The following is a 115,343-nucleotide window of genomic DNA, read 5'->3' as shown; positions in this document are numbered from 1 at the left end:
ACTTCTTGCAAAACTTTCAAGTGAAGGGGTCGCAGAGCCTAAAATCACCGGACAATTATAATATTTGCTGCGATATTTCGCAACCTCCGTCGCATGATACATCGGACGGTCCTGCTGTTTGTATGTCGTTTCGTGTTCTTCATCGATAATGATGACGCCCAGATTTTCAACCGGTGCGAACACACTGCTCCGTGCACCGACGACGACGCCCGCCTGCTGATTTTTCACTTTCAGCCACTCATCATATTTTTCACCGTGTGACAGTCCAGAGTGCAGCACCGCCACATCATCGCCGAAACGCGCTTTGAAGCGGTTGACCATCTGCGGTGTCAGTGCGATTTCAGGCACCAGCATGAGAGCGGTGCGCTCTTTATCCAGCACTTTCTGGATGACCTGAAGATAGACTTCGGTTTTTCCGCTTCCCGTCACCCCGTGAAGTAAAAAAGTTTCAGCTAGATCATGATCTACTGAATGGCTTATTTTATCGTATGCATTTTGCTGTTCAGCGTTCAGTTCCTTCGGCAGGTCCTCTTCAAATACCCTCGATTTGTAAGGGTCCCGCCCGCTCACGACATCAACCTTTTCAACGTAGCCCTTTTTGACCAGTTCATTGATCGTGCCCTGGGTATAGCCGTTATCGATCACTTCCGACTGCAGTACATGCTCATCGTACTGTTCGATGAAGTCAAGCAGCTCCAGCTGTTTGTAAGCGCGGCCGAAATCCCCTCTTGGAATGAAGGTCGGCTTCAGCGCACGTGCATACTTCTTTTTCGTATGCTGTGTAATGATTGTTTCTTCCTCCACTTCACCGCGTCTGATCAGCGGCTTCAGCTCGGCGAGCTGTCGGGCCGACAGTGTTTTGACTTCAATTTTCGGCGGCAGATTCATACCGTGCCAGATTACTTCCGTTTGCTCTGTGCTGTCTTCCGACAGCGACAGCATCTTTTTCGACTTGCTTTTCAGTGCTGCAGGCAGGATGGTCTCTATAACTGAAATATATGACGTGACATAATAGTCCGCCAGATCTTTTGCGAGCTTTATCAACTCCGCTGTCAGCACCGGTTTGACATCCAGCGCGCGGGTGATCGGTTTTATTTTCGAAGGGTCGTATCCGACTTCGTTTTTGATATCGATGACGTATCCCTGTATCTGGCGCGGGCCGAACGGCACGAGCACCCTGTGCCCGACAGCGATGAAATCCGTCAGGCCGTCGGGGATCTTATATTCGAATACTTTGTTGACGTCGCTTGCAGACACACTGACTATGATCGATGCGTACATTATGAACGCCACCCGTAATGATCCGCCAGGTTCTGGACAATCTGGCTGGCAAGCTGGACTTTCGATGCTTTTTCCAAATATGTTTCCGTCCCGTCTTTATACAATATGGCCACTTCGTTATCGTCGCTGTTCATGCCGATTTCAGGATTGGAGACATCGTTCATTATGATGCCGTCCGCATTTTTCTCCTTCAGCTTTTTCAGCGCATAGTTTTTTACGTCATCCGTTTCCGCTGCGAAGCCGATGACCGTCATGTTTTCACTGTTATGACCGACATATTTCAAAATGTCCGTCGTCTTTTTCATTTCGACGACCAGATGATCGCTGTCATCCGTCTTCTTCATCTTGCCTTCAGAATAAGTGACGGGTGTATAATCACTGACCGCGGCTGAAAATACGCCGATATCCGCATCCATATGCTCTTTGACACTCTGGAACATATCTTCTGTCGATGTGACGTCGATTGTCTGAACGCCGTTCGGCGGTGTGAGGTCCACGGGACCGCTGACGAGCACGACTTCTGCGCCGAGTCCTTTGAAACTGTTCGCGAGGCTGTAACCCATCTTGCCGCTTGAGTGGTTGGTCACGTAGCGTATCGGGTCGAGTGCCTCCCGCGTCGGCCCTGCCGTAATCAGCACCTTTTTGCGTTTAAGCGGCTTATCATCTTTACTGCTCAGGAAATCCTCGACGTAGCCCATGATATCCGGGACGTTTGCCATACGCCCTTTCGCGTTGTAGCCGCATGCCAGAAATCCTGATTCGGCATCGAGCACCTGGTAGCCTTCTTTAAGAAGCTGCCCGATATTGCGCTGGATTGCCGGCTGCTCATACATATGAACATTCATCGCAGGTGCGAGCATGACCGGTTTCGTATTTGCAGCAAGTACATTGAGCAGCATGTTGTCGTATATGCCGCATGCAAGCTTGCTGATTGTATTGGCGGATATCGGTGCAACGATGATGAGGTCCGCCCACTCCCCGATATTGATGTGCGAAATGACGGACGGGTCCTCTTCTTTGAATGTATCGGTGTATACATGATTCCTGCCGATTGCCTGGAAGGCGAGCGGTGTGATGAACTCACCCGCATTATCCGTCAGGACCACTTTCACTTCATGGCCGTTCTGAATCAATTTACTTGTCAAGTCCACTGCTTTATATGCAGCAATGCTGCCGGTCACCCCGATGACAATATTCGCCATTATATATTCACCCCAATTTTAAAAAAAGCTGACAATACTTTGTCAGCTAATTTTTTACCTTTACTTTATTTTCTGCAATTTCCTCGAATGCCATGCCTACTGTTTTAAAAGAGTTATACTTGTCCAAAATCGTACTGTCGGGATGATCCTGTAAATCCCTTGCTCTTTTCGCTGCCAGAGTCACTACAAGATATTTCGAATCCACGTTTTTCTTCAATTCATGAGCCGATGGGTATAACATTAATTATTGACCTCCAATAATAGCTTTCTTAGTTTTGATTCTACGTGTGCACGTCGCATGTGTGATGCTTCGACTATACATTGTACACGCCGTTTCGCCTGTTGTACATCATCATTGATGACGACGTAATCGTAAAGGTTCATCAGGCTGAGTTCCCTTTTCGCCTCTTCGATGCGGTGTCTGATGACTTCCATCGAATCCGTGCCCCGTCCGATAAGGCGTTCTTCCAGCTGCGCGAGGTTCGGCGGCGCCAGAAAGATGAACAGCGCTTCAGGAAACCTTTCCCTGACCTGCTTGGCACCTTCCACTTCTATCTCCAAAAATACATCGTGCCCCTGCTCCATCGTCTCCACAACATAATCAACCGGTGTACCGTAATAGTTGCCTACATACTGTGCATGCTCTATAAATTTATCCTGCTCTATAAGAGATTCGAATTCTTCTCTTGTCTTAAAAAAGTAATCAACACCATCCACTTCGCCTTCGCGCATTTTGCGGGTCGTCATTGAGATTGAATACTTGAATCCTGTATCAGGATCGTCGAAAATAGCTTTTCTCACCGTACCTTTACCGACGCCTGAAGGGCCTGACAGTACGATTAGAAGTCCTTTATCTGAAGTCATAGCGAGTTACCTTTCTTTTTTGTGATTATCTCTTAATGTATCATAAATGAAGGTATAATTCATCTTAAAAAGTATTGAATAGTAATAGTTCATGTTAAAATATTCTGGTAGCATATATAGGAGGGACAAAAATGGCATTCGACGGTAATTTTGTTCATGCACTGTGCGATGAACTCGAAACGATACAGTCAGGCAAGATAAATAAAATACAGCAGATGGATGATACATCATTGATTTTAAAAATCCGCAGCAAGGGCAGGAACCACCAGCTGCTGATCAGTGCACATCCGATGTATGCGCGTTTTCACCTGACAGGACACAAATATGAATTTCCATTCGACCCGCCGATGTTTTCACGCGTACTCAGAAAACATATCGAAGGCGGCATCATAGATTCGATACGCCAAGTCGGCAATGACCGGCAGGTCCATATTAAAATAAATTCAAAAAATGAAATCGGTGACGACATCACACGCATTCTGATTTTGGAGATCATGGGCAAACATTCCAACATCATCATTACGGATACAGACTATAAGATCATTGAAGGGATCAAGCATTTGACCCCGAACAATAACGTCCGTACGATCATGCCGGGCTTTTTGTATGAACAGCCCCCGACCGAAAAAAAACTGAATCCGAGGACGGATGAGCTGGATGAACTGCCGAAACACCTCGATTTCAACAGCGGTAAGATCAACCGCCAGATTTTGAAGGCGGTCGAAGGCTTCAGCCCTTTATTCATAAAAGAGGTGGCGCATCACGCCGGCCATCTGACGATGCAGAATATCGTCGGCAGCATCCGGGAAACTCTGGAAAAATCACGGGAAGTCACACCAGTGCTGTATAAAGGGGATAAGGACGTCTTCTATTTTACAAAGCTCGGCCATATGGATACTGCACCGGTTGTCTTTGATTCACTCAGCGCACTGCTCGATGACTACTATCATAACCGTTTCCAAAATAATCTGATCAGGCAGAAGGCACAGGATTACGTCCATGTCATCGACCGGGAGTACGAACGTGTCGAAAGGAAGATCGACAAGCTGAAAGAGGACTTGAAGGAAGCGGAGGTCAAGGACAAGTACCAGAAGTACGGGGAGCTCATCACTGCGTACATGCATGAAATCAGGAAATACGATAAAGAAGCGGTCGTCCTCGACTACTACACGAATGAGGAGATCACGATTCCGCTCGATCCCGAAATCGCACCGAACGACAATGCCCAGCGGTATTACCGCAGATACAACAAGCTGAAAAACCGTGAGACGACTGCACGTGACCAGCTTGAAAAAGCCTATTCGGACCGGGAGTACTTCCTGAACCTGCTTCACCAGATGGATGCGATCACGACGTCGGATGAAGTCGAAGAGATCAGGGAAGAACTCGTCGAGGAAGGCATCCTTAAATTCAGGAGTTCCAATAAGAAGAAAAAGAAGCATAAATTCCAGCTCCATGAGTTCAGGACGACAAACGGCCTGACGGTGCTCGTCGGAAAGAACAATAAGCAGAATGATTATTTGACATCAAAGAAAGCGCAGAACAATCATCTGTGGTTCCACACGAAAGATATTCCCGGGTCACACGTGGTGATTACACATTCACCGGCTGAAATAGAAGAACAGGATATTTTGGAGGCGGCGATGATTGCGGCATTCCATTCGAAAGCTGGAAGTTCGGAATCGGTTCCCGTGGACTACACTGATATTAAGCACGTCCACAAAATATCAGGGGCAAAACCCGGTTTTGTCACATACACAGACCAGAAAACAGTTTTTGTTACCCCGGTTGAGGCGGATATTGATAAGATGAAAGTGACCAGGTAGATGAGGTGATAGAATTGTCAAGAAAGATTTGGGAAGAATATACTGATAACAGTCTGATAACAAAAGAAATGTACAGAGCTGAAAATGATGCGGATCATGAAGATGCCTTTATTTCAAACCTTAAATTCGGGACAGCCGGCATCCGTGGGAAAATCGGCCTCGGCCCGAACCGTCTGAACAGATACACGGTCGAACGCTTTGCGCTCGGACTCGCACAATCGATGAATGAACACGGTCAGGATGTCGTCGTCATCGGTTACGACATCAGACACCTGTCGAGGGAGTTCTCGGAAACGATCGCTGCCGTGCTCGTTAAAAATGGTGTGAAAGTCTACTTGTCTGAAGGTTACATTACAACGCCCGAGCTGTCATTTTTCACAAGAAGTCATGAAGCGGATTTCGGCATCATGATCACTGCGAGCCACAATCCGCCTGAATATAACGGCATAAAAGTATACGGCTCGGACGGCGCACAGATTACAGACGTGCCTGCGGATGAACTCAGCAGAAAAATAAACGCCATCGATGATTTCTTCACCATCGGTTCCGTTGATTTTGATGACGCACTTGCCGAAGGCAGAGTCGAACATATCGATTACGGACATTATGAAAATTATCAGCAGAAAGTTAAAGATCTGCACGGACAGATTCCGGAGTCAGATCTCAAGGTCGTGTTTTCAAGCCTGCACGGGACGGCCCTGCCGCTCACTCAGTATTTGCTTGAAGCACTCGGTTTCAACAATCTGACGCTCGTTGATAAAGAATGTGAAGCGGACAGTGACTTCACCCATGTTACAAGTGCCAATCCGGAAGATACCGATGCATTCACCGGTGCCAGAGCAATCGGTGAGGATAAGAATGCCGACCTGCTCATAGCGACAGATCCGGATGCGGACAGAATCGGCATCGAAGTGCTGCATGACGGCGAATACGTCCATCTGAACGGCAACCAGCTCGGTGCGATACTTTTATACAACCGTCTGAAAAATACGGAATTTGAGAAAACGCCGGTCGTTGTAAAATCTGTCGTCACCAGTGACCTGAGCAAAAAGATCGCAGAAAAATTCGGTGCGGAAATCATCGAAGTGCTGACAGGTTTCAAATACATCGGCCAGGTCGCCCTTGAGCTGGAAGAAGATGCAGAAAGAAAGTTCGCTTTCGGCTACGAGGAAAGCTACGGCTACCTCTTCAGCGACTTCGTCCGTGATAAGGATGCCATCCAGATTGTACCCGCCATCGTCAAACTGGCAAGCAGCCTTAAAAATGACGATGTGACACTCGTCGATTATCTGAACGGTATTTATGATGAATTCGGCCGCCGCATGGAAAAGATGATCAGCCATAAATTTGAAGGCATCCAGGGTCGGGAAAAGATTTCTGAAATCATGGACCAGTTCAGAAGAAACACACCGACAGAAATTGAAGGTCGGAAAGTCATCTGTGTGGAAGACTTTCATTACGGTGACAGACGACTCGCTTCAGGAGAAATGGAAGCCATCGACCTGCCGAAAGCGGATGTCATCAAAATCCATTTTGAAGACGGCTGGATTGCACTCAGACCGTCAGGCACAGAGCCGAAAATCAAACTGTACGTATCTTTGGATACCAATCACATCAATGAAGAAGCGAAAATCATCAATGATATGGTGTTCGGTGTCTGATTAATTAGTGCGAGGCTCCCGACGACGGTGTGTTAACTCTCCATCAATTGTTTAATATCACAAAAAATATCATATATTTTACCCAATCCCATCATCCGGATGGGTTTTTTTATTCGCAAGAAGTGGTATGGATAATTAAAATCGGTGATAATATATGAAAATCTATACAATTGGTCATTCGGACCACACAAAAGATGAATTTCTGGAAATGCTCCATCATGCGGAAATAAAATCCATTGCAGATGTGCGTGCTTTTCCTTACAGCAGGAAGCACCCGCAATTTAACGGTGACGAATTGGAAGAGTGGCTGACAGAAGAAGATATCGCATATGAACATATCCCCGAGCTCGGCGGCAGGCGAGGCACTTCATCCATAGTCGGACCGACGCTGAACGGCGGCTGGGACAACCAGTCGTTTCATAATTATGCGGATTATACTTTATCCGATGATTTTAATGAGGGCATCAAAGCTCTAACAAAAAAAGCACAAAATCAGAATGTTGCCTATATGTGTTCTGAAGGCCATCCTGCCAGATGCCACCGGCTGATCATCAGCAATTGGCTCGCCGCACACGGCCATGATGTCTGCCACATCATCCACCGTTCAAAAGATGTCGAACTGGATGCACATGAACTTGGCAGGTGGGGTGCGATGCCGATTATCGAAGAAGATAAGACGGTTGTCTATCCTGAACTGAAGAGGTGATTTTTATTTCCAATGAAAGTAAGAAGACATGGATCAGCTTGATTGTACCAATCGCATTTTTAATATTTTTTGTTTCTTTTCCATATCCTGAAACGTGGAACTTTGTCACAAGATTCATAGTCACCATCATCCCATTTCTGATCATCCAATATTTTTTAAGCAGATTTTTGAATAGAAAGTATCCCACTTACAGGGATGGACGGGATGATTTGAATCACCGATAAAAAAACGTGGATACCGACTCCCGGTATCCACGTTTTTTCACTTTAAAGACTGTCTCTGAACTGCACGACTTCACTGCGCTCTTCCTTTGTCAGAAGGTTTTCCTTAATACTGACGTCAAGCAGGGCATCAAGGTCGGACAGTGTTTCATATTTAAATCCGGATGATTCAAAATTATCATGTGCTTTCTCGAGCTGGTAGCTGAAGATGGCGAGTACGATTTCCACTTCTGCGCCTTCTTCCCTTAATATCTCAGCAGCTTCTATGCTTGAACCGCCTGTTGAAATCAGATCCTCGATCAGCACAACTTTTTTGCCTTTAACAGAAGCACCTTCTATCAGTCTGCCGGTGCCGTGTTTCTTTTTACTGCCGCGGACGTAGCTCATCGGCAGTTCCATCGCATCACTGATGAAAGATGCATGTGGGATGCCTGCAGTGGAAGTCCCTGCGACCACTTCTGCGTCCGGCGAAATTTTCTCTATCTTTTCAACAAAATATTTTACGATTTCTTTTCTTGCTTCTACATTGCCGATTATCTGCCTGTTATCACAGTAAATCGGTGAAATGATGCCGCTCGCCCACGTAAACGGGTCATCCGGCTGGATTTTAACGGCTCCGATATCAAGCAATGCTTTGGCGACATTCTCACTACTACTCACCTGCAGTTCCCTCCCACAGTGCTTTGATTCTTTTGTATTTGTCTCTCGGATTATCATCCTGGGTAATTGAACGTCCGACGACGATATAATCAGACTTCATATCTTTTGCATCCACCGGCGTCACCACTCTGACCTGGTCGTCTTTCGAGTCTTCCGGAAGTCGGATACCCGGTGTTACAGTCAAAAATTCAGGTCCCAGTTTTTCATGAATAATTTCAGATTCCAGCGGTGAAGATACCACTCCGTCGAGTCCCGCCTCTTTGGCAAGTGTTGCATAATGGACAACACTGTCAGTCAGGGAGAGTACAGTCTGATGTTCTTTTTGTACCATTTCTTCACTCATTGATGTGAGCTGGGTGACAGCGATCAGTCTGCCGTCCGGATTGTTATCCTTGAATGACTCTGCCGCACGTTTCATCATCGCAGTACCGCCCTGGGCATGAACATTTGTCATTTGTATATCCAGTCTGCCGAGGCTTTCCATCGATTTCCCGACAGTGTTCGGAATATCATAAAGTTTCAGATCCAAAAAGATGTCGTGCCCCATTTGACGAATTTCTTCGACCACTTTAGGCCCATTTGATAAATAAAGTTCCATTCCCACTTTGACGAATAGTTTCTCATCAAATTTGCCTAAAAAATCTTTTACAGTGTCAAACTCCCGAAAATCAAGTGCAATAATTGGTACGTTCATAATAAGTTTCCCCCTATTTTCTTATGAATATGCTCTGCCTTTCAAATCATGAATATGATTCAGGCCGAGACTTTCCACCCGCTTTTCCAGACCGTCAATCAGTGTCGGACATATATACGGGTCGGTGAAATTTAACGTACCCACCGCGACCGCATCCGCGCCTACTGACAAGTAATCAAAAATATCATCCACTGTTGCAATGCCGCCCATTCCGATTATCGGGATATCCGGCAGATGCTGTCTGATCTGATAGATCATGTTCAGAGATACAGGCTTGATGGCCGGTCCGCTCAGGCCGCCGGTGATGTTCGCCAAAATCGGTTTCCCCGATTTATCCAAACGCATTCCCACAAGCGTATTGATCATAGTCAGACCATCTGATATATCTCCGACACTGTTGGCCATATCCACAATATTGGTGACATTTGGTGATAGTTTAACATAAACTGGTACTTCAGATACATTTTTCACTTCATAAGTGAGTCTTCTCGCCGTTTCAGGGTCCGTACCGAACTGAATGCCGCCTTCTTTTATGTTCGGACATGAAATATTCAGTTCCAGTGCCTTGACGTTCGGCGACGCGGAAATCTTTTTCGCCACACTTACATAGTCTTCAATTTTAGTACCGGCAACATTCGCAATGATCGGCACATCATACTGCTCAAGATATTTCAGTTCATGTCCGATGATGTGATCGACACCAGGATTCTGCAGACCGATTGCATTCAGCATGCCGCTCGAAGTTTCAGCAACCCTTGGTGTTTTATTCCCCCTGCGCTCTTCTTCAGTCGCAGCCTTGATCATTATTGCACCGAGCTCCGACAGATCATACAGCTTCGAAAATTCCTCACCGAAGCTGAAGCAGCCGGATGCAGGCATGACCGGGTTTTTCAAATCCAGTCCGGGAAGTTGTATGTTCAGTTTTGAATTTGTCATAGTATAACTTCCCCTTTTCTGAATACCGGGCCGTCTGTGCAGACTTTCGACTGCGTTCCGTCCGCACGGTCACAGACGCATGCATAACACACGCCGAAACCGCAGCCCATTCTTTCTTCCAATGAAATGTAGCCGTCTATATCCAGCTCATCACTCACAGCTTTCAGCATCACTTTCGGACCGCATGCATAAAAACGGTCAAATTCACCAGTCAGATCCCTCGTCACATCTGTGACGAAACCTTCCGTCCCGTAACTCCCATCCGCTGTCGCAATAAAAGTCTCCCCCAGAGCTTTGAACTTCTCTTCATAGAATATGTCTTTACCCGAGTTGAACCCGAGGACATGCGTCGTTTTCACACCGATTTCATTCAGCTGTTTGGAAAGCTCATAGAGCGGCGGGACACCTATGCCGCCGCCGATGATGAGTACATTGCCGTTTGCTTCAACAGGATAGCCGTTGCCGAGCGGTGATAAAATATCGATAGTGTCGCCTGCTTTGAACTTTGTCAGCTTCTTCGTGCCGTCGCCGTCCGCTCTGTAAGTGATCGTGAACTGCGACTTTTCAACATTGATATCGGAAATCGATATCGGTCTGCGCAGAACATTCGATGTGTCACTGCTCACTCTGATGTGCACAAATTGGCCCGGTGTCGTCATTCTTTCAGTAATATCCCCTTCAAGTACCATTTCATAAATTTTATCAGCAATATTTTCCTGAGAAACGACCGTCATTAAATTTTTCATATGCCCACCTACATTTCATTCATATTAAATGTCATGCTTTCAATGACTTCGATCAGCGTTCTCGCTGTATCCAGCGATGTCAGACACGGCACGCCGTTCTCTACGGATTCACGGCGGATTCTGAAGCCGTCACGTTCAACTTCCTTCCCTTTTGTCATCGTGTTAACCACAATCTGGACATTGCCATTCTGGATGGAACGGAGCAGAGTGTTGTCCCCTTCGTCGATTTTATCCACTATGACGACCGGAATGCCTTCCTTTTTAAGTGCTGCCGCTGTACCGCTTGTTGATAGAATGCGGTAGCCGCACTGTGAAAATCTTTTTGCAAGTTCAACCGCTTCTTCCTTATCCTTATCAGCAATCGTAAACAGCGCAGTGCCGTGGTCTTTGACATCCAGGCCGCTTGCAACAAGACTTTTATACAGCGCTTTGTTCAGAGTATCGTCTTTACCCATGACTTCCCCGGTCGATTTCATCTCGGGCCCGAGTGTGATATCGACATTTTTCAGTTTGGAGAAACTGAATACCGGCGCTTTTACATAGTAGCCTTCCTTATCAGGCTGCAGTCCGAGTGGGAATTCACTGTCCGCAAGTTTCCTGCCGAGAATGGCATGCATGGCGAGCCTTGCCATCGGCACTTCGGTTATCTTGCTTAAAAACGGTACAGTACGGCTCGATCTCGGGTTTACTTCGAGGACGAATATCCCCTTTTTCGATAAGACGAACTGGATATTGATAATACCGACGATATTCAAACCTTTTGCAAGTCGCTCCGTATAATCAACAAGTGTATTGATTTCTTCCTGGGAAAGAGTCACCGGCGGATACACAGCCATGGAGTCTCCGGAGTGTACACCGGCTCTTTCAATATGTTCCATGATTCCCGGGATGATGACATTCTCTCCGTCACAGATTGCGTCCACTTCGATTTCCTTACCTGTCAAATAGCTATCAATCAGAACAGGATGCTCAGGTGACGCTTTAACGGCATTTCTCATATAGTTTTTCAGTTCCGACTCGTCATAGACGATTTCCATCGCACGGCCGCCGAGAACATAACTCGGGCGGACAAGTACAGGAAAGCCGACATGACGCGCATTTGCGAGTGCCTCTTCTTCATTCGTCGCTGTTTTGCCGTGCGGTTGTGGGACTTTTATGTCCTGAAGCAGTGCTTCAAAACGTTTTCTGTCCTCCGCTCGGTCGATATCATCCAGGCTCGTACCTAAAATCTTCACACCATGTTCAGATAATCTGTCTGCCAGGTTGATTGCTGTCTGGCCGCCGAACTGGACGACCACACCTTTCGGATTTTCATTATGGACGATGTTCATAACATCTTCATGAGTGAGCGGTTCAAAGTACAGCTTGTCTGAAATCGAGAAATCGGTCGACACGGTTTCCGGATTATTGTTGACGATAATCGCCTCGTAACCCGCTTCCTGGATCGCCCATACCGCATGCACTGTCGCATAATCGAACTCGATGCCCTGCCCGATGCGGATTGGTCCGCTTCCGAGAACAAGTATCTTTTCTTTGTCACTCTGCAGTGATTCATTTTCCGTTTCATACGTTCCGTAAAAATAAGGCGTATTCGATTCAAATTCAGCAGCACACGTGTCCACCATCTTGTAGACGGGCATGATACCCTGCTTTTTTCTTATGTTGAATACTTCATCTTCGGACATTTCCCAGCGGTGTCCGATGACACGGTCGCTGAAGCCGAATTTCTTCGCCCATTTCAAATGTTCGATGCTGCCGGCATTTTCTTTCAGTTCTCTTTCAATATCGATGATATGTTTGAACTTATTCAGGAAGTAAAAGTCAATTTTCGTCCAGGCATGAATTTCTTCCAGTGTCACTTCACGACGGATCGCTTCCCCGATAAAGAACAGCCTCTCATCGCTCTGGGCTTTTATTGAATGGACGATATAATCCAGAGTAAAATCATCACCGTTTGGAAGACCAAGATGATGTACCCCGTACTCCAGTGAACGGATCGCTTTCAACAATGATTCCTCGTAGGTGCGTCCGATTGCCATCACTTCGCCCGTCGCTTTCATCTGGGTACCGAGTGTACGCTCACCCTTGTCGAATTTATCAAACGGAAAGCGGGGAATTTTAGAAACAACGTAATCAAGTGCCGGTTCAAATGCTGCATAGCTTGAATTCGTCACAGGATTGATCATTTCGTCCAGAGTCATGCCGACTGCGATTTTCGCAGCAAGTTTGGCGATCGGGTAGCCCGTCGCTTTTGAAGCCAGCGCACTTGAGCGCGATACTCTCGGATTCACTTCTATGATGTAGTAGTCGAACGAGTCCGGATCCAGAGCAAGCTGGACGTTACAGCCGCCTTCAATTTCAAGCTCTTTAATAATGTTCAAAGATACATTTCTCAACATCTGATGCTCTTTATCTGTCAGTGTCTGGCTCGGGGCAACAACGATTGAATCTCCTGTATGTATGCCGACAGGATCGATGTTTTCCATGTTGCACACAACGATTGCATTGTCATTAGCATCTCTCATCACTTCATATTCGATCTCTTTGAATCCGGCAATCGATTTTTCCAATAAACACTGGCTGACCGGTGAATATTTCAGGCCGTTCGCAACAATTTCCTTCAGGTCATCTTCGTTATAGCAAATGCCTCCTCCAGTACCGCCCATTGTAAATGCCGGACGGACGATAAAAGGATAGCCTGTCTTTTCGACAAAATCATACGCTTCGTCAATCGTGTTGATGATGTCGGACTCCGGTACCGGAACTTCCATATCATTCATAAGATTTCGGAACATATCCCTGTCTTCCGCCTGTTTGATAGAATCCAGTTTTGTGCCGAGCAGTTCCACTTCATTTTCACGAAGCACGCCTAAACGGTCCAGTTCCACAGCCATATTCAAACCGACCTGCCCACCGAGTGTCGGCAGCAGCGCATCCGGCTGTTCCTTACGTATGATGCGGCTTATGAAATCCGGTGTCAACGGTTCGATATAAACTACATCCGCAACCTCCTGATCGGTCATGATCGTTGCCGGATTCGAGTTGACCAGAATCACTCTGTATCCTTCCTCTTTCAATGCCAGGCATGCCTGTGTGCCCGCATAATCAAACTCTGCTGCCTGTCCGATGATGATCGGACCACTTCCTATGACAAGTATTGTGTTGATATCTTTACGTTTAGGCATTCGATTGTCCTCCTCCTGCCTTCATCATTTCGATAAACTGATCAAATAAGTAAGATGCATCATGCGGGCCTGCCGCAGCTTCAGGGTGATACTGCACACTGAAAACCGGTTCACTTCTATGCCTGATACCTTCAACAGAATTATCATTGATAGCGATGTGAGTGATTTCAAAATCCGTATCTTTCAAACTGTCCTCATCAATTGCATATCCGTGATTTTGAGTCGTAATTTCCACTTTGTTTGTTGATAAATTTTTCACTGGCTGATTTGCACCGCGATGGCCGAATTTCATTTTATAGGAACTGGCACCGCCTGCGAGTGCGATGAGCTGGTGACCGAGACAAATACCGAAAATTGGTATTTGTCCGATCAGATTCCTAATCGTTTCAACCGCTTCTGTCACATCCGCGGGGTCTCCCGGACCGTTTGACAGCATGACACCGTCAGGCTTCAACTGCAGTATGCGTTCACTCGTTGAATCATGAGGCAGTACTGTGACGTCGCAGCCGCGCTGGTTTAATGAACGGACAATATTTTCTTTCTTGCCGAAGTCGAGCAGTGCAACCCTAGGGCCGGTACCCGTTGAAATATAAGGCGTATTTGTAGAAACGCGTTTCACCTGATCACGCGCGAATTCCATTGCCCTGATTGCTTCAACCGTTTTTGCATGGTCGGATGAATCAGTGATTTCAGCTTTCATCACGCCTGAATTACGAATTTTCTTTGTAATGCTTCTTGTATCCACACCGCTGATGCCGACGATGTCATTGCTTTTTAAAAATCCATCTAAATTTTCAGTTGATCTGAAGTTTGAAGGGTGCTCAATCGCTTCTCTGACAACAACACCGCGTGCTGTCGGCAGTAATGATTCACTGTCTTCTGTATTGAATCCCGCGCTGCCTATAAGCGGGTAACTGAAAGTGATGATCTGATCCGTATATGAATTATCTGTAATGATTTCCTGAACGCCTGTCATAGAAGTATTAAAAACGATTTCCCCGGCAGATTCCCCGTCTGCGCCGAGCTTATATCCTTCGTACACGGTACCGTCTTCCAACACTAAATATCTTTTGTCATTTAACATTACTGTCCCTCCGCCTGATATATGATTTCACCGTTCACAACCGTCATATGGATATCCGATGTCAGGTGTTCACCGTCAAATGGTGTATTCTTCGATTTTGATAAAAACGCTTCTTTATCGAGCGTATATTCTTTGTCAAGGTCGATGACCGTAATATCCGCATCCCTTCCCGGCAAAAGAACGCCGCCGTCCATATTGAACACTTCCGCCGGTTTGACCGTCATCCAGTCCACCAGCTGCTGCAGGGTGAACACCCCCGTCTTCACGAGTTTCGTGTAGCACAGCTGGAACGTGTTCTCGATGCCGACGATGCCGAACGGCGCCGTCTCGATGCCGACTGCTTTTTCAGAATCCTGGTGCGGCGCGTGGTCCGTCGCAATGAAATCAAGCGTCCCGTCAAGCAGTCCTTCGATCAGCGCTTCGCGGTCGTCCGAGCCCCTGAGCGGCGGATTCATCTTGAAGTTCGGGTCTTTATCGGTAATATCATTTTCATCCAGTACCAGATGGTGCGGCGTCACTTCTGCCGTCACCCGGATGCCCGCACGTTTAGCATCACGGATGACACGCACACTTTCCTTCGTCGACACGTGGCACACATGGTAGTGGCAGTCCGCCGCTTCTGCCAGCAGTATGTCCCTTGCGATCTGAACCGATTCAGTCACTGCCGGAATGCCGGGAATGCCCAGTTTTTCGCTCGTCCTGCCATCATGGATCGCACCGCCGCGGATCAGTGTGTTTTCTTCCGTATGCGCAACAATCGCCATATCAAGCTTCGCCGCATTGTCCATCGCACGGAGCATCATATCCGCGCTCTGCACACCGACACCGTCATCTGTAAATGCGAATGCGCCGGATTTTTTCAAACCGTCAAAATCTGCGAGGGCCTCACCTTTCAGACCTTCCGTTATTGAAGCATACGGTCTTACTTTTATATGCGCATCCCGTTCAATAATGTCATTCAAGTTTTCGAGCCGTTCTGCCGTATCTATGATCGGGTTCGTGTTCGGCATCGGCGAAATGGATGTGAAGCCGCCCCTTGCCGCCGCTTTCGTACCCGTCCCGACCGTTTCCTTATGTTCGAATCCGGGCTCCCTTAAGTGTACATGGACGTCGATCAGTCCCGGAGTGACGAGTCTGCCCTGCAGATTCACCACTTCTTTTGAACCTGCATCGAGGTTTGTGCCGATTGCTTTTATTTTCCCTGATTCGATCAGGACATCCTGTTCAACAAACTCATTATTGTTCAGTACAACTCCATTTTTTAATAACATTATTGTCTCTCCTTTAAAATATTTTCCAAAATACTCATACGCATATATACACCGTTTTCCATCTGGTTGAAAATTCTGCTCTTACCCGCCTCGACCAGTTCGGACGAAATTTCCACATCCCGGTTCATCGGCGCCGGATGCATGATGATCGCATCCTCCTTCATCTTTTCATAACGCGCCATATTCAGCCCGTATTCCTCATTGTACCCTTCTTTTGAAAATGTCATCTGGACGAAGTGCCGCTCATGCTGCACCCGGAGAAGCATGATGACATCACACGTCTCAACCGCCTCATCGAAATCCATATATGCATCTTCATATCCCGGATCCTGCCAGTCTTTCGGCCCTGAAAAATAAACTTCTGCCCCCAGGCGGGAGAGCGCCTGAAAATTGCTGTGGGCAACTCTCGAGTGGAAAATATCTCCGGAGATCGCCACTTTCAGCCCTTCGAACCTTCCGAAGTTTTCATATATCGTCATCAGGTCGAGGAGGCACTGCGTCGGATGCGAGCCGCTGCCGTCACCGCCGTTGACGATGGGTACACTGATATTTTCCAGTGTATCGAAATAGCGGTTGTCCCCGTGCCGTATGACCAGCACATCGGCGCCGATCGCTTCAAGCGTCCTGCACGTATCATAGAGGCTTTCACCTTTTTGTACGGAACTTGTATCCGCATCGAAAGGAATTGCATGTATTCCCAGCCTGAACTCCGCCATTTCAAAACTCAGCCGTGTCCGTGTCGAGTTTTCAAAAAACAAGTTGACGACGGTCTTGTCCCGGAACTTTTCCGGCATTTCCCCCTGCTTAAAAGTCAGTGCACGTTTAATCAGTGTCATGATTTCAGAGTCGGTGAGCGACTCCACTGTCAATAGATCATCCATTAACCGCTTCCTCCTTCGGTAATACTGCGTTTAGTACGATACCTGCAAGTGCTGCGAGCGCCATGCCTTCCAGATTGAACGGAATGTCCCCGATCATGAAGTCCAGGTGTGCCTTGCCGATTCCTATAACAAGAATGACCGATGCGATAACGAGATTTCTTTTATTATCCAGGTCAGTCTGTGCATCAATCAGTATTCTGAGGCCGCTTGCTGCGATGATGCCAAAAAGCAGTATCGATACACCGCCCATTACAGGCGAAGGAATCGACTGGACCAGTGCTGTGAACTTCCCGACAAATCCGAGTATGACTGCAAATACGGCAGCGCCGCCGATGACCCATATGCTGAACACCCTCGTAATCGCCAGCACGCCAATGTTCTCACCGTAAGTCGTTGTCGGCGGACCGCCGATCAGGCTGGCGAACATCGTCGCAGCACCGTCACCGATCAACGACCTGTGCAGTCCGGGTTTCTTGAAAAAGTCCCGGCCGACAATCTTATTGATGACGACCTGATGGCCGATATGCTCGGACACCGTCACGAAAACGATCGGCAGCATGACGATGAACAGTCCGATATTGATGGCCGGTTCATAGGAGAGGACCGGCAGATGAACATCCGGCATGACGAACCATCCCGTCTCCCTGACCTGCGTGAAGTCCACCACTCCGAAAATCATTGCCGTAATATAACCGCCGACAATCCCTATCAGGATCGGAATGAGTGACAGTACACCTTTTAAAAATACCGAAGCGCCGATTGTGATCAACAGTGTGATGACTGCGATTGCTATGAAGGTCAGGCTGTAGCCTTCCTGGTTGCCCGAGTCCGTGTACATCGCCATGTCCACAGCGACCGGGGCGAGCCCAAGTCCGATGACCATGATGACCGGTCCGACGACGATCGGGGGCAGCAGGCTGATGAGCCAGTTGGTGCCGAAAACTTTGATGATGAGGCCGATCACTACGTATAAAATGCCGCTGAAGAACAGCGCGGTCAGGACCTCACCCAATGTGTTCGCTCCGAGCGCGATTGTGATCGGCAGGATGAATGCAAAACTCGAGCCGAGATACGCCGGAATCTGCCCTTTCGTGATCCATATGTATAACAGCGTTCCGATACCGCTCGCAATCAGTGCCGCACTGACCGGCAGCCCGGTCAGGAAAGGTACAAGCACCGTCGCACCGAACATTGCGAACAGGTGCTGCGAACTGAGCAGCGCCCACTGTGACCATTTCGGCTTTTCATGTACATCAAGTTTCGGTTCGAAGCTTCTTTTGTAAAGACTGTCTGTAGGTTGTTTCTCTCTCATGATTTTTCCCCTATTCCGTCAGAGTCACTGCGTTTTCGTTATCCACTTCCATAAGTGCCACGTTGATGCTTTCCTCTTTCGCCGTCGGAATGTTTTTGCCGACGTAGTCTGCGCGTATCGGCAGTTCCCGGTGACCGCGGTCAATCAGCACCGCGAGCGAAATTTTGGACGGCCGCACCGAGTTCAGTATGGCATCCATCGCCGCCCGGATGGTGCGGCCGGTAAAGAGGACGTCGTCAACCAGCACCACATGCTTGTCATTCAGATCTGAATCGATGATGATATCTTCGTCATTCACCGTCCGGCCCGCTTTGTCATCCCTGTAGTTACTGATATCAATCGTCCCCGTCGGCACTTTGACCGATTCGATCTGACTGATCTTATCCTGCAGCCGGTCCGCTAAAAATTCGCCGCGGGTCTTTATTCCCAAAAGAATGATATTTTCAGTACCTTTGTTCCGCTCCAGCACTTCGTGCGCCATCCGCGTCAGCGAGCGGCTGATCTGCGCCTCATCCAGAATCGTGCGTTGTTTCATTGCCCTGACCTCCGATTTAATTTCATAAAAAAATACTCATGCCAGCCGGCATGAGTATATACGTATCCCTTGAAACAGACTGGCTGTTAAAACCGTGACTCACAGGTACACTTGTAGCGTTAACAGACAGACTTGTCCTCGTTTATATCATGCCTTCCCGGCCTCACAGGACCGGTTTTAAAAACATTAATGATGATATTTGGTTGTCATTTGTATTGTTTATAAGCATAGCCCTGTTGAAATACATTGTCAAGGATTAATGGAGAGAGGTTTTACACTTTAGGGGATGGTGGGTGTGGGAGGCTGCTCACTTAGGGGCGGAAAATGAGGCTGAGTGAGCAGCTCGGGAAGAAACCTGCTCACCTGAGCCGGAAAGCGGAGCTAAGTGAGCAGCTCGGGAAGAAACCTGCACCTGAGCTTTGAAATCGGCGTGAGTGAGCAGCCTTGGTGACCAAAACGCTTAGATATCATCAAAATCTCCGTCACCTTCACACCTCCCGCCCCCAAGCACCTCACAACATCAAAAAAAAAAACGCAAAACCCCGTCAGGGATTTTGCGTCACTCCGTCAATCTCATATATCTATTTCTCTCTCATTCGCAAGTCTTCCAGGATCTCTTCAAAGTAATCCGGCAGTCCTGTCTTGAACTCGAGGCGTTCACCGTTCCCGGGATGTGTGAATCCGACGGTGCCTGCATGCAGCATCTGGCCGCCGGTGTCCATCGTTTTCCTCTGGCCGTATTTCGGATCGCCGACGAGGGGGTATCCGATGTACTTCATATGGACACGGATCTGGTGGGTTCTGCCGGTTTCCAGAATACACTCGACGAGTGTATAGTCCTTGAACCGTTCCAGAACGTTGAAGTGTGTCACGGCATCTTTGCCGTCATCCACGACCGCCATTTCCTGACGTTCTTTCGGATTGCGTCCGATCGGAGCGTCGACAGTGCCTTTGTCATGTGGAATGACACCGTGGACGAATGCAGTGTACTTCCTTGTCACACTTTTATCCACGAGCTGTTCCACAAGGTGCCGGTGGGCGACGTCGTGCTTTGCGACCATCAGCAGTCCGCTCGTATCCTTATCGATACGGTGGACGATGCCGGGACGCAGCTCGCCGTTGATGCCGGACAGTTCATCCAGCTGATACATCAGGCCGTTCACCAGCGTGCCGCCGTAATGGCCGGCAGACGGGTGGACGACCATCCCTTTCGGTTTGTAGACGACCGCGACATCAGAGTCCTCATAGACGATGTCCAGGTTCAGGTTTTCCGCTTCGATGTCGGCTTCGATGAGCTCGCGTTCCCGGATGACAATCTCATCATCGGCCTTTATTTTATAATTCGGCTTCACCTGTCCGCCGTTCACCGTGACGATGCCGTCTTTGATGCGGCCCTGTATATCACTTCTCGAAGAGTCCGGTACGACCGTGCTCAAAAACCGGTCGAGCCGTTCACCTTCATTACTTTTGCCTACTGTTATTTCGTTCATTATCATCACTCCGTCCTGTGAAGAAAAACTCGATCAGCATCAGTACGACACCAATCGTCAGTGCACTGTCCGCCACGTTGAAAATCGGGAAATCATAGCCGAAAATCAGGACATCCACAAAATCCACGACCTGCTGGAAAAGGATTCTGTCAATAAAGTTCCCGATCGCACCGGCGAGCAGCATCGTAATCGACAGCTGCATCAGAAAATTATCATTCGCCTCTTTTTTATAAATGTACAGAAGCAGTGCGACGACGACGACCGTTACGATGTAGAAGAAAAACATCTGACCCTGGAACATGCCCCAGGCAGCGCCTGAATTGCGGTGGGAAGTCAGCTGCAGAAATTCACCGAGCAGCGGGATGGACTGGCCGATTTCCATATTCTCCACAACAAGAAATTTGGTGATCTGATCGATGATTAGAATGACTGCACCGATGATGACCATCGGTGCAATTCTATATTTTTTCATGATGACACCTACGCTAACGAATCAACGACAGTGCGGCATCTTGGGCAGATATCATCTTCACCGCTCGTCAGACTCTCTGCAGTGGAGAAGTTCCAGCAGCGCTCACAGCGTTCGCCTTCTGCATGTTCAACTTTGACCGTCACAGTATCATATTCAGTGCCGTCCTCGAGACTGTCCACGACTTCCACCTGTGAAACGATGAATAACTGTTCCAGATTGCCGTGCAGGTCTTCGAATTTCATTTCTTCCGGCTCTGTCACATATACTTTCGCTTCCAGCGATTTGCCGATCACTTTTTCATTACGCGCCACTTCAAGTGCACGGTATACATCATCACGCACTTTCAGGAAGTACTGCCATTTCCCTACGAGTTCAGTATCCACTTCTGCAACTTCAGGCAGATACTCCAGATGCACGCTCTCTTTTTCTGTATGCGGAGTATGCTGATAGATCTCCTCGGTCGTATGCACAAGAATCGGCGCCAACAGTTTATTCAGATCGGTCAGTATTTTGTAAAGCACCGTCTGCATGCTGCGGCGGATTGAAGCATCCTCTTTTTCGATATAAAGGATGTCTTTGCCGTAGTCCAGATAGAAGTTGGACAAGTCGACGTTGATGAAGTTCTGAAGTGACTGATACACCGTCACATAGTCATATCGCTCGTAGCAGTCACGCACCATGTTGATGACTTCATTGAATCTCTGGTACATGAATTGGTCGATTTCATACAGATCTTCGTAGGCGACCGCATCTTCCGCCGGATTGAAGTCCGCCACGTTACCCAGCATGAAACGGAACGTGTTACGGATCTTACGGTACACTTCCGACACCTGTTTAAGAATATCGTCGGAAATTCTCACGTCCTCTTCAAAGTCCGAAGACATGACCCACAGGCGGATGATATCCGCACCCATCTGCTTCATTACTTTTTCAGGCAGAATGACGTTGCCGAGTGACTTCGACATCTTCTTGCCTTTTCCGTCCATGACGAATCCGTGGCTTAAAAGCTCTTTATACGGCGAGTGGCCTTTTGTCGCAACACTTGTGATGATCGACGAGTTGAACCAGCCTCTGTACTGGTCCGACCCTTCAAAGTAAAGATCCGCCGGATATGTCAGATAATCACGGTAATCGAGCACACCGCGGTGCGTCGAACCGGAGTCGAACCATACGTCCATGATGTCCGTCTCTTTAGTGAACTTGCCGTCCGGTGAACCCGGGTGCGTATAGCCTTCAGGAAGTAGATCTTCTGTTTCCCATTCAAACCAAATATTAGTTCCATGCTTCTCGACTAATTGAGCTACATGCTCAATTACATCGACATCTACAATTGCATCTCCATTTTCTGCGAAAAAGAAAGGCAGAGGCACCCCCCATACACGCTGGCGTGAAATGACCCAGTCACCGCGGTTTTTGATCATGTTATACATGCGCTTCTTATTCCACTCGACCTGGAATTTTGTATCCATGATAGCTGATAACACATCTTCTTTAATATTGTCTACTGATGCAAACCATTGAGGGGTCGCACGGAAAATTACAGGTGTCTTGGAACGCCAGTCATGAGGGAATGAGTGCGTATAGAAATTAAGTTTTAATAGCGCACCCGCTTCATTAAGATCTTCAGTAATGACTTTGTTGGCATCATCATAGAATAATCCTTCATATTTACCGGCTTCGTGAGTAAACATACCTTTATCATCAACTGGACTCAAAATATCCAATTTATACTCTCTTCCTATTAAATAGTCATCATCACCGTGACCAGGTGCTGTATGCACTAGACCTGTACCAGATTCAGTCGTCACATGGTCACCTAAGACGACTAGACTTTCTCTGTCGAATAGAGGATGAGATGCAGTGACATATTCTAAGTTTGCACCTTTTATCTCTTTAGTTCTCACTACTTTCTCTTTATCAAAACCTACCTCTTCACAAAAAGTGTCAAGTAAGTCTTCAACAATAACATACTCTTCATTTTCATAATTGAACTGCACATAATTCAGGTTCGGATGTACAGCAATTGCTAAGTTTGCTGGTATTGTCCAAGGCGTTGTAGTCCAAATAACTAGATTAACATTCGCATCGAACACTTCTTTACCATCTTTTACTTTAAAAGATACATAAATAGAAGGTGATCTTTTGTCTTTATATTCAAGTTCTGCCTCCGCCAATGAAGATTCACTGACAGGAGACCAATGTATAGGTTTTTTACCACGATAAATCAACCCTTTATCTACCATGTCTTTAAGCACTCTGATCTGAGCTGCTTCATAGCTTGGTTTAGAAGTGAGATAGGGATCATCCCACATACCATCAATACCCATTCGTTTAAATTCTTCTCGTTGCAAGTCTATTTGTGAATAAGCAAACTCAAGACATTTTTTTCTAAACTCTAAATCGGACATTGATCTGCGGTCGACACCTTTGTTCGTCAGTGCCTGCTCGATCGGCAGACCGTGTGTATCCCAGCCCGGCACGTAAGGTGCATAGTAGCCCTGCATCTGCTTGTTGCGGATGATGATATCTTTGATGATCTTGTTCAGCGCGTGACCCATATGAAGCGCGCCGTTCGCATACGGCGGACCGTCATGCAGAACATACGGCGTATTGCCTTCGTTCTGCTTCAGCTTCTTTTCATATAAATCCATTTCACGCCATTCTTCCTGCATTTTAGGCTCTTTGTTGATCAGGCCGCCACGCATCTTGAATTTTGTTTTCGGCATCAGTAACGTATCTTTATAATCCATTCTCTACTCTCCCGTTTCAATAGTTTATTTTAAAATAAAAAAACTCTAACTGAATCAACAGGGGCGAAAAATTCCGCGGTACCACCCTTATTGACTCCCAGTCAGAGCCATCTCGTCTTAATAGTATCCATCATCAATCATTAGTGATATCAAAATGCTGTGATTCCGGAACTCTCACCATCTTCCGGTCGCTTTAAAATATCTCACATTCTGCGTGTCTAACAATATATATATTATGCTAAAATAATCATGTTTAGTCAATATTTACTCTTCATTATTTCCATACTCGTTTTCAATGTCACGGACTTTGTCCTCATTATCCATGTCATAATCGAGCAGATAATCCCAGTCATCCGACTGCAGAAGGTCAAGCTGCGCCTGTACAAGCATTTTGAAACGTGCCCTGAAAACTTTCGACTGACGTTTCATATCTTCAGTCTGGCTGCCGATATGACGTGCCTGGTTCAACGCTTTATCAATGATGATATCCCGTTCCGCTTCGGCACTTCTGATAATCTCATCCGCACGTTCCTGAGCGGCCTTCTTAGTATCATCGCCTGCTCTCTGTGCGGTCAGTATCGCTTCATTGATGCTGGTTTCGACAGTTCTGAAACTGTTCAGATTTTCGTCACGCTCGTTCAGCATCTCTTCCAGCTGGGCAATCTTTCTGTCACGTTCTTCAATTTCCTCTTCGATCTTTCTCAGATGGTTTCTCACTTCTTTTTCATCGAGACCGCGGTAGACCGTTGCGAACTTTTTGTCCGTCCTTTCACTCGCTTCCATATTTTTCACCTCTTATTTGACCTTTTATTTACTTTTATAAACTTTCGCTTTGACTCTGTATTTCCCTTTTTTCGTTTCATGTAACATCTCATCGATTTTATACCGTCCGAAATGACGGACCGATACGACGTCGTCTTCCTCGAGAATGAAAGCCGGATTCACGACGGCCGTGTGATTGACCTTCACTTTGCCTTTCTCGATTCTGTTTTTCGATTTTGACCTGCCCTCTTTTAAAAGCTCGCCAGTCACGGTGTCCAGCCTGAAACTTGAAATCAGAATCGTCTGTGGCACACCATCATCGACATTATCGATAAATTCTGCATGCGGCACTTCATTCAAAATGACCGGAGCATTTTTTATCGTCGTAAGCTCCATTTCAAAAATATGAAAATAAGGCTTTGCGATCGCAAATTGTATCGTTTCACCGATGACGATATCGCCGATCAGATTTCTGTCCAGGCCGACACTCATGATTGCCCCCAGTATATTCCGGTGGTCCAGATTTACAAATTTCCGGGGATAATCCAGTTCGAGCACCATCACTTCGAAATCGTCCTTTGAAACTTCCAGCATTTCAGGTATGAGCATGGCGCGCATCCGCTCACGCGATTCACCGCCGCCGTAAAATTCTATTTTCAGCTCCGGATAATAGCCGGACAGGCTCCGTACAATACTCTGCTCCCTCGGGTCAAGGAAATCGAGGAGCACAGGGTAATAATCCCTTTCCGCAATTTCAAAGCGGCTGTTCAGTTTGATGATCGTCTCTTTTTCTTCTGGTCTGAAGTGTTGAAAAATTTCCTTCACGTCAAATGCTCCTTAACTTGAAAATCACGGCGATAAATGAATATCACCGTGACCCTGCATTAAAATTGTACTATGAATGTGACGATTGCGTTGAACACTGCCACAAGGCCACTTTGGAACAGCCATAAAACGATAAATAATATGATCGGGGACAAGTCCAGCATGCCTCCGAGCGGCGGGATGAGCTTTCTGAACGGTTCCAGGATCGGCTCAAAAATCTTACCCAGGAATTCGCCGAATTTCGACTCCCTGAGCGCCGGCAGCCATGAACTTAAAATGTAGATAATAAGTCCCCATCTTAATAATTGTAATGCTATGAACGATATGTCCGCTATTATTGATACTATATTGAGCAGTAGTGATTTATCCAAAATTATTCTCCTTACATTTCTTCTGAGTTATCTTTATCTGAAGAGATTTCACCTTCAACCACAACACTTTTCGGTGTACAAAGGAAAATATCATTCCCGACCTTTTGGATATCTCCATCCAATGCATAGACAGTACCGCTTAAAAAGTCCACTATCCTCTTTTTAGGACCTGAATCTACTTTAGATAAATTGACCAGAGTTGCACGTTCGTTTTTCAGTTCATCTGCAATATCCTGTGTTTCAGAAAAGACTCTCGGTTCAAATAAATGAACTTTCGCATTCATGTTATCGGCATTCATCAAAGTGGTCTCCTTATAACTGTGTTGTGAATTGTTTTGTCGTCCTGTCGTATTGTCCTGTGCAGGTTTTTGCCGCTCTTTTTTAAAGAAAGACCTTTGTGACCTGTTTTTATCGTGGGATGCTGAAGCATTGTCACGCGCTTTCTTGTTTTCAGATGAACTTTTTTCATTTCTGGATAAATCAAGCTGTGTCACTTTGCTTTTGCTGTCATTCACTTCAGGGCCCGCTTTTTTCTTCGGTCTGTTTACCGGCTTGTTTTCTTTTTGTCCGGTTTCATCAGAAGTTTCCTCTTCGACTTCGACGAAAAAAATATCTTTAAAAAAGTTTTTCATAGCGATAAAAATCACCTGCTTCCCATAATTTTCGAACCTATACGGATATATGTAGCACCGTGGTCAAGAGCGATTTCATAATCATTGCTCATTCCCATGCTGAGTTCGGTGATCTCCGGATAAGATTCCTGTAATTCATCTCTCAATTCTTTCAGACGGCCGAATGTATCATTCAGCACCTCTTCGTCTTCAGTCAGCGGTGCCATCGTCATCAGGCCGATGACCCTGACTTTCCCGTACGATGATAATTTCTCCAGGAAAGGCTGCACTTCATCGGCTGACAGTCCATGTTTTGATGACTCTTTGGAAACATTCACCTGTACAAAACATTTTACCTCATGTTCTGCATATTGTTCAATTTTTTTGGCAACACTTTCTCGGTCGAGTGAGTGGAGATGAGTCATGGATCCTGCGATATCCTTAACTTTCCTTGACTGCAGCGTTCCGATGAAATGGACATTTGCATCTTCCGGCAAAGCTTCTCTTTTTTCCAAAAATCCTTCAATACGATTTTCACCAAAGTCTCTGACGCCGGCTTCATATGCTTCCAGCGTTTCCTCAACAGTGTGATATTTGGTCACGACTATTATATTGACGTCATCTGACAATTTTTCTTTTATCGCATTAAAATTTTCTTTGATCATTTCATACTCTCCCTATAAATGCTAATGCACGGCCTGTCTTCCCCTCTTCGAGACGATAGGAGAAAAAACGGCCGGTATCTTCCGTACCAAGCGGTGTGACGTGAATATCATCTTCGTCCACACCAAAATCAAGCGCCTGGTTTTTATTGACCGTCTTAAGGTCCAGCTGATAACCGCTGTCCGTTTCAACGACCGCATCTTTTAAATAAAGGTCATCCAAAGCATCGATCACCTTGTCATCCACTTCGTAATAAGAAGCGTTGATGCTGATGCCGATGAGAACGGTCAGGTCCTTTGGATGCCCGTCATATTCATTCAGCGTACGCTTTAATATTTCTTTTGATGTACCCTTCCACCCTGCATGGACAAGGGCTGTGAAACTGTTGATCCTGCTGTAGATGTATACCGGCACACAGTCGGCATAGTTCATCGTCAGCAGAACATTTTCATCATAAGTATATATCGCATCGATATCATTCAACCCGCCTGTAAGTTCACGCACATTTGTACCGCGGTCGTCTGAAGTGACTTCCTTTACCCTGCCGCCGTGCGTCTGGATCGGAAGCACCCAGTCGCCGGGGCGGATATCAATTTCACTTGCCAGCATATCCTGATGCCTGTTCACGTTATCCGTATCATCACCGATATATAAAGCCATGTTGAAACTGTCTTCTGGATAATCACTGAAACCGTCCGTCCTTTTCGTGTAGCCAAAGAGGCAGTCGCCGTCTTTATTACCGTAAAAGTGATGATGCGGCTGAAAAGTAAACTGACTCATATCCTCACCTCAAAAATAAAGTCAGAAAGGCGCGCCTTTCTGACTTTGATCTAAATAATTATTAGCGTCTGCGACGATTACGATTTCTTAAGAAAGTCGGCACTTCATAATCATCGTCCTGTGAGCTGTTCACGCCTGGTTCTTCTTCTCTCTGGAAGCTGCGTGTCCTTTTCGGCTCCTCTTCACTGTCTGAAAAGCCGAATGATTCCCTCTTCTCTTCAGCTGCAGGTCTTTCCGGAGTACGGTTCACACCTTTTTCATTGAAGCCTGTGGCGATGACAGTGACGATGAGCTCATCTTCAAGCTCAGGGTTGATGACGGTACCGAAAATCATGTTTACATCTTCATCTGCCGCATCCTGTACGATGTCTGCCGCTTCCTGTGCTTCAAACAGCGATAATGATTCGCCGCCTGTGATGTTCATCAGCACACCTTGTGCACCGACGATTGAAGTTTCAAGCAACGGGCTCGAAATCGCCTTTTTAGCCGCTTCGACCGCGCGGTTTTCACCGGCTGAAATACCGATGCCCATGAGCGCCGATCCCTGGTTCTGCATGATGGTCTTAACGTCTGCAAAGTCAAGGTTCACTTCACCGCTTACGGCGATCAGGTCTGAAATACCCTGAACACCCTGACGGAGTACATTATCCGCTTCTTTGAACGCTTCCATCATAGGTGTTGATTTATCAACAATATCCAATAAACGATCATTAGGAATTACAATCAGTGTATCTACTGCCGCTTTCATCGCGTCCACGCCGGCTGCCGCCTGTGTCTGGCGCTTTCTGCCTTCGAATGAGAATGGTCTTGTCGTTACACCCACTGTGAGGATGCCCATTTCCTTCGCAATTTTAGCTACGATCGGAGCAGCACCTGTACCGGTTCCGCCGCCCATGCCTGCTGTGACGAACACCATGTCCGCGCCCTGCAGTGCATCTTCGATCTGTTCACGGGATTCCTCAGCCGCTTTTTTACCGATATCCGGGTTTGCACCGGCGCCGAGACCCCTCGTCAATTTTTCTCCAATCTGGATTTTGGATTCTGCTTTTGACAGATTTAAAGCTTGTCCATCTGTATTAATTGCTATAAATTCAACATTTTGCATGCCGTCATCAATCATGCGGTTGACTGCGTTGTTACCGCCGCCACCTACACCAACAACTTTCAAAGTTGCCAAATGGTTAAAACCTTGCTCAAATTCCAACATCTTGTTTTTCCTCCCAATGATTCATCTTATTCAAATAGATTCTTAAATAATTTTTTCATGTAACCGCCCAGATCTTTCGATTCTTTCGGCCGGTTCTGTTCCGCTTTCGCATCGTTGACTTTTTCGTCGCCATCGTATGAGTACTCCGTATATTCTTCATAGTCAGGAGTGCCGGCAACTTCCTCATCCGATGCTTCATGTTGTACTTGTTTACTTTCAGACGATTGATTTACTGCTTCATTCTTATCTTTTCTGTTTTTGAATAAGCCGCTGAAGAAGTTTGAATCGGCATCTTCCGGAGTTTCTGAAGTGATGGTTTCTGTTGCTGTGTCATAATTATCAATTGTAACATATTCCAGTAACTCATCAAATGAAATTCCACTGCTGACTGTAGAAATTACACTGGAGAACTCAGGCTTTCTGGCCCCCATCTGATTCGGTACGTGGATACGCACCTTTTCAGATACCATATCCTGCATCAGTTCTTTGATGCCGAGCAGGTTTGCAGTACCGCCTGTAACGACGAAACCGCCACTGACTTTGGTGATGGACTGACGCTGAAGATCTTCAAACACATCGAGCAGCAGCTCTTCGACTCTTAGTTCAATGATATCCGCCAGGTCTTTCGGTGTCACTTCAATCGCATTTTCAGAATTGATCTGGTTCAGACGGATGACATCTTCATCATTTGCCATATCGAAAAATGCATGGCCGTATTGGTTTTTGACTTTCTCAGCATGATCGAACGGCATGTTGAATGCCTCGGTCAGATCATTCGTAATCAGATTGCCGCCCACCGGAATGGAAGAGGCATATTTCAGTGCGCCGCGTTCAAAGTATGCATACTGAGTCAGATCCGCGCCGATGTCTATTACAACGCCGCCGAGTTCGATTTCAGCATCTGTCAGCACGTGTCCATAGTTGACCGCATCCGAATATACATCGAGTATCGTCAGACCGGACTCTTCCACACATTTCACCGCATTGATAAGCAGTGTGCGGTTGGTCAGGATAACGCCGGCTCTGACTGCCAGCGACTGAGTCGCGACCATTTCTTTCGGGTCATCCACTTCATGAAGGTCATCAACGATGAAATGAACCGGGAAAACGGTGACGACTTCTTTGTCACCTGCCATCTCTTTTTCCCTTAATGATTCCAATAGGGACTCTATATGTTCACCATTGATTTCTGTTGACTCCCCGCCGAATCTGATTGATTCCTCACTGAATTTGATCTCCGAATCAGTGATCGGCATTTTCAAAAATACTTCATCAATTTCTACGCCTGATGAAATACTTGCTTTTTTGACTGTATCTTTAATTGCACTTTTGGCAAGTTCAAAATCTGTAATCATCCCTTTAGATATCCCGTCAGTGAAAGTTTGACCGATTCCGATGATGTTTACGCCATCATGAAACTTCTCACCGACGACTGTCTTAACACTGGATGAGCCTATATCAAGTGCTACATAGTAATGTTCCTTCAAGTCATCTGCCTCCTAGCGAGCTATCAATTTACTATTATCAGTTTACATTATCACAAGTTAATTGTGAACTATTTACAAGAATTATACAAAAATTTAAACTGGATGGATCATTCCTCTTCAAATTCCTCGAATTGATTCAATGTATCTTTGACACTGTTCAATGATGTGTTCAACTCATTGACATAACCGGCAGCTTCCGGCGAGTTGTATATACCACTTTTGATCTGACGGGCTTCATTTGAATCGTACGGCAGAAAACTGCTGCCGATTTCGATATCGATGATGCCTTCGGTATCATCCCCGATCTCTTCTTTCATACCGATATAATGGTTCATCTTTTCCCCGAAATCCCGGTAGTCGGCGACGATTTCCTGGCCGTCATTCATCAGTAGATGGATTCTGCCGAGAGAGTTGTCCGTCGGCCTGAAATAAATTTCGGAAATCCCCGCCCTTATTTCAGGTTCGATATCATTGAGGTTGTCAACGAGACCGTCCATTTCCTCTCCTTCAAAAAAGTAGATCAATGGTCCGTTTACAGGACTGACCTGATAGCCTCTCAACACTCTCCGGTTTTCCAGCACCGGATTATAGCCGCCTTCATTCTCTATATAGCCGACCACCTGATGCTCACTGATGCTGACAGTCACACCATTCCACCAGTCACGCTCCACATTGACATCGACGATGATGGGGAGGAGCGAAATATTCTCCTCTGCGGTGCCGGGGTCTATACTGAACATCTTATCACCTGCAGAAAAATCCAGCCGGCTTTCTATTTCGTCATCGGTAATTATTTCGTTTCCGCTGATGTTGATTTCTTTCAGATCACTTGCATCTGTCGAAACATACCAGATGAGCACCGCGAATAAAAGGAGTAGAACGACGGCAGGCACAAGTATGTATTTTGGAATGAGCAGGATGTTTTCTTTCAGTGCCGTGAGCTTTGTGTATTTTTTCGGTTTTTTCGGACGCTTTGGACGCTTCTGCCTGTATTTCTTCGTGAACAGTTTCTGTTTCCGTGTCTTTTCAGGTGTTTCTTCAGCTTCGGGCGGTCTATTTTCAACCGGCTGTCCAGCGTCTGCTGCCCGATCTGGGTATTCTTCATTCTTATTTTCCTGGCCATCCTCCCGATTGTCAGTCCACTTGTTTCTCTCTATCAGTGATTCGCTCAAATATTCTTCTTCGGGAAGCTCACTTTCATTCCGCCCTGCCTCCGGGTCTTTTGCGGGAGTACCATCATCATTACTGACGCTCCGTCCGGCGGTATTTTCTGCAGGCTTTTCCTCTCCTTGGCCGTCATCTTCCGGTGAGCCATAAAGACGGGACTCTATGGCAGTCTGTGAGTACGTCTTACGATTTTGCCTCAGTTTATCTCTTAACTTTGAAATTTCCTCTTTATCACTCATCTTTATGGCTCACCGCCTTTTTAATAGATTTTATGAAAGCCTTCTTTATAATGGTCTCCGCGTGCTTCGTAATCCTTATACTGATCCCAGCTCGCACATGCGGGAGAGAACAACACAATTTCGCCGTCTTTCGCGATTTCTTTCGCATCGAGCACTGCATGGTACGGGTTTTCGGCGGTACTCACGGCAATATTTTCAGCTTTGGCAAAATCGTTCAAAGCAGCCGCCGTTTCGCCGTATGCAATCAGATGTTTGACGTGTCCGGCATGCTTTTTCAATTCATCGAACGACTGGCCCCTGTCGAGCCCGCCGGCAATCCATACGGTCGGCACTTCGAAACTGTCGAGTGCGAATGATGTCGCCAGATTGTTCGTCGCCTTTGAATCATTGTAGTATTTGACACCGTCTATGATGCCGAGATACTCCATACGGTGCGGAATGCCGCCGAATGTCCTGAGCGTTTTGACGATGGCGTCGTCGGACACACCGAAGTGTTTGACCGCAATGATCGCAGCCAGTATATTTTCATAGTTATGGTCGCCTCTCAAAAGCACATCGTCAATATCGATCAGCTTCCTGTCTTCAAAGTGGATGGCACGCTCTTTAATATATGCATCCGCATCTCCCTCACCGGTGAAATATCTGATGTTGGCCGGGCCGGAGTAATGATCCAGAAATGACTTCTGCTGACGGTTAAAAACGATCATATCCGACTCAGTCAGGTTGTCCAATAAAGACAGTTTGGCATTCACGTATTCCTCTTTCGAGGAATGATAGTCCATATGTGCTTCATAAATATTGGTCAGTACTGCGACATCCGGCTTGAAAGTATCCACACCCATCATCTGGAAAGACGACAGCTCCATTACGAGCACACTGTCGTCGTCAGCCTCAAACGCCGCTTCACTTGCCGGATACCCGATATTGCCGCAGAGAACCGGTTTTTTATTGTCATTATCCATCATTTCACCGATCAGGTGCGTGACGGTCGTTTTTCCGTTCGTTCCGGTGATTCCGATGATTCCTACATCTGTGATATCTTTCGTCAGCTCGACTTCCGTGATGATCGGGATGCCGCGCTCCATCGCTTCCTGGATGAATTCAATCCTATAAGGTATTCCCGGATTTTTGATGATCAGATCAGCGTCGTTCAGAAGGCTCACCGGGTGATGGCCGTCGACGATTTCAACGCCCTGCCCTTTCAGCAGCTGCCTGATACTTTCATCTGCAAATATTTCGTTTGTTGTCAACACAACGTTTGCGCCGAAACGGATCATCGTGTTGACGGCACTCCTGCCGCTTCTGCCGTATCCGAGCACGATGACTTTCTTGTCTTTGTATTTATTATGGCCCATTTAAAGTCCTCCCAGCAGAATCCCGATCACACCGGCGACTGCACCTGCCGTCCAGAATACAGCGACAATTTTCCATTCATTCCACCCGAGCAGCTCGAAATGGTGGTGGATCGGTGTCATTTTGAAAATCCTTTTTCCAGTGAGTTTGAATGATGCCACCTGCAGCATGACGGAAGCCGTTTCGACAACGAATACTGCACCGATGAAAAGCAGCAGCAGACTGTTGTTGATCATGATGGAGACGATACCGATCACACCGCCGAGGGCAAGTGAACCTGTATCTCCCATAAACAGCTTTGCAGGGTATTTATTATAGATCAGGAAACCGAGCAGTGCGCCGATGATGATGCACAGGAACAATGCGATTTCATATTCGTGATACATGTATGCGATTGTCAGGAACGCACCAAATGCGATGATTGACGTACCGGTCGCAAGGCCGTCCAGTCCGTCCGTCAGGTTGACGGCGTTACTGAAACCGACAAGCCAGAATATGATCCACAGCACAAACAGGAAGCCGAGCGGAATCGACCACTCCGTCCCCGGTATATGAATGCTGTTTGTAATGTCCGGAATCCAGTTGGCCATTATGATGTAAACGATGATCGACACCGCAATCTGCGCGATGAATTTCTGCTTTGATGTCAGTCCGGTATTGTCCTTTTTGACGACGATGATATAGTCATCGATGAAACCGATCAGACCGAAGCCGATCGTCACGATGATCAGAACAAGCATCTTGTATATGTCATCGACAAAAAACAGTGCCGCTGATGCAAGCAGTATCGTCGGAATCAGATACGTCAGCCCGCCCATTGTCGGCGTGCCGGTTTTTGCCTGATGGGACTCGGGCCCTTCCTCCCTGATGGACTGGCCGAACTTCATACGCTTCAACAGCGGAATCGTGACCGGCACTAAAATTGCAGTAAATGCAAATGAGAGTATTAAAAATATATGATTCATCATGTCCTCCTAGTCATTTGGATCATTTGACGATAATGTGATGTTGATTTCGCCGCCTTCTTCAATCGGAGCACCAGCCTCGACCGACTGCTCACTGACGTATCCTTCACCTTCGACTGTGATATCCACACCTGCAAAATCTCCAAAAATTATTGCTTCACGTTTTGACAGCCCTTCAAGATCAGGCATCGTCGCCTGCCCTTCTGTTTTGACGAAGAAAGTATCATACGGCAGCAGCGCGCTGTTTTTCGGGTAATGGTCTTCGATGACTTCGCCTTCACCGATGACGAGCTGATGGATGGTTTCATCTTCGGGCAGCGCCGCTTCTCCCATATTTTCACCGGTATAATCTTCGACAGGGACGAGTTCAGCAGTCGACTCCTCATCCTGTGAACCGACTTCCAAATATTTAAGCGTGCGTTCCATCAGCGGGTTGAAGCCGTGCATTACGCCGTAATCCCAGGTGTCTTCCTTATTTTTTGAAGCGAGCTTGATGCCGTAGTAGATGATCACTTCCGGATCATCTTCCGGCGCATAGCCGATGAACGAAGTCAGAAATTCATAATCCCCGGTCATATAGCCACCGTTTTCAGGATCGATGATCTGTGCAGTTCCGGACTTGCCGGCCACTTCATAATCATCCAGCTGGTACTGCGGGTTCCGTTCCATGGAACCGTCTACGAATGTATTGATCTCTTCCTGCGTCTTCTCTGCCGCTTCTGGGCTGATGACCTGTCTCACGACAGACTCTTTACCATCATACAGCACTTCATCCGTATCCGGGTCTGTGATCGAGTCGATGACATAAGGTTTTTTCATTTGTCCTTCATTCAGTATGGCAGTCATCCCCTGGATCATCTGGATCGGTGTCACCGTCGAAGTCTGGCCGAACGAAGTCGTCTTGCGCTGCAGTTCCTCGTCCCAGGCAATGACACCGGGCACTTCACGCGGGAATTCCGAGTCCGTCGTCTGGCCGAAACCGAAGTCCTGATAATATTCGAGCATCTTGTCTTCTCCCACTTTATCCTGAAGAATCATCATCAGGGCGTTTGAAGAATATTGCATACCTTCATTATAAGTGATATTTCCCCAGCCTTCAGGTTCCCAATCATAAATTGTGTGTCCGCCGACATCAAATTCACCGGATTCAAACGTCATATCCGGCTCATATTCACCGGCATCGATTGCGGCGGCAAGACTGAACACTTTGAAAGTGGATCCAGGCTCGAAGGAATACTGGTAGAGCATGTTCAGCCAGCTGTTGCCGAACCCTTCACGCGTTCTCGGATTGAAGGACGGTCTCTGTCCGGAGCCCAGAATCTCACCGGTTTCAGCATCCGCAACGACTGCAAACAGCTCTTCCGGTTCGAAATGTTCCTCCATGGTATCGAGTGAATCCTCCAGATACAGCTGGATGTTAGAATCGATCGTCAGCTGCATATCCGCACCATCTTCAGGCGCTTTCACCTGATTCTGGGTATTCGGCACTATGTACCCCCAGACATCCTGAGTATAGCCTGTCGATCCCGGCTCACCGGAAAGCACGTCGTTATACGCCCGTTCCAGCCCCATCTGGCCGAACAGTCCGCCGGTCTCTTCATCCTGCTCCGCATAGCCGACAAGATGGGAAGCAAAGTTGCCGTTCGGATAGAAACGCTTAGTTTCCGATACAAAATAAAAACCGCTGACACCCGAATCACCATCCGCCTGGATTTCTTCCAGCGCCTGTTTTTCGTTATAGGAAATGTCCATGCCCGCTCTGCCGAGCTCGACCTGGAAACGTCCATCCTCTATCCCCTGGTCAATTTTCTCAATCACTTCATCTTCATCCATATCCAGTACTTCATTAAGTACAGATGCCACTTTTTCCTTATCTTCAACGTGATTCGGATAGTCCTCATCAATAATTAATGCAACACGGTAAGCTTCCATATCACTCGCGAGAATATTGTTATCGCGGTCGGTGATATCGCCTCTTTCTGCATGATTGACTGCAGTTCTTGAAAATTTCTCATGGCCGTGTGCGACCAGATCTTCATCTTCCAGTGATTTTCCGATCATCAAATATGAAAATTGCCAGAATATCAAAAGAAAAAGCACTCCTATACCTAGATATATTAGGAGCGCACCGACTGAAAATGATGTCGTTCTATTCATGAACTTTACTTTAATTTTTGCCATGTCTTTCAACAACCTTTACATTGCTGTTGTCTAAATCTAGACCCAGCTCACCAGCTTTCTCGTAAATTCTATCATAGGATGCCAAATGTGTCACTTCCGTATTCAGCTCATCGATCTCACCATTTTTTGTTGCGATTTCGCTTTCTACATTCGTGATTTCACTCTGCAGCTCATAAGCATCCATCTTTGAGGAAAGTACAAAGACCGCCGCAACGGTAATCATTATCATCAATGTGAGATAGATGATCGCTTCGCCCCGTTTGATGCCGACGACTTTACTTTTCGTACGCGTTCGGGCATTTGATTTCGACTGGTTCTGATCATTCGATTTTGTATTGGGTAATGCTTGACGATACCTTTCTACTGCCATAGCTAACACATCCTATTTCTGTTTCTCTGCAATTCTTAATTTCGCACTGCGTGCTCTCGGATTGTTTTCCAGTTCTTCACCATCGGCCAGAATCGGTTTACGGTTGATCCTTTTCAGGTCCGGCTGATATTCCGGTGGAATGACAGGCAGTCCTTTTGGCAGTTCCGGTCCTTTTTCATACTCTACGAACATCTGCTTGCAGATTCTGTCTTCCAGTGAATGGAACGTAATGACTGATACTCTGCCGTCTTTGTTTAAAATTTCAATCGCCGCTTCAAGCGAACGTTCAAATACACCCAGTTCATCATTCACTGCGATTCTGAGCGCCTGAAACACCCTTTTCGCCGGGTGGCCACCTGTACGGCGGTACTTGTGGGGTATTTGGGACTTTATTATTTCTGTCAGTCCGGTCGTCGTTTCTATGTTATGTTCTTTTCTTCTTCTTTCGATTTCTCTTGCAATCCGCTTTGAGAACTTCTCCTCACCATATCTGAAGAAAATACTGACAAGCGCCTCGTAGGAATAAGTATTTACAATTTCATACGCATCCAGAGACTGGGACTGGTCCATCCTCATATCGAGCCTCGCTTCTCTTGTATGGGAAAAACCACGATCGGTAATATCGAGCTGCGGACTTGAAACACCCAGGTCATACATGATTCCGTCAACCTTTTCTATATCCAAAGCTTTCAATTCTTCTTTCAGATTTTCAAAATTACTGTGTACAAGAATCAATCTTTCATTATCTTTGAATTTTTCCTGTGCATGTTCGATCGCATATATATCCTGGTCGAATGCGATTACTCTGCCCGTTGTGACTTTACTGAGCAGATATTCAGTATGACCGCCGCCTCCTAAAGTGGCATCCACATAAATTCCGTCTTCCTTAACGTTGAGACCGTCCACTGTTTCTTTTAATAATACTGTGTCATGACTGAACACATTGTCACATCCTATAAATCAAAGTCTATTAAGTCTTCTGCTATATCTTCAAAGTTTTCCTCAGAATCCGAATAGAAATCGGACCACTCTTCTGAATCCCAGATTTCAATACGGCTGGAAACACCAATTATTGTGCAATCTTTTGAAAGCCCTGCATAAGTGCGTAAATTTTGGGGGATATTGATCCGGCCCTGCTTATCCACCTCGACGACAGTCGCGCCTGAGAAGAATAAACGCATGAATTTTCGGGCATCACGTTTTGTCAGCGGCAGGCTTTTCATCTTTTCTTCAATGCGGGACCATTCTTCATGTGTGTAGCCAAAGAGACATTTATCAAGACCTCGTGTAATTACAAACTGCTCCGATAAATCATCACGAAATTTGCTTGGGACGATCATTCTGCCTTTTGTATCGAGTTTATTGTTAAATTCTCCCATGAACATGGTATCCACCTGCCTCTATTTATAAATTACCACATTCCACCACTTTTCACCACAAATTATACAAAATAAGCAGCGGTAATTTTAATAAAATAAAAAAACGGCTTTCTAAAAATTAGAAAGCCGTCGGCTGAACAGTGGCGCTATGGTGTTTTGAGGATTACCAGGTCTGTCGTATAGGAAAGTGGTGGAAAATCCCTTAAATCGGTCATATATTGCCAAGGGTGGTACATCCGTTCATGGAGTCCGCCGTCCGGCAATAATTTTTCCTGCAGTTCGGTCAGATCACCCAGTTCTTTTCTCTTGTGCCGCTTCACTTCGATTCTGTATCTGCGCTCCAGATAATCGAGCTGTTTCAGATGGTGCTTGAAGTTCGCTTCGACAATATGCGTCATGAAGTCCTGCCTGTTGATATCGTGCAGTTCCTGATAACTCTTCTCTGCACTTTTCGTAATGTCAGCAATTTTATTGATAAACTCTGAGCTGATGTCATTTTCCACCATTGAATGTTTAAGTTCATTGATTGTGTCAAACAACTTAGGATTGAAATCCAGTTCATGTTTTTCCATCAATTTTTCAAGCCTCGGGGATAAATATTCAAATTCGATGCGTTTTAAAATGATCGGCATGTCCACATCCATCACTTCAAACACTTTGTGCAGTTCGCCCCAGTACTTCACTTCTGCGCTGCCGCCGAGAAATATGAGCGTGTTGAACAGCATCTCCTGCATCAAAGGACGCGTCACCACATTATTGCTGAATACTTCCGGTGACTCCTCAAGCAGTCCGAGCAGTTCATCTTTTGTATACTTCTCATCACCGGCCTTGAAATGTTCGCCGTCCTTTTCAAGAAGCGTCCGGACCGTTGTCGCATTGACAAACAGGTGCACGTTATTTTCCGTATGGATCACCGGGGAGGTATCCAGTTCATCCGCCAGCTGTTTCTGGCCGCTGACGAATGCGTCATCGATTTTTTCATGGGACTCTATCATCGATCTGAATATCGATTTTTCAAACTGGCGCACTTCAGGTGTGTGGCTGTTGAAGACAAGGATGCCTTCATCTTTGAACAGGTCATGCACCAGTGCGTGGAAAAGTTCCGTCCAGTAAGTATGTTCATCTATGAATGCCGTCACTTTGTCCTTCAAAGTTTTCAGGTCTGAGCGGTCTCCGCACATTTCCAGAATCTTATTCAGAGTATCTTTCATTGCCTGTTTGTCGTATTCATAGAAACCGACGCTCATATTCACTTTGAGGTTCGGCTTATAGCTGATCTTCCTCTTTTTTCTGTGCATGTCGTCATAGACGAATGTATGATTGATCTCTTCGTAATCATGATCCTCTCCCGCCACCCAGAAGACCGGTACGGCATCATAATCATATTTTTCTTTCATATCCTTTGTCACGGTGATGATGGATATTATCTTATGGATGATATAGGCCGGGCTCATGAAAAGTCCGGCCTGCTGCCCGCCGATTACTGCCCGGTGACCGTCTGTCAGAAGTTCAAGGTTCTTCTCCTGTGCATCTGACAGCCCGTATTTTTCCATATCATCCTTCATTATTTCAGCAAGTGCCTTTGTATGGTCATGGACAGGTCTCGTGAGCACCTGGTCGACACTTTTTTTATTTAATGAGAGATTTTGATAAAATTTAAGTATATTCTCTTCCTGTCGGTTAAATTTATCAATAAAATTATCGTTAGAGAATTTCATACATTCAATTTCCATTGTCTTTCTCCTTTGTTACGGTGATTAATTAAAATTATAGATTTTTTCATTTTATAAAACAATTGAACTGTTTATCAATTATAATATAATGGATGAAAGGAGCGATTATTATGTCTGAAATCAAACATTTGGCAATCAACTATAAGACTGCCGAAGATTTTAAAAAGTTCGGGGAGTACGGAACGCAGGAATTGCAGATGATGGAAGAGCTCGAAGGGAATGTGATCGATGCCGATACCGATTCGCCGTTCTACGGAATATATGTCGGTGAAAACCTGGCAGCGCGCATGTGCCTGTACAGAAAGCAGGATGACAACCATCCCATCTTCGACCCGCCGCACGACTATCTCGTCATATGGAAGCTTGAAGTGCTGGAAAAATACCGGGGCAGAGGTTTCGGTTCAGAACTGATCAATTATGTAAAAGAGCAGAATATGCCCATCAAGGCGGTCAGCCGTCAAAATGCACGGTCATTTTTTGAAGACCATGGCTTTGAAACTTTAAAATATGATATTGAGAGAGACCTTGCCGACAATGCACTGATCTGGTATCCGGAAGGATATTCTCTGAAGCAATAAAAAAAGATGAGCCTTGAGCTCATCTTTTTTAGTTATTCACTACTTCTTCACCTTTATAGCTTCCGCATGATTTACAAACACGGTGTGAAAGTTTCATTTCACCACAGTTTGAACATTCAACCATTCCCGGTGCTGAAAGTTTAATATGCGTACGGCGTTTATTTTTACGTGTTTTGGATGTTCTTCTTTTAGGTACTGCCATGATTAATCCTCCTTTTCTTCATCACTATCAAGTAGTGCTTTCAATTTTTCAAGTCTGGGATCTGTTTTTTCCTCACTCTCGTGAGCAAACTCATCTTCATCGATGACTTCCCAATCTTTTCCGCTCCCAAGTGGTTCATCGCTTGTTGTATAAGCGGTTGGAAGGTTCACAATGATGAGTTCCCTGATAACAGGTTCTAAATCCAATGTATGAATGACGGGATGGACATTTTCATCCAGATCATCATCTTCATGGACAGTTTCATCAAAGATTTCCAATGATTCGATTTGAAGCGGGACTTGAATATCTTCAGATGTTCGACTGTCGAGCATGTTGATAATCGTATCGATATATATCTGTACATTGAATTGTCTGCTGCGCACAAATATTTCACCTTTGACATTGAGCCTTTCGACAGATAAGATATCCTTCCTGTCCGTCAGGTTCTCAATTTTCAGGTCATCATCAAATTTGATCACTTCATCATGGAATTTTCTTAGTTGAGCCAATGTCCATTTCATACTCTTCACCTCTTATGAGCACAAAAAATATTGTACATTTTATAGGGACTTATGTCAAGTTATTTTCTTAACGGATTATTTGATACAATACAGTTTAAAGGAGGTCTTTTTCAATGAATGTCACATCCCTGATTACTGAATATAACCCTTTCCATAATGGCCACATATACCATATCAATGAAAGCCGTAAAATTGCAGATGCCGATATCGTCATCGCCGTTATGAGCGGCAACTTCACACAGCGCGGCGAAGCGGCAATAACGAATAAATTCATCCGGGCAGAACACGCCGTCAGGCACGTCGACCTCGTCGTCGAGCTGCCGCTGAAAAACAGCATCAGTTTTGCCGACGATTTCGCACTCGGCGGTGTGAGGATCGCAGAACTCCTCGGGAGCACCCACCTGGTCTTTGGAAGCGAGTCCGGTGACATATCAACATTGAAACAGCTGTACACGCGCAGCCGGGACAACGTAGACAAGGACGAGCTGACGAGCCTCATCAAACAGGGCTACAGCCACCCCCGCGCCCTTGCAGAACTGCTTGAGAATGTCGACATAAGCGGTTCGAACAACATACTCGGCCTGAGTTACATACGCGCTGTCGAAACGCTCAGAAGCAGCATTACGCCGCTCACCATCAAAAGAGTGAGCAACTTGTACAATGAGCCCGACCTGTCAAAAGGCGCATTTTCAAGCGCGACAAGCATCCGGAATAATATCATGGCCGGCAGCATCCAGGCTGTGAAGCCTTTCATGCCGCCCGAGCTCGCAGACGACATTTTGGAAAATAAACCCATCGGCAACGCGGATTTCTTCCAGACACTGAAAACAATCATCACACATAAGAGCCCCCGGGAGCTGCGGGAAATCTATATGATGACCGAAGGACTTGAACACCGTCTGAAATCCAATGTCAGGGGGACCGCCGGCTACGATGAATTCATGCACAGAATAAAAACGAAGCGCTACACTTGGACACGCCTGAACCGCCTGATGACATGCATACTGTTAAACATCACCAAAAGTAAGATGGCGGCCCACGACGTACGCGACATCAATGCCGTACGGGTGCTTGCAATGAACAGTGCAGGTCAGGAATACCTGAAAGCGCTGAAAGATACGGACGTTCAGATCATTACAAACGTCAATAAAGAAAACAGCCGCCATATCAAAGATGAGATCATGGCGACAGACGTCTATAACATTGCATCGAATTCTGACCGGAATGACTTCAATACTCCGGTCATCATCAATCGCTGAATTTTTCCTGCAGCAGGTTCGCAACGTGCGGCGGTACGACATCTTCGATCTTGCCGCCGTACTTTGCCACTTCCTTGACGATGGATGATGATATGAATGAATAATTGTTGTTCGTCATCATATAGATGGTCTCTATATCGCTGTCGAGCTTCCTGTTCATGCTCGTCAGCTGCATTTCATATTCGAAGTCACTGACTGCACGGAGACCCCTGACGATGGCTTTCGCGCCCACTTCATTACAGAAGTCCACCAGCAGGCCGTAAAACTGTTTCACTTCCACATTATCCAGATGGCTCGTCACCTCTTCGATCATCTCCACTCTTTCCTCTGGAGTGAACAACCCTTTCTTGGAAGAGTTTTTGAGTACTGAAATGTACACTTTATCAAACACTTTACTCGTTCTTTCAATTATATCCAGATGTCCGTATGTAATCGGATCGAAACTCCCCGGACAAACCGCTATTCTTGTCATGATGATTTCCCCTCATTATCTTTCAAAATATTTACTTTAACTGTACCATAAACGACCTCCCGTACATTGTCAAAACCGGGGTTTTTAAAAGTTTCATCCTTCCCCGCCTCTATGACAATCCGGCCGTCCTCATTCAATATGCCGAGTCTCTTTATTTCCGACAGGGCAAAAGAGACGATGTTCTTTTTGTACGGCGGGTCTAAAAATATCAGGTCGAAAGTCTTGTCCCTTTTGGACAGTGCCTTCAGCGCCCGCCTGTAGTCATTGCGGTATATTTCAACCGGTTCGTCGATTCCTTTGGTATTATTCTTCAATACACCGATGGCATCTTTCGCCCCGTCGATGAAAATACAGCTCCCGGCACCCCTGCTGAGCGCCTCGATGCCGAGTGCACCCGTCCCTGCAAATAAATCCAGTACATCTCCCTCGAGCGGTCCCATAATATTGAAGATGTTCTCCCTGACTTTATCCGTCGTCGGACGCGTGTCCCTGTGCGGTAAAGAAGTGATTTTCCTGCCCTTGTAACTGCCGCTGATAATTCTCATAAAAATCCTCTTTCCATTTTCTGTTGATTTGAGATAAGATGAATAACAGGAGTTGATCATACATGCAAAAATTTATCCGTCTCGGTGATGGCTACGGCGATATTTTCGAGCTCGAAGCCCTCATCGAATATAACCGTCAGCGTATAAAATCAGGCATCTACCTGCACGTTGAAAACGAACCTTCGACTTTCGTCCTCGTCATGGCACCCGTGCGCGGAAACTTCCAGGCACTCTATACGATTTACCGCGGAATCCCAATGGCGAGTAAACATCGACAGAAATATAACATCATCAATGACTGCCTCGAAAAATATAATATTCAAAAAGTCGAAATGACCACGCGGACGCCGGACGATTTTCATGATCCGGAGCAGTATTTTCAGTACATGATCGGTGTGCTGAGACTGAACCACCTGCTGCCGCCGATGACCTAGATCACCCTGTAATCTTTCGCCTCATGCTTCTCACGTTCATACTCCCTTTTAATATTGGGATATTGTGAGATAATGACATCAGAGACGTATTTCAGCTTATTCAGCTCTTTCATTGTTTGAGAGACATCTGATTCGTTAATATATAATAATAAGTACTTTTTATCTTTATTTACATAAATCAGATGGCCATAACGTTTTAATTGTCTAATGAATTTATTTTGTTTAAAATAAACATAAATGCCAATTCGTTTCTTTAACATGTTTGTCCCACCCATCTAATTTGTATAAGGATATCATACCATTTTAGAAACAAATTTTTAACAGCATCATACTGAATCATACTGGAGGATATTTTAAATGAGAAAATGTATCAAAGGAATTTTAACAACAATCGGCGTTGCGGGAGGCATTGTCGGAGGATTGTGGATCGGTACGAAACTCACGTCCGAAACAAAGGTTCAGCACATCAAACCCTACTTTAAAAGACGCTCGCCCTACATCTTGGCACACCGCGGCGGCATGGCACTGGCTCCGGAACATACTAAACTGGCATTTGATAAATCCAGCGAATTCAACGTGGAAGGTTTTGAAATCGACATCCGTCTGACGAAAGACGAAGAGATCGTCGTCATGCATGACGCATACGTCGACCGTACATCAAACGGCGCAGGCCGCGTCAGCAGCATGACACTTGCGGAACTCAAGGAACTCGATTTCGGTCATCACTTCAGGGACGTCGAAGGAAACACACCGTTCAGAGGCCACGATGACGCTAAAATCCTTACCTTGAAAGAACTGCTTGAAAACTATCCGGACAAGCTGGTGAATATCGATATCAAAGATAAACCTGAAACTTACGAAGGCAGTCTGATGCCGACCGTGCTCTACCGTCTCATCAAGGAACTCGGTGCGGAAGACCGTGTGCTTGTTACAAGCTTCCACGACTCACAGATCAACAGATTCAGACTGTACTCCGGAGACGAGATTGCACTCGGTGCCGGTGAAGAGCAGGTGACCAAAGCCTACTTCAGTTTCAAGACAGGGTTTAAACACCTTTACCAGCCGAATGCAGACACATTCCAGATTCCGGTGAATATCAAGGGCTATCCACTTGATAATGAGAAATTCATCGCATTCCTGCAGAATATGAACGTTGCCGTCGGCTACTGGGTCATCAACGACATGGACAAGATGGACGAACTCATTCAAAAAGGCGCCCACACAATCGTTACGGACTTTCCTGACATCAGCCACCACCTGATGAAACAGAGATACTAGATTAGATGGGATTTACGCTGCCCGGCTCAGTCGAGCCGGGTATTTTTGTGTGCCGGTATAACCATGCTATCTGCACACCAGACACCTAAACCACATCCTCATCCAAACCTCAAAAACACAAAACACCCTCAACCATCATGGGAGGATGATCAAGGGCGTCCGGTTTTTATTATAAAACTTCTTATACTGCGCAGGAACAGCTTCCGCCTGTGGCGCAGCCGCCGCCTGAATCTTTGGCGAAGAATGGATTGTCACTGACGATGTTGACGTGTTCGCTGACGTCTTCACTCATATGGAAAAGCACTTCGTCGAGGAGTGCCTGGAGCTGGTATTCAGCGCGTCTGAATTCCATGACAATCGGATGTAAATCTAATTTTTTCTTATATTGGTTGATTTCTCTTCTCTTGGTTGTGAAGTCGGGATGGTATTTGCCGAAACGGCTGACTTCTTCAAAGTCTTCCTTCATCCTTTTGAATGTTGAAATGATTTCGAGAACTTCCGGATCATTATTTATAAGATGATTATATTTACAGTAATGCTCAAATTCTTCGGTCTGTTTAATCATATGATTCAGCCGGTCCAGCTGGTCCAGCAGTGTTAATTCTTGTAATGTTGTCATAAAAACACCTCTCAATTTATAGTAACAAACTTCAGAATTCTTTGCGAGAGTGAAATTCTATTTGCAACTAACAACTTTATAGATTAAAATTGAATTAATGTTATTAATGCTAGGGAGGAAATTTCATGATTTTCGAAAACTCTGGTCTTGAGAAAGTTGTTGTGCCTCAAGATGTCTTACAAAATGTTATGAATAAAAATGGATGGGTACTTGGCGGCTCCTGGGATTACGAGCGTATGACTTTTGATTTCAAGTATGAAATCCCTGAAGGTATCTATTATCTGCGCCTGCCGGGCTATGCTGTAGACGGCGATGTGGGTGCAAACAACGCAACAATCCAGCTGATGGACCCTTACATGGGTAAACACTATTTCCCAACAGGTATTGAATACGGCAGTGACGAACACTTCCCTGAAAGAATTGTCGAGCATGCTGTCAACAATATCCGTAAAGTGACTAAAGATTTAAAAGTGTTGATTTAAAAGTGTTGATTTAAAAGCTTAATACTTATATTAATAAAAACCGGCCGTAAACCTTAAATCGAGGTTCTCGCAGCCGGTTTTTTATTTACCATGAAAATAAAACAGCACCAAAGCCCTGAATACGGCTCTGGTGCAGTATTAATATCTATATCCTTTAAGTTCTATCTTAATGGAAGATGGCATCAAACAGACCTGCTGTAGAGCCGCCTGGATAGATGATGTAAAGCAATGCATATACCATGATGCCTGTGATTGCTGTCAGGAACCAGATGGTTGCTGCGACAGGACCGACTTTACGGTGTATGCCGAGTTTCCTTTTTGTCCCCGTAAACAGCTGGTATGCACCAAGCACGCCACCCGTTGTGGACAGGATGATATGGCTGATTAAAAACGTTACATAGAAAGGTACCAGGTTATCCGGTCCGCCAAATTGCGTGCTTCCTATAAATACTGTTTTTGATACATAGCCTATAAAGAATATCAGTGCAGCAAGCGCTGCGAGCTTCATCCATTTTTCATGCAATTCAATCTGCTTGGCACGTATATGTTTTAAACCGATGGCCATGAATATTGCACTCAGGATGATAAAAAATGTATTGATTGTCGGCAGTAAAAATTCCATATCGTTATGTCTACTCCTTATTATCTGAACTGTTTCTGAAACTCTTTTCTAATACGAGCTTCTTCTAGCGAACGGCGTGTCACTTCTTCTTCGTCACGTCTCTCATCTTTATACCAACGGAAGAATATGAACCCGAGCATGAATCCGAAGAATATTTCCTGCATGACTTTCATGATGATTCCGGCTGCCTGCTGATCGTGGATCGGATCTGAATCTGTAAAGTATTCCGGTCCTGAAATCATACCTTGTCCGACAAGACTGTCCAGTGTGCCGGCAGGCACACACAGTTCCATCGCAGACAACCATGCATCGCCGTCAGTGTATGTGCTGTACATCGGCTCTGAAGCAAATATGATCAAAGCACATGCCGGTGTCAAAAGAACACCGATACCGAATATATAGAGCATCTTGAACAGTCCGCCCATGTGATTCTCCCTCGGTTCGACTTTGTTGAAAATCGGGTAGAACATCACGAGTGACAGTACAAATAAAAGTATGATGACAGCATTATGCGCAACTGCACTCATTTTCAGACTGTCCATCACAACCGGCAGGTGGTATACGGAAAATATACCATTGAAAAGAATCAGTGCAAGAAGCGGTTTTTTCGCAATCGCAAAGATCTGTTTCAATACCGGAAGACCGACAAGATATTTCTGTAAATATTCAGGCAATGCAGCATAAAAAAGCGGTGCTGCGAGCAGAAATCCAAATGCCATCTGCAGCATATGGAAACTGAAAAGTATGTGGCTCAGCAAATCTACTGGTGAACCGTATAAAATATAAATTAAAACCATATTTGTAATGAATATAGCCGATTCTTTATTCGTAATCGGACGTCCGCCTTCAAATTCCCTGTACCATTTTTTCGTCACAAGAAAGTAAACGACAGTGACCATGACAGTGAATACGAAAAAGAAAGGGCTCCAATTGGCCATAAATCCAAATATAGATATGGACGATAAATTTTCCATTAAAAATCACCCTTTTTTATCACATATCATCATTATATGTTTTTTTGTCCTTTTAAACAATATATCCATGACCCATTACATGACAATATAATGACAAAAGACCAACACATCTTGTGTTGGTCTTAAATGAATATTATTCGATTGGTGCACCGATCCATACGATATAGATCATGCAGACAACGAATGCGATTGCGAAATACATTCCAGTCATTATAAGCAGTTTGGCAAAATCGTGTCCATTATCTTTCATATGCATGAAATAGAAGAACTGCAGGATGACCTGGATGAATGCAAAACCGAGCACAATCGGAATCGTAAACTGTGCAGGTACATCTGATGCCGCCAGAATGAATGCCATGAATGTCAGGAATATCATCAGCCCGAATGATACGAGCTGATGGCGCATTTCTTTAGTACGCTGGTTTCTCAAATACTCAAGCTGCGATTTTGTCATAACTTCTTGATTCATTTCTGCCATCTTATAACACTCCTAACAGGTAAACGATAGTAAAGATGAATACCCATACAACGTCAATAAAGTGCCAGTACAATGTAAAGGTATTTACTTTTGCTGCTGTGTAGACAGACATACCGCGATTAGCGTTACGTAAAATAAGCAATGTCACCCAGATCAGTCCCACAATTACGTGGAAACCGTGCGTCCCGATCAGGAAGTAGAATGCACTTCCGAAGGCGCTTGAACGGAATGTATGTCCAAGACCGACATACACCACAAACTCATAAATCTCGAGTGCAAGGAACCCTGCACCAAGAAGTGCTGTAATACCGAGCCACAACTGCATCTTCTGGAAGTTATTGTTTCTCATGTGGTATATCGCGTACACACTTGTCAGGGACGATGTTAAAAGTAACATCGTCATGACAAATGCAAGCGGCAGATGGAACAGTTCTGAAGCCAGTAAGTGATCATCACTTGGTACTGAATCTTTCAGAGCCAGATAAGTCGCAAAAAGTGATGCGAATAAAACAGTCTCACCAGCAAGGAATATCCAAAAACCTACAAACTTATTCTTACCTTCTGCCGTAGCAGTTTCGGGATGGACCGGCCATCTTTCGCTAGGCACATTGTATTCCATGTTAGCCATTATTTCGCACCCCTTTCTAATTCTTCAAGATCTTTCTTTATTTCTTCTTTAGTTACATAATAACCAAGGTCGTCTTTCCATGAACGTACACCCATTGAAACGAATGTGATACCCAGCCCGATTACCAGGACAGGCAACGCCCAAGGTTTTGCATCCAGTGCAGATACTGCATCGATTGCCCAATCTTTACCGTCGGCAAAGTACAGTGCACCGAACGATGCTATGAACAGGCCGAGTGACATGATCAGCGGAATGATCGAGTTGTTCGGCATATGGAAGTCTTCGATTGATTCCGCCGGCATCATCTTGCCGTCGCCCTCATTCTTCTCAATCCAATATGCATCCAGTCCGCGAACCAATGGTACTTGTGCAAAGTTGTAATAAGGTACCGGCAGTGGCAGTGACCACTCAAGCGTACGGCCGTCTCCCCAAGGATCTGTTCCGACTCTTTCGTTCTTCACAAGCGTCATTACAATGTTGATCAGTAATATGATGACTCCTGCGGCCATGAAGAAGGCCCCGACGGTGGAGATCATGTTCGCTGCGTTGTAACCCTGTCCATCAAGGAACGTGAACACACGTCTCGGCATGCCCCACAGTCCAAGGAAGTGCTGGATTAAGAATGTCAGGTGGAAACCGAACACGAACAGCACGAATGTAATCTTACCAAGAACTTCATTCAGCATCGTATTGAACATTATCGGCCAGTAGTAGTGGAGTCCTGCAAGGAGACCGAATACTACACCACCAACGATAACGTAGTGGAAGTGTGCAACGATAAAGTATGAGTCATGATACTGATAGTCGGCCGGTGCAGCTGCCTGCATGATACCCGTTACCCCGCCCATTACGAATGAAGGGATAAATGCGACTGCGTAAAGCATCGGCGTTGTGAATTCTATACTACCGCCCCAAATGGTGGCGATCCAGTTAAATATTTTAATACCTGTCGGTACCGCGATTGCCATTGTCGCTACTGCGAAAATAGCATTTGCCGTCGGTCCAAGACCAACTGTGAACATGTGGTGCGCCCAAACCATGAATCCGAAGAAACCGATAAGGAGTGTCGCGAATACCATTGCTGAGTAACCGAATAATCTCTTACGGGCAAATACTGAGAATATCTCAGAGAATATACCGAACGCCGGAAGTATCAGTATGTACACTTCAGGGTGTCCGAAAATCCAGAATAAATGCTCCCAGATGATGGTGTTACCGCCTGCCTCTACTATGAAGAAGTTTGAACCGAACATACGGTCAAATATAAGCAGGAAGACACCGATTGTAAGCGGTGGGAATGCGAATACGATAAGGATGGCTGCAACAAGAGTCGTCCATGTGAATAATGGCATTCTCATGTATGTCATACCAGGTGCTCTCATCGTAATAATCGTTGTTGCAAAGTTGATACCTGTCATCAATGTACCTGCACCTGTGATCTGAAGACCGAGGGCGTAGAAGTTAACGCCGTGTCCAGGCGAGTCGATTGACAGTGATGCGTAGCTTGTCCAGCCCGCATCCGGTGCTCCACCCATGAACCATGAAAGGTTAAGGAAGATACCACCGAGAATGAACAACCAAACTCCCATTGAGTTCAGAAATGGAAACGCTAAATCACGCGCCCCAATCTGCAATGGAACCACTGCGTTCATAAATGCGAATAGTAATGGCATGGCTGCCAGGAAAATCATCGTCGTACCATGCATGGTGATCATTTCGTTATATAATCCTGCTGATAGGAAGTCGTTGTTTGGAACCGCCAGTTGTAAACGGATCAACATCGCTTCTATACCACCAAGTGCGAAGAAAAATCCACCAGCGATCAAATACAAGATGCCAATCTTTTTATGGTCGACTGTCGTCAGATATTCCCAGATTACAGAACCAACACCTTTTTTCTGAGTACTTGTTTGTGCCATGTGTTAGTTCCCCTCCTCTTCATCATTTGCAGAAGACTCTTCTTCGCCTTCTGAACCTTCAGATTCTGTAGTGTTCGACTGTCTGACTTCTTCAAGAGCCTCAACATCTCCAGAACCTTCTTCAACAGACAACTCCATCAGGTAAGCTGAAACTGCTTCGATCTCTTCGTCATTCAACTCATAAGCACCTGTCATTTTATTTCCAGGCTTAAGTGACTCAGGATCTCTGATCCACTCTTCTAAGTTTTCTTCATTGTGCTCAAGATAACCGGCGATCAGTTCACGGTCTGCGAAGTTCGTCAGGTTAGGGCCCATTGCGCCTGAACCTGTCGGAGTCGTTGCGTGACAAGCCATACATGAGTCAGCAAAGATTTCTTGACCGGCCTGCGCATCTTCAGAAGACGCCTGAGCCGGCTCTTCAACAGCTTTCATGTCTGCCAGCCACTGATCGTACTCTTCAGCCGGCAATGCATGGACTTTAAAGTCCATCAGAGCGTGTGAAGGTCCGCAAAGTTCAGCACATTTACCGTAGAATAACTGGTCACTTTCCTGTGCACTTTCTTCATCAAATACGAGATAGAAACTGTTGATACCATCAATGTTTGTATCAAGCTTACCGCCTGCTGCCGGCACCCAGAATGAGTGCTTTACGTCTACACCCATAAGGTTGAAGTAAACTCTTTCATCAGTCGGTACTACCATTTCCTGTGAAGTGACGACTTGTTCTGTTGGATATTCAAACTCCCACCAGTACTGGTAAGCGCGGACGTTGATGACATTTTCCTCAGGATTCACTTCACCTTCGTCAGTCACACTTGCACTAGTATCCGCCTGTTTAAATACAAGATACACTGTAGGGACTGTTAAAATGATAAGTAAAATGATTGGGATTGTAGTCCAGATGATTTCCAAAGTGTGGTTTGTTGCCACGTCCTTCGGTTCGAAATCTTCACCTTTCTTACTGCGACGGTTTTTAGCCACTGCAATTGTAAATAATACTGTAACCACTACTACTACCAAAAGCATAATAATAATTGAGAGTATCATTAAGTTAAACTGCTCTTGACCCACTTCACCAGCCGGTCTCAAAGCACTCAAATGATTCTTCCCACAACCAGATAAAAAGACCATTAGGACAGTGATCAATCCTATCCATTTAGCTTTCATCCAATGATTCTTCATGTTTTAACCCCTCTTTCATCCAATAACTTTATATATTCACGAGTAAGCCGGCAATTACAATCATTACAAAGAATATAACGATGTAATTTAGTGAGAAGACAAATACCCGACCGGCATAGCGGTTATAGTCTTCAATTGGTTTAAATCGGTTCAATGATATGTACAGCCAGGCCAAATTTAACGCGGTGGCAAGCAGCACAAACCATAAGCCAAGTTCTACCATTAAAACAGGTGTGAACAAAAGAAGTGTTACCCAAAACACAATCGAGCGTCTTGTTCTTTCATTACCCTTTACAGATGGCAGCATTGGAATGGCAGCAAGCTTATATTCTTCGCTTCTTCTAATTGCTAATCCGTAAAAGTGCGGCATTTGCCAAATGAACATCACAATGAACATCGCCCATGCAATCATATGAAGACCCGGGTCAATGACAGCCCAGCCGATCAACGGCGGCATCGCTCCAGGTACAGCCCCAATGATTGTATTGGAAACAAAATGTCGTTTCCCAAACATCGAATAAACGACGGTGTAGCCAAATGCTGCGACCAGACCGAGCGTTCCTGCAGTTGGATTAACGGAGAATAACATGATCAGCCCAACGCCCAGACAACCGAAACCGATCATTAAAATCTGCTTTCCTGTAAACGTTCCGTCAATACTTGGACGATCCTTTTTTGATTCCATGATCCTGTCTATGTCTCTGTCATAAAAATTATTCAGCGCACAAACTCCACCTATGACAAGTGCTGTCGCTACTGTCATGAGTAATAACAATGGTAAGTTCTGAAAAAATGACAAGCTGTAATACATCACAGCTACAAATCCGGCAGCAAATGCTGGAATAAGATTGGACTTTATTATCCCATCTTTTAATAACGTTTTAACTGCTTTGAATGTTATATCATTTGGATTCTGCTTTACAATTTCACTGTAAGCATCACCTTGCATCTCTACGCCTCCTTTCATAACAGAAACATTTAACTCTAATAATAAATCAGTCGGGACACAAATACTATACAATTCCACAATAAAATTGTTACATTTTATATGTTTTACGAATTGTTCATTAAATCTTCATGAACAGTATGTGTCATAAATGATAAACTGACTTATACTAATCTAGAGTGTTTCACATATTGATTTTACCATATATTTAAGAATTGTTAAGAGTAATTCCAAATAATTAATATTGCAATGACAACTTCTTTCATATATATTATGGATTCATGAGGTTAATTTCTTAAGTCTTGATTGAGGTGTGACAATTGTACAAAAACTTAAAAATTGTGGCACTCATAACCACTATAGCCATGGTCTTCGTCCAGGTGGGCGGAGCGCTGGTAACCAAAACAGGTTCCGCAGATGGGTGCGGCGATTCATGGCCGTTATGTCACGGTAAATTGATACCGAGTGACTGGCCGATCGAAACGATTATCGAAATCGCTCATAGAGGTGTTTCCGGTATTGCAATCATCCTCCTTGCCATATTATGTATCATGGCATTGAGACAGATTCCCGAGAAGCGCGAAACCAAGTTCCTTGTTGCTGTATCATTTGGTTTTATCATCATTCAGTCATTGATTGGTGCTGCAGCTGTAGTTGGAATATGGGAAGGCGATTTTGTACTCGCAGCACATTTTGGCATATCACTGATATGTTTCGCTGCCGTATTCCTATTGACATTACTGGTATTCGAAGTCGACTTGAAGTTCGATGCAACAAAATTACAAGTCGGATCATTTTTAAGATACAATACGATATTTCTAACAATCTACATATATTTCGTTGTTTATTCCGGAGCTTTGGTCAGACACACTGACTCATCACTCGCTTGTCTCAGCTGGCCGCACTGTAAACCCGGCCACATTATGCCGACAAACTTCTACGAAGCCGTCCAGATGGGACACAGAGCACTCGCAGGACTCGCAATTATATGGGTATTTCTTATCATGATCCACGCAATCAGACATTACAGTCAGTACCGCGTATTGCATTACGGATGGATCATTGCATTCATTCTTATCATATTACAGATGATTACAGGCCTGCTCAGCGTATTTACAATGGTGAACATCTTCATTGCACTGCTGCACGCACTGTTCATCACATTACTGTTCGGATTGCTGTGCTACTTCATCATGTTACTGTCAAGGACAAAATCATAGGGAAAATTTTGAATTCAGCCGAGGCGCGCGATACGCTGCCCGGCTGAATTTTTTGTTGAGCGCGGTTGTCGCTGATTAAAAATAAAACCCCGGATGCTCACTCATCTTCATTTCACGTGCCAAGTGAGCAGGCAGATTCAATATCTGCTCACTCAGCTCAAAATATCAGCCCAGGTAAGCAGGCAGACTCAATATCTGCTCACCCAGCTCAAAATACCAGCCCAGGTGAGCAGGCAGATTCAATATCTGCTCACTTAACTCAAAATATTAGCCCAAGTGAGCAGACAGACTCTATATCTGCTCACCCAGCTCAAAATATCAGCCCAGGTGAGCAGGCACCCCCGTCCCGGGGCTTCTTCAAACTCAAAAAAAGACAGCTGAACCTTCAAGGGGTTCAGCTGCTGCACTATAAAATCTCTAACGATCACTTCTGCTTTTCTTTAACCCAGTTGATGATGCCGCCTGCAAGGAGTATTTCCTTATGGCGGTCATTCAGGTCGTGTCTGACTTCAACAGTCTGTCCGGTGCCTTTTATTTCAACTTCGAATGTTTCGTCACTCCGTATATTGTCGTGTGTATTTCTGAACTCGAGCACAGCGCCCTGTTCAATCAATTTATATTCGTCATCATTGACGAATGTGAGCGGCAGTATGCCGAAGTTGATCAGGTTTTGGCGGTGGATTCTTGCATAGTCTTTAACGAGTACGACTCTCAGTCCCAGGTATCTCGGGGCGAGTGCGGCGTGTTCCCTGCTGGAACCCTGCGCATAGTTGTAGCCGCCGACGACAATATGGCCGCCTTTTTCCTTCAATTCTTTCGCGTCGTCGGTATATGTTTCGTCGACTCTTTCAAATGTGAATTCACTGATCTCATGGATGTTGCTGCGGAACGGCAGCACTCTCGAACCGCCGGCAAGTATTTCATCCGTGGACAGATTGTCACCGACTTTCAGCAGTACCGGCAGGTCGAAGCTGTCCTGGATTGCATCGAATTCGGGTATCGCTGTAATATTCGGTCCTTTATCGAGTTCAATCCCGCTGTTGTCTTCCGGTGGTGCTTCCATCAGGAAGTGGTCGATCTTCGGTGCCGGGTCCGGAATTTCAGGATAATCCATATCCAGTGTTCTCGGATCTGTGATCTCGCCCGCGAGTGCAGATGCCGCTGCAGTCTCCGGACTGCACAGGAACACTGAATCTTCCACTGTTCCGGAACGTCCGGGGAAGTTTCTCGGTGTCGTCCTCAAACTGTTGTGGCCCGTGGCCGGCGCCTGTCCCATTCCAATACAGCCGTTACAGCCTGCCTGGTGCAGGCGCGCGCCGGCCGACAGGAAATTGGCGATATGTCCGTTTTCCACGAGATGCTGCAGCATCTGCCTCGAAGTCGGATTGATATCGAATGATGTCCCCGGTGCAATGACACTGCCTTTGACAATTTCACTGGCAATCGCAAAATCATGGTAGCCCGGATTGGCCGATGAACCGATGTAAGACTGGTAGATCTCATCGCCCGCCACTTCGCTTACCGGCACGACATTGTCCGGGCTCGTCGGTTTCGCTATGAGCGGTTCCAGCTCCGACAGATTGATCTGGTCGTATTCATCATACTCTGCGCCCTCGTCCGCCTTCAGTTCATACCATTCATCTTCACGGTCCTGGGATTTCAGGAATTTCTTCACAGCTTCATCCGAAGGAAAGACCGATGCCGTAGCACCGAGCTCTGCACCCATATTCGCGATGACGTGGCGGTCCATTGCAGACAAATCATCCAGTCCGTCGCCGTAATATTCAATGATTCTGCCGACCCCGCCTTTTACACTGTGGCGGCGCAGCATTTCCAAAATCACATCTTTCGCACTGACCCATTCAGGCAGCCTGCCGGTAAGTTCGACACCCATAACTTTCGGCATATCGACATAATACGGTTCTCCCGTCATGGCGAGCGTCACGTCAATGCCGCCGGCGCCCATGGCAAGCATGCCCATTGCGCCGTTTGCACATGTATGACTGTCCGAGCCGAGCAGTGTCTTTCCGGGCTTTGCAAACTCCTGCATATGAACCGGATGACTCACCCCGTTCCCCGGCTGGCTGTAATGGATGCCGAATTTATTCGAAGCGCTCCGCAGAAAGTTATGATCATCCGGATTACGGTAGTCACCCTGAATTAGATTGTGGTCCACGTACTGCGCGGAAACTTCCGTACTCACCTTGTCAATCTCCATCGCTTCAAGCTCAAGCATCACCAAAGTCCCTGTCGCGTCCTGTGTCAACGTCTGATCAATATTCAGTCCGATCGTTTCACCGGTCTTCATTTCACCGGAAACCAGATGGTCCTGAATCAGTTTCTCGGCAACATTAAGCTGCATCTTTACCCCTCCTCTGGTTATTTCTTCCTTATTAGTAATATTCACTTAACAGAGAAAGTTAAACTTACAAACTGCAATCATTCTTTATTCAATAAAAAACACCAGCCACTTTTGTGACTGGTGCCTCCATTTATATCAGTCCTTCTTGTCAACAAGGACCATCAGGTCATTCGATTCAACACTGTCGCCCTCTTCAACGTATACTTCCGTAACCGTTCCGGCAAAAGGTGCCTTGACCGAGTTTTCCATCTTCATCGCTTCTGTGATGATGATGATGTCCCCTTTTTCGAAGGAATCGCCGGCCTTGAATTTTATCGAGCTGACCGTACCCGGCATCTGTGCACCGATATGGCCGATATTTTTAGGATCTGCTTTTTGAAGTCTGGCCACTTTCGATTCCACGCTGTCGTCTTTGATCTTGACTTTGCGCGGGAAACCGTTCAGTTCAAAGTACATCCAGCGGTAGCCGTCCTCATGGACGTGACCGATCGACAGCAGATTGACGATCAGCGTCTTACCTTTATCGATGACGATTTCCAGCTCTTCATTTTTACGCATGCCGAACAGGAATGTCGGTGTATCGAGTCTGTCCACGTTACCGAAGCTCTCATTCGTCGTAACGAAGTTTTTGTAAACTTTCGGATACAGTGCGTAGCTCAGTATATCCTGATCCGTCACTTCAGTTTCCTGGAATTCTGCAATCTCTTCACGGAGCGCATCAAAATCAATCGGCTCCATCATTTCACCCGCACGCTCTTTAAGCGGCTCAGTGCCTTTCAGCACAAGTTTCTGCAGATCTTCATTGAAGCCTGTCACCGGAATACCGATTTCACCTTTGAAAAAGCTCACGACGGAATCCGGGAAGTCCAGATGTGCACCGCGCTTGAACAGTGAATCCTCATCCAGTTCGTTCTGTACCATGAACAGCGCCATATCGCCGACAACTTTCGATGACGGTGTGACTTTGACGATATCACCGAACAACATATTCACTTTCTGGTACATCTTCTTCACTTCGCCGTATCTTTCGCCGAGACCCATTGACCTTGCCTGGGACAGAAGGTTTGAATACTGTCCGCCCGGCATTTCGTGCTGGTAGATTTCAGTGTGCGGGCTCTTGATGTCACTTTCGAAGTCCACATAGTATTTACGCACATCTTCCCAGTACTGGCTGAGTCTTTCCAGACCATCGATATCTGCACGGATATTTCTGTCTGTACCGTCCAGCGCATAGGACAGGCTGTTCGCACTCGGCTGTGAAGTCAGTCCGCTCAGCGCACCGAGGGCAGTGTCGACGACATCGACGCCCGCTTCGATCGCTTTTGCATATGTGAATACGCCGTTGCCGCTCGTATCATGCGTATGCAGGTGGATCGGGATATCCACAGTCTGTTTCAATTCACCGATCAGCTCGTAGGCTGCTTTCGGCTTCAGCAGACCGGCCATGTCTTTTATTGCCAGAATGTGAACACCCTGTGCTTCAAGTTCTTTCGCCATATTCTTATAGTAATCCAGAGTGTAGACGTTTGAGCGTTCAGGATTCAGGATGTCACCAGTGTAACAGATCGCGCCTTCAGCGACTTTATCTGTTTTAAGCACCGCTTCAATCGCAGGTTTCATCGCTTCAAGCCAGTTCAGCGAATCGAAGATTCTGAAGACGTCTATGCCGCTCTCTGCACTCTCCGCGACAAACTTCTCGACAAGGTTATCCGGATAATTTTTATAGCCGACAGCGTTGGATGCACGCAGCAGCATCTGGAACAGTACGTTCGGAATGTCTTTTCTGAGCGTCGCGAGCCTTGCCCACGGATCTTCCTTCAGGAAGTTGTATGCCACGTCGAACGTTGCACCGCCCCACATCTCAAGACTGAATGCATCTTTCAGATCATGTGCAGTGTAAGGTGCAATCTTTTTCATATCAAACGTACGGATACGTGTCGTGAGTAACGACTGGTGTGCATCACGCATCGTCGTATCCGTGATCAGTGTCTGGTCCTGCTCTTTCAGCCATTTGGCGAGCCCTTCTGGTCCGCTCTCATCAAGTATCTGTTTTGTACCGTCGACAATTTCCGGCGTGTAATCCGGTATTCTCGGCGGATCAAAATGAGGTTTTTCTCTCTTTTCCACACCCGGGAATCCATTCACCGTAATCGTCGAAATGTATTCAAGCGTCTTCGTACCTCTGTCCTTCGGTTTTTCGAATTCGAATAATGAAGGCGTCGTATCGATGAACTTCGTCGAGTAGTCCCCTTTCAGGAAATCTTCGTTTTCGACAACATTCAAAAGGAACTGAAGGTTTGTCTTGATGCCGCGGATACGCATCTCTTTCAGGCTGCGTCCCATCTTTTCATTCGCATCTTTATAAGTCAGACCGTGTGTGGACAGCTTTACGAGCAGCGAGTCATAGTACGGTGAAATTTCAGCACCCTGGAAACCGTCGCCGGCATCCAGTCTGACACCGAAACCGCCGCTTGAACGGTAGGCCATGATTTCACCCGTATCCGGCATGAAATCATTCAGCGGATCTTCAGTAGTGATACGGCACTGTACCGCAAAGCCCATCAGCGGGATATCTTTCTGATGGGGCATGCCGATATCCTCCCCGAACAGATCCTTGCCGTCTGCAACCTGGATCTGCGTCTTGACGATGTCCACACCCGTCACCATTTCAGTGATCGTGTGCTCAACCTGAACACGAGGGTTGACCTCTATGAAATAAAATTCGCCGTCCGCAACGAGGAATTCAACCGTACCTGCGTTGACATAGCCGATCTGTTCAGCCATATCTCTTGCCGCTTCACAGATGTCTTCACGGAGCTCATGCGTCAGTCCGACGGAAGGCGCGACTTCTACAAGCTTCTGATGACGTCTCTGCACCGAACAGTCTCTTTCATATAGATGAACGATGTTGCCTTGTGTATCACCGATGACCTGCACTTCGATATGCTTCGCCTGATCGATGAATTTTTCAAGGTATATTTCCGCGTTGCCGAATGATTTCAATGCCTCACTCTTGGCACGGTCGTAGCTGTCTCTCAAATTATCATCTTCCTTGACGACGCGCATACCTTTACCGCCGCCGCCGGAAATTGCCTTGATGATGATCGGATAACCATGATTTTCAATGAATTCTTCTACTTCGCTGAAATCTTTGACCGCATCCTTACTGCCCGGAATGATCGGCAGACCTGTCGAGATTGCCGTTTCACGTGCACGGACCTTATCGCCGAACATTTCAAGATGACGCACTTCAGGTCCGATGAAAATGATACCTTCTTCAGCACAGCGGGTTGCGAATTCTTTATTTTCACTTAAAAAACCGTAGCCCGGATGAATTGCATCCACGCCTGCGTTCTTTGCCACTTTGATGATTGCTTCTATATTAAGGTAACTTTCGGTCGGGGACAGATCCGGATCCACCAGATAAGCTTCGTCCGCCTTATAACGGTGCAGTGCACCTTTATCTTCATTACTGTAAATTGCGACTGTCGTAATATTAAGCTCTGTTGCAGCCCTGAAAATACGAGTCGCAATTTCACCCCTGTTCGCAACAAGTAATTTATGTATCTTGTTCATAAGAAATTCCTCCCAAAAGCATAATGAGCTTATTATATAATAAAATTTATAAAATTCACACTATTAATTGAAAATAAAAACCGATAAATTTTAATTACCGGCTATTGAAACCCTTCTTTTTCTTTCTTTACATGCTTTGCCGCGATGATCAGAAGTCCTACCGCCATTGAAACGGAAAGGAATGCAGATCCTCCGTAGCTGAGAAGCGGGAGCGGTACGCCCGTCAAAGGAATGATTTTTGAAATCCCTCCGATATTGACGAACAGCTGCAAAGTAATATACAATGCCACACCCACACAGATCAGGCTGTAGAACTTATCTTTCGAAACAGCAGCATATTTCAGCGCTTTGAATATTAAAATCACAAACAGTATCATGGTGAAAAATACGCCGATAAGGCCAAGTTCTTCCGCGAGCACGGCAAATATGAAGTCGGTGTGCGGCTCCGGCAGATAACCGAGTTTCATCACCCCGTTACCAAGGCCGGTGCCCGTAATGCCGCCATGTGAAATGGCTATCAGGGAATTCGTCAGCTGATACCCGGCACCCATCGGATCGGTGAACGGGTTGATGAATGTCTCTATCCTGGCAATCTGATAATCCGACAAAATCTGGCCCTGGAACAGGTAGGAAATCAGTGTCAGCACACCGCCCGCCACAGTGATGACAAGACCTGTTTTCAAAATGAATTTAAGCGGCACACCCGAATAGATGAAAATTCCGATGATGATGGCTGCAACGACCATCCATGTACCAAAATCGGTAAGCAGTACAAGACCGGAACACGCGCCGATGAATGTCAGCGGGTAAATGTAATCCTGAGTCTGCATTTTGGAAAGTGATATCTTCTTGTCATATATATATGCCATATAGATGATGACAAGCACTTTGAAAAATTCCTGTGCCTGCAGGCTGAGCGGACCGAACTGGATTCTGTTTCGCTGACCGTTGACCACATCGCCGAAAAACAACGTGTAAAAAAGCAGCAGCATGATGATGACGATCGCTGTCAGCTGGAATTTTTTCTCTTTGAAAATTTCACCGGACATGAAGTAGCTCATGAAGAACACGATGGAAAATCCAAGAAAGATGAAAATCGCCTGCCTTATGTAAAAATATTCAGGCGATGAAATATTATCATTATTTGCCGCCATGACCATGCTTGAACTGTAGACCATGACGAGTCCGATCAGGCTGAGAAGTACATATATGATGATAATTGTGAAGTCTACGTATTTGGAATAAGCTTTGACGTAATTGAAAAAATCTTTAACGTATTGCACATTGTTCCCCTCATTTAAAAAAAGTCTAAAGATTAAATTTCTTTAGACTCAAGTTTTTCCTCTTGCATATATAAATCATGGACTTTTGAGACTTCTTTCTCCAGGCTCTCCAACAGCTCTCGTCCATCTTCTGCATCAACCAGCCCAAGACGTACGGCGAAATTCACTTCTTTTGAAAGTCCGAACATTTGGGTATCTAAAACTTCTTCGTAGACCGGGCATTGGGGCATCGTCAAATTGTCCATCTGAACTTTAATCAGCTGTACAATACGGTCAGCATCTGCTTCAAGCTGTTCATATGCCTGATGACGCAATTCTTCTTTCATGGACACACTTACCCCCTCTTTTAGCTATAATAAAAATTTTATATCACCGACGTCAAAATTGCAAGGAATCAAAAGACTAGAAATTCATTATTGACGTATAATATCAAACTATCTTTTGATATAATGAACAGTATAAGGAGCGATTATATATGGTTATACAGATTCTCGGAGATATCAAGTTTCAAATTACATTAGATCCTTCAACATGGATTTTTGATGATCGTAAAATCACTTTGGAAGACGCGCTTAAAGCCGAACAGGATGACGACAGTATTACATTTTCCGATAACACGGAATGGAACCGTCAGATCATTGAAGGCAGCAGCAAGCCCCCGACTTTGAAATCCGAAAAGAAATATAAGAATTCACAGCTGCTGGAAGAGACATTCATCATCAGACTGGATACATTTCTCGAATACACCGAGCCGGAACGCGGCGAAGACGCGATGATTACATATACACATGACGAAGGCACGACGATTCTGCCATACAGTGAACGCGGCAGACATTACGCCCAGTTCAGCCAGGACGGCAAGAGAATGTATGATGACAACATGATCGACCTGGTCGTCATTTCAGATAATGATATTGAAACCAGACTTCAGCATGTGACTGGCATCTCCATAAACTAAAAAAATCACGCCGGAAAAATATCCGGCGTGATTTTTTAATCAGTTTTGTTTCTGCTTTGGCGGTATATTGCCAGCCCTGCGTTCCCTGTGCAGCCTGAACCTGTAGAGTCCAAGCACTATCGCAGCTACAATCAGACTTTCTGCAACCGGCAGGAATGCACCGAAGAAAGTCAATATCAGGGCGCCGAAGAACATTGCAATATAGACGACAACATTTTGCCAGAGTTTGATCTTACGGGCAAACCCGAGCACATAAACAAGTATGCATAAGGCGAATATTGTGATAAACAGCAGCCACATTCCAGTCTCCGGATTTGTATCCAGGCCGTAAAGTCTGCCGAAAAAGGTCAAGCGCTCATTGACATTAACTGAAGCACTCGATAATACAGCTGGGAGAAACACTTATACTCACTCCGATTCAAGTCTTATCTTTTCTTTCTTTTGTGCACGTTCTCTTGCACCTTTATCCAGAATACTCTTTCTCAGTCTTACAGTTTCCGGCGTCACTTCCACAAGTTCATCGTCGTTGATAAACTCCAGTGCCTCTTCAAGGGTGAGGGTGCGAGGTTTCTTCATCGTTGCAGTCTGCTCTTTCGTTGCCGAACGGATATTGTTCGCCGCCTTCACTTTCGTAATATTGACCGTCAGATCGTTATCACGTGAGTTTTCCCCGACAATCATACCTTCGTACACATCTGTACCCGGCTCCATGAAGTTCGTACCGCGGCCTTCCAGCTGCAGAATCGCATAAGTCGATGCCACGCCTTTATCCATCGATACAAGCACACCGTTGCGTCTGCCGGCGATCTGCCCTTTGATGATCGGACGGTATTCTTCGAATGTATGGTTCATTATGCCATAACCGCTCGTCATGGACATGAATTCAGTCCTGTAGCCGATGAGACCCCTCGCCGGCACTAAAAACGTAATACGCGTCTGACCGTTGCCCGTATTAACCATATCCAGCATCTCGCCTTTACGTGAACCGAGTGTTTCGATGACGCCGCCGGTATTCGTTTCCGGCACATCGATCTGGACACGTTCAAACGGTTCACATTTGACGCCGTCAATTTCTTTGACGATGACGATCGGTTTTGATACCTGCAGTTCGAACCCTTCACGGCGCATATTCTCAATCAATATAGATAAATGAAGTTCACCGCGTCCTGAAACCACCCATGCATCCGGCTGATCGGTCGGCTCCACTTTAAGTGAAACATCCGTCTCCAGCTGCTGATCCAGACGCTCCTGGATCTGGCGTGCTGTGACGTATTTACCCTCACGCCCTGCAAATGGTGAATTGTTTACAGAAAACGTCATCTGAAGTGTCGGCTCATCAATTCTTAGTACCGGCATCGCTTCCTGATGGTCCCTCGGTGTCACCGTCTCGCCGACGTTGATATCTTCAAGACCCGATAGAGCGATCAGATCGCCCGCCTGTGCGTGCTCGATTTCCAGACGTTTCAAACCGAAGAAACCGAACATCTTGGTCACTCTGAAGTCTTTCACCGTGCCGTCATTTTTAATCAGTGAAACCTGCTGGCCGACTTTTATTTCTCCTCGGAACACACGGCCGACACCGATACGTCCGACATAGTCGTTGTAGTCAAGCAGTGCCACCTGGAACTGCAGCGGTTCAGAGCTGTTATCAACAGGTGCAGGTACATATTCCAAAATCATGTCATAGATGGACTGCATGTTTTCTTCCTGCTTCTCAGGTTCAGGCTCAAGACTCGCCGTACCGTTGATTGCTGAAGCATAGGCAACAGGGAATTCAAGCTGCTCATCGTTCGCATCCAGCTCGATGAACAGTTCAAGCACTTCATCGATGACCGCTTCAGGACGCGCTGCATCCTTATCGATCTTATTCACTACGACAAGCGGCTTGAGATCCTGTTCAAGCGCCTTTTTCAGAACGAAGCGTGTCTGGGGCATCGTCCCCTCATATGCATCCACAACGAGGATAACACCGTCCACCATTTTCATGATACGTTCCACTTCACCGCCGAAATCCGCGTGCCCCGGCGTATCCAGGATGTTTATTCTGTGGTCTTTATAGTCAATCGCGGTGTTTTTCGCTAAAATAGTAATACCGCGTTCTCTTTCAATATCATTAGAGTCCATCGCACGCTCTTCAACATGTTCGTTTTCACGGAATATGCCGGACTGTTTTAATAATTGGTCTACCAATGTCGTTTTTCCATGGTCAACGTGTGCGATAATTGCAATATTACGGATATCTTCTCTTAAATTCATCAAGACTTTCCCTTCGTGTTTAGAATCTTTTCTTTCCTTAACTGTACCATTATATCACAATATACACCCGAATCATACAGCAGTAATTCTATTAAAAAGTGCGCATTTATGCTATACTCGTAAGAACTATGATTTTCAAAGGAGTACATGGCAATGGAGAAACCTAAGTCAAAACTGATTTTCCTGTTACTTGCTGTTCTTGCCGTTTCCATGATGGTCGCCTTCTCCGTCTTTGCCGCTGAGGCGATGTGGATATTTGCAGCCATCACCGTGCTGATCTTTATCGGCATATTCGGCTTCGGTTTTACACTCAAGAAAAAGTACCGTGAAAACGGCTGGTTATAAAAACTACAAATTTCGTATTTCTGCACGTTTTACACTGCAGAAACCGCATTTTTGCAGAACAGAAAATTGATTTCTGTTCTTTTTTCATGCCCAAAATCAAATTGTTGCGTTTTGACGACAATTTGACTGTCATGCACAATTGAAACATTACAGCAAAGGGGGATAAATGAAATGCGCAAAAAGAATGAAAAACTGAAAATTTATGAGTTTTTGTACAACCGCCTGCCGTTCAGCGATGATGAAACAAAGGAGTACCAGGCTTTATGCCGCTCCGAAGCCCTGGAGGAAGAGTTCGAACAATATTTACAGGACATCAGCATGACCAATATCGATGTATACTGGCACTCGGAAGTATTCGTGGACGGCGAGCGCGAATTTGTCCATGTCCTTCTCATTACGGACTACTGCTACTACATATTCATCCTTCATGATCTGGAAGGCGGCCATTACGTCAATCCGTTCAATATATTGTGCACTGACAGCCATGAAGCCGTCATGGACCTGAACCGGAGCGATAAGCTGTATCAGATGTTCAGGGCCCAGCTCATCGACGAAGGGGAATTCCAGCGTCCGATCATCATCAAGTACGTCATGATGAATGACCGCTTCACCATGAAGACGCGGAAGAGCGACCTGTTTCTGTCCAAAGAAAACCTGCCCTACTATTTGAAAGCCATCGAACATTCAGCCGTCATCAAAAATAAAAACACGCCCATGCCCGGCTGAATTGTTTCAGCCGAATACGTACAGCTTCAACATGAACCTGTTCACACCCGGCTTAAGGTGTGCCGCCTGCATGTCCCATGACCTGCTGCTTTACAACAGCAACATCATACAATGCGGTGCATGCAGCACCATCGACAGCCTGTATCAGCTGACCGGCGACTATTTCTTCTGCCTGGACAGGCTCGAGCGGTGCCGGGAATATCGCCGGAGTGACATCCATGTGCATATCGGTTTTCATTTAAATAATTATGCCTACAGGAAAATCACGGAGCATTTCTTTGAAAAGGTGTCTGCCAGGAAATACAGGTTCAGAGGCGGTGGAATGCCTTATGGTTCTTGATGAACGGCTCATCTTTCCTGAAATGTTCTATGATTTCGCCATGAATCGTCCTATTGGCGGCGATGATGCTGTTTGTATCGAGCAGTCTGAGTTCGTCGCCGAGCAGCGTCGTCGTCAATCCGCCGACTTCTTTCAGGATGATGGCGCCGCCCGCAAAATCCCATGGGTGGAGCCTGAAGAACAGTGCCGCACTGCTCGTGCCGCGTGCCACGTTCACAAATTCAAGGGCAGCCGAGCCGAGTGAGCGGGTGCTGCGTGCATCTCTGACCACCTGGATGAAAGGTACATTGATGCCGTCGCGTATCACCCAGTTCGTATTGGTCGAAATGAGCGATGATGCAAGGTGTGATTCTTCAATGTCCGGCAGCAGCTGGTCGTTTTTATAGGCACCGTGCTCGAAAGCCGCGTGATAAAGATCGCCTTTCATGACATCCAGTATGAGGCCGGCGTATGGATTGCCGTCAATATAGATGCCGACGGAAATCGCGAAATTCTCCATCTGATGGACGAAGTTCAAAGTGCCGTCGATCGGGTCGACGATCCAGAGGACGCCTTCGGTATCAGTGATGTCTCGGCCGTGGCCCTCCTCGCCGACAATTCTGTGCTCCGGATAACGTTTTTGGATTGTATCATTTAAGAAGCTTTCTGTTTCTTTATCTACATCCGTGACGAGGTCATTAGGATTTTTTTTACTGTTGATGTTGAATTCTTCTGTCATGCGTCGGCGGATGAACCTGCCGGCTTCCAAAATTGTTTCCTGTGCGAATTTATAGATTTCCATAAAATACACCTCAAAAGTTTGATTGGTTTCCTTTATTATTTTATCATAGTTCACAAGCATATTTTTAGAAAGGAATAATTATATGACTAAATACCGCTTTACTGATAAAGATTTCGACACTTTTAAAATTGACGGTCTCGATGCACGCATGGAGGGCATCAAAGAAGGTCCCCGCGTCAAGCTGTATAACCTAGGCGACCACTTCGCAGGATTCCTTACTGACCTGACGGGGGACGAGCAGTTTTCACATGTTGCCATGCATGCACGCCGTAAAGTGAACCCGCCGGATGACACCTGGGTGGCGTTCTCAACGAACAAACGCGGCTATAAGATGATGCCCCACTTCCAGATCGGCCTGTGGGGAGACCACGCCTTCTGCATGTATGGTGTAATCTATGAGTCACCGGATAAACAGAACATGGCGAAGAAATGGCTCGATGAGTTCGACCTGTTCAGAGAGATTCCTCAGGAATACTCCATTTCTTTGGACCATATGAAACCGTCCAAACCGGAACTGTCGGGCCTGTCCGATGAAGAGCTGGAGGCAGGACTCGTCCGTCTGCGCGATGTGAAAAAAGGAGAATTCCTTGTCGGGAAAGTCTACCGTCCGGGTGATCCTGAACTGAAGTCTGATGAGGCATTCATCGAAGACCTTGAAAAGGTGATGACCGAACTCATGAAATTTTACTGATGAGAGCGAAAAATGTTAAGCTGCTGCAGCTTGAGATTTTGAACCGCCGGACACTTCTCACCGAAGAAGACAGTAAAGATTTGAATAAATACCGGCTGGGCCACGCGGGCGAGCTGCAGTTTGATGCCATGATCGCTGCATTCTCAGCTTCCGTCGTCCACATGAAAGACTATAGATTTCAACTGGAAAGTGCTTCCGTCACCGGTAAAAAGTCGGCAACGGCCCGGCTGAAGTCCAAATCGACAATATCATCATTTCTGAAGATCAGCTGTACACATTCGAAATCAAAAATTATCAATATGATATTGAATATTACACTGACCGTCCCTGGCGTTTTGCCGGCGGTAAGGAAATCGTCAATCCCATGAACCAGATTGACAGCCACCGGAACGTTCTGTCGTCTATGATGAAGGAATATGACATGCGGATGAGCCTCACCTGCAATCTGGTTTTTATTCACCCCGAACAGACGATTTACAATCTGCCGAACCATCCGAACATCTACACCCCGCACCAATCGGAATAAACGTCTCAGATACCTGATGAAGCCGAACCGCTATGATTACAGCCGCTTTGTCGAAATGCTCGACTCGAGGCGCATATTCAAATCCGCCTACGACAGCGACGCCAACGTCACCTTCGACGAGCTCGCCGGCGGCGTATTCTGCGCCGATTGTGATAACAGCCCGCTCTGCCGCGAGCACCGGGATAAATTTGTTTTTGATGAATGCCGGGTTGGAATGACGCAGGTGGATGTTCTTCAGCAACTGGTAAAAGAACTCCAGATGCTCAACTCGACGTGGCAGTTATCATCCAGTAAGATTGCAAAATATAGCGGCTATACTTTTAGCAGTGCCACTGTACGGCGATATAGGAATAAAAATCTAATTGAATACTGAAATGAAATCATTGCCTGCTCATTCGTTGAGAATTATTCATACGAGTGAGCAGGTTTCTTCCTGTGCTGCTCACTTGGCTCCGTTTTCCTGCTCAGGTGAGCAGGTTTCTTCCTGTGCTGCTCACTTCGCTCCGTTTTCCCACTCAGGTGAGCAGGTTTCTTCCTAAAAGTCTCCTGAGCTCCCCGCCTCAAACCAAAAAACGCGCCCGGTCTCACCGGGTGCGTCTCTTCAAAATTCTATGATTTTCATCTCAGTGCTGCTGATTTCTCTCTCAATCTTGAACCTGAGCGTGCATCGTAGGTTCTTTCAGCCAAACCCGCTTCTTTGCGGAGCTCTGACGCAAGACTCTGGATGTCGGGCATTCTTGAGATGTCGATGTTGCCGCCGCTGACAACCACTCCGGTTTTCTCGGAGTCAATAGTGTCATGATGGCTGAGCAGGCATGCGAGTGCTGCTGCACCTGCGCCTTCAACCAATGTTTTGCTTCTTTCTAATAGGTAGATCATCGCATCAGCGATTTCCGGTTCCGATACGCAAATTACATCGTCTACATACTTATTGATTATAGGCAATGTCAACTGACCTGGTTCTTTGACTGCAATTCCCTCTGCGATCGTCGATACATTTTTCAATCGTTCCACCAGTCCTTGATGATAAGCGTTGAACATCGATGGTGCTCTGTCAGTCTGCACACCAATCACGCGGATGTCTGGATTTATGCTTTTCGCAGCGACGGCAATTCCGCTGATCAAGCCTCCGCCGCCAATAGGAACAATCAATGTATCAAGATCTGGTTGCTGTGACAGCATTTCAACTGCAATCGTTCCCTGACCTGCCATAATATCGTAGTCATCAAACGGGTGTATATAAGTCGCACCTGTTTCCTGCTGGTATTCAAGAGATGCTTCATATGCTTCCTGAAAACTCTCCCCCACCAGAATCACTTCTGCACCGTAGCCGCGTGTGGCTTCAACCTTATTTGTCGGTGTTGCCTCAGACATGAAGATCGTCGCCTGTGCACCGAGCTGTGCCGCAGCAAGTGCCACGCCCTGGGCGTGATTGCCGGCAGATGCGGTCAACACTCCTTTTGATAACTCCTCAGCAGATAATTTCATCAACTTGTAGCTTGCGCCTCTGAATTTGAACGCGCCCGTCTTCTGTTGATTCTCCATCTTCAAATAAACTTCTCTGTTTGTACGTAAGTTCGTAGTATTCGATGTGACTAAAGGCGTATTGTGGATTTTCTGTCCGAGTACCTCCCAGGCATTCTGGACTAATCCACTGGTTAAGAAATCCCCATGCGACCACTCTCCTCATATTGATTGATTTTATCTTCCAACTGCAGTGTCAATGATATGTCATCCCAGCCGTTAATAAGTTTTTCCTTATGATACGACGGGATGTCAAATTTATATACTTCACCGTCAGCAGTCACTGTTTGTTCCACCAGATCAACTGACAGCTGGAAGTCTCCACTTTGTGCTTTGTCCTGCCATTCATCCACTTTATCCTTATCCGCTTCAATGACAATGATGCCGTTTTTGAGTGCATTACTGTAGAAAATATCCGCAAAACTCGGTGCGATGATCACTTTGAAGCCGAAGTCGAGCAACGACCACGGTGCGTGTTCCCTGGATGAGCCGCAGCCGAAGTTTTCGCCTGCCACCATCACTGATGCACCTTCGTATTTCTCATTGTCCAGGTCAAAGTCGTGTCTCAGGCTGCCATCATCGTCGAAGCGCCAGTTATAAAATAAAAACTGTCCGAAGCCTGTTCTTTCGATACGCTTTAAAAATTGTTTTGGAATGATTTGGTCGGTATCCACATTATCTCTGTTCAGAGGATATACCTTACCTGTATGTTTCTCAACTGCTTCCATGTAATATCCTCCTCTTAAGAAATTTTCTCTTCCGTCGTGTAACTGCGGACGTCTACGAAACGGCCTTCGATTGCAGCAGCTGCAGCCATTTCAGGACTGACCAGGTGCGTTCTTGCGCCGTTGCCCTGGCGGCCTTCAAAATTACGGTTTGACGTTGATGCACAGCGGCCGCCGGCCGGGATGATGTCATCGTTCATGCCGAGGCACGCACTGCATCCGGCATCGCGCCATTCGAAGCCCGCTTCTTTGAAGATTTTATCGAGACCCAGCTCTTCTGCTTCCGACTTCACTAAAAATGAACCGGGAACGACAATCGCCTTGATGCCGTCTTTCACTTTCTTGCCTTTAATGATTTCAGCGGCATTCTTAAGATCCGGAACTCTCGAGTTCGTACAGGAACCGATGAACACATGGTCTATTTCAATCGATGTGATCGGCTGGTTCTCCGTCAGATCCATATAACTGAGTGCCCGAGTGATTTCATCTTTGTTGTCCACAGCATCAACGGATGGTGTCGCACCACTGATTGGTACGACCATTCCCGGATTCGTACCCCATGAAACCTGAGGTTCGATTTCTGTCGCATCAATTTCAATGGTCTTATCATAAGCTGCACCTTCATCCGTTGCATATGACAGCCATTTTTCACTGATTGCCCTGAACGCTTCTTCTTCCTTCGGAACGTAGCGCCGTCCTGTCAGGAAATCCACAGTTTTCTCATCCGGAGAAATAAGCCCCGCTCTCGCGCCGCCTTCAATGGACATATTACATACCGTCATACGGCCTTCCATCGACAGGCTCTGGACCGCTTCACCGGTATACTCGACAACGTAGCCTGTACCGAACTTGACGCCGAACTTTGCGATGATCGCAAGGATCAGGTCTTTTGCGGTAACACCGGCGCCTAAAGGCCCGTTCACTTTGACATTCATCGTTTTCGGACGGTCGCCGTATAAAGTCTGAGTCGCAAGGACGTGCTCGACTTCACTTGTACCGATACCGAACGCCAGTGCTCCGAATGCACCGTGCGTTGATGTATGACTGTCGCCGCAGACGATCGTCTTGCCCGGCTGAGTCAGTCCAAGCTGCGGCCCGATGATGTGCACGATCCCCTGGTCGGGGTGGAACATATCTGCAAGCTTGACACCGAAGTCTGCACAGTTTTTCTTCAGTGCATCCATCTGTTTCGCTGAAATTTCATCTTTTACATTTTCCCGGTCCTTCGTCGGGACGTTGTGGTCCATTGTTGCGAAAGTTAAGTCCGGCCGGCGGACTTTCCGTCCAGCAAGCCGCAACCCTTCAAATGCCTGAGGAGAAGTGACTTCGTGAACTAAATGTTGATCAATGTATATTAAATCCGGCTGTCCCTCATCTCTATGAACAACATGGTCTTCCCAGATTTTTTCAATAATAGTCTTTTTCTCAGCCATTCCTCATATCAACTCACTTATCCATTTTATTTAATATTATTTATGACAACTTCAACCATCTCTTCTGTCGAGACGGTTTTTCCGCCTTCGATATCCAGATCTGCCGTATGAAAGCCCGATTTCAATGCGGCATCCACACTCTGTTCGATCGCTTCCGATTCATCGGTCAGATGGAATGTATATTTCAGCATCATCGCAGCCGACAGAATCATCGCGAGCGGATTCACTTTATTTTCACCGGCAATGTCCGGTGCGGACCCGTGAACGGGTTCATATAAACCAAAACCTGAGCTGTTCAGGCTTGCCGACGGCAGCAGTCCGATCGATCCTGTGATTACCGACGCCTCGTCACTCAAAATATCTCCGAAAAGATTCTCGGTGACGACCACATCGAAGTGGCCCGGGTCCGTAATCAGTTTCATCGCCGTCGAATCGACGAGCGCATGCTCGACTTCAACGTCAGGATAGTCGACGCTTTTCGCATCCACAATTTCACGCCACATGCGGCTGGATTCCAAAACGTTCGCCTTATCCACCGAAGTCAGCTTGTTGCCGCGCAGTGTCGCCGCCTCGAAACCGTACTCGACGATACGCTCGATTTCTTCCCTCGTGTACTGGAGTGTGTCGACGACCGAATTGCCGCCGTCCTTCCGTTCACTCGGCTTCCCGAAATAAAGACCGCCCGTCAGTTCACGCACGAATAAAATATCCGTACCGCCGACGATCGCTTCCTTTAACGGAGAAGCAGGTATCAGCTTGTCGAAGACCTTTATCGGACGGAGATTGGAAAACAGTCCAAGTTCCTTGCGGATCTTGAGCAGCCCCTGCTCGGGCCTTAAAGTTTTATCCACATTGTCCCATGCCGGCCCGCCGACCGCACCGAGCAGGATGGCATCCGAATTTTTAGCCCGGTCAAGCGTCTTATCGTCAAGGGGCGTGCCATGCACATCATACGCGGCACCGCCGATCAGACCTTCTTCAAAAGTGAACTCATGATTATATTTTTTTGCGATCTTTTTTAGTACTTCTATGGCGCCGGCCATGACTTCTGGGCCGACACCGTCGCCCGGAAGTGTAAATATATGTTTTTTCATGTCTATGGGCTCCTTTTCGTCAGCTGCTGATTGAAATCGATTTTTCCTGTGTATTTTTGATCAGATAACGGTTCACTGCATTGATATATGCATTCGCCGATGCCTCGATGACATCCTGTGCCGTACCGCGGCCGTTCATGACCTGGCCGTCCACTTTCAGCTGGACGTGCGCTTCTGCAAGTGCATCTTTACCTCGGCCGACAGAGTTCAGCTGGTAGTCAATCAGGTTCAGTTCCATATCGATCAGACTCTTAATCGTACCGTAAAGTGCATCGACGCTGCCGTTTCCGACTGTCGTGTTCGAAATGGTCTCGCCTGCAGGTGTTTTGAGTGACACTTCACTTTCAGTTCCGTTTTCCGGACCGTAGTTCACCTCGAAGTTCTCCATCCTGTACATAGGAATATCTGCGTCTTCGGTTTTTATTTCCATTAATATCGTATATATATCATCTTCTGTGACTTCTTTCTTCTGGTCGGTAAGAAGTTTGAATTTCTTGAATGCTGTAGTGATTTCGTCTTCTGAAAGTTCAAGTTTGAACTCAGCCACTTTGTCTTTGAATGCATGACGTCCGGAATGTTTGCCGAGGAATAAAGTGTTCTCGGACACGCCGACAAGTTCAGGTGTGATGATTTCATAAGTCTCGGCGTTTTTAAGCACGCCGTCCTGGTGGATACCCGACTCATGTGCGTATGCGTTCCGTCCGATGACTGCCTTGTTCGCCTGGATGTACATGCCTGACAGTTTGCTGACAAGGTCGCTTGTCCGCTTGATTTCCTTCAGGACCAGTGACGTTTCATAAGGGTAGAAATCCTTGCGGATTTCAAGTGCGACAGCAATTTCTTCAAGTGCCGCATTCCCTGCCCGTTCACCGATGCCGTTGACGGCGCACTCGACTTGAGTCGCGCCGTTCTCAACAGCGGCGATGGAGTTTGCAACTGCCATTCCGAGATCGTCGTGACAGTGGCAGGAAAGATTGACTTTATCGATGTTCGGAACGTTTTGTGAAATCGTTTTGAACATCCGGCCGTATTCTTCAGGTGTTGTAAATCCTACAGTGTCCGGTAAGTTGATGACTGTCGCCCCCGCATCGATGACCTTTTCGATGAGTTTCATCAGGAAATCGATATCGGAACGCGTCGCATCTTCAGCTGAAAATTCAACTTCAGGGAACATCGTTTTCGCATATGTCACCATCTCGATGGATTTTTCCAGCACTTCCTCTTCAGACATCTTCAATTTATATTTCATATGAATCGGAGATGTTGCGAGGAAGATATGGATCCTCGGTTTCGCTGTGTTTTTCAATGCTTCATATGCACGGTCGATATCTTTTTTGTGTGTCCGTGCAAGTGCAGTCACTGAAGAATTTTCAACAGTATCCGCAATGAGCTTCACCGCTTCGAAATCCCCATCGGATGCTGCAGGGAACCCTGCCTCTATAATATCTACACCTAAGCGTTCAAGCTGCTTAGCTATTTCCAGTTTCTCACTTTTATTTAGATTGACTCCCGGCGACTGTTCACCGTCTCTAAGTGTAGTATCAAAAAATTGAATATCAGCCATTGCCAATCATCCTTTCATTATTTATTAACAGCTTCTCCGACAAACGGCATTAACTCGCGCAGGTCTTTACCAACCTGAGTGATCGGATGGTTGTATTCCTGGTTATTCATGGCATTGTATCTTGGACGGCCAGCCTGGTTTTCAAGCACCCAGTCTTTTGCAAAAGTGCCATCCTGGATTTCTGACAGAATATCTTTCATACGGGCCTTGGTGTCATCGTTGACAACTCTCGGTCCGCTGACGAAGTCTCCCCACTGGGCTGTATCGGAAATTGAGTAGCGCATGTTTTCAAGTCCGCCTTCGTACATTAAGTCAACGATCAGTTTCAATTCATGCAGACACTCGAAGTATGCAACTTCCGGCTGGTATCCTGCATCCGTCAATGTTTCGAATCCGGCTTTGACAAGTGATGTCATACCGCCGCATAATACTGCCTGCTCACCGAACAGATCCGTTTCAGTCTCTTCCTGGAACGTTGTTTCAAGAATTCCTGCACGGCCTGCACCGATGCCGCCTGCATATGCCATTGCGATCTTCGTCGCCTGGCCTGTAACATCCTGGAATACTCCGTATAATGCCGGAACGCCCGCCTCTTCTTCAAAAGTACGGCGCACCAGGTGACCGGGCCCTTTCGGTGCAACCAGGAATACGTCAACATCTTCTCTCGGTACGATCTGAGTGAAATGAACGTTGAATCCGTGTGCGAAACCCAGTGCACTGTTCGTCTTCAAGTTATCTTTGATGCTTTCGTTGTATACTTTTGGCTGGTGTTCATCCGGAAGTAAAACCATTGTGACATCCGCATCTTTAACCGCTTCACTTACAGCTTTGACTTCAAAGCCGTCCTCTTTTGCCTTATCAAAAGATTTTCCTTCTCTTAAGCCGATAACGACTTCGTTGCCTGAATCTCTTAAGTTCTGTGCGTGAGCGTGGCCCTGCGAACCATAACCAATGATGGCAATTTTTTTCCCGCTTAATATTGCTTGGTCAAGATCTTTGTCATAAAATACTTTAGTCATAATAATTTTCTCCCTTTCATTCCTCAAGAATTTATACTATTAATGTTTGATAGTCTGAAACTTGTTTTTGCTGCTTGCCTCTTGTGAAGGCTGTAATGCCTGTGCGCGAAAGCTCTTTGATGCCGTATGGTGTCAATAAATCTATAATTGCTTCAATCTTATCCGGTTTACCGGTAACTTCAACAATTAACGAATCTTTCGAAATATCAAGTATGCGTGCCCTGAACGGTTCCACGATGCCGTTGATTTCCGAACGGCTCTGCGGTGTGGCAACCACTTTGATCAGACACAGTTCACGCGCCACTTTGTTCGTGTCCGTAATGTCATTCACTTTCAGGACATCAATCTGTTTGTGGAGCTGTTTTGTCAGCTGTTCAATCTTCTGTGTCTCTTCAACATCCACAACAAATGTGATTTTCGAAATCCCTTCAATCTCCGTCTCGCCGACAGTGATACTTTCAATGTTGAACCCGCGGCGTGACAGGAGGCCTGTCACACGGTTTAAAACCCCGCTGGAGTTCTGAACAGTTGCTGTAATTATTCTTCGCATGGTTTCACCCCTATCATTTCGTGATTTCCTTTACCTGGTGCAACCATCGGGAATACAAGGTCCAACTTGACGATTCTTGCATCGATCAGCGCAGGACCGTCATGTTCAAATGCACTTTTCAATGTTTCCCGGACTTTATTTTCATCTTTCACCTGGAAGGCTTCAGCGCCGAACGCTTCTGCAAGTTTTACGAAGTCCGGATTCTGATCCAGAAGTGATTCTGAATAACGCTCTTCATAAAACTCTTCCTGCCACTGTCTGACCATGCCGAGGGCCTCATTGTTCACTATGACCACTTTTACCGGCAGGTTGTAATGCTTCAGCGTCTGCATTTCCTGCATTGTCATCTGGAAGCCGCCGTCGCCGACAATCGCCACGACAGTGGCATCCCTGTCACCCAGCTGGGCGCCGAGTGCCGCCGGCAGGCCGAAGCCCATTGTGCCGAGGCCGCCGCTCGTCACGAAACGGTTCGGCTGGTCCATCTTGTAGAACTGTGCCGTCCACATCTGATGCTGTCCAACGTCCGTTGTAACGATGGCTTCACCGTTGGTTTCTTCATATATCTGTTCGATCAGCCACTGTGGTGATATCAGATCGTCACTGCGCTCATACCAGAATGGTGAATCTGCTTTGTTGTCCATGACTTTCTGGTACCATTCGCTGTGATCGTCACATTCTACCGGTGAATTGAGCATACGCTTCAATGCTTCTTTTGCATCGCCGACCACCGGGATGTGCGTTTCAATGTTCTTGCCGATTTCAGCCGGGTCGATATCGATATGGGCAACTTTTGCGTCAGGTGCAAAGTGTTTGATCGCCCCTGTCAGCCTGTCGTCGAAGCGTGCGCCGATATTGATCAGTAAATCTGATTCGGATATTGCCATGTTCGCTGCATATGAACCGTGCATGCCTGCCATGCCGAGTGACTGTTCATGGGTGCCTGGGAAAGTCCCAAGACCAAGAAGTGTCGTCGTTACCGGAACCTTATGCTTTTCAGCGAACTCTTTCAATTCTTCACTGCCCCCTGCGAACTGTACACCCGCTCCGGCCAGTATTACTGGTTTTTTAGCTGTTTTCAATGCATTCATTACGCGTTTTATCTGCAGAGGATTCGGATTGACTGTCGGCTGATAGCCCGGAAGATGGAATTCTGTATCGAATGTTTCCGTTACAACTTCCTGTGAAATGTTCTTCGGTATATCAACGACTACCGGACCCGGTCTGCCTGTCGTTGCGATGTGGAATGCTTCTCTTACTATTCTCGGTAAATCTTTGATATCTGAAACCTGGTAGTTATATTTCGTAATAGGAGTCGTCAGCCCTATTACATCCGCCTCCTGGAATGCGTCTGTACCGATGACTGCCGATGACACCTGGCCGGTGAAACATACGACCGGCAGCGAGTCCATCATTGCATCCGTAATACCGGTGATCAGGTTTGTCGCACCTGGACCGCTTGTAGCAATTACCACGCCGGCTTTGCCGGTTGTCCTTGCATATCCTTCAGCTGCGTGTATCAAACCTTGCTCGTGTCTGCATAAAATATGATTGAATGATGCATCGCTCTTATGGAGTGCATCATAAATCGGTAACACAGCACCTCCAGGATAGCCAAAAACTGTATCAACTTTTTGATTAACTAATGCTTCAATTAAGACATCCGCACCCGTTATAAAATCTTCTTCAATTCTACTGTTCAACTGCGCCTCTTTAATTGCAAGTTCTGTCTTCATTGAAAAACCTCCTCATTCAATCACATAATATTTTAATAAAAAAACTCTTTTCTCACACTGCTACAAAGTAACAATGGGGAGAAAAGAGTTCATTTGCTCACGGTACCACCCAAATTTGCGACTGCCTCGCGGCAGCAGCCTTATGGACTGCATGTTGTAAGAAGAGGTAAATGTTAATAAGGAGTTAATTTATGGCGGTCATTCCATTTAATTTATGACTTACCCCATGCAGTCCGTTTACTTAACGAGTGCGGCCACCCGGTTGTGCCTAGTAAGTGATCCACCTTTCAGCACAACGCTCAGGGATGAGCATAAAGTTAATATCGATCTGGGTTTTCAGCCGTGCCCCATTCTCTTTAAATCAATAGTTGTAACTTTAAATTCCCTTCAAAGCTTTTAAAGAATATTCAGTTCTGAACTAGTCTGATATTTCTGTAATATGATGTTGAGAGTTATATTACAGCCTTTCGCCAAAGAAATCAACCGTTTTTATCAGATATTTTTTAAATTGTCTAAATTTTAGTAATTGAAAACGATTACAATGATTTCATAATGCATAGTTCGGTTTTTTTAAAATTTTAAAAGTTTTTTTGTGCTTTACTGTATCGTCTTGTCCGGATTACGGTATATAAGCATAAAAAACCCGGACGATCACAATCATCGTCCGGATTTTATTATTCATTACTTCTGATAAAGATCGTCTCTGTTAAGGAAATCGGTCACGGCTCCAAGCGAAGAGTTGGATACGATATGCGCATACTTTCCAAGAACGCCTTTTTTATACAGCGGCGGCAGCTCGAGCTTATCTGCGCGTGCTTTCATTTCTTCATTGGACACGTGCATGGTGATTTCTTTAGTGTCCTGGTCGATCGTTACCGTGTCACCCGTCTGAACGAGTGCCACCGGTCCGCCTTCCTGCGCTTCAGGCGCAATATGGCCGACGACCAGCCCGCGTGTACCGCCGGAGAATCTGCCGTCAGTAAGGAGCGCGACATCTTCACCGAGTCCTTTACCTGAAATCAGGCTGGACAGTGACAGCATCTCAGGCATGCCCGGTCCGCCTTTCGGTCCGACATAGCGGACGATGACGACGTCGCCTTTGACGATGTCGTTCGCCATGACCGCGTCGATCGCTTCCTGCTCGGTATCGAACACTTTGGCAGTCCCTTCGTGACGGCGTACTTTCACGCCGGACACTTTAGCGACTGCACCAAGCGGTGCAAGGTTCCCTTTGAGTACGATGAGCGGACCGTCGGCACGTTTAGGGTTATCAAGCGGCATGACGACATCCTGACCTTCTTTGAGGTGCTCGACCGCTTCAAGGTTTTCCGCGATCGTCTTGCCCGTAACCGTCAGGCAGTCACCGTGGATCAGGCCGTTCTCATATAGATACTTCATGACACCCTGTACACCGCCGACATTGTACAGGTCCTGGAAGACGTACTTTCCGCTCGGCTTGAGGTCAGCCAGATGCGGTACTTTTTCCTGCATCACGTTGAAGTCGTCGATTGACAGTTCCACTTCTGCTGCATGTGCAATCGCCAGCAGGTGAAGTATAGCGTTCGTAGAACCGCCGAGGGCGTATACGACAGTAATCGCATTTTCAAATGCTTCTTTAGTCAGGATGTCTTTAGGATAGATGTCCTTTTCCAGCAGGTTCAGTACCGCCTGGCCCGCTTCGTATACATCCTGTTCCTTGTCTTTTGATACTGCCGGGTTTGACGCCGACCCCGGAAGGCTCATGCCCATCGCTTCAAGCGCTGCAGCCATGGAATTCGCCGTATACATGCCGCCGCAGCCGCCGGGACCCGGACAGCCGTTACATTCGATGCCTTTTAATTCCTCATCATCGATTTCGCCGTTATTCCATTTGCCGACACCTTCGAACACGCTGACCAGGTCGACATCCTCGCCTTTATGTCTGCCCGGTGAAATCGTTCCGCCGTAGACGAATACTGCAGGGACGTTCAAGTTCGCCATTGCGATCGCACAGCCCGGCATGTTCTTGTCACAGCCGCCGATAGCGACCAGTGCGTCCAGACTCTGTCCGCCGACCATCGTCTCGATGGAGTCGGCGATGATATCTCTTGAAGGCAGTGAAAAACGCATGCCCTGGGTCCCCATCGCAATACCGTCTGCAACCGTGATCGTATTGAACTGGATCGGCACACCGCCCGACGCGCTCACACCTTCTTTTGCAAACTGCGCAAGATCATTCAGGTGAATGTTGCATGGCGTCGTCTCCGCCCAGTTGCTCGCGACACCGATCTGCGGCATCTGAAACTTTTCATCAGTGAAGCCGACCGCACGGAGCATCGCACGGTTTGGTGCCTTGACGTTACTTTCCGTATATACTTTACTGTTGATTCTAAGATCTTTTTTCTCTGCCATAAATTCTCCCGCCTTTTAATTAATTATTTCTTCCGTCTTACCCGTCTCTTCCAATTCTGAGTTATCATCGTCGTCATTTTCCATTTTACTCATCCAGTTCGCAACAAGCGAGCCTGAAATATTGTGCCATACCGAGAATATTGCCCCCGGAACAGCTGCAATCGGTGAGAAATGAGCGGCCGCAAGCGTTGCCGCAAGCCCAGAGTTCTGCATACCCACTTCGATGGAGATCGCCTTCTGGTCCTGCACTTTGAAATGGAGCAATCTGCCGATCACAAATCCGACACCATATCCCAGCAGGTTATGAAGAATGACCACAGCGAAAATCAACAATCCTGTCTCGATGATGTTCTGCACATTCGTCGAAACGACAGCTGCGATTACAGCAATTATACCAACAACTGACACCAATGGTAAAACACCGACCACTTTTTCGACTCTTTCACCGCCGAGCAGGTAATTGACAACAACACCCGCAACAACCGGTATCAATACAATCTGTACGATTGAAATGAACATATCCATGAATGATACAGGCAGCAGTGCACTGGCCAGCAATAAAGTCAGCATCGGTGTAACAACCGGCGCAAGCAGCGTGGAAATCGAAGTCGCAGCGATCGAAACCGCCACGTTGCCTTTTGCAAGGAACGTCATGACGTTCGATGAAGTACCGCCCGGTGTACATCCGACAAGAATGACACCGATCGCGATTTCTGCCGGCAGCTGGAACACCCATACAAGCAGTACCGAGATGAGCGGCATGACAATATACTGAGCAGCCACTGTAAACAGTACCGCCTTTGGAGCCTTAACAACCTCCTTGAAATCACCGAGTTTCAAAGTAAGCCCCATTCCAAACATGATGATTCCGAGCAGGATTGAAATATAAGGCGCAATCCAGCTGAATCCGGATGGAAATACAAATGCCAGAACAGCAAATACCAATGCCCAGACAGCAAATGTATTGCCGACAAACTGACTGAAACGAATTAAAGCATTCATAAACAAGACCCCATTCTATGTAAATTTATTTAATAGCACTTATAATATCAGATTTCCGCGCCGGTCAATAGCTTTATTTTTAAATTTTTAGAATCTTGTAACGTTTCACTTAATTGTATATCAGTCCTCCGAATTGATTTCATCACATTGGTAACGATTACATATGCATTTCAAAAAAATGGTGACTTTTTGCACTGAAGAAGGGTTTGCCGGGGTGTAGTTGTGGTTTATCAAATGTTCGTGGGTCGGACGAACGTGTATTAAACTCGTATCACATGCTCGCGGGTCCCTGCATACTCCCCATAACATCTGTAATAAAAAAAGCCCACATGAATGTGGGCTTCAAATTATATTATTACAAGTCATCATTGTTTCTGCGGTCTACATTTTGACGGCGTTCTGTTGACGCATCGTTGTCGTAGCCGTAGTTTCTGCCTTCACGGTCGACGTCTTCGCGTGCATCGAAGTTGGCCGCGTTGTCTTTCTCGCGTCTTCTGCCTCCGCGCTCGCGTGCCGAGCCTGAACGGCGTTCATTTTCAACTTCCATGCCATGTGTGCGGTTGTATTCTTCATCCGTAACAGGTTCAACTGCATCAGATGAATCAATGTTGCCGTCCACATAGTTGTTGCGGCTTGAATCTCTGCTGTCGTTGTCATCAATTTTGTTGAATTTGCGTGTCGCCTCGATATCATCGTCACGATGAGCATCACGGCGGCCGTCATCTCTGTAATCACGGTCGGTACGGACATCGTCATCGTACGCGGCAGCACCGCGGTCTCTTTCAAATTCACGGTCGCGCTCGAGCTGCTGTCTGCGTTCGAAGTCTCGGTCACGATCTAAGTCGCGTTCGCGGCCGACAGGTCCAACATTCGGATCATCCTCGCGGTCTCTTACTCCGCCACGGTCCATCGGGTCAACCGGATCCATGATCACTTCATCTTTTCTGACAAATAGCAGTATTGCCGAGATGATGAAGAATAAAGGAATCAGACCTGTAATGACACCGATTACCAATGGTGCTGACAGTATACCTGCAAGCAGCATCAGGAAACCTGATAGGATGCGTCTTCTCATTGTCAATAAGCCGAAAAGACCTAAAATTAAGGGTAAAATTAAATATAATGCTACCATCCAGAAACTGTTCAGTGTGTTAAGTGCACCCTGTGTCAGTTCTTGAGGTGTGAAGCCTTCAATATTCTGAGCTTCAAAAGATTGTTCCATTTGTGTTGTAAACTCATCGACAAATGCCTGGTCATTCACCGTTACCAGTGAGAAAAATAAAAGACCACCGGCAACTATAAGTAATCCAAGCCATGCCAGCCAGCCAAATATTTTTTCTGCGATCCGGCGGACCGGCCGTATAGTTTGAGTGTATTCTCGTCTAGCCATAGGGACCTCCTGTAATTATGTCTTTTTTGTATGTTCTCTTTTGAATATTACCCTGATTCATATAATATTAATCACAATAATCATTATTTTATATCTTAATTTAAAAATGCAGGAGCTGAATCCCGCAAGTCATCATGGTTTTAAGATGTCTCCATCTCCCGAGTCTTTCAATTGTCTAGTCAAAGTGAAAGGTTCAAAACTGCTTCTTTCCTTAAACTCTTTAAACAATGTTTTCTCTTCACTTTTCGTCGGTACGACCTGCTTAAAGTTTTTGTAGTGTCCTTTAAGCGCTCCGGCCGGGATGCCTTCCTCATAACCGGTTTCAACCGCTTCAAAAAATTCGACGACCGCGACTATCTCTTCAGTCGACCAGTCTTCATCCAGTGGATAGCTGAATCCCTCGTTCACTTTTATTCACCTCACACATATATAATTCAAAAATAAAAGGCGTCATAAAGACGCCTTAAATATTTATTACATAGAGTGGATTGGACGGCCGAGTGCAACTTCTGCCGCTTCCATCGGGATTTCACCTAAAGTAGGGTGTGCATGGATCGTCAGGGCAATATCTTCTAAAGTAATGCCTGTCTCAACTGCAAGACCGAGTTCGGCAATGATGTCCGAAGCACCGTCACCTGCGATTTGAGCACCAAGTACAAGCCCGTCGTCCTTGCGTGCGACAACTTTGACGAAGCCGTCAGACTTGTTCAGGCCGAGTGCACGTCCGTTTGCACCGAACGGGAACTGTCCTGTAACAACTTCATAGCCTTCTTCTTTTGCATCTGCTTCGTTGAATCCGACAGTTGCAAGTTCAGGCTCTGTGAAACATACTGCAGGCATACCGATATAATCAACTTCTGATTTTTCACCGGCGATTGCTTCTGCAGCAATTTTACCTTCATAACTTGCTTTGTGCGCAAGCGGTAGTCCGTGGACGATATCGCCGATTGCGAAAATGTTGTCGATTGAAGTTCTGGACTGCTTGTCCACTTCGATCAGGCCGCGGTCATCTTTTTTGATGCCAAGCTCTTCCAGACCTATTTCTTCAGTGTTCGGTTTACGGCCGACTGTAACAAGTACGTAGTCCGCTTCAACTTCGTGCGTTTCACCTTTGGCTTCATAAGTGACTTTCACGCCGTTTTCTGTTTCTTCAGCAGATTTGGCCATAGCTTTTGTAACGATTGTCGCACCCTTTTTCTTAAGGTTGCGTTTTACAAGAGAAGTCATACGCTTTTCGAATCCGCCGAGAATATCACTCTGGCCTTCAAGAATCGTCACTTCAGTACCGAAGTTCGCATATGCAGTACCAAGCTCTGTACCGATATAGCCGCCGCCGATGACGATCAGTTTCTCAGGCTTCTCTTCAAGTGCGAGTGCACCTGTTGAATCGATGATGCGCTCGCCGAATTTGAATCCTGGGATTTCGATCGGGCGTGAACCTGTTGCGATGATCGCATTTTTGAATTTGTAAGTCTGTGACTGCTTTTCATCCATCACTTTCATCGTGTTGTTATCGACGAAGTAAGCTTCACCTTTGACCATGTCTACTTTGTTTCCTTTAAGAAGGCCTTCGACACCGCCGACCAATTTATCAACGACGCTCTCTTTGAATGACTGTACTTTAGAGAAATCAAGGCTGACACCTTCAGTTTTAACACCCATTTCCTCAGAGTTGAGTGCTTCCTGGTAACGGTGTGATGATGAGATGACTGCTTTCGACGGAATACATCCGACGTTAAGGCATACGCCACCCCATGCTTCTTTTTCTACGATTGTCACTTTCTGACCTGTCTGAGCTGCACGGATTGCCGCAACATACCCACCAGGACCTGCACCAACTACAATTGTATCTGTTTCAATAGGAAAATCTCCAACTACCATTCTACTTATCCCTCCATCAGTAATAATTCCGGATTATTTAATAATCTCTTCATATGATTTAATGCAGTTTGAGCTTTCATGCCATCAACCTGTCTGTGATCATAGCTCAATGATAACGCAAGAACACGTGCCGGGACAACTTGTCCATCTCTTACAATTGCTTTTTCTTCAATGCGGCCGATACCGAGTATTGCAACTTCAGGCTGGTTGATTACCGGTGTGAAATGGGATCCGCCGGCAGAACCGAGGTTCGAAATGGACATGGATCCACCTTTCATTTCGTCACCTGACAGCTTGCCGTCACGCGCTTTTTCAGCAAGCGCGTTAATTTCATTTGAAATTTCGAACATTGATTTAGTGTCGGCATCTTTGATGACTGGTACAACCAGACCACGCTCAGTGTCTGCAGCAATACCTACATTATAGTAATGTTTCTGAATTATTTCCATCGTTTCATTGTCGATTGATGCATTCAGTTCAGGGAATTTCTTCAATGTTGACACAATTGCCTTGACTACGTATGGAAGGAACGTCAATTTAACGCCCTGCTCCGCAGCGATTTCCTTGAACTTCTTGCGGTGATTCCAAAGTTCGTCGACAACGACTTCGTCCATGTGCGTCACGTGAGGTGATGTCTGCTTGGAGTTTACCATCGCTTTTGCGATCGCTTTTCTCATGCCGGACATTTTCTCTCTTGTTTCGCGTGAACCTTGTGAAGCACTTGCAGCAACCTGGCTCTCTTCCTGAGTTTCTTCCTCGGAAGCCGCTTCTTCAGATTCTGATGCTGCCGGCGCATCGCCGCTCTTGAATGCTTCAATATCTTCTTTTGTAACACGGCCGTTTTTGCCTGACCCTGTCACTTCATTGATATCGACATCTTCTTCACGTGCAAATTTGCGCACGGACGGCATAGCAATTACACGGCCGCCGGAAGATTTTTTCTCTTTCTTGTCTTCAGACTCGGGCGCTTCTTTGTCTTCTTTGGAATCGTCTTTCTCTTCATCTTTGGAGTCATCTTCTTTAGAATCATCTTTTGATTCATCTTCGGACTTTTCTTCTTTTTTCTCTTCGTCTTTGGATTCCTCTTCAGATTCGCCGTTCTCTTCAGAACCGTCATCGATTGTTACGATCACTGTACCGACAGTTGTCACTTCCCCTTCAGGGACGTGAATTTTTGTCACTGTACCGTCGACCTGGGACGGGATTTCCACCATTGCTTTATCATTCTGGATTTCAACCAGAACGTCATCTTCTTTGATTTCATCGCCTTCTTCGACCATCCATTTAGCGATTTCACCTTCGTGGATACCTTCACCGATATCCGGCAGTTTAAATTCAAAAGCCACTGTAATTCCTCCTTTTATATGATCTTTATTTTAGAAATTATATACTTCTTTTGCTTTTTCAATAATATCATCTTTGTTCGGCAGCCATACTTCTTCTGCCTGAGTGAACGGATATACAGTGTCCGGAGCCGTCACACGCTTGATCGGCGCTTCCAGGCTTAAAATGACACGCTCTGACAGTTCAGCCGCAACGTTTGCTGCGATACCTGCCTGGCGCTGTGCTTCCTGGACAACGACCGCGCGGTTTGTCTTTTCGACAGATTCAATCAGTGTATCGTAATCCACCGGAGATACAGTTCTAAGGTCGACCACTTCTGCAGAGATGCCGTCTTCTTCAAGCGCTTCTGCAGCCTTGATCGATTCCTGGACCATCGCACCGTATGCGATCAGTGTCACGTCCGTACCTTCTCTTTTGACATTCGCCTTACCGATTTCAACCGTGTAGTCCTCTTCAGGCACTTCTTCACGGAATGAGCGGTAAAGTTTCATATGCTCAAGGAATATGACCGGATCGTTTGAACGGATCGCTTCAATCAGAAGACCTTTTGCATCCGCCGGATTTGAAGGGATGACCACTTTCAGACCGGGCGTCTGGGCCATCAGTCCCTCAAGTGAGTCTGCGTGCATTTCAGGTGTATGCACACCGCCGCCGAATGGCGCCCGGATAACGACCGGCATCGGCTTTGAAGCACCGGAACGGAACCGGTGTCTGGCTATCTGACCCGCTACCCCGTCCATTGCTTCGAATAAAAACCCGAAGAACTGGATTTCCATTACAGGACGGTAGCCTTCAAGTGTCAGGCCGAGTCCAAGTGATACAAGGCCGCTTTCTGCAAGCGGCGTATCGAATACGCGCTCTTCGCCGAATTCTTTCTGTAAACCTTCAGTCGCACGGAAGACACCACCGTTGACGCCGATGTCCTCGCCGAAGACCAGGACATTTTCATCATTTTTGAGTTCAGTGGCCATCGCTTCTGTGATCGCCTGAATCATTGTCTTTTCAGCCATTGTTTATTTCGACTCCTTTTCTTTGTAGACTTCATACTGTTCTTTTAGGTTTGACGGCATGTCGTCATACATGATTCCCATCAGATCTGTCACAGTCTGCTTGTCAGTGCCGTCTGCTTCTTTGATCGCTTTTTTAACATCTTCTTTGGCCTGTTCCATAATTTCATTCTCTTTATCTTCGCTCCAGAGATCTTTGTCTTCAAGGAACTTGCGGAAACGCACCAGCGGGTCTTTCTTCTCCCAGTCGGAATCTTCATCCGAAGTACGGTAGCGCGTCGGGTCGTCCCCGGCCATCGTATGAGGTCCGTAACGGTAGCACAGTGTCTCGATCAGTGTCGGACCATCGCCTGCCACTGCACGGTCACGTGCATCTTTTGTCACTTTGTATACGGCAAGCGGATCCATGCCGTCGACGTATACACCCGGAATGCCGGCTGCGACTGCCTTTTGTGCCAGCGTCTTCGCATTCGTCTGCAGTTCACGCGGTGTTGAGATCGCGTAGTGGTTGTTCTGGGTGACGAAAATTGCAGGTGCAAGATACGCACTCGCAAAGTTAATCCCTTCATAGAAGTCCCCCTGGGAAGTACCGCCGTCACCAGTGTAGGTGATCGCCACCGACTTCTTGCCACGTTTCTTTATGCCGAGCGCGACACCCGCGGTCTGCACGTATGAAGCCCCGATGATGATCTGCGGGCTTAAAGCGTTTACACCTTCCGGGAACTGATTCCCTTTGAAGTGTCCGCGTGAGAACAGGAATGCCTGAGTAAGCGGCAGTCCGTGCCAGATCAGCTGCGGCACATCGCGGTAGCCCGGCAGTATATAATCCTCTTTTTCAAGTGCGTACTGGCTCGCAAGCTGTGACGCTTCCTGTCCCGCAGTCGGTGCATAGAAACCAAGACGTCCCTGTCTGTTAAGTGAGATTGAACGCTGATCAAGTACACGTGTCCAGACCATGCGTGTCATCAATTCAACAAGTTCGTCGTCTGACAGGTCAGGCATATCGTCCTTGTTCACCACTTCCCCTTTTTCGTTCAGAATCTGGTACATTTCAAATTTGTTTTCGATTTCTTCCAGTGTTACGACTGGATCGAATCCTTTTTTAGGTGCCATTGAATGTTCACCGAACCTTTCACATTTTTTAATGTATATTTTTTAGCTCTTATCAATAATTTTATCACAGTCTGTTACAACAGTAAATTTTGCCGTTGTGAAACAGATTGATATAAACATTGATATTATAAGTTTATTTTTATGGAACAGAAAAATCTGTTATAGTACACTTTAAGATTCATCTAGAATTGCATACACTTCATTCTTCACTTCATTCAGACGTTCCGTCGCTGTCGTATATTCCTCCTGCAGCGTGGTCAGCCCGTCGTATTCCTCATTCAGTGTGTTAATATGGTCATCGATATCATCCTGGCTCAGATTTTCATCCTGCTGCAGGTATTCGAACAGCTCTTCCTCGCTGCCCAGGACATTTCTGAACGATTCCATCAGTTCATCATGCTTTTCATATCTGTCATTCGCCGCAGCAATGAGTGCTTCCGCCTGCTGACGGTATTCCTCGTTGCTGATGTCCCCGGTCAGTTCCCCGGCTTCATTTGCAACCTCTTTAGATTCTTCCATCACACGGGCCTCCTCGTCGATCAGTTCACGTCGCTCTGCAGTATTTTCAGCAAGCGACTCGCTCATATCACTCAGTTCGTCGCGCTCTGCAGAAGACAGATCTTCCTGGATCTCGCCGCGCCTGTTTTCAAGCCTGTTGAACTCGTCGCTGATATCACTGATCTCCGACTCCACATCCAGTGTTTCCTGGAACTTCACATAGAACGTTTCCAATTCATCAATCTCGTTGTTACAGGCCGATAAAATAAAAACCAGCCCCATCATCAAAGCCACAATTCTCTTCATTGATAAAAATCCTCCACAACATCAAAATTTAAATAAACCTGATACTGATATACACCACTCTTTTATAGTATACTATAAATATTCTTACACAAAAACAGGAGGGTTTATGTTGTTAACAATGAAAGATATCGTCCGTGATCCGGCACCTATATTAAGGAAGAAGGCAGCGGAAGTCAGTGAGATTGACGAAGAAACGATCTCACAGCTGAAGAGTATGAGAGAGTACCTTAAAAACTCACAAAATGAGGAAATTGCAGAGAAATATAAATTGAGGTCAGGCGTCGGCCTTGCCGCTCCGCAGATCGGTCTCGACAAACGCATGCTCGCCGTCTATATTGAAAATACCGAAGGCGAAGTCGAATATGACTACATGCTGATCAATCCGAAAGTGAAAAGCCATTCGGTCGCTGAAACATACATGCCGTCAGGTGAAGGGTGCCTTAGTGTCGATGAAAACATCGAAGGCCTCGTCCACCGCTACAAACGTATCCGCATCACAGCGACGACCATCGACGGCAAGCAGCTCGAACTGAAGGCGAAAGGCATGCTCGCTGTCGTACTGCAGCATGAAATCGACCACCTGGACGGCATCATGTTCTATGACCGCATCGACAAAGACTTCCCGAACGACCCGAAAATCGGCGCCGAGCCTCTGGAATAATAAAAACCCGTGGATTCACGGGTTTTACATAAAATCATCACGACGTTCTTTAAAAGGAACGTTTTTTTCATAAAGCAGCGGTTTTAATTCTTCAAAAGTATCGAGATGCAGCACTTCCGGATCTTTGTCGTAGCGCGGCCTGTGGACATCCACAGCAGTCACGTCGTCGTCATATTTATAATTCATGACCACCCCTTTGTCACGCACATTGAACTCCAAACCGGTAAAATTACGGTCTTCCCGTTCTTTTTCAAGCAATATCTGAGATAATAGACTTTGTGCTTTCACAAACTTCCCTCCAATCACTTCTATTATAAAGTCTTTGCATGCCGGCCGTCTATATTGTAAAATAAAAATAAGTATATATGGGATGTGGTCAATATGCTCAGACGGTTACGTCAAAGATGGAAGCAGAGACTCAGACGCATTCTCGGAAGAAAAGGTTTATTGGGCAATGAATTCTCGAGCAAAGATTAATCCGAAATTGTGCTTGAACGTCTTTAAGCACAATTTTTTTAATTATATGGATATAAAAAACTGACAAAACAAATGATTATATTATAAAAGGAGATAGTAACATGGCAGTATTCAAAGTATTTTATCAGGAAAATTTAACAGATCGTATCATTCGTGAAGATACGGCGACAAAGTATTTCGAGGCGGAATCGGAAACGGAAATCCGTCAGGGGCTGAAAAATTCGGGATATAACATTGAACTGGTTGAAAAGCTGAGCGATGCGCATCTGGATTATGAAAAAGAAAACAATGTCGATTTTAAGGTGGAGAATCTATAATGTCACTTGAAAAACAGGAAGTCGGCGTATTCGCGCTGGGCGGTCTTGGCGAAATCGGCAAGAACATGTACTGCGTCGAATATAAAGACGAAATCATCATCATCGATGCGGGCATCAAATTCCCGGACGATGAGCAGCTCGGTATCGACTACGTCATACCGGACTACAGCTATTTGATTGAAAACCAGTCGAAAATTAAAGCCGTTGTCGTCACACACGGACACGAAGACCACATCGGCGGCATTCCGTATTTACTGAAAGAGATCAACGTACCGATATATTCCGGTCCGCTCGCACTCGGACTCATCCGCAACAAACTGGAAGAGCACCGTCTCCTGCGTACTACGGAATTGAACGAAATCCATGAAGACAGCGTGCTGAAATTCGGCAATATGAGTGTCGATTTCTTCCTCGTTACTCACTCGATTCCGGAAGCGTACGGTGTCGTCGTCAGAACACCGGAAGGCAACATTGTCCATACGGGCGACTTCAAGTTCGACTTTACACCCGTCGGCGAACCGGCAAATCTTGCCAAGATGGCACAGCTCGGTGAAGAAGGCGTACTCTGCCTGTTGTCTGATTCGACGAACGCGACGATCCCGAACTTCACAATCAGTGAAAAGTCGGTCGGCCAGAACGTCGAGGACATTTTCAGAAAATGTACAGGCAGAATCATCTTTGCGACATTCGCATCGAATATCTACCGTGTACAGCAGGCAATTGAAGCTGCGGTGAAATTCGACCGTAAAATCTGCATATTCGGACGCAGCATGGAAAACAACATCAAGATCGGCACGGAGCTCGGCTACATCAAAGCGCCGCCCGAGACGTTTATTGAACCGAAAATGATCAACAAGATTGAAAAGCATAAAGTGATGATCCTCTGTACAGGTTCCCAGGGTGAGCCGATGGCGGCACTGTCAAGAATCGCAAACGGCACGCACCGTCAGATCAGCATCATCCCTGATGACACTGTCATCTTCAGTTCATCACCGATTCCGGGGAACACTTTAAGCGTCAACCGCACGATCAACTCACTGTTCAAAGCAGGTGCCGACGTGATCCACGGCCGTCTGTCCAACATTCACACATCCGGACACGGCTCGCAGGAAGAGCAGAAACTGATGCTCCGTCTGATCAGGCCGAAATACTTCATGCCGATTCACGGTGAATACCGCATGCTGAATCTGCATAAGCAGATGGCCATTTCAACAGGCGTCGAAGAAGACAACGTCTTCCTGATGGAAATCGGTGACGTCCTCGCCCTGAAGAGCGATTCAGCACGCATGAGCCACCGCGTCCAGGCGGGCACGGTATTCGTCGACGGCATCGGTATCGGAGACATCGGCAACATCGTCCTCCGCGACCGTAAAGACCTGTCCGAAGAAGGACTTGCGATCGTCGTCGTGTCCATCGACTTCAAGACCAAGCAGCTTTTGAGCGGTCCCGACATCATTTCACGCGGCTTCGTCTACATGCGTGAATCTTACGGACTCATCAGAAGCGCCGAGAAGAAAATCAAGGACGACGTGAACAAACTGCTGAACTCAAAAGACAAAGTCGAATGGTTCAACGTCAAGCAGCTGATCATCGAGGAACTCAGCCAGCATCTTTACAGAAAAACAAAACGCAGCCCGATGATCCTTCCAATGATCATGAGAATCAACGACGAAAAACTGCAGAAGAAAAAATAAAATTCTTGATGAATATCAAACCGCCCCATGCCGGGGCGGTTTTTTGAGGTGTTTATAAAATGGGGGCCTTCCCGTGTGCCGGGACGGACCGTTGGAGGCTGTACGGCTCATCCCACATGCCGGGACGGTCCTTTGGAGGCTGTACGGCTCATCCCACATGCCGGGACGGACCGTTGGAGGCTGTACGGCTCATCCCACATGTCCGGACGGTCCGTTGGAGACTGTACGGCTCATCCCACATGTTCGGACGGACCGTTGGAGACTGTATGGCTCATCCCACATGCCGGGACGAACCGTTGGAGGCTGTATGGCTCATCCCACATGCCGGGAAGGTCTGTTGGAGGCTGTATGGCTCATCCCATAACCTTTTTCTCGAAGTAATTCAGATCATCATCATTGCCGATCGAAATCAGCACATCGCCAGCGATGATTTTCACCGCCGGATCCGGGGAAACGATGATATCATCATCGCGTTTGATCGCCATGATGCTGATGCCGTATTCCGCCCGGATATCAAGGTCCAGTATCGAACGCCCGATCATTTTGTCATTCGCCAGATACTCGACGACCGAGTACTCTCCGCCGAGCTCCAAATAATCCAGTACAGAATTTGACACGAGCTTGTGCGCGATCCTCCGTCCCATATCGCGCTCCGGATGCACAACAAAATCGGCACCGATTTTTTCAAGCACGCGCGCATGGTATGAACTCTGCGCCTTCACCGTCACTCTCTTCACATCCAGATCCTTAAGCAGCAGTGTCGTCAATATGCTCGACTGGATATTATCACCGATCGCGACGACCACATGGTCGAAATTTCTGAGGCCTAGGTCCTTCAGCACCTGCTCCTCTGTCGTATCGGCGATCACCGATTCAGTCGCAATATCCTGAAAATCCTTCACACGCTCCGCGTTGACATCGATCGCGAGCACATCCACATCAAGCTCCCTCAGCTCCTCGACGATGCTTCCGCCGAACCGCCCGAGCCCGATTACCGCAAATTCCTTTTTCACATGTCTCAACTCCACTTCAAATTTAATTTGTCACTCCATATAATAAACTTCTTCAGTCAAAATAAAAAGCCGGGAACCATATAATAGTCCCGACTCCCTTTATTATCAGTATCCTTCTTCTTCTCTTCCTTCGACATAATCCTTATCGAAGATGAACAGTCTGAGCAGCAGGTACAGGCTCGGAATGAGAAGAACCAGTCCGAGTATGAAGACGATCGTCAGCGCAAACGCCATCGACTCGTTGACGACACTCGTGTTGATATCTATGAACGGATACAGAATGTACGGCAGTTTGCTGATGCCGTAGCCGTAGAACGCGAATGCGATCTGCAGCATGATCAAGATGAATGCCAGCCCGAGATTGCGGCGCTTCCAGAAAAGGAATATTGCGATCAGCATCGTAAGCAGGCTCAGGCCGAATAAATACCAGTAATCCTGCGCGGACTGGAAGTGTTCAAAGTTATGTTCCCGGAGGCTCAGAAATGTGAACTGGCTGATGACGATCATCGGCAGCGACCAGATCAAAAACCACTTTCTGAACGTCTCCATCGCACTTTTATTCTTCGCTTTTGATGCGTAGTAAGTGAGAAAGCCGCTGGACACATACAGTACCAGAATGATGGCCAGGAAGACGACCGTCCATGCATATGAACTGAACAGCAGTTCCTCAATGTCCAGCTGCACACCGCCCGCATCTTCATATATATAGCCGCCTTCTGAAATTACGAGGACGATCGACAGTGATGCCGGGATCAGAAGTCCCGTCACACCGTACAGAAATGCCCATGATTTACGCGGCTTCGTGGCACTCGAGTTGAATGCGTAATAGCTGCCCCGGATCGACAACAGTATGAGCGCGATGCTCCCCGGAATGAGCAGGCTTGTTCCGAGATAATATGCCGTATCGGGATAGAACCCGACGATACCGACGAAGAAGAACACGAAGAACACGTTCGTCGTTTCCCATACCGGGCTCAAGTAACGCTGGATGATATGACTGACTTTCTGGTGCTGACCCGTCTCCATCGCATAATAGTTGAAGAATCCGGCACCGAAGTCGATCGATGCCACAATTACGTAACCGTACAAAAATGTCCAGAGCACTGTAATCCCAATCATTTCAAAGTTCAGTTCCATCATTTTGCATCCACCCCTTCACCGTAATATTCCTCGCGTGAAGATTCAGCAGAACTGTTGTTGAACATTTTGACCAGTACGTATGAACATGTGAATCCGAGCACCGCGTACAGCACGATGAATGATACCAGCACGATGCCGAGTCCGTCCGCGTTGGTCACGGCTTCAGACACCCTCATGTATCCTCTGATGATCCACGGCTGGCGCCCCATCTCCGCTAAGAACCAGCCCGCTTCGATTGCCATCATGGACAATGGACCAGCCAGGAAATAGAGGTATAACAGCGCCGGATGGTGTTCATTGAACCTGGTGAACTTCTTGATGATAAAGTACAGCAGTGCCACCCCGAAGGCGTACATGCCGAAGACGACCATCAGATCAAAGAAGTAGTGTATCACCAGAGGCGGATGTTCATCCTCCGGTATGTCGTTCAGGCCCGTCACTTCCGTGTCGAATGAGTTGCCCGACAGGAAACTGAGCGCCCACGGAATTCTGAGGGCGTAGTTGACTTCCTGGTTTTCCTCATCCAGTACGCCGAATAAAACCAGGTCTGCATGCGTCTCGGTCTCATAATGCCATTCCATTGCTGCCAGTTTTTCAGGCTGTTCGTTGTGCAGGAATTTGGCCGAGAAGTCACCTGCAAGAATTGTCAGAAGTGCTGTGACGATACCGATAGACATCGTCACCTTCAATGCTTTCTTGTGATATTCGGCATCTTTCTGGAATTTATTTTTAATGAGTTTGAATGCCGCGATTGAACCGAGTATGAATGCCGCCGTCATATAGGCCGTCGCTACGACGTGGAACACACGTACATATACGGACGGGTTCAGCATCGCCGCGATCGGATCGATGTTGACGAACATTTCTTCAGACAGTTCGAAACCTGACGGCGTATTCATGAATGAGTTCACCGAAGTGATGAATACCGCCGACAATGTTGAACCGACAACGATTGGGATGTTCAAAAGCCAGTGGTGCCAAGGATTTTTGAAACGATCCCATGTATATAGAAAAATTCCTAAAAATATAGCTTCAAAGAAAAACGCGAAAACTTCCATAAACAGAGGCAGCGCGATGATCTGTCCGCCGAGCCTCATAAAATCAGGCCATATCAATGATAACTGAAGCCCGATGATGGTCCCTGTCACTACCCCGACTGCGATAGTCACCGTAAACCCTTTGGCAATCCTTCTTGCCATCGTAAGATATTGGGTGTCTTTCTTTCTGATGCCCAAAAACTCCATGACCATAATAACAATCGGTATACCGACACCAATAGTCGCAAAGATTATGTGGAAACCCAGTGTACTTGCCGTTATTATACGTCCTAAAAGAACCTCATCCACTTAAATCACTCCTTATATGCGTACCCTTAATTATATATTCAAATGTGTCGATTTCAATTGATAGCCAATGACAATATTGTGAAAAATTATGCAAATAAACTACTCAACCCTCATTGCATCGTCTTCTGACGCTTCTTTGACAAATGTATGGAATATAATCCCGATGATCACCATGACGAGCAGGCTCGTAATCGCGATCCGTGAAGCGAGCGGGCCGTACTGGCTGAGTGCGAGCGTTATCGTCCCGTATATGAACGGCCCGATGATGGCACTCATCTTCGCACTGAATGCAAACAGTCCGAAAAACTGCCCTTCACGGCCGGGCGGCGCGAGTTCGATGATCATCGTCCTTGAGACCACCCACACAGATCCCATGGCGATGCCGAACATCGATGCGGCAATCCAGAACGTCCACATCGGCAGCGGCACGGCGGCGACCGTGATTGCGGCTCCGAGTAAAATGGAAATGATCAGGAACGTCTTCTTGGAACCGAGGGCTTTATTGACAAAACCGAACACAAGCGCGCCGACGATGCTGAAGCCGGTGGCCACCATGAAGACGACCAGGAAATCGGACGGACTGAAGCCGACGACCGTCGTCGCGTACGGCTGCATCATGGCGATGGCGGTTGCCAGCGCGTCATTGACGAAAAAGTACGCAATCATAAAGAAGAAGATTGACGGGTAGCTCTTGGCCTCCTTGAATGTATGGTAAATATCTTTGTAACCTGTCAGGAAGGACTTGGATGATGACGTCGACTTTTTGACGTGTTTGTCCTTGTTGATGAAAAAGAGTGGCAGTGCAAATATGAGGAATAAAACCCCTGACATCCAGAATGTGTTGTGGACGCCCGCATCACCGACCAGGTACATGACGGTGATGATGCCGAACAATGTCCCTAGGTAGCCGAGCGCGACACCGAAGCCCGATATCAGCGGGATTTCCTCTTTCTTGCCGAGCGATGACAGCATGCCGTCATAAAACACGTTTCCGGAACTGAAGCCGAATTTCGCGATGACAAAAATGATGATCGTGATGACGAGGCCGTTCGGCAGCCCTAACAAGAGCCCCGTGTTCATATCGCCGAAGATGCCCATCAGTATGGCACCCGTCACCGTAATCAGCGTAAAGATCATGACGAAACGCTTCCGCCTGCCCGTCCGGTCCATGACCACACCGTAAAGCGGTGAAAATAATATGAGCAGCACCGCAGAAGCCGCATTCGCATAGGCGATGATCGTCGACGCAATCTGCTCAAGCTGCGGATTGTCCCCCACCACAGCTGTTATATACTGCGGGAAGAACAATGTGACGATATTCGCTGAGAAAATAGTATTTGCAAAATCGAAAAATGCCCATGCCAGCACCGGCAGAGATAAAAGCAGAGCCAGCGGTTTACGTGTCTTTTCCATATGGACCTCCAAAGTTATCATGTTCACTGCAGTTTATTGATTTAACGTTTATTACGTGCTCGCGCGGGTCGCGAGCATGTGTTAACAGGTACTCGCTACACCCACGAGTTCCTGCAGAAAGTTTAACAGGCACTCGCCACACCCACGAGTTCCCGCATACACATCCGCACTCACTCCAACCACTCAAAAAAGACACATGAACATCACACTGTTTTCAAGTGAAATTCATGTGTCCTTCGATTAAGAACGTTCAGTATATTCTTTGACCAGGGCAGTGACTGTGTCCGATTTTGGGGAACGCATTGCTGTATCTGCCAACTGCTCCATGTCAGTTTTCTTAAGGTCAGCGATCTGCTGTCTCGCTTTCAGCACGCTGCCTGCGCTCATTGAGAACTCGTCCAGCCCCAGACCGACGAGCAACGGAATCGCAGTTTTATCGCCGGCCATCTCACCGCACATGCCGACCCACTTGTCTTGGTCATGCGCCGCTTTGATCACATTATGGATCAGGCGCAGAAGCGCCGGATGGTACGGCTGGTACAGATAGGATACATTTTCATTCATGCGGTCGGCTGCGAATGTGTACTGGATCAGGTCGTTCGTACCGATGCTGAAGAAGTCCACAACTTTCGCGAACTCATCTGCAAGTACGGCAGTGGACGGGATTTCCACCATGATGCCGACTTCGATATCGTCGCTGACGTCGACACCGTCGGCCTTCAGTTCATCGCGGCATTCGATGAGAAGTGCTTTCGCCTCCTCGAATTCCTCTACCGTCGCGATCATCGGGAACATCACTTTCAAATGACCGTGGACGCTCGCACGGAGCAGCGCACGCAGCTGGGTTCTGAAGAGATTTTTATTATCCAGTGCCATACGGATTGCACGGTAGCCCAAAAATGGGTTCAGTTCTTTCGGCATATCCAGGTAGGACAGCTCTTTATCGCCGCCGATGTCGATCGTACGGACGACGACCGGCTTATCCTCCATGCGCTCAAGCACGGCTTTGTATGACTCATACTGCTCGTCTTCCGTCGGCAGCTCGTTTCTGCCCATGTAAAGGAATTCAGTACGGAATAAACCGATGCCTTCCGCACCGTTTTCGAGCACTATTTCAACATCTTCGGGTGTCCCGATGTTCGCACCGAGCTCCACTTTGATACCGTCGGATGTTGTAGTCTCATCATCTTTCAGTTTAAGTAATTCCTGTCTCTCTCTATCAAGTTCCTCAGCCTTGATTTCATAGGCTTTGATCTCTTTCTCGGTCGCGCCGACGATGACGTCGCCTTTCTCACCGTCGACGATGATCATATCACCTTCGGTGATTTCGTCCGTCACGCCTTTTGTTCCGACGACCGCCGGAATTTCAAGGGTGCGCGCCATGATCGCAGAGTGGGATGTGCGTCCGCCGATATTCGTGACGAAACCTTTGACAAACTGCTTGTCCAACTGTGCAGTATCGGACGGTGTCAGGTCATCTGCGACGATGACAACTTCCTCGTCGATGCTTGCCGGATTCGGCAGCGGACGGTCGAGAAGGTTTGCGAGTATCCGCTTGCCCACATCTTTGATGTCGGCCGCACGTTCACGCATATATTCATTGTCCATCGATTCGAACATCGTGACAAACTCATCACGCGTCTCAGCGAGCGCCTGAGGTGCACTGTAAGACTGATCCGTGATCTTCTCTTCGATCGGAGTGATCAGTTCAGGGTCTTCCAGCACCAGAAGATGCGCGTCAAAGATGGCAGCGTGTTCTGGACCCACAGCTTCCTCCGCGTGATTGCGTATTTTTGTTATTTCCACTTTTGTTTTATGAATACTGTCTTTAAACTTTTGAACTTCTTCTGCAGATGCACTGCTGTCAATTGAAGTTTCAGTAAAATTTAAATCGGGTTCGACAAGTGAGTACACTTTGGAAATCGCAATGCCGTCACTCGCCCCAATCCCTTTTAGTATTTTAGACATTAGCCAGTCAGCCCTTCATTACTCAGAGTTTCCGTAATCGCTTCAAGCGCCTCTTGTTCGTCGTTGCCTTCAGCGTATACAGTCACCTCGGAATCTTTGCCGACACCGAGTGACATGACACCCATGATTGATTTCAAGTTCACTTTTTTACTGTTGAATTCAAGCTGAAGTTCGGAATCGAACTTCGATGCCGTCTGTACAAGTATAGTTGCCGGTCTCGCATGTATTCCTGTTTCATCTGTTATAAAATATGATTTTTGCTCCATTGCTGATTGTCTCCTTCGTTTCATAGAATAAGGTTATTATTTAAAGTATGTTTACTTTATTTGATTTTATCATTATTAACAGATAAAAAGCCAACGAGATGTCAGCTTTTCATCATTTAAACAGTTTCTTCTTTTAAATAAGCCATGCAATGTTCGATATGATCATTACCGAGTTTCTTCATCAGGAAGTAGCTGACCGCCGCACCGAGTGCTCTGCCGACGATGCTGACCAGTCCGAATCGGCTGAATTTGTTCTTTTTGCTGATCCTCCTGAATAAAAACGGTGTCAGCCTTGAACGCACGATATCACTGCCGATACTCGTCGCCATGACCCATCCGCGGGTCATCAGATCATCATTCGTCGAAGCGACATCCTTATGCTCGATTTCAAAGATATTCTCGATATCATCATGAATATCGTTCATCAGTTTCATATCCGTTCCTATATCTAATAAAGGAATCGGCAGCACTGAAGCCACACTTGAAATCATCGCCTTTTTCTTGACGAGTGCCTGTGCTTCACGTTCTTTATCCTTCAGATTCTCTGCAGTTAGTGGATAATGGACCATTAAAAAACCTACTTTCTTCTGGAATTCTATCTAATGGTTCTAATACCCGTAATCACGAATTTTAATCGTTGCCGAGCTGAATCGTCACGACTTTCAAATACTTGCCGGCCTTATATCCTTTCACCGTTTTGAAGTCTTTCGGCAGCCCTTTGACGTCTTTCAAAGTGTATGCGATGCCCATACTCTCCAGTGTCTGGTCGATCTGCTTTTTAAACTGGTTCAAAGAAAATGTCTCCAGATTCTGGCTCAGAATCAGCTGTCCGTCCGGGCTTAAAATTTTCAACGATTCTTTGATCAGTTTTGGGTAATCACGCTCAACTTTGAACACTTTCTTCTTATTTCTGCTGAAGCTCGGCGGGTCGATCAAAATCGTATCGAACTGATGATTTTTCCGTTCCGCAAACTTCAAGTAATCGAAAGTGTCCATGATATGGATCGTATGATTGTCCGTCTTCAGATTGTTGACATTGAAATTTTCCGTAATGAGTTCCGTCGTACGGCCGGCAAGATCGACACTCGTCGTCGACATGCCGGACAGGGCCGCCGCAACAGAAAATGAACCGCTGTATGCAAACAGGTTCAAAAACGTTTCATTGTGCGAGTGTTTATTTTTCAGAAGGGACTTCCGCGTCTCCCTCTGATCGAGAAACAGTCCCGTCATCGGGCCGTCATTCAGATTGACGTTGAAGCGCATGCCGCTCTCCTGCACCTGAATCGTCTCCGCCTTGTTGCCGGTCACATGATTATTCTGGATCTGCATCCTGCCGTCGATTGAAAAGCGCGTCTGCTCCGTAATCGACTCGGGCGTCAGTTCCTCGATCAGCACATGCACGACCAGGTTGCGGATTTTATAGATTCCCGCCGAGTAATACGTGATGAACAGATGGCCGTTGAAGTAGTCGATCGACAGCCCGCCGATGCCGTCCCCGATTTCGTTGAACAGTCTGAAGACGTTCGTGTCGTCCTGATTGTAGAGCGGCGTCCGTTCGCTGATCGCCGCAACAATCTGCCCGCGAATAAAGTCCTCTCCGATTTCAATGTTTTCATCGGTGCTTAAAATCCAGCCGTAGGCTTTCTGTTCAAAGCTCATCATCGCGTAACCGATGAATCTGCCCAGGTAATCGGTCAGTCTGACCATTTCGCCGTCCTTTAAAAAGACGGAATCGCTCAGGTCGTCCCGGCCGATATCGAGCCTGCCCTGATGAAAGGGCCTTTCAGACCCTTTTTTCAATTGTATAGTATTCATTTATAAGCATCCTTTGTAATTAAAAACTTGTGGATAATGCTGGCGGCAAGTGCGCTTGTACGGCCACCCTCGTCGAGTGCCGGTGCGACTTCGCTGACATCGAAGCTGATCAGGTTTTCGAGCTTCGCCAGACGCCCGATCAGCCCGTGTATCTCCACCGGCGTAAAGCCATTCGGTGTTGCCATGCTGACGCCCGGTGCCGCATATTCTGCGATCGAGTCCATGCACAATGTCGCGAAGACGTAGTCATAGTTGTCAAGCGCCTTGAACATGTAGTCTGAAACCTTGTTCGAATCGCGGATATCATCCATCAGCGCATAGTTCACGCCGAGCGCATCCGCGGTGTCGAACAGCACGCCGGTATTGCCGCTGTGCTGGATACCCATGACGAAATAATCGACATCTTCATCCTTCGTCAGGATCTGATAGAACATCGTACCGGACGTTGCCTGCTGTTCAATCCTCATATCAAAATGCGCATCAAAGTTCAGCACCGCAATCTTTGCATCCGGGTGCACCTCCCTGACTCCCAGATAGTGGCCGTACAATGTTTCGTGACCGCCGCCGATAATGAGCGGAAAGTCCTTTTTATTTAAAATATCCGCAACCGCACTGCCGAGGTCCTCCTGTGAGTTTTCAAGGTCTTCCGTGCCCATCACGGTGCCGTAATCATACAGCGTGTCCGTGTACGGCATGCCCGCCAGTTTGTCGCGCACGCTGAACGGCCCTTCAGCCGCGCCCACGTGACCTTTATTCCGCCTGACACCTTCATCCGAACTGAATCCGAGGAAAACCGTCCCAGGTTCAGCCGATTCCTTCTGATCGTAATCTTCAATGACCTGGTGGATGCGGTCCTTCACATCCGGGTTATCGATCCGTGCTTCCATCTTGTGCTTTCTTATCTCTGTCAATTGTTGTCCCTCCATTGAATTCTTTAAAAATACTGAACAATAACAGCGGCGTCGTGAGAATCACGAGGACGATATTGAAAGGTAAAATGAATAATGACAGTTCAACATCTTTGAAAATTGTGATGTACAGACTGACCGTAAGCTTGAGCCACAGGGCCGCGATGACGATCATCTGCCGGTTGTAGTGGATATTTCTCCACGTGTTCATCACCGTGAAGACCATGTACAGCACCGCCAGCGTCAGCGTCAGGAACAGGTTGATCCACTCATAGATGTAATTCATCTGCGAAATCCTGAAATACCCTTCCGTAAAGACCCCCTGCCTGTTGTTGAACTCGACAAGGATGAATACTAGTACGAGGAACCCGAGCAGGAGCTCAAGATAGTTGACCTTCAGCCAGGATGGAATGTCTATTTCAATAAAGTCCTTCGCTTTCTTGAGCAGACGATTCCTGAACTGGTACATCTCTTCAGAGAACCCGAGATACTGGTTCGGGTTCAGCTTGTTGATGCCGCGTTTTGATGAGCGTGACATCTCTTCGGCCGACCTCGCCTTCGGCTTTTTGAGCAGATTTTTGGATTTCGACAGAAACACACCCACCCACAGCGAGAGCAGAGCCAGCAGCCAGATCAGTCCGAAGAACATGTTGATACTGAGCACATCCGTCGGATTCAGCGACTCGTCGATATTCGAGTACACCGCGTTCTGAGTAAAGAAATAAGCGATACCGTAAAAGAACATGATGATCATATAATGTTCCTTACGGTGTTTCGGATTCAAATATTCATTATATATGTTGTAGAGCAGGTGGACCATAAATGCGATGAAAAATAAAATCGCCCACCAGCCGTAAACCTGCATCATCAGAACAGTCGTCACCACAAAAAGCAGCAGTGATAATCCAAGAAAGAAAAATGACAGGAAGCCGTCATATTTGGTCGTATCCCTTACAGTCTGTCCGACTTTGAACATAAAGACACCAAACAGAATAAGAAGAATGCCGGCAATGATCGGGAAACCACCAATGATGATGGACAGCATATTCGTCACTTCAAGGAAAAATGCGTTGATCAGGTCGAGCACCGTCTCGATACTCTCCTCATCCACCGGGCTCGTATCAGATGTGCCGCGGATCCTGCCCGTATTGAACAGAATAAAAATCCCTAAAACTACAAAAAATAAGCCAAGCAATAAACTGATATGTACTTCACTCTGGCTTCTCAATTTTTTAAACATAGTGTTCACCTCAGTCCCTCACCATTATAGTTTAAATTGACGGATATTGCATTATTGAAGCCGTTCAAATTTCATATTCCTGCCCGACGGATTTTATTTCCAATATTTATGTTTTGAATGTTTATATGGAAAATCACTGGGTATATATTGAGTACAGATGATAATATAATATATTGATATTCTCTCAGGAGAGTGATTCACGATGACACGAGATAAAGAGAAGAAAGACGTATTCGAAGAAGAAAAACGTGAACGTGAAAGAGATAAAGAACGCGACTCGAACGATGAGTCCAAAGATTCAGATGACAAAAAGGAACGCGGTGTCGAAAAGACGAAAGAAGAGCTTAACGACGCCTTTGAATAGCATTAGTTTCAAGATTTGGCTTCACAGATTCAGGATTCGGCTTTATGCAATAAGGCACCCTTATGCGGAGGGTGCCTTATTTTTGTGCGGATTTCGGGGTGCTAATATTTTATTGGGATTCAGCGGAGCTTCGATTCCATTTCGAAGCTCCGCTGCAAGTCTATCAAAGCTTCGATTCCGATTTGAAGCTCCGCTGCAAGTCTATCAACGCTTCGTTTCCGATTCGAAGCTCCGTTAACTTTTTAACAGGTACTCGCAACACTCACGAGTTCTCACAGAAAGTTCAACAGCCACTACAAAAGAGACACCCGCAGTTCATGCGGGTGCCCTTCAATCATCTATTTCATCGCTCTAGATCCGATGTCTTTTCTGTAAAATAATGTATCTGTCTCGTATTCGATGCGGTCGACGCAGTCGTATGCGGATTTCACCGCATCATCGATTGTCCTGCCGTATCCGGAGACGAGTAAAACGCGGCCGCCGGATGTGACGATGGACTCGGCCTCCCCGACGCTCAGTCCGCTGATGAAACACTGGGCAGCCAGATCTTCCGGAATGCGGACTGAGCTGCCTTTCGTGTACTCACCCGGATATCCTTTGCTCGCGAGCATCACACCAGCCACGAAGCCGGGCCGCCACTCGAGGGCGAACGGTTTTTTATTATACATATTCTCCAGCACTTCGCCGAGGTCTGATTCAAGTAGGCTCATCAGCACCTGGGCCTCCGGGTCTCCGAACCGCGCGTTGAACTCGATGACTTTGACGCCGTCAGCTGTGACGATGGCGCCGAGATACATCACGCCGAAGTAGCTGAGGCCCTCTTCCACCATTGCCCGGGCCGTCGGCTCGACGATTTCACGGACCGCCTCCATACGCACTTCTTCTGAGATATGCGTGACCGGCGCGTAGGCACCCATGCCGCCTGTGTTCGGGCCGGCGTCGTTGTCGAATGCGCGCTTATGATCCTGCGCCATGACTTCGAACGGATGGACGAACTCTTCGTTCACAAGCACCATCAGGCTGAACTCTTCGCCTTCCAGAAACTCTTCGACGACGACCTGCCCACTGCTCAACACAAGCATTTCATGGAGTGCGGAAAGCGCCGTGTCCATATCCATTGCGACGACGACGCCCTTGCCAGCGGCAAGGCCGTCCTTTTTAATGACGATCGGCGCGCCTTCCTGCTTGACGTATGCAGACGCCGCCCCGTAGTCTTCAAACGTTTCATATTTAGCCGTCGGAATATCGTACTTCGCCATCAGGTCCTTGGAAAATGCCTTCGACGATTCGAGCTGTGCCTCGAGCTTCCGGGGGCCGAACACTTTAATGTCGTGCTCGTCTTCCAAATAGTCGGCAAGTCCTTCGGATAACGGCGCCTCCGGTCCGACGATGACCCAGTCGATGTTTTCATCGATGCAGATGCCTGCGATTTCCTCGAAATCCGTTACGCCGACTCTGCTGATGACAGTTGCGATCTCTCTCATGGCATAGTTGCCGGGGATGGCCACGATGCCTTTGACAGACGGCGATTCATGCACCTTTCTGACGATTGCGTGTTCACGGCCGCCGCTGCCGATTACTGCTACTCTCATTTTTTTAGCCTCCATCACAAAATGATATATCCGTGAATTTCTAGTGTTTAAAATGACGCATGCCGGTAAATACCATCGCCATGCCGTGTTCGTTGCAGAAATCGATCGACTCCTGGTCGCGTTTCGAGCCGCCCGGCTGGATGATCGCCTTGATGCCGTGTTCATGAGCGAGCGCTACCGAGTCAGGCATCGGGAAAAATCCGTCACTCGCAAGCACGACGCTGTCATCCAGGTGGATTGCACGTTCCGCCGCGATTTTCAATGCACCGACACGGTTCATCTGCCCTGCACCGATACCGACTGTCTGCTTATCATTCGCGAGCACAATCGCATTCGATTTCACATGTTTGGAAACTTCCCATGCAAGCGCCAGAGCCTTCATCTGAGCTTCAGTCGGTTCCGCTTCAGTCACCACATTGATTTCGGAAGGATTCAACTTACCCGTATCGCGGTCCTGCAAGAGATACCCGCCGGACACGCTGACAAATTCATCACCGTCCAGATCTTCGGTGAAATCCACCGCAAGGAGACGAAGGTTTTCTTTATTATCAAACACTTCAAGCGCACCGTTCGTATACGATGGTGCGATGATCACTTCAAGAAAGATCTTGCTCATCGCTTCCGCCGCTTCCCTGTCCACCGGACGGTTGCACGCGATGATGCCGCCGAATATCGACTGGTCATCCGCTTCATACGCATTGTTGAACGCCTCGACCATCGTCTCGCCCGTTCCGACGCCGCACGGGTTCATATGCTTCACCGCAACCGCGACCGGAATATCGAACTTCTTGGCAAGGCCGAAGGCGCTGTCGCCGTCACGCAGGTTGTTGTAGCTGAGCTGTTTGCCCTGCAGTACTTCCGCGTTCAAAATCGTATTCCGGTCATCTGTCGTCTTGACAAGTTTCGCATCCTGATGCGGGTTTTCACCGTAGCGCAAAGTACGTTCGCTGCCTTTAAAATAACTCACAATCGCACTGTCATATTCAGCCGTATGCTTGAACACTTTGACGCTCAATTGACGGCGGTACTCAAGATCCAGCGTCCCCGCCGCAATCTTGTCAAGCACTTCCTCGTAATCCTGCGGATTGACGACAGTCGTCACATGCTTGAAGTTCTTCGCCGCCGCACGGAGCATCGTCGGTCCGCCGATATCGATGTTTTCCACCGCTTCGGCTTCCGTCACACCGTCCTTCGCGACCGTTTCCTTGAATGGGTACAAGTTGACGACAACCAGATCGATCGCCTCGATATCATTCGCCTGCATATCTTCGACGTGCGACGCGTTATCACGGTCCGCCAATATGCCGCCGTGCACTTTCGGGTGCAGTGTTTTCACACGCCCGTCCATAATTTCCTCAAACTGCGTCAGATCGCTCACACCGCGCACTTCATAGCCGAAACTTTTAATCTTATCGTAAGTCCCGCCCGTGGAATAAATTTCATAGCCTGCGTCGATCAGACCTTTAACAAAATGCTCCAGACCTGCCTTATTGGAAACACTGATCAATGCTTTCACTGTTTGTCCTCCTCTGCTTTAGCTAAAACCATTTTCACTGCCTGTGGGTAAAGCTGATGTTCTATACTGTGAATCTTATATTCCAGATCTGCCAAAGTATCATCCGGTGCAATTTCAACCGGCACCTGCGCGATGATTTCACCCGTATCGATGCCCGCATCGACGAAGTGCACCGTGACACCCGTCTCTGTGACACCTGCGTTGAACGCATCCTCGATGCCGTTCGCCCCTTTGAAATCCGGCAGCATCGACGGGTGGATATTGATGATCCGCCGCGGATACTCGCTGATAAAATCCGCCGACAGGATGCGCATATACCCCGCAAGCAAAATATACTCGACCTGATACATCTTCAAAACACTCAACATATCCTTCTCAAAATCCGCTCTCGAATCATACTTTTCACGCTCGACAACGATGTAGTCGATCCCTCTATTGATCGCACGCTGAATCGCATACGCAGGATTATAATCCGAAATGAGCACAACAATTTCAATGCCCGCCTCTTCCTGCTGGTTCACCAGATTTTCAAAATTTGTGCCGCCGCCTGAGGCGAACACGGCCACACGCGTCTTAGTCATGTATAGTGATTCCTTTATTATCCGTCACTTCACCGATCAGCACCGCTTCTTCACCGGCTGAACGTAGGTGGTCAAGCGCCTGATCTGCGTCTTCAGCATTGACTACAAGAATAAAACCGATGCCCATATTGAAGACATTGTATGCTTCTTCGGCCTCTATGCTGCCGAGCGCAAGCAGCCAGTCGATGATTTTCGGAAGCCTGATGTTTTCAACCGACACTTCAGCACCGAGTGTTTCCGGAAGGGCACGCGGAATGTTTTCAATGAAGCCGCCGCCCGTAATATGGCTCATCGCCTTGACATCGACCTTCTCCATCAGACTCTGCACCTGGCGCACGTAGATACGCGTCGGTTCAAGCAGAAGATCGATCAGCTTATCACCGTCCAGCGTTTCTTTTTCAATGTCGATATTGTTGTCGGCAATCAGCTTGCGTACGAGGCTGTAGCCGTTCGAATGCACGCCGCTCGAAGGCAGGCCGATGATCTTATCACCCGGTTTCGCAGTCGAACCGTCGATGTACAGATCCTTTTCGACCGCGCCGACCGCAAATCCCGCGATATCATATTCACCTTCGCCGTACATGCTGCCCATCTCCGCCGTTTCGCCGCCGATCAAAGCACAGCCGGCATCAACGCAGCCGTCCGACACGCCTTTTACGATATCTGCAACGCGTTCCGGCACCACTTTGTCGACCGCTATGTAGTCCAGGAAGTAGAGTGGTTCCGCACCCGTCGTCAAAATATCGTTGACGCACATCGCAACGGCATCGATACCGATGGTATCGTGTTTGTCATAATCAATTGCCAGTTTCAGTTTCGTGCCGACACCGTCGGTGCCGGACACGAGCACGGGCTGTTTCAAACCAAGTTGTGACAGATCGAATCCCGCGCCGAAACCGCCGAGACCGCCCAGCACTTCAGGACGCACCGTCTTCTTGACGTGGCTTTTCATCTGCTCGACTGCCGCATAGCCCGCTTCAATATCCACACCGGCCTTTTTATATTGCTCGCTCATCACTACACTCCTTTTTGTTTCAGATCTTTTTCCTGAGGCAGTATCGCCTCTTCGATATCAATCGGATAATTACCTGTAAAGCATGCATCACACTGGCCTTTGGAGCCGAACTGATGATAGACGTCATGCATTTTATCAACAGACAGATATGTCAGTGAGTCCGCACCGATTTCATCCCGGATCTCATCCGGAGATTTTCTGCTGGCAATGATTTCCGCATGTGTCGATACATCAATACCGTAATAGCACGGGTTTTTAAGCGGCGGCGATGAAACACCCATATGCACTTCTTTTGCGCCCGCTTTTTTCAAAGCTTTGACAATGAAACGACTCGTGGTGCCGCGCACAATCGAATCATCGATGACAATCACCCGTTTGCCTTCAACGATATCCCGCACCGGCGAAAGTTTCATGCGCACCGCGCGTTCCCGGGCTTCCTGGCCGGGTGAGATGAACGTTCTGCCGACGTAACGGTTTTTTAAGAGTCCCTGCTCCTGAGGAATGCCGACTCTTTCACTGAAACCTTTCGCCGCAGCAAGTGAGGAATCCGGCACACCGATGACGATGTCCGCTTCAACATCCATCTCATCGGCGAGCGCCCGTCCGAGCTCCTTGCGGATCCGGTAAGTCGACGTATTTCTAAACTCGGAATCCGCTCGTGCGAAATAGATATACTCCATCGAGCACAAGTTTGGATAAGTCTGATCCGTATAGTAGTCATAATCGATGCCGTCATCAGTAATCGTTATCAGCTCACCCGCTTCAATATCACGGATATACTCCGCACCAATGGCTGTGAACGCACACGTTTCACTCGCAACGCAATATGAACCGTCTTTTTTACCGAGCATCAGAGGACGCACACCGTGGTCATCGAGTGCCACCGTTAAACTGTCTTCATGCATGATGACAAACGCAAATGCACCTTTCAACTGCTTCAGGACTTTTTTTATTCTACTTTTACGATCCGTTCCATTTTCACGTCGCATCAGGTGCGCAAACACTTCGGAGTCGGAAGTCGTCTGGAAAATTGAACCGTCGTCTTCCAGTGCCCGCCGCACATTTATCGCGTTGACCAGATTACCGTTATGAGCCAGACCAAGGTCACCTGTATGACTTTTAAATAGAAACGGCTGGACGTTTGACAGTTCACTGCCGCCTGTTGTTGCATATCGTACGTGACCGATCGCATGAGGAAACGGCTTCAGGGATTCGAGCTGTTCTTTTGACAAAGCTTCTGTCAAAAGTCCCATACCGCGGGCGCCAAACAGATAGTCCCCGCTGGAAGTCACGATTCCTGCGCCTTCCTGCCCGCGGTGCTGCAGACTGTGCAGTGCCATATATGTCAGTTCACTCGCTTCCGGATGTCCCCAGATGCCGAAGATTCCACATTCTTCATTTAGTCCACTGAACTCATGCATTCCGGAATTGCCCCCTTTAAAGCTGCATTTATTTCTTCTAAATCGTAATCGACATTGAAGTTTTGTGCGCTGACTTTGAATGCATTTCCTGAGATTTTACCGATTTCTGCCGCACCTTCGATATTCAAACCGCCCGGTGCAACCACAACATAGTTCGATGCACTTTCAGAAAACAAAAGGTCTCCCCGTACATCGATATCAATGTCCATTCCCAGATTGTAATGGTTTGCCAGCTGTGCCAGTTTAACGATCAGGCCGCCCCGCCCAAGCGGTGCAATTTTATGGATGTCTCCGCTGACGAACATATCTTTCAATAGTATTCCGCGCTTGTACTCAAGCTCAAGGTCGATTTCACGTACAGTTTTTCGAATTTCACCATCGATCAGCTTTTCAATCTGGGAGCCCTGGAACTGCTTTTTCAAATCACCGACCAGATATACTGAATCTCCTTCTGACAATTTATCACTTTTCAAAAATTCAATGTCTTCAATCAATCCGACCATGCCGATTACCGGTGTAGGGAGTATACTTGCTGTTTTCGTCTCATTGTAAAGGCTCACGTTACCGGATACGACCGGTGTCTGAAGTGCACGGCACGCTTCTGCCATGCCTTTTGTCGATTCATCCAGCTGATTGTAAATTTCAGGTTTTTCAGGTGAACCGTAGTTTAGGCAGTCCGTCATCCCAAGCGGTGTTGCCCCTGTTGCGATAATGTTACGGAAAGCCTGCGCCACCACTTCTTTACCTCCGTTGTAAGGATCCGCATAAACATAACGGCTTTTACCGTCAATCGTCATCGAGATTGCTTTATTCGTTCCTTCAACACGGACAATGCCGGGACCAAATCCTGATTTTTGAATTGTATTCGCGCCCACCTGGTTATCATATTGTTCAAAAATGAAGTCTTTGGACGCCATTGTCGGATGAGAAATCAATGATTTGAATACCGCATCCAGATCTTCATTTGAATAATCCCCGCGTTCTGCGTCCTCTTTAGGTTCTTGTCCTTCCAATATATAAACCGGGGCTTCTTCAGATAGTGGCTGAACCGGAATATCTGCATATAAATCTTCTTCATAATATAAGAGCAGACGGTCATTATCCGTTACTTCACCAATGACAGCACTGTCAAGTTCCATATCATCGAATAAGTCAAGGAACTTATTTTCAGAACCATCTTCCACTACAAGCAGCATGCGCTCCTGTGTCTCGGATAACATCATTTCATATGGGGAAATGCCATCCTCACGCGTCGGTACTTTATCCAGGTACAGAGTAATGCCTGAATCACCTTTCGCCGCCATTTCTGAACTGGATGAAGTCAATCCCGCAGCCCCCATATCCTGTATGCCGACCAACTCGGGCATATCGATGGCCTTAAGTGTTGCTTCCATCAATTTTCTGCCGGTGAACGGGTCACCTATCTGCACGGACGGACGTTTTGCTTCGGAGTCTTCCGACAGTTCTTCCGATGCGAAAGATGCACCGTGGATGCCGTCGCGGCCAGTCTTCAGACCAACGTAAACGACTTTGTTGCCGACGCCTTTAGCCGTCCCTTTTTGAATTTTATCATGATCAATCAAGCCGACACACATCGCATTGACGAGCGGGTTAGTATCATAAAATGGATCAAACTCAACTTCACCGGACACTGTCGGGATACCGATACTGTTGCCGTATCCGCCAATGCCGCTCACGACACCACGCAGTAACCTGCGGTTGTTTCTATTTGTCAATTCACCAAAACGCAAAGAGTTAAGTAAACCGATCGGCTGTGCACCCATGGACACGATGTCACGCACAATCCCGCCGACACCTGTTGCAGCACCCTGATACGGTTCAACCGCTGACGGATGGTTATGGGACTCCACTTTGAAGACAACCGCCTGATTATCACCGATATCCACAACGCCTGCACCTTCACCCGGTCCCATTAATACTTGCTCGCCTGATGTCGGAAACTGGCCTAAAAATGGTTTTGAATGTTTATATGAACAATGTTCACTCCACATTACAGAAAAAATACCGATTTCCGTATAGTTCGGCTGTCTGCCTAAAATAGACACAACCTTGTCATACTCAGCGTCTGTTAAGCCCATCTCTTTATATAGTTCCTGCTCTTTGATATCTGTTTCAGTTGGTTCAACGAACTGTGTCATGATTTTCCTCCCAGGATTTAATATTTTCGAATAATCTTAAGCCATCATCACTGCCGAGAACCGCTTCAAGTGCACGTTCAGGATGCGGCATCATACCGAGTACATTTCCACGTTTGTTGATGATTCCGGCAATATCTCCTATGGAGCCGTTTGGATTTTCATTATATGTCAAAATGATCTGGTTGTTGTCTTTGAGTTCTTCGTAAGTTTCATCTGTACAGTAATAGCACCCTTCACCATGGGCGATCGGATAAACCACATCTTCGTTTTCCGCATGGTTCTTCGTGAATCCTGTATTGTTATTAACAATTTTCAGCGACTCATTGCGGGATATGAACGTATGCCCTGTATTATGAATGAGTGCACCCGGAAGCAGACCGATCTCTGTTAAAATCTGAAATCCGTTACAGATGCCGAGAACCGGTTTGTCCTCGTCCGCCGCCTTTTTAATTGATTTTGTAATCGGTGCTACACCTGCCATCGCACCGGTTCTTAAGTAATCCCCGAACGAGAATCCGCCCGGAATCAGAACGCCGTCAAAATCGTCGAGTGACGTCTCGCGGTAGTCTACATATTCCGCTTTCGCGCCGACTTTTACCGCTGCGTTGTATAAATCACGGTCACAGTTGGATCCTGGAAAACGCACTACTGCAAATTTCATTATACTGTCTCCTCATCTAAAATTTTATAATTATAAGTTTCAATGACAGTGTTTGCAAACAAACGCTCTGACATCGATTTGACGATTTCGTCAATCTTGTCCGTATCCGTCTCATCAATATCAAAATAAAGGACTTTACCCACACGTATATTTGAAATTTCATCATGCCCGATATCTTTGACCGCACGGTCCAATGCCTCACCCTGGGTATCTAAAACCTGCGTCTGTAAAGTTATTATCAATTCAATCTTTTTCATTATTTTGTAGCCTCCATTTTTTCATAAAATTTCTGATAAGTATCTATGATGGAACCCGTATCTTCCCGGTATACATCCTTGTCGAAATTCTCACCCGTTTTAGCGTCCCATATGCGGCATGTGTCCGGTGAAATTTCATCTGCCAGTAAAATGTTGCCTCTCGTATCACGGCCGAATTCAATTTTGAAATCAACCAGCTGCAGCCCCATCTGTTCCATAATATCAATCAGCGCCACATTGATCTGATTCGCCCGCTTTTTGAGCTCATCAATTTCATCGTTATCGGCAATACCCATCTGGATTACATGCGCACGGTTGATCAGCGGATCACCGAGGGCGTCATCTTTCAAATAAAATTCGATGAGCGGCGGCGCGAACTCCGCACCTTTTCTAAAACCCAGTCTCTTGGTGATGTTGCCGGCGGCGAGGTTACGTACAACCACTTCCAGCGGAATGATTTCGACCCGTCGCACCATCTGCGTCGTGTCGTTTATGCATTCGATAAAGTGCGATGGGATGCCTGCATTTTCCAACCGTTCGAACATTTCTGATGTAATCAGATTGTTCAGCCGCCCTTTGCCCGGTGCGAAATCGTGCTTTTGGCCGTTGCCTGCAGTCACTTCATCTTTGTACTCGACTTTTAATATAAAAGGATCATCAGTTTCAAACATGCGTTTTGCTTTACCTTCATACAGCAGTGTCATATCGTCTGCTCCTTTTCAAAATCCGTCTTTAATTGATTTAAAGCTGCTTCTATATCGTCTGTCAGCAATGTGACATGCCCCATTTTACGTTCGGGCTTTCTTCCTGTCTTGCCGTAAAGATGCACGTGCCATTCCGGATGGTTGAACAAGTCATTATCCAGACGGTCAAGATCCTGGCCGAGAAGGTTCATCATGATTGCCGGTTTATGCTGCACAATTTCAGGCAGCGGCTGGTTCGTCACCGCAAGGATGTGCGCGTCAAACTGTGAAATGCTGCATGACTCGATTGTATGGTGCGCTGAGTTATGCGGCCGCGGTGCGATTTCGTTGACGTACAGTACGCCTGCCTTATCGATGAAAAATTCGACTGTGAACACGCCGGTGAAATGCAGTTTATTCATAATCCTGGAAACTTCCTCTTCCGCCGCTTTCTGGTAGTCGACCCGTGACGGTGCGATCGTGCGGTACAGAATCTGGTTTCTGTGCAGATTTTCCTGCAGCGGAAAGATGATTTCCTCGCCTGACACGTTTTTAGCAACCGTCAGTGACACTTCACGCTCAAGGTCCAAATACTTCTCGGCAATAAACTCTGTGTCGCCGTATGGAATGTTCTCTTCTTCGAGATCCGCTTCCGACTCGATGAGGTACTGGCCCTTGCCGTCATAGCCGCCGGTGGCCGTTTTCACGATGACCGGGTAGTTTTCGTGTACTGCGAACGCTCTCACATCTTCGTCGTTTGTGACTTTCACGAACGGGACGACTTTTGCGCCCGAGTTTCTGATGGCGTCTTTTTCGTCCTCACGGTTTTGCAGCGTGAGCAATGTGTCCGCTCCCTGCGGCACGTAATACTTGTCGACCATTTCTTTCAGCAGCGGGCCGTCGATATTTTCAAATTCGTAAGTGATGACGTCGGATGCGTCCCCGAGTGCTTTCAGCGCCTCTTCGTCATCGAATGCTGCATTGATGAACAGATGGCTCGTCGCACTTGCCGGTGCGTCCGCGGACGGGTCGAGCACCGCCACTTTGTAGCCCATGCGGAGCGCCGACTGTGCCAGCATTTTACCAAGCTGGCCGCCGCCGATGATGCCGATCGTCTGATCCGGATAAATTCTGTCAGTTAAGGTCATTCTGCATAGCCTCCACTTTGTCCTCTAATGATTTCGTATATTCTGTCAGTTTCAGATTGACATCTTCATTTGAAATTGCAAGCATTTTAGCTGCGAGAATGCCGGCATTTTTCGCGCCGGCGTCCCCGATCGAAACCGTCGCGACCGGGATACCGCCCGGCATCTGTACGATGGATAATAAAGAATCCATCCCTTTCAGCGATTTCGATTCGATCGGAACCCCGATGACCGGGACGTTCGTCATACTCGCGACCATGCCCGGCAGGTGCGCGGCACCCCCTGCGCCGGCGATGATGACCTTTATTCCGTTCTGTTGTGCGTTTTCTGCGTACTCCATCATGTCTTTCGGTGTGCGGTGTGCGCTGACAACTTTCGCTTCATACTCAATACCAAATTCCTCAAGCATATCTGCTGCAAGTTTCATAGTCGGCCAGTCCGAAGAACTGCCCATAATAATGCCAACGACCATCATTCATCCTCCTGTATACTGTTAAGTTGTTAAAGTCGAATGTTCTCTTTCATTTTATCAATTAAAGAACTCAAATTCAACATAAATCACGAACGTTTTAATTACTTTTATTTTTAATGTTTGTATATACGAACGATGACGGGTGTTTATCAGGGTGAAAGTTCGTGAATTTGATTTGATTGAATTTTTCCTCACAATCGTACATAATATAAATGAAGAGAATGTATATCTTAGACCAGCTATAAAAAGTCAAGGTTATATTGGGAGTGATTGAGTAAATAATGAGTAGCTAAATTAAGCACGTCAAATAAACCCGATTAAATACAAATTTTAATCAGGCGGCCCCTGTGGTTGGTGATTATCCATCCAGTGGTTAGTGGGGCTTGTAAGGTTTCTTATCCCGCATTATCGCGAAGATGATGTGTGTGAGCTTCCGTGCGACGGCACCGACAGCTGTCCCATGTACTTTGCCTCTGTTGCGTAATTTTTGGTAATACGCAGTTAACGCAGGGTCCTGGTTGCTGGCTACAAATGCAGCTTGCCAGATGGCCCGTCTTAAATAAGGGGAGCCT

113 protein-coding genes and 1 pseudogene (1 of these 114 running past the window's edge) are annotated in these 115,343 nt (G+C 46.8%); 20 read left to right on the top strand and 94 right to left on the bottom strand.

All coding sequences use genetic code 11. The features are described 5' to 3' along the window. The 4 genes in view from priA to gmk are tightly spaced (at most 46 nt apart) and all read right to left on the bottom strand, a layout consistent with a single transcriptional unit that may run on beyond the window. Positions 1-1,281, bottom strand: the 5' portion of a protein-coding gene (gene priA / locus BLR15_RS00560) for a primosomal protein N' (RefSeq protein ID WP_092983657.1). The gene continues 1,101 nt to the left of window position 1, outside the view; 1,281 of the gene's 2,382 nt are visible here — the first part of the coding sequence; it begins with the start codon at positions 1,279-1,281; its stop codon lies beyond the left edge, outside the window. Then, the gene (gene coaBC / locus BLR15_RS00555) at positions 1,281-2,483 is read right to left on the bottom strand and encodes a bifunctional phosphopantothenoylcysteine decarboxylase/phosphopantothenate--cysteine ligase CoaBC (protein ID WP_092983656.1); all 1,203 of its coding nucleotides are present in this window, start codon (positions 2,481-2,483) and stop codon (positions 1,281-1,283) included. The genes priA and coaBC overlap by 1 nt, the downstream gene beginning before the upstream one ends. A gap of 46 nt (positions 2,484-2,529) precedes the next feature. Next, positions 2,530-2,724: a DNA-directed RNA polymerase subunit omega gene (gene rpoZ / locus BLR15_RS00550; protein ID WP_092983655.1), complete on the bottom strand. Its 195-nt coding sequence runs from the start codon at positions 2,722-2,724 to the stop codon at positions 2,530-2,532. Further along, a complete protein-coding gene (gmk, locus tag BLR15_RS00545) occupies positions 2,724-3,347 on the bottom strand; it encodes a guanylate kinase (RefSeq protein WP_092983654.1) in 624 nt (207 codons plus the stop codon). Before gmk ends, rpoZ begins: the two co-directional genes overlap by 1 nt. Positions 3,348-3,478: 131 nt before the next feature. On the opposite strand from gmk, the gene BLR15_RS00540 reads away from it, so the two are divergent. The 3 genes from BLR15_RS00540 to BLR15_RS00530 all read left to right on the top strand — a co-directional run bounded on the left by BLR15_RS00540 (position 3,479) and on the right by BLR15_RS00530 (position 7,540). After that, positions 3,479-5,173, top strand: a complete 1,695-nt coding sequence (locus BLR15_RS00540; protein ID WP_092983653.1) for an Rqc2 family fibronectin-binding protein — start codon at positions 3,479-3,481, stop codon at positions 5,171-5,173. A 14-nt stretch (positions 5,174-5,187) separates the two neighbouring features. Further along, on the top strand, positions 5,188-6,834 hold the full coding sequence (locus BLR15_RS00535) for a phospho-sugar mutase (protein WP_092983652.1): 1,647 nt from the start codon (positions 5,188-5,190) through the stop codon (positions 6,832-6,834). Positions 6,835-6,988: 154 nt separating this feature from the next. Then, positions 6,989-7,540 carry a DUF488 domain-containing protein gene (locus BLR15_RS00530; RefSeq protein ID WP_092983651.1) on the top strand — a complete coding sequence of 184 codons (552 nt, stop codon included), beginning with the start codon at positions 6,989-6,991 and terminating at the stop codon, positions 7,538-7,540. 266 nt (positions 7,541-7,806) lie between these two features. Here the strand turns inward: BLR15_RS00530 and pyrE are convergent, their stop codons facing one another. The 29 genes from pyrE to bshC form a co-directional block, all read right to left on the bottom strand. Next, a complete protein-coding gene (pyrE, locus tag BLR15_RS00525) occupies positions 7,807-8,421 on the bottom strand; it encodes an orotate phosphoribosyltransferase (protein WP_245696436.1) in 615 nt (204 codons plus the stop codon). Continuing rightward, on the bottom strand, positions 8,414-9,118 hold the full coding sequence (pyrF, locus tag BLR15_RS00520; protein ID WP_092983649.1) for an orotidine-5'-phosphate decarboxylase: 705 nt from the start codon (positions 9,116-9,118) through the stop codon (positions 8,414-8,416). The genes pyrE and pyrF overlap by 8 nt, the downstream gene beginning before the upstream one ends. 18 nt (positions 9,119-9,136) lie before the next feature. Next, complete coding sequence (locus tag BLR15_RS00515; RefSeq protein ID WP_092983648.1) at positions 9,137-10,051, bottom strand: dihydroorotate dehydrogenase; 915 nt, start codon at positions 10,049-10,051, stop codon at positions 9,137-9,139. Beyond that, positions 10,048-10,797, bottom strand: a complete 750-nt coding sequence (locus BLR15_RS00510) for a dihydroorotate dehydrogenase electron transfer subunit (RefSeq protein WP_092983647.1) — start codon at positions 10,795-10,797, stop codon at positions 10,048-10,050. Before BLR15_RS00510 ends, BLR15_RS00515 begins: the two co-directional genes overlap by 4 nt. 8 nt (positions 10,798-10,805) lie before the next feature. Continuing rightward, positions 10,806-13,982, bottom strand: coding sequence for a carbamoyl-phosphate synthase large subunit (gene carB / locus BLR15_RS00505; protein WP_092983646.1), 3,177 nt, complete (start codon positions 13,980-13,982; stop codon positions 10,806-10,808). Next, positions 13,975-15,066, bottom strand: coding sequence for a carbamoyl phosphate synthase small subunit (locus BLR15_RS00500; RefSeq protein WP_092983645.1), 1,092 nt, complete (start codon positions 15,064-15,066; stop codon positions 13,975-13,977). Before BLR15_RS00500 ends, carB begins: the two co-directional genes overlap by 8 nt. After that, a complete protein-coding gene (locus BLR15_RS00495) occupies positions 15,066-16,337 on the bottom strand; it encodes a dihydroorotase (protein ID WP_092983644.1) in 1,272 nt (423 codons plus the stop codon). The genes BLR15_RS00500 and BLR15_RS00495 overlap by 1 nt, the downstream gene beginning before the upstream one ends. After that, the gene (locus BLR15_RS00490; RefSeq protein ID WP_092983643.1) at positions 16,337-17,218 is read right to left on the bottom strand and encodes an aspartate carbamoyltransferase catalytic subunit; all 882 of its coding nucleotides are present in this window, start codon (positions 17,216-17,218) and stop codon (positions 16,337-16,339) included. Before BLR15_RS00490 ends, BLR15_RS00495 begins: the two co-directional genes overlap by 1 nt. Then, positions 17,211-18,530, bottom strand: coding sequence for a uracil-xanthine permease family protein (locus tag BLR15_RS00485; RefSeq protein ID WP_092983642.1), 1,320 nt, complete (start codon positions 18,528-18,530; stop codon positions 17,211-17,213). Before BLR15_RS00485 ends, BLR15_RS00490 begins: the two co-directional genes overlap by 8 nt. 10 nt (positions 18,531-18,540) lie before the next feature. Further along, positions 18,541-19,065, bottom strand: coding sequence for a bifunctional pyr operon transcriptional regulator/uracil phosphoribosyltransferase PyrR (pyrR, locus tag BLR15_RS00480; RefSeq protein ID WP_092983641.1), 525 nt, complete (start codon positions 19,063-19,065; stop codon positions 18,541-18,543). A 581-nt stretch (positions 19,066-19,646) separates the two neighbouring features. After that, complete coding sequence (locus BLR15_RS00475; protein WP_092983640.1) at positions 19,647-20,561, bottom strand: RluA family pseudouridine synthase; 915 nt, start codon at positions 20,559-20,561, stop codon at positions 19,647-19,649. Next, positions 20,527-21,027, bottom strand: coding sequence for a signal peptidase II (gene lspA / locus BLR15_RS00470; RefSeq protein WP_092983639.1), 501 nt, complete (start codon positions 21,025-21,027; stop codon positions 20,527-20,529). The genes BLR15_RS00475 and lspA overlap by 35 nt, the downstream gene beginning before the upstream one ends. Positions 21,028-21,035: 8 nt before the next feature. Beyond that, positions 21,036-23,777 (bottom strand): isoleucine--tRNA ligase, encoded by a 2,742-nt coding sequence (ileS, locus tag BLR15_RS00465; protein WP_092983638.1) that lies wholly within the window; start codon positions 23,775-23,777, stop codon positions 21,036-21,038. A 264-nt stretch (positions 23,778-24,041) separates the two neighbouring features. After that, positions 24,042-24,560, bottom strand: coding sequence for a DivIVA domain-containing protein (locus tag BLR15_RS00460; protein ID WP_092983637.1), 519 nt, complete (start codon positions 24,558-24,560; stop codon positions 24,042-24,044). A gap of 24 nt (positions 24,561-24,584) precedes the next feature. Continuing rightward, positions 24,585-25,364, bottom strand: a complete 780-nt coding sequence (locus BLR15_RS00455) for a YlmH family RNA-binding protein (protein ID WP_092983636.1) — start codon at positions 25,362-25,364, stop codon at positions 24,585-24,587. A gap of 59 nt (positions 25,365-25,423) precedes the next feature. Continuing rightward, positions 25,424-25,735, bottom strand: a complete 312-nt coding sequence (locus BLR15_RS00450; protein WP_407927501.1) for a YggT family protein — start codon at positions 25,733-25,735, stop codon at positions 25,424-25,426. 11 nt (positions 25,736-25,746) lie between these two features. Continuing rightward, positions 25,747-26,367, bottom strand: coding sequence for a cell division protein SepF (locus BLR15_RS14355; protein WP_092983635.1), 621 nt, complete (start codon positions 26,365-26,367; stop codon positions 25,747-25,749). An 11-nt stretch (positions 26,368-26,378) separates the two neighbouring features. Further along, positions 26,379-27,011, bottom strand: a complete 633-nt coding sequence (locus tag BLR15_RS00440) for a YggS family pyridoxal phosphate-dependent enzyme (RefSeq protein WP_092983634.1) — start codon at positions 27,009-27,011, stop codon at positions 26,379-26,381. A 1-nt stretch (position 27,012) separates the two neighbouring features. Continuing rightward, positions 27,013-27,789 (bottom strand): peptidoglycan editing factor PgeF, encoded by a 777-nt coding sequence (pgeF, locus tag BLR15_RS00435; RefSeq protein WP_092983633.1) that lies wholly within the window; start codon positions 27,787-27,789, stop codon positions 27,013-27,015. Positions 27,790-27,850: 61 nt separating this feature from the next. Continuing rightward, positions 27,851-28,996 (bottom strand): cell division protein FtsZ, encoded by a 1,146-nt coding sequence (ftsZ, locus tag BLR15_RS00430; RefSeq protein WP_092983632.1) that lies wholly within the window; start codon positions 28,994-28,996, stop codon positions 27,851-27,853. A 26-nt stretch (positions 28,997-29,022) separates the two neighbouring features. Further along, complete coding sequence (gene ftsA, locus BLR15_RS00425) at positions 29,023-30,483, bottom strand: cell division protein FtsA (protein ID WP_092983631.1); 1,461 nt, start codon at positions 30,481-30,483, stop codon at positions 29,023-29,025. A gap of 107 nt (positions 30,484-30,590) precedes the next feature. Continuing rightward, positions 30,591-31,889: a cell division protein FtsQ/DivIB gene (locus BLR15_RS00420; protein WP_092983630.1), complete on the bottom strand. Its 1,299-nt coding sequence runs from the start codon at positions 31,887-31,889 to the stop codon at positions 30,591-30,593. Between the two features lie 20 nt (positions 31,890-31,909). Then, positions 31,910-33,244: a UDP-N-acetylmuramoyl-L-alanine--D-glutamate ligase gene (gene murD / locus BLR15_RS00415; protein WP_092983629.1), complete on the bottom strand. Its 1,335-nt coding sequence runs from the start codon at positions 33,242-33,244 to the stop codon at positions 31,910-31,912. After that, positions 33,245-34,207, bottom strand: coding sequence for a phospho-N-acetylmuramoyl-pentapeptide-transferase (gene mraY / locus BLR15_RS00410; RefSeq protein ID WP_092983628.1), 963 nt, complete (start codon positions 34,205-34,207; stop codon positions 33,245-33,247). Between the two features lie 9 nt (positions 34,208-34,216). Further along, positions 34,217-36,388 carry a penicillin-binding protein gene (locus tag BLR15_RS00405; RefSeq protein WP_092983627.1) on the bottom strand — a complete coding sequence of 724 codons (2,172 nt, stop codon included), beginning with the start codon at positions 36,386-36,388 and terminating at the stop codon, positions 34,217-34,219. Then, entirely contained in the window at positions 36,375-36,758 is a 384-nt protein-coding gene (ftsL, locus tag BLR15_RS00400; RefSeq protein WP_092983626.1) for a cell division protein FtsL, read from the bottom strand. Before ftsL ends, BLR15_RS00405 begins: the two co-directional genes overlap by 14 nt. 12 nt (positions 36,759-36,770) lie before the next feature. Beyond that, positions 36,771-37,700 (bottom strand): 16S rRNA (cytosine(1402)-N(4))-methyltransferase RsmH, encoded by a 930-nt coding sequence (rsmH, locus tag BLR15_RS00395; protein WP_092983625.1) that lies wholly within the window; start codon positions 37,698-37,700, stop codon positions 36,771-36,773. Positions 37,701-37,711: 11 nt separating this feature from the next. Further along, the gene (gene mraZ / locus BLR15_RS00390; protein WP_092983624.1) at positions 37,712-38,143 is read right to left on the bottom strand and encodes a division/cell wall cluster transcriptional repressor MraZ; all 432 of its coding nucleotides are present in this window, start codon (positions 38,141-38,143) and stop codon (positions 37,712-37,714) included. A gap of 140 nt (positions 38,144-38,283) precedes the next feature. After that, on the bottom strand, positions 38,284-39,870 hold the full coding sequence (gene bshC / locus BLR15_RS00385) for a bacillithiol biosynthesis cysteine-adding enzyme BshC (RefSeq protein ID WP_092983623.1): 1,587 nt from the start codon (positions 39,868-39,870) through the stop codon (positions 38,284-38,286). Positions 39,871-39,980: 110 nt separating this feature from the next. On the opposite strand from bshC, the gene BLR15_RS00380 reads away from it, so the two are divergent. After that, positions 39,981-40,448, top strand: a complete 468-nt coding sequence (locus BLR15_RS00380; RefSeq protein ID WP_092983622.1) for an N-acetyltransferase — start codon at positions 39,981-39,983, stop codon at positions 40,446-40,448. A gap of 28 nt (positions 40,449-40,476) precedes the next feature. Here BLR15_RS00380 and rpmF read toward each other — a convergent pair whose 3' ends face one another. Continuing rightward, the gene (rpmF, locus tag BLR15_RS00375; RefSeq protein WP_052256701.1) at positions 40,477-40,650 is read right to left on the bottom strand and encodes a 50S ribosomal protein L32; all 174 of its coding nucleotides are present in this window, start codon (positions 40,648-40,650) and stop codon (positions 40,477-40,479) included. Positions 40,651-40,652: 2 nt separating this feature from the next. Beyond that, positions 40,653-41,171, bottom strand: a complete 519-nt coding sequence (locus BLR15_RS00370; protein ID WP_092983621.1) for a YceD family protein — start codon at positions 41,169-41,171, stop codon at positions 40,653-40,655. 113 nt (positions 41,172-41,284) lie between these two features. On the opposite strand from BLR15_RS00370, the gene BLR15_RS00365 reads away from it, so the two are divergent. Continuing rightward, positions 41,285-42,430 carry a nucleotidyltransferase gene (locus BLR15_RS00365; protein WP_092983620.1) on the top strand — a complete coding sequence of 382 codons (1,146 nt, stop codon included), beginning with the start codon at positions 41,285-41,287 and terminating at the stop codon, positions 42,428-42,430. Here the strand turns inward: BLR15_RS00365 and coaD are convergent. Both coaD and rsmD read right to left on the bottom strand, forming a co-directional pair. After that, on the bottom strand, positions 42,420-42,902 hold the full coding sequence (coaD, locus tag BLR15_RS00360) for a pantetheine-phosphate adenylyltransferase (protein ID WP_092983619.1): 483 nt from the start codon (positions 42,900-42,902) through the stop codon (positions 42,420-42,422). The genes BLR15_RS00365 and coaD overlap by 11 nt on opposite strands. Beyond that, complete coding sequence (gene rsmD / locus BLR15_RS00355) at positions 42,899-43,447, bottom strand: 16S rRNA (guanine(966)-N(2))-methyltransferase RsmD (protein WP_092983618.1); 549 nt, start codon at positions 43,445-43,447, stop codon at positions 42,899-42,901. Before rsmD ends, coaD begins: the two co-directional genes overlap by 4 nt. A gap of 62 nt (positions 43,448-43,509) precedes the next feature. Here rsmD and BLR15_RS00350 point away from each other — a divergent pair, with 62 nt between their 5' ends. After that, entirely contained in the window at positions 43,510-43,881 is a 372-nt protein-coding gene (locus BLR15_RS00350; protein WP_092983617.1) for a DUF7147 family protein, read from the top strand. Here the strand turns inward: BLR15_RS00350 and BLR15_RS00345 are convergent. After that, entirely contained in the window at positions 43,878-44,141 is a 264-nt protein-coding gene (locus tag BLR15_RS00345) for a DUF2129 domain-containing protein (RefSeq protein WP_092983616.1), read from the bottom strand. The genes BLR15_RS00350 and BLR15_RS00345 overlap by 4 nt on opposite strands. 97 nt (positions 44,142-44,238) lie before the next feature. Between BLR15_RS00345 and BLR15_RS00340 the strand changes: the two genes are divergently transcribed. Then, entirely contained in the window at positions 44,239-45,159 is a 921-nt protein-coding gene (locus BLR15_RS00340) for a glycerophosphodiester phosphodiesterase family protein (protein WP_092983615.1), read from the top strand. Between the two features lie 181 nt (positions 45,160-45,340). Here the strand turns inward: BLR15_RS00340 and BLR15_RS00335 are convergent, their stop codons facing one another. Continuing rightward, positions 45,341-45,778, bottom strand: a complete 438-nt coding sequence (locus BLR15_RS00335) for a YlbF/YmcA family competence regulator (RefSeq protein ID WP_052256709.1) — start codon at positions 45,776-45,778, stop codon at positions 45,341-45,343. Between the two features lie 125 nt (positions 45,779-45,903). Here BLR15_RS00335 and BLR15_RS00330 point away from each other — a divergent pair, with 125 nt between their 5' ends. After that, entirely contained in the window at positions 45,904-46,260 is a 357-nt protein-coding gene (locus BLR15_RS00330) for a YugN family protein (protein WP_092983614.1), read from the top strand. A gap of 166 nt (positions 46,261-46,426) precedes the next feature. On the opposite strand, the gene BLR15_RS00325 is transcribed toward BLR15_RS00330, so the two are convergent. The 7 genes from BLR15_RS00325 to cyoE all read right to left on the bottom strand — a co-directional run bounded on the left by BLR15_RS00325 (position 46,427) and on the right by cyoE (position 53,012). Further along, positions 46,427-46,882, bottom strand: a complete 456-nt coding sequence (locus BLR15_RS00325) for a DUF420 domain-containing protein (RefSeq protein WP_052256711.1) — start codon at positions 46,880-46,882, stop codon at positions 46,427-46,429. Positions 46,883-46,902: 20 nt separating this feature from the next. Next, on the bottom strand, positions 46,903-47,856 hold the full coding sequence (gene ctaG / locus BLR15_RS00320) for a cytochrome c oxidase assembly factor CtaG (protein ID WP_092983613.1): 954 nt from the start codon (positions 47,854-47,856) through the stop codon (positions 46,903-46,905). Positions 47,857-47,989: 133 nt separating this feature from the next. Then, on the bottom strand, positions 47,990-48,334 hold the full coding sequence (locus BLR15_RS00315) for a cytochrome C oxidase subunit IV family protein (RefSeq protein WP_052256713.1): 345 nt from the start codon (positions 48,332-48,334) through the stop codon (positions 47,990-47,992). 1 nt (position 48,335) lies between these two features. Next, a complete protein-coding gene (locus BLR15_RS00310; protein ID WP_143003904.1) occupies positions 48,336-48,962 on the bottom strand; it encodes a cytochrome c oxidase subunit 3 in 627 nt (208 codons plus the stop codon). Next, the gene (locus BLR15_RS00305) at positions 48,962-50,881 is read right to left on the bottom strand and encodes a cytochrome c oxidase subunit I (protein ID WP_092983611.1); all 1,920 of its coding nucleotides are present in this window, start codon (positions 50,879-50,881) and stop codon (positions 48,962-48,964) included. Before BLR15_RS00305 ends, BLR15_RS00310 begins: the two co-directional genes overlap by 1 nt. 3 nt (positions 50,882-50,884) lie before the next feature. Beyond that, positions 50,885-52,063, bottom strand: a complete 1,179-nt coding sequence (coxB, locus tag BLR15_RS00300; protein ID WP_176754007.1) for a cytochrome c oxidase subunit II — start codon at positions 52,061-52,063, stop codon at positions 50,885-50,887. 28 nt (positions 52,064-52,091) lie between these two features. Next, entirely contained in the window at positions 52,092-53,012 is a 921-nt protein-coding gene (gene cyoE, locus BLR15_RS00295) for a heme o synthase (RefSeq protein ID WP_092983610.1), read from the bottom strand. 317 nt (positions 53,013-53,329) lie between these two features. Here cyoE and BLR15_RS00290 point away from each other — a divergent pair, with 317 nt between their 5' ends. After that, complete coding sequence (locus BLR15_RS00290; protein WP_092983609.1) at positions 53,330-54,229, top strand: COX15/CtaA family protein; 900 nt, start codon at positions 53,330-53,332, stop codon at positions 54,227-54,229. A gap of 424 nt (positions 54,230-54,653) precedes the next feature. Here BLR15_RS00290 and BLR15_RS00285 read toward each other — a convergent pair whose 3' ends face one another. The 4 genes from BLR15_RS00285 to BLR15_RS00270 form a co-directional block, all read right to left on the bottom strand. Then, a complete protein-coding gene (locus BLR15_RS00285) occupies positions 54,654-56,591 on the bottom strand; it encodes an aconitate hydratase (protein ID WP_092983608.1) in 1,938 nt (645 codons plus the stop codon). A gap of 135 nt (positions 56,592-56,726) precedes the next feature. Beyond that, positions 56,727-60,167, bottom strand: a complete 3,441-nt coding sequence (locus BLR15_RS00280) for a pyruvate carboxylase (protein ID WP_092983607.1) — start codon at positions 60,165-60,167, stop codon at positions 56,727-56,729. 101 nt (positions 60,168-60,268) lie between these two features. After that, positions 60,269-61,450 (bottom strand): FtsW/RodA/SpoVE family cell cycle protein, encoded by a 1,182-nt coding sequence (locus tag BLR15_RS00275; protein WP_092983606.1) that lies wholly within the window; start codon positions 61,448-61,450, stop codon positions 60,269-60,271. Positions 61,451-61,482: 32 nt separating this feature from the next. Continuing rightward, a complete protein-coding gene (locus BLR15_RS00270) occupies positions 61,483-61,776 on the bottom strand; it encodes an Fpa/YlaN family protein (protein WP_407927500.1) in 294 nt (97 codons plus the stop codon). Positions 61,777-61,925: 149 nt separating this feature from the next. On the opposite strand from BLR15_RS00270, the gene BLR15_RS00265 reads away from it, so the two are divergent. After that, positions 61,926-62,408 carry a hypothetical protein gene (locus BLR15_RS00265; RefSeq protein ID WP_092983604.1) on the top strand — a complete coding sequence of 161 codons (483 nt, stop codon included), beginning with the start codon at positions 61,926-61,928 and terminating at the stop codon, positions 62,406-62,408. 39 nt (positions 62,409-62,447) lie between these two features. Here the strand turns inward: BLR15_RS00265 and BLR15_RS00260 are convergent, their stop codons facing one another. Both BLR15_RS00260 and typA read right to left on the bottom strand, forming a co-directional pair. Continuing rightward, a complete protein-coding gene (locus BLR15_RS00260; protein WP_245696433.1) occupies positions 62,448-62,810 on the bottom strand; it encodes a YlaH-like family protein in 363 nt (120 codons plus the stop codon). Between the two features lie 6 nt (positions 62,811-62,816). Beyond that, the gene (typA, locus tag BLR15_RS00255; protein ID WP_092983603.1) at positions 62,817-64,667 is read right to left on the bottom strand and encodes a translational GTPase TypA; all 1,851 of its coding nucleotides are present in this window, start codon (positions 64,665-64,667) and stop codon (positions 62,817-62,819) included. A 150-nt stretch (positions 64,668-64,817) separates the two neighbouring features. On the opposite strand from typA, the gene BLR15_RS00250 reads away from it, so the two are divergent. Then, positions 64,818-65,009, top strand: coding sequence for a DUF5325 family protein (locus BLR15_RS00250; RefSeq protein ID WP_092983602.1), 192 nt, complete (start codon positions 64,818-64,820; stop codon positions 65,007-65,009). Between the two features lie 171 nt (positions 65,010-65,180). Further along, on the top strand, positions 65,181-65,735 hold the full coding sequence (locus BLR15_RS00245; protein WP_092983601.1) for a hypothetical protein: 555 nt from the start codon (positions 65,181-65,183) through the stop codon (positions 65,733-65,735). Between the two features lie 52 nt (positions 65,736-65,787). Here the strand turns inward: BLR15_RS00245 and BLR15_RS00240 are convergent, their stop codons facing one another. Together BLR15_RS00240 and BLR15_RS00235 are read right to left on the bottom strand one after the other, a co-directional pair. After that, complete coding sequence (locus BLR15_RS00240; protein ID WP_092983600.1) at positions 65,788-65,973, bottom strand: hypothetical protein; 186 nt, start codon at positions 65,971-65,973, stop codon at positions 65,788-65,790. Between the two features lie 70 nt (positions 65,974-66,043). Beyond that, positions 66,044-66,856 carry an inositol monophosphatase family protein gene (locus tag BLR15_RS00235; protein ID WP_092983599.1) on the bottom strand — a complete coding sequence of 271 codons (813 nt, stop codon included), beginning with the start codon at positions 66,854-66,856 and terminating at the stop codon, positions 66,044-66,046. A gap of 82 nt (positions 66,857-66,938) precedes the next feature. Here BLR15_RS00235 and BLR15_RS00230 point away from each other — a divergent pair, with 82 nt between their 5' ends. The 4 genes from BLR15_RS00230 to BLR15_RS13795 are packed head-to-tail and all read left to right on the top strand — an operon-like array spanning position 66,939 to position 68,446. Continuing rightward, positions 66,939-67,547: a YktB family protein gene (locus tag BLR15_RS00230; protein WP_092983598.1), complete on the top strand. Its 609-nt coding sequence runs from the start codon at positions 66,939-66,941 to the stop codon at positions 67,545-67,547. Next, a complete protein-coding gene (locus BLR15_RS14185) occupies positions 67,547-67,915 on the top strand; it encodes a hypothetical protein (protein ID WP_245696432.1) in 369 nt (122 codons plus the stop codon). The genes BLR15_RS00230 and BLR15_RS14185 overlap by 1 nt, the downstream gene beginning before the upstream one ends. Beyond that, positions 67,798-68,073: a nuclease-related domain-containing protein gene (locus BLR15_RS00225; protein ID WP_331465663.1), complete on the top strand. Its 276-nt coding sequence runs from the start codon at positions 67,798-67,800 to the stop codon at positions 68,071-68,073. The genes BLR15_RS14185 and BLR15_RS00225 overlap by 118 nt, the downstream gene beginning before the upstream one ends. Before the next feature lie 16 nt (positions 68,074-68,089). Continuing rightward, on the top strand, positions 68,090-68,446 hold the full coding sequence (locus BLR15_RS13795; protein ID WP_143003903.1) for a hypothetical protein: 357 nt from the start codon (positions 68,090-68,092) through the stop codon (positions 68,444-68,446). Positions 68,447-68,691: 245 nt separating this feature from the next. Here the strand turns inward: BLR15_RS13795 and ilvA are convergent, their stop codons facing one another. The 17 genes from ilvA to BLR15_RS00135 form a co-directional block, all read right to left on the bottom strand. Continuing rightward, positions 68,692-69,687 carry a threonine ammonia-lyase gene (gene ilvA, locus BLR15_RS00215; RefSeq protein WP_092983595.1) on the bottom strand — a complete coding sequence of 332 codons (996 nt, stop codon included), beginning with the start codon at positions 69,685-69,687 and terminating at the stop codon, positions 68,692-68,694. 44 nt (positions 69,688-69,731) lie between these two features. Continuing rightward, positions 69,732-70,325: a 3-isopropylmalate dehydratase small subunit gene (gene leuD / locus BLR15_RS00210; RefSeq protein ID WP_092983594.1), complete on the bottom strand. Its 594-nt coding sequence runs from the start codon at positions 70,323-70,325 to the stop codon at positions 69,732-69,734. A gap of 14 nt (positions 70,326-70,339) precedes the next feature. Continuing rightward, positions 70,340-71,755 carry a 3-isopropylmalate dehydratase large subunit gene (gene leuC / locus BLR15_RS00205; RefSeq protein ID WP_092983593.1) on the bottom strand — a complete coding sequence of 472 codons (1,416 nt, stop codon included), beginning with the start codon at positions 71,753-71,755 and terminating at the stop codon, positions 70,340-70,342. 26 nt (positions 71,756-71,781) lie between these two features. After that, entirely contained in the window at positions 71,782-72,849 is a 1,068-nt protein-coding gene (gene leuB, locus BLR15_RS00200; RefSeq protein ID WP_092983592.1) for a 3-isopropylmalate dehydrogenase, read from the bottom strand. Positions 72,850-72,868: 19 nt separating this feature from the next. Then, a complete protein-coding gene (locus BLR15_RS00195) occupies positions 72,869-74,413 on the bottom strand; it encodes a 2-isopropylmalate synthase (protein WP_092983591.1) in 1,545 nt (514 codons plus the stop codon). A 17-nt stretch (positions 74,414-74,430) separates the two neighbouring features. After that, a complete protein-coding gene (gene ilvC, locus BLR15_RS00190) occupies positions 74,431-75,432 on the bottom strand; it encodes a ketol-acid reductoisomerase (RefSeq protein WP_092983590.1) in 1,002 nt (333 codons plus the stop codon). A gap of 31 nt (positions 75,433-75,463) precedes the next feature. Beyond that, a complete protein-coding gene (ilvN, locus tag BLR15_RS00185) occupies positions 75,464-75,982 on the bottom strand; it encodes an acetolactate synthase small subunit (RefSeq protein WP_092983589.1) in 519 nt (172 codons plus the stop codon). Next, complete coding sequence (gene ilvB / locus BLR15_RS00180) at positions 75,970-77,715, bottom strand: biosynthetic-type acetolactate synthase large subunit (RefSeq protein WP_092983588.1); 1,746 nt, start codon at positions 77,713-77,715, stop codon at positions 75,970-75,972. Before ilvB ends, ilvN begins: the two co-directional genes overlap by 13 nt. A gap of 681 nt (positions 77,716-78,396) precedes the next feature. Beyond that, entirely contained in the window at positions 78,397-80,106 is a 1,710-nt protein-coding gene (gene ilvD, locus BLR15_RS00175) for a dihydroxy-acid dehydratase (RefSeq protein ID WP_092983587.1), read from the bottom strand. Between the two features lie 15 nt (positions 80,107-80,121). Beyond that, positions 80,122-81,108: a bile acid:sodium symporter family protein gene (locus BLR15_RS00170; RefSeq protein ID WP_092983586.1), complete on the bottom strand. Its 987-nt coding sequence runs from the start codon at positions 81,106-81,108 to the stop codon at positions 80,122-80,124. A 355-nt stretch (positions 81,109-81,463) separates the two neighbouring features. Further along, on the bottom strand, positions 81,464-82,498 hold the full coding sequence (locus BLR15_RS00165; RefSeq protein ID WP_092983585.1) for a DUF4064 domain-containing protein: 1,035 nt from the start codon (positions 82,496-82,498) through the stop codon (positions 81,464-81,466). Between the two features lie 132 nt (positions 82,499-82,630). Continuing rightward, positions 82,631-82,906 carry a UPF0223 family protein gene (locus BLR15_RS00160; protein WP_092983584.1) on the bottom strand — a complete coding sequence of 92 codons (276 nt, stop codon included), beginning with the start codon at positions 82,904-82,906 and terminating at the stop codon, positions 82,631-82,633. 66 nt (positions 82,907-82,972) lie between these two features. After that, on the bottom strand, positions 82,973-84,379 hold the full coding sequence (gene lpdA, locus BLR15_RS00155; RefSeq protein ID WP_092983583.1) for a dihydrolipoyl dehydrogenase: 1,407 nt from the start codon (positions 84,377-84,379) through the stop codon (positions 82,973-82,975). 5 nt (positions 84,380-84,384) lie between these two features. Continuing rightward, the gene (locus tag BLR15_RS00150; protein ID WP_092983582.1) at positions 84,385-85,725 is read right to left on the bottom strand and encodes a dihydrolipoamide acetyltransferase family protein; all 1,341 of its coding nucleotides are present in this window, start codon (positions 85,723-85,725) and stop codon (positions 84,385-84,387) included. Positions 85,726-85,755: 30 nt separating this feature from the next. Continuing rightward, on the bottom strand, positions 85,756-86,733 hold the full coding sequence (locus BLR15_RS00145) for an alpha-ketoacid dehydrogenase subunit beta (RefSeq protein ID WP_092983581.1): 978 nt from the start codon (positions 86,731-86,733) through the stop codon (positions 85,756-85,758). Between the two features lie 3 nt (positions 86,734-86,736). Beyond that, the gene (gene pdhA / locus BLR15_RS00140) at positions 86,737-87,843 is read right to left on the bottom strand and encodes a pyruvate dehydrogenase (acetyl-transferring) E1 component subunit alpha (RefSeq protein ID WP_092983580.1); all 1,107 of its coding nucleotides are present in this window, start codon (positions 87,841-87,843) and stop codon (positions 86,737-86,739) included. A gap of 171 nt (positions 87,844-88,014) precedes the next feature. Then, a complete protein-coding gene (locus BLR15_RS00135; RefSeq protein ID WP_092983579.1) occupies positions 88,015-88,647 on the bottom strand; it encodes a YkyA family protein in 633 nt (210 codons plus the stop codon). A 109-nt stretch (positions 88,648-88,756) separates the two neighbouring features. Between BLR15_RS00135 and def the strand changes: the two genes are divergently transcribed. Beyond that, entirely contained in the window at positions 88,757-89,308 is a 552-nt protein-coding gene (gene def, locus BLR15_RS00130; RefSeq protein WP_092983578.1) for a peptide deformylase, read from the top strand. 24 nt (positions 89,309-89,332) lie between these two features. Here def and BLR15_RS00125 read toward each other — a convergent pair whose 3' ends face one another. Further along, entirely contained in the window at positions 89,333-89,596 is a 264-nt protein-coding gene (locus tag BLR15_RS00125; protein WP_092983577.1) for a hypothetical protein, read from the bottom strand. Positions 89,597-89,886: 290 nt separating this feature from the next. On the opposite strand from BLR15_RS00125, the gene BLR15_RS00120 reads away from it, so the two are divergent. Further along, positions 89,887-90,102 (top strand): DNA-dependent RNA polymerase subunit epsilon, encoded by a 216-nt coding sequence (locus BLR15_RS00120; protein ID WP_092983576.1) that lies wholly within the window; start codon positions 89,887-89,889, stop codon positions 90,100-90,102. Then, the gene (gene rnjA / locus BLR15_RS00115; protein WP_092983575.1) at positions 90,102-91,796 is read left to right on the top strand and encodes a ribonuclease J1; all 1,695 of its coding nucleotides are present in this window, start codon (positions 90,102-90,104) and stop codon (positions 91,794-91,796) included. Before BLR15_RS00120 ends, rnjA begins: the two co-directional genes overlap by 1 nt. Before the next feature lie 353 nt (positions 91,797-92,149). On the opposite strand, the gene BLR15_RS00110 is transcribed toward rnjA, so the two are convergent. The 10 genes from BLR15_RS00110 to auxA all read right to left on the bottom strand — a co-directional run bounded on the left by BLR15_RS00110 (position 92,150) and on the right by auxA (position 102,905). Continuing rightward, entirely contained in the window at positions 92,150-92,809 is a 660-nt protein-coding gene (locus BLR15_RS00110; protein WP_092983574.1) for a potassium channel family protein, read from the bottom strand. 105 nt (positions 92,810-92,914) lie between these two features. Next, entirely contained in the window at positions 92,915-93,940 is a 1,026-nt protein-coding gene (locus tag BLR15_RS00105) for a cytochrome d ubiquinol oxidase subunit II (protein WP_092983948.1), read from the bottom strand. Between the two features lie 5 nt (positions 93,941-93,945). Beyond that, positions 93,946-95,295, bottom strand: a complete 1,350-nt coding sequence (locus tag BLR15_RS00100) for a cytochrome ubiquinol oxidase subunit I (RefSeq protein ID WP_092983573.1) — start codon at positions 95,293-95,295, stop codon at positions 93,946-93,948. A 99-nt stretch (positions 95,296-95,394) separates the two neighbouring features. Further along, entirely contained in the window at positions 95,395-96,708 is a 1,314-nt protein-coding gene (locus BLR15_RS00095; RefSeq protein WP_245696431.1) for an MFS transporter, read from the bottom strand. Positions 96,709-96,948: 240 nt separating this feature from the next. Beyond that, positions 96,949-98,676 carry a phosphoenolpyruvate--protein phosphotransferase gene (ptsP, locus tag BLR15_RS00090; protein WP_092983571.1) on the bottom strand — a complete coding sequence of 576 codons (1,728 nt, stop codon included), beginning with the start codon at positions 98,674-98,676 and terminating at the stop codon, positions 96,949-96,951. Then, the gene (locus tag BLR15_RS00085; protein WP_092983570.1) at positions 98,676-98,942 is read right to left on the bottom strand and encodes a phosphocarrier protein HPr; all 267 of its coding nucleotides are present in this window, start codon (positions 98,940-98,942) and stop codon (positions 98,676-98,678) included. The genes ptsP and BLR15_RS00085 overlap by 1 nt, the downstream gene beginning before the upstream one ends. 116 nt (positions 98,943-99,058) lie before the next feature. Next, the gene (locus tag BLR15_RS00080; RefSeq protein WP_092983569.1) at positions 99,059-99,511 is read right to left on the bottom strand and encodes a hypothetical protein; all 453 of its coding nucleotides are present in this window, start codon (positions 99,509-99,511) and stop codon (positions 99,059-99,061) included. 61 nt (positions 99,512-99,572) lie between these two features. Further along, entirely contained in the window at positions 99,573-100,757 is a 1,185-nt protein-coding gene (locus BLR15_RS00075; protein WP_092983568.1) for a class I SAM-dependent rRNA methyltransferase, read from the bottom strand. Beyond that, positions 100,754-101,668: a formimidoylglutamase gene (gene hutG / locus BLR15_RS00070; protein ID WP_245696430.1), complete on the bottom strand. Its 915-nt coding sequence runs from the start codon at positions 101,666-101,668 to the stop codon at positions 100,754-100,756. Before hutG ends, BLR15_RS00075 begins: the two co-directional genes overlap by 4 nt. After that, a complete protein-coding gene (gene auxA, locus BLR15_RS00065) occupies positions 101,625-102,905 on the bottom strand; it encodes a lipoteichoic acid stability factor AuxA (RefSeq protein ID WP_092983566.1) in 1,281 nt (426 codons plus the stop codon). Before auxA ends, hutG begins: the two co-directional genes overlap by 44 nt. Before the next feature lie 202 nt (positions 102,906-103,107). Between auxA and BLR15_RS13930 the strand changes: the two genes are divergently transcribed. Then, on the top strand, positions 103,108-103,269 hold the full coding sequence (locus BLR15_RS13930; RefSeq protein ID WP_176754006.1) for a hypothetical protein: 162 nt from the start codon (positions 103,108-103,110) through the stop codon (positions 103,267-103,269). Between the two features lie 338 nt (positions 103,270-103,607). Here BLR15_RS13930 and purD read toward each other — a convergent pair whose 3' ends face one another. The 12 genes and pseudogenes from purD to BLR15_RS00005 form a co-directional block, all read right to left on the bottom strand. Continuing rightward, entirely contained in the window at positions 103,608-104,861 is a 1,254-nt protein-coding gene (purD, locus tag BLR15_RS00060) for a phosphoribosylamine--glycine ligase (protein ID WP_092983565.1), read from the bottom strand. Between the two features lie 40 nt (positions 104,862-104,901). After that, positions 104,902-106,377 carry a bifunctional phosphoribosylaminoimidazolecarboxamide formyltransferase/IMP cyclohydrolase gene (gene purH / locus BLR15_RS00055; RefSeq protein WP_092983564.1) on the bottom strand — a complete coding sequence of 492 codons (1,476 nt, stop codon included), beginning with the start codon at positions 106,375-106,377 and terminating at the stop codon, positions 104,902-104,904. Next, positions 106,374-106,958, bottom strand: coding sequence for a phosphoribosylglycinamide formyltransferase (gene purN / locus BLR15_RS00050; protein ID WP_092983563.1), 585 nt, complete (start codon positions 106,956-106,958; stop codon positions 106,374-106,376). The genes purH and purN overlap by 4 nt, the downstream gene beginning before the upstream one ends. Further along, positions 106,951-107,973 carry a phosphoribosylformylglycinamidine cyclo-ligase gene (gene purM / locus BLR15_RS00045; protein ID WP_092983562.1) on the bottom strand — a complete coding sequence of 341 codons (1,023 nt, stop codon included), beginning with the start codon at positions 107,971-107,973 and terminating at the stop codon, positions 106,951-106,953. The genes purN and purM overlap by 8 nt, the downstream gene beginning before the upstream one ends. 2 nt (positions 107,974-107,975) lie before the next feature. Continuing rightward, positions 107,976-109,394 carry an amidophosphoribosyltransferase gene (gene purF, locus BLR15_RS00040; RefSeq protein ID WP_092983561.1) on the bottom strand — a complete coding sequence of 473 codons (1,419 nt, stop codon included), beginning with the start codon at positions 109,392-109,394 and terminating at the stop codon, positions 107,976-107,978. Continuing rightward, positions 109,373-111,553 carry a phosphoribosylformylglycinamidine synthase subunit PurL gene (purL, locus tag BLR15_RS00035; RefSeq protein ID WP_092983560.1) on the bottom strand — a complete coding sequence of 727 codons (2,181 nt, stop codon included), beginning with the start codon at positions 111,551-111,553 and terminating at the stop codon, positions 109,373-109,375. Before purL ends, purF begins: the two co-directional genes overlap by 22 nt. Next, positions 111,537-112,214 (bottom strand): phosphoribosylformylglycinamidine synthase subunit PurQ, encoded by a 678-nt coding sequence (gene purQ, locus BLR15_RS00030; protein ID WP_092983559.1) that lies wholly within the window; start codon positions 112,212-112,214, stop codon positions 111,537-111,539. Before purQ ends, purL begins: the two co-directional genes overlap by 17 nt. Then, positions 112,214-112,471, bottom strand: a complete 258-nt coding sequence (gene purS, locus BLR15_RS00025; protein ID WP_092983558.1) for a phosphoribosylformylglycinamidine synthase subunit PurS — start codon at positions 112,469-112,471, stop codon at positions 112,214-112,216. The genes purQ and purS overlap by 1 nt, the downstream gene beginning before the upstream one ends. Next, on the bottom strand, positions 112,471-113,175 hold the full coding sequence (purC, locus tag BLR15_RS00020; RefSeq protein WP_092983557.1) for a phosphoribosylaminoimidazolesuccinocarboxamide synthase: 705 nt from the start codon (positions 113,173-113,175) through the stop codon (positions 112,471-112,473). The genes purS and purC overlap by 1 nt, the downstream gene beginning before the upstream one ends. Then, positions 113,172-114,302 (bottom strand): 5-(carboxyamino)imidazole ribonucleotide synthase, encoded by a 1,131-nt coding sequence (gene purK / locus BLR15_RS00015; RefSeq protein ID WP_092983556.1) that lies wholly within the window; start codon positions 114,300-114,302, stop codon positions 113,172-113,174. Before purK ends, purC begins: the two co-directional genes overlap by 4 nt. Next, positions 114,289-114,771 (bottom strand): 5-(carboxyamino)imidazole ribonucleotide mutase, encoded by a 483-nt coding sequence (gene purE, locus BLR15_RS00010; RefSeq protein ID WP_092983555.1) that lies wholly within the window; start codon positions 114,769-114,771, stop codon positions 114,289-114,291. Before purE ends, purK begins: the two co-directional genes overlap by 14 nt. 373 nt (positions 114,772-115,144) lie before the next feature. After that, positions 115,145-115,343: pseudogene (locus BLR15_RS00005) on the bottom strand (IS110 family transposase); the annotation flags it as partial.

Source organism: Lacicoccus qingdaonensis (assembly GCF_900101075.1).
In the GTDB taxonomy this organism is placed as follows: Bacteria; Bacillota; Bacilli; order Staphylococcales; family Salinicoccaceae; genus Lacicoccus; species Lacicoccus qingdaonensis.
This window is presented reverse-complemented; position numbering and strand designations above follow the sequence as displayed.

Coding starts and splice junctions, on each gene's coding strand:
- coaBC (WP_092983656.1), bottom strand. CDS start 2,483: ATGGCGAATATTGTCATCGGGGTGACCGGCAGCATTGCTGCATATAAA.
- rpoZ (WP_092983655.1), bottom strand. CDS start 2,724: ATGTTATACCCATCGGCTCATGAATTGAAGAAAAACGTGGATTCGAAA.
- gmk (WP_092983654.1), bottom strand. CDS start 3,347: ATGACTTCAGATAAAGGACTTCTAATCGTACTGTCAGGCCCTTCAGGC.
- BLR15_RS00540 (WP_092983653.1), top strand. CDS start 3,479: ATGGCATTCGACGGTAATTTTGTTCATGCACTGTGCGATGAACTCGAA.
- BLR15_RS00530 (WP_092983651.1), top strand. CDS start 6,989: ATGAAAATCTATACAATTGGTCATTCGGACCACACAAAAGATGAATTT.
- BLR15_RS00515 (WP_092983648.1), bottom strand. CDS start 10,051: ATGACAAATTCAAAACTGAACATACAACTTCCCGGACTGGATTTGAAA.
- BLR15_RS00510 (WP_092983647.1), bottom strand. CDS start 10,797: ATGAAAAATTTAATGACGGTCGTTTCTCAGGAAAATATTGCTGATAAA.
- carB (WP_092983646.1), bottom strand. CDS start 13,982: ATGCCTAAACGTAAAGATATCAACACAATACTTGTCATAGGAAGTGGT.
- BLR15_RS00500 (WP_092983645.1), bottom strand. CDS start 15,066: ATGTTAAATGACAAAAGATATTTAGTGTTGGAAGACGGTACCGTGTAC.
- BLR15_RS00495 (WP_092983644.1), bottom strand. CDS start 16,337: ATGTTATTAAAAAATGGAGTTGTACTGAACAATAATGAGTTTGTTGAA.
- BLR15_RS00490 (WP_092983643.1), bottom strand. CDS start 17,218: ATGGATGATCTATTGACAGTGGAGTCGCTCACCGACTCTGAAATCATG.
- BLR15_RS00485 (WP_092983642.1), bottom strand. CDS start 18,530: ATGAGAGAGAAACAACCTACAGACAGTCTTTACAAAAGAAGCTTCGAA.
- pyrR (WP_092983641.1), bottom strand. CDS start 19,065: ATGAAACAACGCACGATTCTGGATGAGGCGCAGATCAGCCGCTCGCTG.
- BLR15_RS00475 (WP_092983640.1), bottom strand. CDS start 20,561: ATGATAATGAACGAAATAACAGTAGGCAAAAGTAATGAAGGTGAACGG.
- lspA (WP_092983639.1), bottom strand. CDS start 21,027: ATGAAAAAATATAGAATTGCACCGATGGTCATCATCGGTGCAGTCATT.
- ileS (WP_092983638.1), bottom strand. CDS start 23,777: ATGGATTATAAAGATACGTTACTGATGCCGAAAACAAAATTCAAGATG.
- BLR15_RS00460 (WP_092983637.1), bottom strand. CDS start 24,560: ATGGAAGCGAGTGAAAGGACGGACAAAAAGTTCGCAACGGTCTACCGC.
- BLR15_RS14355 (WP_092983635.1), bottom strand. CDS start 26,367: ATGAAAAACTTTTTTAAAGATATTTTTTTCGTCGAAGTCGAAGAGGAA.
- BLR15_RS00440 (WP_092983634.1), bottom strand. CDS start 27,011: ATGATCAAAGAAAATTTTAATGCGATAAAAGAAAAATTGTCAGATGAC.
- pgeF (WP_092983633.1), bottom strand. CDS start 27,789: ATGAGTCAGTTTACTTTTCAGCCGCATCATCACTTTTACGGTAATAAA.
- ftsZ (WP_092983632.1), bottom strand. CDS start 28,996: ATGTTGGAATTTGAGCAAGGTTTTAACCATTTGGCAACTTTGAAAGTT.
- BLR15_RS00420 (WP_092983630.1), bottom strand. CDS start 31,889: ATGAGTGATAAAGAGGAAATTTCAAAGTTAAGAGATAAACTGAGGCAA.
- murD (WP_092983629.1), bottom strand. CDS start 33,244: ATGGGCCATAATAAATACAAAGACAAGAAAGTCATCGTGCTCGGATAC.
- mraY (WP_092983628.1), bottom strand. CDS start 34,207: ATGAATCATATATTTTTAATACTCTCATTTGCATTTACTGCAATTTTA.
- BLR15_RS00405 (WP_092983627.1), bottom strand. CDS start 36,388: ATGGCAAAAATTAAAGTAAAGTTCATGAATAGAACGACATCATTTTCA.
- ftsL (WP_092983626.1), bottom strand. CDS start 36,758: ATGGCAGTAGAAAGGTATCGTCAAGCATTACCCAATACAAAATCGAAT.
- mraZ (WP_092983624.1), bottom strand. CDS start 38,143: ATGTTCATGGGAGAATTTAACAATAAACTCGATACAAAAGGCAGAATG.
- bshC (WP_092983623.1), bottom strand. CDS start 39,870: ATGGAAATTGAATGTATGAAATTCTCTAACGATAATTTTATTGATAAA.
- BLR15_RS00380 (WP_092983622.1), top strand. CDS start 39,981: ATGTCTGAAATCAAACATTTGGCAATCAACTATAAGACTGCCGAAGAT.
- rpmF (WP_052256701.1), bottom strand. CDS start 40,650: ATGGCAGTACCTAAAAGAAGAACATCCAAAACACGTAAAAATAAACGC.
- BLR15_RS00370 (WP_092983621.1), bottom strand. CDS start 41,171: ATGAAATGGACATTGGCTCAACTAAGAAAATTCCATGATGAAGTGATC.
- BLR15_RS00365 (WP_092983620.1), top strand. CDS start 41,285: ATGAATGTCACATCCCTGATTACTGAATATAACCCTTTCCATAATGGC.
- coaD (WP_092983619.1), bottom strand. CDS start 42,902: ATGACAAGAATAGCGGTTTGTCCGGGGAGTTTCGATCCGATTACATAC.
- rsmD (WP_092983618.1), bottom strand. CDS start 43,447: ATGAGAATTATCAGCGGCAGTTACAAGGGCAGGAAAATCACTTCTTTA.
- BLR15_RS00350 (WP_092983617.1), top strand. CDS start 43,510: ATGCAAAAATTTATCCGTCTCGGTGATGGCTACGGCGATATTTTCGAG.
- BLR15_RS00345 (WP_092983616.1), bottom strand. CDS start 44,141: ATGTTAAAGAAACGAATTGGCATTTATGTTTATTTTAAACAAAATAAA.
- BLR15_RS00340 (WP_092983615.1), top strand. CDS start 44,239: ATGAGAAAATGTATCAAAGGAATTTTAACAACAATCGGCGTTGCGGGA.
- BLR15_RS00335 (WP_052256709.1), bottom strand. CDS start 45,778: ATGACAACATTACAAGAATTAACACTGCTGGACCAGCTGGACCGGCTG.
- BLR15_RS00330 (WP_092983614.1), top strand. CDS start 45,904: ATGATTTTCGAAAACTCTGGTCTTGAGAAAGTTGTTGTGCCTCAAGAT.
- BLR15_RS00325 (WP_052256711.1), bottom strand. CDS start 46,882: ATGGAATTTTTACTGCCGACAATCAATACATTTTTTATCATCCTGAGT.
- ctaG (WP_092983613.1), bottom strand. CDS start 47,856: ATGGAAAATTTATCGTCCATATCTATATTTGGATTTATGGCCAATTGG.
- BLR15_RS00315 (WP_052256713.1), bottom strand. CDS start 48,334: ATGGCAGAAATGAATCAAGAAGTTATGACAAAATCGCAGCTTGAGTAT.
- BLR15_RS00310 (WP_143003904.1), bottom strand. CDS start 48,962: ATGGCTAACATGGAATACAATGTGCCTAGCGAAAGATGGCCGGTCCAT.
- BLR15_RS00305 (WP_092983611.1), bottom strand. CDS start 50,881: ATGGCACAAACAAGTACTCAGAAAAAAGGTGTTGGTTCTGTAATCTGG.
- coxB (WP_176754007.1), bottom strand. CDS start 52,063: ATGAAGAATCATTGGATGAAAGCTAAATGGATAGGATTGATCACTGTC.
- cyoE (WP_092983610.1), bottom strand. CDS start 53,012: ATGCAAGGTGATGCTTACAGTGAAATTGTAAAGCAGAATCCAAATGAT.
- BLR15_RS00285 (WP_092983608.1), bottom strand. CDS start 56,591: ATGCAGCTTAATGTTGCCGAGAAACTGATTCAGGACCATCTGGTTTCC.
- BLR15_RS00280 (WP_092983607.1), bottom strand. CDS start 60,167: ATGAACAAGATACATAAATTACTTGTTGCGAACAGGGGTGAAATTGCG.
- BLR15_RS00270 (WP_407927500.1), bottom strand. CDS start 61,776: ATGAAAGAAGAATTGCGTCATCAGGCATATGAACAGCTTGAAGCAGAT.
- BLR15_RS00265 (WP_092983604.1), top strand. CDS start 61,926: ATGGTTATACAGATTCTCGGAGATATCAAGTTTCAAATTACATTAGAT.
- BLR15_RS00250 (WP_092983602.1), top strand. CDS start 64,818: ATGGAGAAACCTAAGTCAAAACTGATTTTCCTGTTACTTGCTGTTCTT.
- BLR15_RS00245 (WP_092983601.1), top strand. CDS start 65,181: ATGCGCAAAAAGAATGAAAAACTGAAAATTTATGAGTTTTTGTACAAC.
- BLR15_RS00240 (WP_092983600.1), bottom strand. CDS start 65,973: ATGAAAACCGATATGCACATGGATGTCACTCCGGCGATATTCCCGGCA.
- BLR15_RS00235 (WP_092983599.1), bottom strand. CDS start 66,856: ATGGAAATCTATAAATTCGCACAGGAAACAATTTTGGAAGCCGGCAGG.
- BLR15_RS00230 (WP_092983598.1), top strand. CDS start 66,939: ATGACTAAATACCGCTTTACTGATAAAGATTTCGACACTTTTAAAATT.
- BLR15_RS14185 (WP_245696432.1), top strand. CDS start 67,547: ATGAGAGCGAAAAATGTTAAGCTGCTGCAGCTTGAGATTTTGAACCGC.
- BLR15_RS13795 (WP_143003903.1), top strand. CDS start 68,090: ATGAAGCCGAACCGCTATGATTACAGCCGCTTTGTCGAAATGCTCGAC.
- leuD (WP_092983594.1), bottom strand. CDS start 70,325: ATGGAAGCAGTTGAGAAACATACAGGTAAGGTATATCCTCTGAACAGA.
- leuC (WP_092983593.1), bottom strand. CDS start 71,755: ATGGCTGAGAAAAAGACTATTATTGAAAAAATCTGGGAAGACCATGTT.
- leuB (WP_092983592.1), bottom strand. CDS start 72,849: ATGAAAAAACATATATTTACACTTCCGGGCGACGGTGTCGGCCCAGAA.
- BLR15_RS00195 (WP_092983591.1), bottom strand. CDS start 74,413: ATGGCTGATATTCAATTTTTTGATACTACACTTAGAGACGGTGAACAG.
- ilvC (WP_092983590.1), bottom strand. CDS start 75,432: ATGACTAAAGTATTTTATGACAAAGATCTTGACCAAGCAATATTAAGC.
- ilvN (WP_092983589.1), bottom strand. CDS start 75,982: ATGCGAAGAATAATTACAGCAACTGTTCAGAACTCCAGCGGGGTTTTA.
- ilvB (WP_092983588.1), bottom strand. CDS start 77,715: ATGAAGACAGAACTTGCAATTAAAGAGGCGCAGTTGAACAGTAGAATT.
- ilvD (WP_092983587.1), bottom strand. CDS start 80,106: ATGGCAGAGAAAAAAGATCTTAGAATCAACAGTAAAGTATATACGGAA.
- BLR15_RS00170 (WP_092983586.1), bottom strand. CDS start 81,108: ATGAATGCTTTAATTCGTTTCAGTCAGTTTGTCGGCAATACATTTGCT.
- BLR15_RS00165 (WP_092983585.1), bottom strand. CDS start 82,498: ATGGCTAGACGAGAATACACTCAAACTATACGGCCGGTCCGCCGGATC.
- lpdA (WP_092983583.1), bottom strand. CDS start 84,379: ATGGTAGTTGGAGATTTTCCTATTGAAACAGATACAATTGTAGTTGGT.
- BLR15_RS00145 (WP_092983581.1), bottom strand. CDS start 86,733: ATGGCTGAAAAGACAATGATTCAGGCGATCACAGAAGCGATGGCCACT.
- pdhA (WP_092983580.1), bottom strand. CDS start 87,843: ATGGCACCTAAAAAAGGATTCGATCCAGTCGTAACACTGGAAGAAATC.
- BLR15_RS00135 (WP_092983579.1), bottom strand. CDS start 88,647: ATGAAGAGAATTGTGGCTTTGATGATGGGGCTGGTTTTTATTTTATCG.
- BLR15_RS00120 (WP_092983576.1), top strand. CDS start 89,887: ATGGCAGTATTCAAAGTATTTTATCAGGAAAATTTAACAGATCGTATC.
- rnjA (WP_092983575.1), top strand. CDS start 90,102: ATGTCACTTGAAAAACAGGAAGTCGGCGTATTCGCGCTGGGCGGTCTT.
- BLR15_RS00095 (WP_245696431.1), bottom strand. CDS start 96,708: ATGGAAAAGACACGTAAACCGCTGGCTCTGCTTTTATCTCTGCCGGTG.
- ptsP (WP_092983571.1), bottom strand. CDS start 98,676: ATGTCTAAAATACTAAAAGGGATTGGGGCGAGTGACGGCATTGCGATT.
- BLR15_RS00085 (WP_092983570.1), bottom strand. CDS start 98,942: ATGGAGCAAAAATCATATTTTATAACAGATGAAACAGGAATACATGCG.
- BLR15_RS00080 (WP_092983569.1), bottom strand. CDS start 99,511: ATGGTCCATTATCCACTAACTGCAGAGAATCTGAAGGATAAAGAACGT.
- BLR15_RS00075 (WP_092983568.1), bottom strand. CDS start 100,757: ATGAATACTATACAATTGAAAAAAGGGTCTGAAAGGCCCTTTCATCAG.
- auxA (WP_092983566.1), bottom strand. CDS start 102,905: ATGTTTAAAAAATTGAGAAGCCAGAGTGAAGTACATATCAGTTTATTG.
- BLR15_RS13930 (WP_176754006.1), top strand. CDS start 103,108: ATGACACGAGATAAAGAGAAGAAAGACGTATTCGAAGAAGAAAAACGT.
- purD (WP_092983565.1), bottom strand. CDS start 104,861: ATGAGAGTAGCAGTAATCGGCAGCGGCGGCCGTGAACACGCAATCGTC.
- purN (WP_092983563.1), bottom strand. CDS start 106,958: ATGACTAAGACGCGTGTGGCCGTGTTCGCCTCAGGCGGCGGCACAAAT.
- purM (WP_092983562.1), bottom strand. CDS start 107,973: ATGAGCGAGCAATATAAAAAGGCCGGTGTGGATATTGAAGCGGGCTAT.
- purF (WP_092983561.1), bottom strand. CDS start 109,394: ATGCATGAGTTCAGTGGACTAAATGAAGAATGTGGAATCTTCGGCATC.
- purL (WP_092983560.1), bottom strand. CDS start 111,553: ATGACACAGTTCGTTGAACCAACTGAAACAGATATCAAAGAGCAGGAA.
- purQ (WP_092983559.1), bottom strand. CDS start 112,214: ATGAAATTTGCAGTAGTGCGTTTTCCAGGATCCAACTGTGACCGTGAT.
- purS (WP_092983558.1), bottom strand. CDS start 112,471: ATGAAAAAGATTGAATTGATAATAACTTTACAGACGCAGGTTTTAGAT.
- purC (WP_092983557.1), bottom strand. CDS start 113,175: ATGACACTGCTGTATGAAGGTAAAGCAAAACGCATGTTTGAAACTGAT.
- purK (WP_092983556.1), bottom strand. CDS start 114,302: ATGACCTTAACTGACAGAATTTATCCGGATCAGACGATCGGCATCATC.
- purE (WP_092983555.1), bottom strand. CDS start 114,771: ATGGTCGTTGGCATTATTATGGGCAGTTCTTCGGACTGGCCGACTATG.